We start from the raw sequence: 115,343 nt of genomic DNA, 5'->3' as shown, positions 1-115,343 counted from the left end.
AGCTCCCTGTTGTCAGTACGGGGGTAGGCTGGGTTGGCTGCAAGGTACATGCTCCGAATGAATCCATTCGTCTAAAAGACTTCGAGGAAGGTATTGCCCATATGGTCGTGATGCTCTCTGGTTTCGCCAAAGCACTATCAGAGCAGGAACGCACCGTCGAAGCATAATGCAATCACCATAATGAAAAGGGGACCTTGCTTGTAAAAAGGTCTCCTTTCCTTATTAGGACCATTTTGCAGCACTTCCAGAGTGGACTTTGCTTTTGCAAAACATGTACAATCAGTAGAAAAGCGTACATACATCTACAGGAGGCGAAATGAGTGAACAGCAATCCACATCCATTCGAACTCGCAACCTTTGCAGGCGGATGCTTTTGGTGCATGGTAAGTCCGTTTGACAAAATGCCAGGCATTCAAAAAGTCGTCTCCGGCTATACAGGCGGTCATGTCGAAAACCCAACCTATGAACAAGTATGCTCCGATACGACAGGGCACTATGAGGCTGTCCAAATCACCTATGACCCAACGATTGTGTCGTACGAGGAATTGTTACAAATGTTTTGGAGACAAATCGACCCGACAGACGCTGGTGGTCAATTCGGTGATCGCGGTCAATCGTATGCGCCTGCGATCTTCTATCATAATGAAGAGCAAGAAAGAATGGCGATCAAATCCAAACAAGAGCTGGAAGCGAGCGGTCGTTTTCAAAAGCCAATCGCAACGTTGATTCTTCCTGCCAAGCCTTTTTATGAAGCAGAGGAGTATCATCAGGACTACTATAAGAAAAATCCGGTTCGCTACCAATACTACCGAGCGGCATCAGGCAGAGCGAATTTCACCAAGGAAGCATGGCGCGACCGTTCGAAACAAGAAGAACTGAAACAGCGATTGACACCACTCCAGTATGAGGTGACGCAAAATAACGGAACAGAACGTCCTTTTACGAACGAATTCTGGGATCACAAGGAAGAGGGCATCTATGTGGACATCGTCTCCAACGAGCCTTTGTTCAGTTCGTTGGATAAGTTCGATTCCGGTTGCGGTTGGCCTTCGTTTACCAAGCCGTTACAGGAGCAAAACGTAACGGAGCATGTCGATTTGACACATAATATGATTCGTACGGAGGTTCGCAGTAAAGAAGCAGATTCTCATCTCGGACACGTTTTCGAGGACGGTCCTGGAGAAAATGGCTTGCGCTACTGCATCAATTCAGCAGCACTTCGCTTTATCCCGAAGGATCGTTTGGAGCAAGAAGGCTTCGCAGCGTATAAGCGTTTATTTGAAAAAGAATAGAGCTTGGACCGCTATTCTCCGGGAAACATGGGAGAAAGGCGGTCTTTTTGCTAAACCTACAACTAGTCACAGACAGAAGCATGCAGGGAGGGTCCATGTACACGCACACATCAGCTCACAGACTAATTGGACTGCTACTCGCAGCGATCATTACCATGGCAGGCTGTTCTTTCGGGCAGAAATCGCCTGATAACACGCAGATCACACCTACACCCCAAAAGGTTAACGAGGGTGGGACGTTAATCATTGCACGTATGTCGGATGCTGCGAACCTCGATCCCCATTTTATTTTGACGATCAATGAGGCGAGCGTCGTTCAGGGCAAAGTGTATGAAGGTCTCGTCAAACGGGATATGAATATGGACATTCAACCACAGCTGGCGACCTCCTGGGAACAAATCGATGATCTCACATGGGAGTTTACACTGCGAAAGGGCGTTGTGTTTCACGATGGAACTCGTTTTGATGCGCAGGCAGTCAAGAGAACATTCGATCGCGTGTTAGACCCAAAGGTGGCTTCTCCGCGAGCTGCCATGTTCGAAAAAGTAAAGCTGGTAAAAGTCATTGACCCGTATCGCGTTCAAATTATTCTCCATAAGCCTTTTGCGCCCTTGCTTTCCATTTTGGCCAGTCATGAGGGGAGTATCATCAGTCCCACTGCGATAGACAAATACGGACGGGAACTATCGCATCACCCAGTCGGTACAGGCCCTTATCAGTTCCAATCCTGGGAGCCCGGCAGTCAAATCACCTTGAGTAAAAACCAATCGTATTGGGGTGACGCAGGTACTCTTGATCAAGTCGTCTTCAAGGTCGTTCCGGATGATGAGGCTCGCATTGCGATGGTCGAGAATGGAGAAGTACATGTCGCGGAGTCCATCCCTGTCATGGAGCTGGATCGGATACAAGCTTCCAGCCAAATGCGCGTGTACCGTAGTGATGCGCTCGGAACGGAGTTTGTCGGGTTCAATGTAGCTCGTCCACCGCTAAACGATATCCGTGTGAGGAAAGCCATCAGTATGGCGATCGAGACGGGAGCGATCATTAAAGGGGTGTATAACAACGTTGGAACAATGGCGAACTCACCGATGGGACCGCATGTGTTTGGCTACAGTCCCACTGTGAAAAGCTATCCATACGACATCAACCAAGCACGTCGGTTACTTGCGGAAGCGGGCTATCCCGATGGTTTTCCGATCCAAATGATTACCTACAACCGACAGGATCGAATCCTGGTTGCCCAAGTGATCCGCTCGCAATTAAAGGGGATCGGTATTGACGCGGAGCTACAAATCGTCAGCTACGATGAGTTTGTCCAAACCATTGAAAAAAACAAGGATCATGAGATTTTTGTCAGCGGCTGGGCAAATGCGACAGGAGATGCGGACTATAACCAGTACAATTTGTTTCATACATCGGGTGGCGGGGCAGGCAACAGCTTTCAATACAGCAATCCCGAGCTGGATCGGCTCATCGAGGCTGGCCGAGTCGAAACAGATCCTGCAAAAAGACTCGCCATCTATGCCAAAGCACAAGAATTAGAGCTGCAGGATGCTTTGGTGGTTCCCATTCGCAATCTGGAAAACTTGGCGGTTATCAGCAACAAGATTCAGGGCTTCTCGATTAGTCCGGCCGGTTACGTAAACATTGATCAGGTCGTGATTTCTCAATAAATCACAGAAATAGGTAACAAAAATATGAATCGTGCAATTTCTCAAATATGTAACGAAACGTTGGTCAATTATGTCATAATAGGTACGTACTTTTTGTATCATACATAATTGGATCAGCTCCAAAACGAAAGGACCGTTACAATGAAAAGCTTTCGCCACCGACTTTTGCATCCGCTCACGCTCGTAACCGCGATGACACTTGTACTAACAGGATGTAATAGTACGGCTGCTCCACAAGAGCCGCAAACACCACCGTCCGTGGAAACACCAGCACCATCAAAGAAAGAAGAAGCAAAGCCAAAAGAAGAGACCACCCCTCCAACAGCTGAAACACCGAAGGCGGAACAACCGGAGCAGCCTCAACAAGAGAAGCCGACAGAAACGAAGCCGGCAGAAAAGCCGCCAGTGGCCCAGCCTCCTGAGCTCTCGTTCCCGGACATCGAGGTTGTTGGTGAGCCAGAAAGTATTGCTGTACTTGTGAACAAACAACGGAAGCTCCCGGAAAACTATCAGCCAAATGATTTAGTGTTTCCAAACGTTCCTTACTTGCTCCCGGAAAAAAGCGAAAAACGCAAAATGCGCAAAGAAGCAGCCGGTGCGCTTGAACAGTTATTTGCCGCAGCAAAGGCAGACGGTGTCCAGTTGGCTGGCGTTTCTGCGTATCGCTCCCACGCTTATCAGAAAGCGTTGTTTAACCGCTATGTAAAAAAAGATGGCGTAGAGAAGGCAAGGACTTACAGCGCGGTGCCTGGTACGAGCGAGCATGAAACGGGACTCGCGATTGACGTCTCCGGTAAGGATGGCAAATGCGCGGCAACGAGCTGTTTTGCCGGAACCAAGGAGGCGAAGTGGCTGGATGAAAACGTCGAGCAGTTTGGATTTATCATTCGCTACCCAGAGGGAAAAGACGCGATTACTGGCTATATTTATGAGCCGTGGCATTTGCGTTATGTAGGTGTCGAGATCGCCAAAGAAATCGGAGAAAAAGGGATTACACTGGAAGAGTATTCCGGTGCCGTGCCTGTTTCCACACCATCGAATTAAGGAAAAAACGTCGATCTCTTAAGCAAAGAGAATCGGCGTTTTTGCTATGTAGTTATGCTATAATGTTCACGGGTGAAGATAATGGTCGAAAAATCAATCAGAGAACGAATTATTGAAACATCCATGCGCTTGTTTGAAGCAAATGGCTACCACAAAGTAACTGTGGATCAAATTGTGAAAGAAAGCGGAACGTCAAAGGGAGGCTTTTATCACAACTTCAAATCCAAGGATGAACTCCTCTACATCATCCATGATCAATTTATTACGTATGTACTTGAAAAAGCAGAGGAAGCTTACGAGAAGTGGGATACCCCGACAGAACGCCTGCAAGCGATTGTTAAATCCTTTGTCATGATGATTGACCTGTATCGCTCACAGGTTACGATTTTTTATCAGGAAAGCTTGTTTTTAGCGCCAGAGTACTATACGGATATTGAAACCAAGCGGGATCGCTATAAAAAAATCATGTTCACTGTGATTTCGGACGGGATCGAATCGGGTGAGTTCCGCCCGGAGCTGCCTGTACCGATTGTATCCATGGCGATTTTTGGTATGGTCAACTGGATTTACAAATGGTATCAAAAGTCAGGAACGTACTCGATCGAGCAAATCGCGGATATTTATGCAGATATGGTGCTTCATTCCGTTTTGAAATCAGAATCAAAGGAAAACCCGGCATTTCAACGTTTTTTCCTGCAGACACAAGAAAATCCCTTCAAGCCATTGTAGGGGAGGCAAACATGGATCACGCGGCTACACTCAGGCTTTTCGTAAGGAGACAGGGGCATAGTCGCTTGATGATCCCCCTCGAAATACCGCAATCAGACCAACTAGTTGGTCTGTACTAGTATTCTGACATTTGTTATAATAACGAAAAGACCAACTAGTCGGTCTAGCACAACCATAACAGACCAACTAGTCGGTTCGTGGGTTGTGCCAGTCAGATTCGGGAATAGGGAGGAATATGCGTGCTTACCATTTACGAATTACGAGAACTTGTGAAGCTATTGGAGCAGACAGACATAGAATCTTTTGAGGTAAACAATGAGGATTCGTCCCTGCGAATCAAGCGAAGAAATGTGAATCAAGTCGCAGTCGTACATCAAGCTCCCGCACAACCAATAAGTGCGCCACCGGTGACTTCAGCTCCTGTGATCACTCTGCCTAAAAAAGATACGATTGAGCGTCCAGTCGTAACCATCCCTGCTGATGCGCCAAAAAAATCGGTCGAAGTGACAGAAAACTTGTATAAAATCACTTCTCCCATGGTCGGTACCTTCTATGCAGCACCTGCCGCAGATGCAGCACCTTACGTATCCGTGAATGATCGTGTAGAGCCAACTACGATCGTCTGTATTGTTGAAGCGATGAAGCTGTTTAACGAGATTGAAGCAGAAGTAAAAGGGGAGATTGTCCAAGTCTTGGTGGAAAACGGACAGCTGGTCGAACATGGACAACCGCTGTTTCTGGTTAAGCAGGTGTAATAACTAGCTTTTGGAGGGGAGGACTGGAAAAGTGAACAAGGAAGCATTGTTTAAGGAATTCTCTGTTCCCACCTACGAGCAATGGCGGGAAGCGGCAGAAAAATCGCTGAAGGGCGCATCCTTTGACGCCAAGCTTTTGACTCATACGTACGAAGGGATTATTCGACAGCCGATTTATCGGTACGAAGATGTCGAAACATTGCCGTATCTGGAAGCGCTACCAGGCGAAGCGCCTTTTCATAGAGGGAAGGCTCATCCTAACGAGCAAAAGGAACACAACTGGTACGTTTGTCAGGAAATCATGGCAGCTAACGCCAAGGCATTCAATGAGGCAGCCGTAGCCGATTTAGCGCGCGGGCAAACGATGCTGCCTCTGATGGTTGATCAAGCGACATTGGCTGGCCTTGACCCAGACGAAGCACTACCAGATGCGATCGGCAACAAAGGTGTGTCTGTTTTTTGCAAGGAAGATGTGGCGGAGGCATTGCAAGGGGTGAAACTGGCGGAGGTTCCTCTTTTTGTGAACACGGGAGCGCTCGGATTGCCTATTGTATCTCTTCTCTTGGCTCATCTGGAAGCGTCGGGACAGCAAGCTTCCGTACTTCGCGGCTGCATCGGGCAAGACCCTGTGGCTGTTTTGCTTACAGAGGGCAAGCTACCTTGTTCCTTGCAGACAGCCTATGACGCCATGGCGAGTCTGACAAAATGGGCAAATGAACAAGCGCCCGCAATAAAAACAATCCTGGTTCAGGCCAATCCTTATCAGGATGGCGGCGGAAATGCAGTCACCGAGCTGGCTTTTTCACTGACTACAGGGGTCGAATATTTGCAAGCCATGCTAGAGCGTGGGTTGTCGATTGAGGATGCGGCACCCAGGATGCAGTTCTCGTACGCGATTGGCTCAGACGTTTTCATGGAAATAGCGAAGCTGCGTGTGGCAAGAATGCTCTGGTCAAACATCGTGGCTGCCTATGGCGGGTCAGCGGAAGCCCAGAAGATGACGATTCATGCCAGAACCTCAGCCTGGACGAAAACGGTATACGATCCGTATGTCAACATGCTCCGTGCCACGACAGAAGCGTTTTCAGCCGTCATTGGGGGAGCAGACAGCCTGCATGTATCTGCATTTGACGAAGCCATCCGACCAGCTAATGAGTTTTCCAGAAGAATCGCCCGCAATACGCAAATCATTTTGCAAGAGGAATCGCATCTAGCGAAAGTGATCGACCCTGCAGGAGGTTCTTGGTATGTCGAATGGCTCACAAATGAATTAGCGAAAAAGGCATGGGAGCTGTTCCAGCAGGTAGAAGAGCAGGGTGGCATGCTGCGTGCGCTCGAAGCAGGCTTCCCTCAAGGCTTCATTGCTCAGATAGCGGATAAAAAAGCAGCAAGCATTAATACGCGTAAAAAGCGTGTAGTTGGAACAAATATGTATGCCAATACGGCAGAGCAGGCCTTGCAGGCAGAGAGTCTTCCAGTCATTCACGAAGAGCGAGCTGCGGACGCACGGTCTTATCGGATGAAACGGGATACGACTCTCGTCTCCGATACGCTTAAGGAGCTGGCGAATAATCCGGATGAGTTCATTGAACGTGCAATAAAAGCAGCGCTTCATGGAGCGACGGTAGGTGACATCGCAAAAGCCATGAGACATGCAGATCAAGTGGAGACAATCGTCCAGCCACTCCAGATTCACAGGGCAACTGAACGATTTGAAGCCTTGCGCATGCAGGCAGACGATTACGTGAACAAAACAGGAAAAAGACCGACTGTGTTTTTGGCCATGATGGGTCCAGTGGCGAAGCATAAGGCAAGGGCAGATTTCGCGTCAGAGTTTTTCGCTGTCGGGGGCTTTGAAGTAATGCGTCAGCAAGCATTCTCTACCACTATAGAGGCGACGGAAGCAGCGGTGGGATCGGGTGCGCTGATCACGGTGATTTGTTCGGACGATGCGAGTTATCCGGAGCTAGTTCCTCCATTAGCGCAAGCCATCAGGCAAAGTGCACCTCAGATGACGGTTCTTTTAGCAGGATTGCCTGACGCTGATCAGCTGGCAACCTATAAAGCAGCAGGCGTAGATGATTGTATCCATATGCGTTCCAATTGCTATGAAATGCTGCGAGAACTTCAGGAGCGAATAGGAGTGAGCTCATGATGAAGCGACCTGATTTTTCGAAAATAGCTTATCAGTCCAAACGCGATGTTTCTGACCTGTTTCCCCATCTGAATGAGAACACGCAAGAAAATGAGCAGATATGGCAGACGCTGGAGCAGATTCCTGTCAAACCGCTCTACACACAGGAAGATGTGGAGGGAATGGATCACCTCGGCTACATGCCTGGGTTGCCACCTTATACGCGCGGACCATATCCAACGATGTACGTGACCCAACCTTGGACGGTTCGCCAATATGCCGGATTTTCCACGGCAGAGGAGAGCAATGCTTTTTATCGCCGGAATTTGGCTGCGGGACAGAAGGGGTTGTCCATTGCTTTTGACCTTGCGACGCATCGCGGCTATGACTCCGATCATCCACGGGTAGTCGGTGATGTAGGAAAAGCCGGCGTGGCGGTCGATTCCATTCTCGATATGAAAATATTGTTCGACGGTATTCCGCTCGATAAAATGTCCGTTTCCATGACGATGAACGGTGCGGTTTTGCCGATTATGGCGTTCTATATCGTTGCTGCCGAAGAGCAGGGCGTATCACAGGCAGAGCTTACAGGAACGATCCAAAATGACATTTTGAAGGAATATATGGTTCGGAATACTTACATTTATCCGCCAGAAGCGTCGATGAAGATTATTTCCGATATTTTTGCCTATACCTCCAAGCACATGCCCAAATTCAACAGCATCAGCATCTCTGGCTATCACCTCCAAGAAGCGGGGGCGACCGCTGATATTGAGCTGGCCTACACGTTAGCGGATGGGCTGGAGTACGTTCGTACGGGGCTTGCAGCAGGAATTGATATCGATGCGTTTGCGCCGCGGTTGTCGTTCTTCTGGGCGATTGGCATGAACTACTTCATGGAAGTGGCGAAAATGCGTGCGAGTCGCTTGATTTGGGCCAATCTGATCAAGCAGTTCAACCCGCAAAACGAAAAGTCGATGGCACTGCGGACGCATTCGCAAACGTCCGGATGGAGTTTGACTGAGCAAGACCCGTATAACAACGTCGTGCGGACGTGTATTGAGGCGATGGCTGCGGCTTTAGGCCACACGCAATCCTTGCATACGAATGCGCTGGATGAGGCGATCGCGTTGCCGACAGATTTTTCGGCCAGAATCGCACGAAATACGCAGTTGTTTTTGCAGGACGAAACCGAGATTACGAAGGTAGTTGACCCGTGGGCGGGCTCCTACTATGTCGAGTCCTTGACCGCGCAGCTCGTGGAAAAAGCGTGGGCGCACATCGAAGAGATTGAAGCGCTAGGCGGTATGGCAAAAGCGATCGAAACGGGATTGCCGAAAATGAAGATCGAGGAAGCGGCTGCACGCCGACAGGCACATATCGATTCAGCAAAAGAAGCGATTATTGGCGTGAATAAATACCGACTGGATAAGGAAGACCCATTGGAAATACTCGAAGTTGATAATACAGCAGTGCGGGAAGCGCAGATCAGACGTTTGCAGGAGCTGCGCAATAACCGGGATGAGGCGAGAGTGCAAGCAGCTCTTCAAGCCATTACGGAATGCGCGAAAACGGGCAAAGGCAATCTGCTGGAGCTGGCGATTGAAGCGGCGCGGGCAAGAGCTTCCTTGGGTGAAATATCGGATGCGTATGAAAAGGTCGTAGGCAGGCACAAGGCGGTTATCCGTTCCATTAGCGGTGTCTACAGCTCCGAATACGCAGATTCCGACGAGGTAGCGGCGGTACGCAAGATGGCAGACGAGTTCGAGCAGTGGGAAGGCAGACGTCCCCGTATCATGATCGCGAAAATGGGTCAGGACGGACATGACAGGGGCGCGAAAGTGATTGCGACTGCTTTTGCCGATTTGGGCTTTGACGTCGATATCGGACCTCTGTTCCAAACACCGGAGGAAACAGCAAAACAAGCGATAGAAAATGACGTGCACGTGATCGGCTTCAGCTCGCTTGCGGCCGGGCATAAAACATTGCTGCCACAGCTGGTGGAAGAGCTCAGGAAATTGGGACGCGAGGATATTGTTGTCGTTGTAGGTGGTGTGATACCGGCGCAGGATTACGCCTTTTTGCGGGAGCACGGTGCGGCAGCTATTTTTGGGCCAGGAACCGTCATTCCGGTAGCGGCCCAGCATGTACTACAAGAGATCGTGTATCGCCTGGAGGCTGCTGGACAATGACCGGGGGCAAGGCTGACAACAATTTCTTGCATGTTTCTTCCAAGGCACGCCTCCCGCGCTTATCGGTCGAACAATACGTCAAAGGCGTGCGGGAAAGCAACCGTACCATTTTGGCACAGGCAATCACGCTGGTCGAAAGCAATGCTCCCGCTCATATGGACATGGCGCAGGAGGTTATTCAACAACTGCTTCCCTATACAGGACAGTCCATTCGTATCGGCATCTCTGGAGTACCAGGTGCGGGCAAAAGTACGTTCATCGAAGCATTCGGCAGTATGCTTTGCGAAAAAGGCCATCGTGTCGCTGTTCTGGCCGTTGATCCGAGCAGCACGGTTACACGCGGGAGCATTCTCGGCGACAAGACGCGGATGGAGCTGTTGTCACGCAATCCACATGCCTTTATCCGACCGTCCGCAACGGGAGGCACGCTAGGCGGAGTCAATCGGAAGACGCGGGAAACGATGCTGATCTGTGAGGCAGCAGGCTATGACGTGATTTTGGTCGAGACAGTTGGTGTCGGACAGAGCGAGACGACAGTCAGGTCCATGGTCGATTTCTTTTTACTGCTGATGCTGACAGGAGCGGGCGATGAACTGCAAGGCATCAAAAAAGGCATCATGGAAATCGCAGATGCCCTTCTGATCAACAAGGCCGATGGGGAGAACCGTACGCGCGCCCTGATCGCCAGGGGTGAATACAATCGCGTTCTGCATTACTTGCAGCCGGCAACCACAGGCTGGGAGACGAAGGCATACATGTGTTCTTCCCTGACAGGGGAAGGCATTGAGGATATATGGAAAGTTATTGGTCAATTTCGTGAGAGCACAATCAATTCGGGCGGCTTTGAGGCGAGGCGAAAAGCGCAGCTGCTCGATTGGATGCACAGTATGGCCCAGGACTATTTGCGTTCGACCTTTTTCGGTAACCAGCAAGTAGCCACAATGCTCCCATCGATTGAAGGAGCCGTAGCCAGTGGTAAGATTTCACCGACGAGCGCCGTTCAGCAATTAGTGGCGATCTATGAGAATGCGATCATGAAAAAGGAATAGAGAGAAGGTGGGCCCGATGAGCAATATGTACGAAAAAATTGATGAATTAATGGAGCGCAAGTATAAGATCCAGCTCGGCGGCGGAGATGCTCGCATTGATGCCCAACATAATCGTGGCAAGCTGACTGCACGTGAGCGCATAGAGCTTTTGCTTGACCCAGACACCTTTATGGAGCTGAATCCGTTTGTTGAGCATCGCGCGACTCATTTTGGTCTCGATCAGATGGAGGCACCAGGGGAAGGCGTCGTGACTGGCTACGGTAAAATCAATGGTCGTCCCGTCTATTTGTTCGCGCAGGATTTCACGGTATTTGGCGGTGCGTTGGGCGAAATGCACGCGATGAAGGTTGCCAAGGTGATGGACCTGGCAGCAAAAAACGGTGCGCCTTTCATCGGACTGAACGACTCTGGTGGTGCACGCATTCAAGAAGGCGTCAGCTCACTTGATGGCTACGGCACGATTTTTTACCGCAATGCCATCTACTCCGGAGTTATTCCGCAAATCTCTGTTATCCTCGGTCCGTGCGCGGGAGGTGCTGTTTACTCCCCGGCGATAACCGATTTCGTGTTCATGGTGGAGAAAACGAGCCAAATGTTCATCACAGGACCAAAAGTCATCGAGACCGTTACAGGCGAAAAAATTTCCGCAGAGGATCTGGGTGGAGCCAAGGTTCACTCTACGGTGAGCGGCAATGCCCATTTTACAGGTGAGACGGAGCAAGAAGTATTGGAAGGCGTCCGCAGGCTGCTCAGCTTCCTGCCACAAAACAATCGCGATCGCGCTCCAGTGGTAAAAGCAGAAGAGAACAACGGTTGGCAAGAAGAGCTCCTGGAGCTCGTCCCTGCAGAAAGCACCAAAGTATACGATGTGCGCAAGGTTATTGAAAAAATCGTGGATCACGGCGATTTCATGGAAGTACAGCCTAATTTTGCCCGCAACATCGTGATCGGTCTGGCACGTATCGATGGTCACAGTGTCGGGATCATCGCCAACCAGCCGAAGGTCATGGCAGGTGGACTGGACATTCATTCCTCAGATAAGCTGGCGCGGTTCATCCGCTTCTGCGACTGCTTTAACATTCCACTGCTGACCTTTGAGGATGTTTCTGGCTTTTTCCCGGGCATCAATCAGGAGCACGGCGGAATTATCCGTCACGGCGCGAAAATCTTGTATGCATACTCGGAAGCCACCGTTCCCAAAATCACGGTCATTCTGCGCAAAGCTTACGGAGGCGCTTATGTGGCGCTCAACTCCAAATCCATCGGTGCAGACGTCGTATATGCTTGGCCGAATGCAGAAATCGCCGTCATGGGACCAGAGGGTGCTGCCAACGTCATTTTTGCAAAGGAAATCGAACAAAGTGAGGACCCGGCTGCGACTCGTGCAGAGAAAATCGCCCTCTATCGTGAAAAGTTCGCCAATCCGTATGTCGCGGCGAGCCTTGGCATGGTGGATGATGTGATCGACCCGCGCGAGACCCGCCAGAAGGTCGCGCAAGCCTTGGAAATGCTCAGAAACAAACAGGAAGATCGTCCATACAAAAAGCACGGGAACATACCACTATAAAAAGGAAAGGAGCTCTGATCGTGCTATGAAGCTGCATGAACTGCGTGAATTCATTAAGCTGGTGAATCAGTCTTCCATTGAGGAGCTGGAATGGGAGAAGGGCAAGACCCGCATCGTCATAAAGAAAAGTGCACCTATCGAAGTCGTGGCTGTGAATGCCCCTGTACAGGTAGGCGAAGTGGAGCATGGCTATCAGGAGGCTGCGGCTACGGCTGAGTCAGTGGAAGCTGCTGCTGACGTAGTAGAGGTAGCGACGCAGCAGGTCGTGTCTTCTTCAGTTGGACTGTTCTATGCGGAAGTGACAGTAGGGCAGACGGTTCAAGCAGGCGAAAAGGTTGGGAGATGCACGGCTGATGCTCTTCAGCTATCCGCCGATATTACGTCAACGGTTAGTGGCATCGTCACGGACATTCTCGTAATGGACGGTCAATTCGTGGACTACGGAAAACCATTGTTGGTTGTCAAAACTCAGTAAGAAGGAGCGCGCCTATGTTTACCAAAGTATTGATTGCGAATCGCGGCGAAATTGCTGTGCGCATTATTCGCGCTTGTCAGGAGTTAGGGATACGTACAGTTGCTGTCTTTTCTGAGGCAGATCGGGAAGCACTGCATGTCGAATTGGCAGATGAAGCGTATTGCATCGGGCCTACTGCCTCGAAAGACAGCTACTTGAATATGGCACGGATCATAACAGTGGCTCTTTACACAAAGGCCGACGCTATCCATCCGGGATATGGGTTCTTGGCGGAAAACGCTTCGTTTGCCCAGCTTTGTCAGGATTGCTCGATTACCTTTATCGGTCCCGATCCCGAAGCCATCACGAAAATGGGCGACAAGTCGGTAGCAAAAGCGACGATGAGTCAAGCAAATGTTCCATTGGTTCCGGGCACAGACGGATTGATTGATGACATCGAAGAGGCATTGCAGGTGGCGAAGAATATCGGCTATCCTGTCATTGTAAAAGCAACAGCTGGAGGCGGCGGCAGAGGCATGCGTGTCGCTTTTGACGCCGATGAACTGTCCAAGGCGATTCGACAAGCCCAGAAGGAAGCGGAGACGGCATTCGGCAACGCCGGCGTGTACTTGGAAAAATACGTGGAAGAGCCGCGTCATGTGGAGATTCAAATCATGGGCGATAAGCACGGCAATGCCGTTTATTTGGGAGAGCGCGATTGTTCTATCCAACGAAGACATCAAAAGCTGGTAGAAGAAGCGCCATCCCCAGCGTTGGACCAAGCGCTGCGCGAGCAAATGGGGCAAGCTGCGGTGGCAGCAGCCAAAGCGGTCTCCTACCACGGAGCAGGTACTGTAGAATTTTTGCTCGACAAGCACGGGCAATTTTACTTCATGGAAATGAATACACGGATTCAGGTGGAGCATCCCGTGACAGAAATGATCACAGGGATCGATTTGATCAAAGAACAAATATCTGTCGCAGCAGGCAATCCGTTATCCTTCTCACAAGAAGACGTGAAAATCAACGGATGGGCAATTGAATGCCGAATCAATGCGGAGAACCCTGCGAAAAACTTCATGCCATCACCAGGGAAGGTCATCAATTACTTGCCGCCTGGCGGATACGGTGTGCGCGTGGACAGTGCGGTTTATCCTGGCTACGAAATCTCTCCCTTCTATGATTCGATGGTCGCCAAGCTGATCGTTTGGGGAACGGATCGCAACGAAGCATTGGCTCGTATGAAGCGGGCATTAGGTGAGTTTGTCATCGAGGGCGTGCATACGACGGTTCCATTCCACGAGAAGCTCCTAGAGCACCCCGATTTTGTCGCAGGCAATTTCGCTACGAACTTCTTGGAGAAAAATACGTTACAATTGTAGGGAATGATATGACTGAACAAGCTGCGGGGTTAACGTGGCTTGTTTTTCTTAATAATAGAACAAGTAGCGTATAACCCGAAAAGGAGTAATGCAGATGAACGATCATTCGACTATTCCATTAGTAATGACCAGAAGCTTTCATGTCACACCTGAAAAAGTATTTGATGCCTGGCTGAATCCAGAGATGATGAGGAAATGGTTTTTTACTTTGGAGCGGACGAATAAAGTAACACAAAACAATCCTCAAGTAGGAGGAACCTGGGAAATTGTTGATCATCGAGAAGGAAAAGACTATCGCGCGATTGGAGAGTATGTAGAAATTGATCGTCCTCGGAAAATCGTGTTTACGTTTCAAATGCCACAATTTAGCGAATCAACCGATACCCTAATCGTTGAGCTAAAAGACACGCAGCAAGGCTGTGAAATGACCTTTACGCAAAACATCGTTGTTCCGCATGAAGAAAATTGGACGCAAGCCGATATCGATAAAGCGTTGAAAGAGTATCACGATGGAACTGAGCATGGCTGGAATCTCATGTTCATGGGACTGAAGGAACTCGTAGAAACTGGAAAAATTAGCTATCAGGGATAAAAGCGTGCAAGCACTTAAAAAGGGGATAGAGACAAAAATATAAACTTTGTCCGGCTGTTGTGGTGGGGAGGAAACAGGAGAAAACGCTCAGCTTATAGGTCCACCCCCCCAGCGCGATTGACTGCACGACTCCATGCAAAAAGCGAAACCGCGTCCAAAGTGGTCCTTTCAGGATGTGTTTCTGAGGTGGACGCTTAAAGGCGTGTTTCGCTTTTTGCATTACGTCTCGGTCGGTGTCCCTAAGATCTTCGTTTTTTCTCCTGTTTCCTCTACGAGCTTTCCGTGTTAACCGATTTTAGTTACGACAGAGAAGAATATTTCCAGACGTAGCGACTTGTGGAGTCCATCCCTTCGGAGCGGGCAGTCCAATCCTCCCCGAGGGACGGAGCCTGGAGCCCAGTCTGGAAATATTCTTCTCCCAACTACTAAGAAAAACAAGCCCAAGGCATTTTGCCCTGGACTGTGTATGCTTCTTCGTTTGCTATTCTTACTTCTTTTTCGCGAGTGCCTGCTCCATCAAGAGAGGCTTGCCTTTTTCAACGCCTACCACCCATTCTAGCTCGTTTGGATTCCAACAGCAGAATGTCGGTCGATCCAAATTCGAACCAGCCCAGTTAGGATATTATTGCAACTCGTCAAGAAAGCTTCTAACAGCCCGATAATATCCGTCAGGGTCCGTAGAATGGATATCATGCCCGCACTCAGCAAAACTTGCCAGCTTTGTATTTGGCCTTTGGGTCACCATGCGTTCGGCTTGAGCTTCATTCAATACGAAGCTTTTTTTGCCATGCATCAGTAAGATCGGACAAGAAGAAGCTAGCCAGTCGCTCCACCATTCCCCGTCAATGTTTCGCTGAGAAATAGGCATGCCTTTTAAATCAGAACGGAATCCCCAGCCATGTTCATCCTCAAATACGCTTTCCGAAAAATAATCGACCGCACGAACGCCGACTTCTTCGAGTGATTTCCTTAGATCTTGTAAAGACGGGGAGCGATGTGGGAGTTTTTCTGTAAAAGATAAATCTGCCTTAATTTCTACCCCGACATCTTCCACGATGACTGCGTTCACTAGCTCAGGATAACGAGCAGCAAATTGATACGCGTTGACGCCTCCTAAAGAATGCCCGAGGATCGTAACAGGAGCTCCATCCAGAACGGTCTTACTGAAGGCAAGAATATCATTGATGTAGCTTTCTCGTGAATAATCTGTACCTGGTGCATGCTCACTCCAGCCATGACCGCGCTGATCTAATCCAATTACGCGCCAATCTGTGAATCTGGAAGCGAACTGTGTAAATGTCCTTGCATCATTCATATGACCATGCAGCAGGAGCAAAACTCTCTGACTGTCCCCGCCAAAATCGAGGTAAGAAAGTTTTACAGCACCGGATTGGAAATAGTTTCTGGTAATCGTACCGTTTTCTTGTGGTTGAAGCATATAGCATTTCCTCCTTATTTACTCGCATCATGTACAACTCGACTTCTCCTTCACAATAGCAGATAATAGTGACAGGAATTGTCATCAATAAAAAGATGGAGTTATACCATGCCAAAATCAAAAAGACTGTTAGAAATGATGATGACCGTCAACCGTAAGCGCAAGTTTACTGTGAAGGAGCTTGCCTACGAATTTGGCGTTTCAGGGAGAACGATCTTACGCGACTTGCAAGAGCTGAGCGAGTTAGGAGTCCCATTGTACTCCGAAGTGGGACCGCATGGCGGTTATCATGTATTAAAGGAAAGAATATTGCCGCCCATTGCGTTCACGGAGGAGGAAGCGGTCGCCATTTTTTTCGCGATTCATGCTCTTCGGCATCATTCATCTCTGCCGTTTGAGACGGAATCCTCATCGGCCTTGAGCAAATTTTATCAATTCATGCCGCCGGATATTCGTGATCGAATCGATCAGATGAAGCACCGTGTTGACTTCGTTACACCGAAGAGGCAAGCTGGCTCTCCGTATTTATCTACTCTCCTTGATGCTGCCATCCAACAAAAAGTACTCCTCATCAGCTATGAATCGCGCGGACAACAGTCGAATCGGGAAATACAGCCGATTGGCATCTATACGAAAAACGGTTTTTGGTACAGCCCAGCTTATTGCTATCAACATAAAGATTTTCGCGTGTTTCGCTGTGACCGTATCCATTCAGCCGTACACTCAGCATCGAAGCCGATGGATCTTCGTGACGTTCATCTGGAAAATAGATGGGTCCAAACGGTTGAGGACCAAGACACAGTCTTCTTATTTGCGGAGCTGACAAAAGAGGGGGTTCAGGCTTGTGAGGCTGAACTTTGGCTTACATCCATGCTACATGTACGGCAGGATGGAAGTGGCTGGTTGGAAGGAAATGTCGTGAGCAAAGACGTATTGTTTTTTGCGAAATTTATGATTGGACTGGGGAAAGAAGTAACGGTGCAGCGATCACCAGAAATTTTGGATGGCATAAAAGCGTACTTGGCAGAACTAATGAGTGTTTATTCTAACTGAGTGGGAGCGAGGCAGCTATGGCATTACCGAAAAAAGGCACGAGGGGTATAACGGTAGGAGAACAGCGATATCGTTGGGTCATCAGCCCAGCAGCGAAGGGTCTACTTGCTTTGACGATTCAGCATAATGATGGTATGGGACAATTGATACGCGTGTATGTAAAATCAGATGTGAATGATTTTTGGGCGGAGTTTTCACACGTGCAACAGTTGGACATGAGGGCGGTAAAGCCAGCAGACGTCGCTGTCATCATCGAAGAGGCGATCACGCAGGGCTGGCAGTCTGAGATAAAGGGGGCGCCTTTGAGCTTTGACTTAATCGGAAGCACGCTCGTCAAAAAGGGCGTTACATAACAAGAAAGAGCGGGAGGAGAGGTGCGGGATGGATTGGGCAATTGCGGGCTTGATTCGTCTGTTCTGGTGCATGCCGTGGTAGATGGCTACAACTGATAAAGTGACTAGCAGCTTATTTAGAAAGAGGATGAAAATCATGTGTCGATATGGAATGTACGGTCCGTACAAAGATATTTACGCGTGTTTCGCTTGCCGAAAAGTATTCAAGCAAACCTCCAAGTTTGAGTTGACGGAGGAAGAATGGAACAAGATCAAGCACGCCTGTCCGCAATGTGGGGAGCTAATGAAGGATATGGGGCATGATTTCAAGGCTCCGAAGCAAACCGATGTGAAGCAGTGGAAAAAGGTTGAAATTCTCTTTCAGCATGGGTTTACCTATCATTCCTGTGGCTGTGGTGGTCCGGGCTACCGACCTGCCCAATTAAATGAAGTGAATGCGTTTCTCGAAAAGAACAGGCGGTTTCAAACAGAAGGAGAGAAATTACTGAATAGACTTACGGTGAAGGTGTAAAAACGAGAAGGGGGCAAAGCTTAGTGGCAACATTTTTCTTGGTGATGATTTACTTGTCGTTTATCAGCTTGGGTCTCCCGGATTCGTTACTGGGGGCAGCTTGGCCTGTCATGCAGGCAGAATACGGTTCGGCATTTGGTGTAGCAGGTGTGATCAACCTTGTCATTGCATCTGGTACAATCGTGTCCAGCTTGATGAGCGGTGCACTAATAAAACGACTGGGAACCGGACAGATCACGCTGATTAGCTGCTTGATGACGGCGGCAGCCTTACTCGGATTTTCTTTTGCCCCTTCGATTTTATGGTTGATGGTATTGGCATTGCCGCTGGGACTGGGAGCTGGCTCTGTAGATACTGCGCTGAATCATTATGTCGCCATGCATTATAAGGCACATCATATGAGCTGGCTGCACTGCTTCTGGGGTGTGGGTGCTACGCTTGGCCCCATTATTATGTCGGGCTATATTCGAGATCACGATTTATGGCGTCATGGATACTTGACTGTCTCTCTTCTACAATTCTCGTTAGTCGTATTGCTGGCGTTAACGCTCCCATTGTGGAAACGGATGGAGAAAATACAGAGTCATGCTGTCAAAGAGACACAGGAACCTCAGGTAAGTGGTCATAGCGAACATCCGTTGCGAATGAAAGGGGTCAAGCTGACATTGCTGACCTTTCTCTTCTATTGCGGGGCTGAAGCATCCGTGGGATTATGGGGAAGCAGTTTTTTGGTAAATGTGAAACAACTACCTGCGGCAGTGGCGGCGGAATGGGTAGCCATGTATTATGGTGGCATTACTGTGGGGCGATTGATCACTGGCTTTATTACTTTCAAAGTGAGCAATCGCGTCCTGATTCGCAGTGGGCTGCTCATTTCTTTGGCTGGAGCCTTGCTGCTTATTTTGCCATTACCAACCTTCTGTTTCTTGATCGGATTTCTGTTGCTTGGGCTTGGCTTCGCTCCGATTTATCCTTGTATGCTGCACGCTACCCCTGAACGATTTGGAAAAGCGCAAACGCAAAAGCTGATAGGCTATCAGATGGCAGTTGCTTACACCGGTGCTACACTATTGCCTCCGATGCTAGGCTGGCTTGCTGCAGAGACGACGGTTGCTATTTTACCGTTTTTTACAGGCTTTTATATTGTGTTCATGCTAGTTGGTTCTGAGAGGGTCAATCGAATGATGAAGAGTCGAGCTGTTCAGGCAGAAACGGTCTAACATATGGCAAACGTTATGTGGAAGAGATCATGTTTTGCAGAGCTTTCCCGTATAAAGAGAGGGGTACACTGTCGCCACTAATGTAATAAAAGATGGCCATCCCATTCTCTAAAGCAAGAATCGTCCATGCCATTTCTTCCGCGGATAGAGTAGAATCGCAATCCTTTGGAAGCACTGTCTGTATGGCCTTGGAAAGATGTTGCACTGATTCCATAATCATGTCAGACCAGCGCTGGCGAACTGTCTCTTCGCGCATGGCATATAGCAAAAACTCCATGTTCAACATGCTCCACGTTCGATTTTGTTGCTGAACGGACATAAAATAAGCATTCATTGCTTCAATAAAATGCGATAATGAGTGCTGGTGATCAATTACGTGATGGATATTGGACACATGTAATTGCATCTGACGCTCCAAAATAGCGAGAAAGAGATCTTCTTTGGAATGAAAATGAGCATAAACGGCTCCTTTGGTAAATCCGGCATGTTCCGCGATTTTATCAACGGAAGCACCGTGAAAACCTAACTGAGCAAAGGTCTCGGTGGCTGAGTCTATGAGCAATTGCCGTGTTTCCTTTTTGCGCTCTTCCTGGGTTAATCTGCGTCTGTTCATTCAACATCCTCCTTCTCTTGACAAGCATACCATGTAGAATTAACATTCCATATAGTATTTAAATCCTTTTTGGTATGTAAGATACAAATGGCAGTTTTGTAGGAATTAACCGTCTACTATGTCATGCTATTTTGGAGTACGATATAATAGATCATCTTGTTAAAGGGGAAAGTTTACGAATGCAAAGGGAAGAAAGCGTTACAGCGCAGAACCGGCCTTTTTCCACGATTTTGGCGCAAACGGTTAAAACGGGAATTATTAAATCAAATTTGATTCCGATGTTTGCTGGCTTGACATTGGCATTATATACGTATCATTTTAGTTTGATTGACAAGCTGCCAGAGATATTATTTGCTACGATTGGCTCTATCTTAATCATGGGCGCAGCAGGAGCATTTAACAACGTGTACGATCGAGATATCGATTCCGTCATGGAGCGGACGAAGAACAGGCCTACGGTGACAGGGGAAATATCAGCGAAGACCGTTTTATGGCTTGCTGCATGGATGACGATTTTTGGTTTAGTGGCGCTTGCTATGGCGACACCATTGGCAGCTTTTATCGGTTTTCTCGGACTGTTTTTCTATGTGGTGCCATACACCATGTGGACCAAAAGAAGGACCATTTACAATACGGAGGTAGGGAGTATTTCTGGGGCAATGCCACCGTTGATCGGATGGGCAGCCATTCATCCAGACATCACGCATCCTGCTATTTTGGGTCTTTTTATCATCATGGTTATTTGGCAAATGCCTCACTTTTATGCAATCGCGATTCGCAAGCATGATGAGTACAAGGCTGCCAACGTTCCTATGCTACCGGTTGTCAAAGGTGCGAGACGAACCTACATTCAAACGAATGTTTACTTGGTTGTATTAATTGCGAGTAGTTTTCTATTCTGGTCGTTAAGCGCTGGTCTTACATTGATGGCCCTGCTTTTGAATATTTTATGGCTTGTTCTGAGTGTTTTTGGATACCGTAAAATGGATTCGCAGAAATGGTCAAAAACGATGTTTATTTATTCCCTGATTCATATGACGGTGCTGTTCTCGACTGTGATTATTTACTCGCTGATGGGCATTATCTTTAAGCTGTAAATGGGAATGGATCATGGATCAATCGAGCTGCCTTCTTCTCGAAGGTAGCTTTTTTGTTGAGAAAAACCCGTTCAATAGATGATTCTCTTGCCTTTTGGCAAAAATGGGCGCATGAGATAGGAACGAATACCCATCGCCACTTCATAAATCTAGAGTAGTTCCCATGAAGTGTCGGAGGTGAAAATAGATGGATGAGTTTAAAAACGAGCTAAAAAAATTAAAGGCATCTGAAATAAAAGCGGATAAAGTACAGCGTTGGGACAAACAAAAAATGAATGAAGCGACGCTAGTTCGAAGCCGGTGTGGTGGTTGTGGAAGGTGCGGTGGTTGTTTTAGATGTGGCTGTGGTCGTTGTAGTCGATGCAATTGCTCCTGCTCGTGTAGCTGCTCCTGTTCTTGCTCCTGCTCTTGCAGCTGTAGCTGTTCCTGCTTCTGCACTTGCTTCTTCCCCTGCTTTATCCCGATTAATCGAGATTAATCACTACTCAAATGAAGCCCCTGCCAATCGTTTGTCTTGGCAGGGGCTTTGTTTTTCAGCTGGAATGTGAGACAAAGAGTGCTACATAAAATAGGTGTGACATTGTTTTGTCGCAAATGGGCTCATTTCACAAAGGTAGGGGGAGGAGAATGGATAAGCTGAATCCTTCGATGCGCATAAAGGTGAAGCGGGATACGGTATATGTACCCGATTCAGACGGAAGTGTATATTTTCGCAATAACATCGGAACTTTCCGCATGAAGGGTGACATGATCGATCGATGGGTAGACCAGTTAATGCCCATGTTTAATGGGGTGCATACGCTGGAGCAATTGACCGACGATTTGCCACAAGAATACCAGCAGCAAATATTCCAGGTGGCCGGTACTCTTTTGGAAAATGGATTCCTTCAGGATGTGAGCCTAGAGCAACCACATGACCTATCACCTGAGGTCATGTCGAGGTATGCAGCACAGATTGAATTTTTGGACCAGTTAGGCGGATCGGGAGGATATCGGTTTCAAAAATATCGAACGGAAAAAGTATTGGTGATCGGAGCAGGTTCCTTTCTCCTTTCTGTCATCCATGCATTGCTGGAATCGGGATGCGTTCAATTCTCTTACGCAATAACGGATGAGACCTCGACTAATCGTGAGCGGTTAGAGGCGATCATCGAACATTCGCGTAGGAAAGACCCACACGTAAAGCTGGATGAGCTTATGCTGGCGTCGTGGGGGTATGCCGAGTGGTCAGAGGCCATCGAGCCTTTCACTGGTATTTTGTACGCGTCAGCAAACGTAAACAAGGAAGAAGTTAGTGTAATCGAATCCGCGTGCAGAGAGCGGGAGAAGGTGTTCGTCCCGGCGTTATTTGTCTTGCAAAAAGGAATGGTAGGGCCGCTGATTCAACCACAGTCAGGGGCTTGCTTTGAATCGGCTTGGCGTCGTGTGCATCGACAAGCTCTATGTGCGGACCCCGAACAACACCCATATTCCATGACAGCTGCAGCCATGCTGGCGAACATCGCTGTTTTTGAATGGTTCAAATCTATTTCAGGTGTTAATGAAGCGGAGGACTCCAACAAAATTTATTTGCTTAATCTGGAGACGTTAGAAGGAAGTTGGCAGTCATACTTGCCTCACCCGATGCTCAATGAAGATTTGAGCATGTTTGTATTGGATGAGAGAGAACTTGAATCACGGTTATCCAAAGAGGCAGAACAGAAAGAAAGTCTATTGTCTCTGTTTCCTTCATGGACCTCCTCTGATACCGGAATTTTTCACCGCTGGGATGAAGGAGAGCTTACCCAGCTACCGCTGACTCAGTGTATGGTGACAGCAGTTGATCCTGTGGCAGATGGTCCTGCTGAGCTGTTGCCAACTGTCGTATGCGCCGGTTATACCCATGACGAGTCACGAAGAGAAGCAGGGTTGCTTGGGGCTGAGATGTATGTGGGGAGAATGGTGAACCACCTTACTGTACAAAATACGGCTGTTCCAGTTGAGATAGAGGGCAACATTGGGATTGGAGCAGGAGAAACGGCAGCAGAAGGTTTATGCCGAGCGTTACGGCATTGTTTGACACTCACGTACGTAGCAGAAAGGAATGGGCGACAACCAACAGCTAGACCTGTGAATCCTGACTCAATTGCTGATGAACAGTCCCAGTTTTATTTACGGTCTTTCGCGACATTAGGTGAGAAACCAACGATTGCGAAGGGGCATGACGTGTACGGATTTCCGGTTTATTGGGTGGGAACACGCACTGGTTGGCATGGAAGTGTCGGACTACAAGAGCGAGATGCCTTGCGTAAAGCATTGATGTACGCCTTGCATCGCGTCCAGGATCAATCAAGGCATTTGTCCAAATATGTGCTGTCAGCGCAATCTGTTGCATTGACGGGTGAAACAATGGAGCTGGCACTCACCACTAGCATAGAAGAGTCGGAAGTGGAAGTCTGGAAGCAAGCAGTGGATGTACTAGCCCATCACCATAAAAAGCTGTTGATCATGAATGCGGCGATGGAGCCTTTTTTGGAGGAAGACCTCGGCGGGGTGTTTGCTGTGATGCTCTCTGGGGAGGTGCTTCCATGAGTGCGGAGATCATGGTCATCGGGGATGGGATATTGGCAGAGCTGGTTTCAGAACGTCTGATGACAGATTACCGCGTGTGGCGGAGTGAGAATATAGAATCCGTGTCTGGCGATTTTGATTTGGCCCTGCTGTTGCACGATACGTATCACCCTTCCGTACATCTGCAGGCAGAAAAGCATTTCCACCAAACCCATATTCCATGGTTGCGTGGCTTTGTTTCATTTGGAGAAGCGGTTGTAGGTCCACTTGTGCGTCCAGGTCAAACAGGGTGCTCACAGTGTTCCGATATGCGGCGCTTGATGGCAGGACGGGATCGCAAAGAGATGTGGAAGGTGCAACACAAGCTGAGAGAGAAAGGCGGTATCCATCGAGATCCGTGGTCATCCCGAACTGGCTTGCTGCAGGTGGCACAGCACGTAATCGCGGAGGTTGAACGTATCGTTGAAGGAAGGCAGGCGCAGCTATCAGACCATATCCAATTCATAGATTTACAAACATTGACAAGCACGCGCCACTTCTTTTTACCGAATCCGTTGTGTCCAATATGTATGCATTTGCCGGAAGATTCAGAGGAGCGGGCAAGAATACGGTTGCAGCCTAACATGAAGCGAAGTCCTGATCACTACCGCACAAAATCGATAGCAGAATTGCAACAAGCACTGACGTCTGAATATTTGGATTCCCGTACCGGATTTTTGAATGCGAAAGTACGTGATCTTGTCTCCGTTTTTGCAGATGTGAGCGTCAATCTTCCTTTGTTTTCTCATGACGAGGGTACGGCGGGCAGGTCAGTCTCATATACGGATAGTGAGTTAACGGCAATTTTGGAGGGAATGGAACGATATTGTGGGTTGATGCCGCGTGGCAAGAGGACGATGGTTCGTGATTGCTATGCAAATCTTGCACCGCATGCACTTGACCCGACGACAGCAGGAACTCATACCGAAGAGCAGTATGCCCTTCCTGATTTTCCTTTTCAACCGTTTGATGCCACGCGAGAAATGAACTGGGTATGGGGTTATTCCTTTAAGCAAGAACGACCGATTCTGGTACCAGAGCTAATGGCTTACTACAGTATGGGATTCGGAGAGGGAGTTGTATTTGAGACCTCTAATGGTTGCGCCTTGGGTGGCAGCCTGGAGGAGGCGATATTTTACGGCATTTTGGAGGTGGTGGAGCGCGATGCTTTCCTCTTGACCTGGTATGCCCAATTGCCATTGCCACGCCTCGATCCGGCTACTGCCAACGATCGCGAATTGCTTTTGTTAATCGACCGAATGCAAACTGTCACGAATTATGATTTGTACTTGTTCGATGCGACGATGGAAAACGGCATTCCGAGTATCTGGACGATTGCGAAAAACCGCGGCAAGGAAGGACTGCACCTCGTCTGTGCAGCAGGAGCGCATCCCGATCCTATCCGTGCTGTAAAAAGCTCCATTTACGAAACAGCCGCTATGCTACTGACATTGACCGAGAAATACGAAGCGAATCGAGAAAAATATTTACGCATGCTCAACGACTCGTCCCTCGTGAAAAAAATGGATGATCATGCCATGCTGTATAGCTTGCCTGAAGCAGCGGAGCGCTTATCCTTCCTGCTGAATGAGTCTCGCCCCATGGTCTCATTCGCTGAACAATTCCCGGCCAGAAGGAAGCATCATGACTTAACAGACGATTTGCGGGATTTGCTCGAAGTGTTTCAGCAGCTAGACCTCGATGTCATTGTGGTGGATCAAACGACACCAGAGGTCAGTCGCCACGGATTATCCTGCGTACGTGTCTTGATTCCCGGCATGCTGCCGATGACATTTGGCCATCATCTCACGCGAGTAACCGGACTGGAGCGAGTATTGCAGGTTCCTGTAAAGCTGGGCTACGCGAAGCAACCACTGCGTGTAGAAGAATTGAATCCATATCCACATCCGTTTCCATAACATGCATGTGGGAGTGAGCCGGATGAGTCTCGATGATTTTTTGTACCGCCTTCACTTTGATATGGAAAAGTCCAGGCCACATGACCTCGAAGTCGATTGGGAAGATGCTCCACTGTCATACAAGTTGTACAGGGGACTACCTGTCATACAACTGCCGAGTGAAGTGCCATTTACACTCGACGAGCAAACGGTAGGGCAAGAGCTATCTCTCAACCAATTGGGTGCGTGGTTATGGTATAGCTATGGACTTACGCAGTTCAGTCAATCTTTGTCAGCCATGACTTCGCCTGATGCAATGACTGAGCTGTTGCAGCCCTTTGTCACGAAAAGAAGACCGATTCCGTCTGGTGGAGCTCTCTATCCAAGCGAGCTGTACGTGTATGTGAAGCTGCCAAATATGACTCACGGGCTTTATCATTACGATGCGGCTCACCACCGACTCGTTCAATTGCGCGAAGGTAATTATGATCACTTCCTCACCAGCGCATTGGGCGGCAGGTGCTCAGTGAATGCTTGCTTTGGCGTTGCTTTTGTTTCCATTTATTTCTGGAAAAACTTTTTTAAGTATGATGACTTTTCCTATCGGCTGCAGGGACTGGATTCGGGCGTACTGATTGGACAAATGCAGGAAATGGCAAAGCAGTTCGGTGTTTCGACTGCGGTACACTATCAGTTCCTGGATCGAGCGATGAATGAACTGCTGGGCTTGTCAGCGGATCAAGAGAGTGTATATGCTGTTCTTCCCTTAACAGTTCAAGCAGAAGGGGTGTGGTCGTCACATACACCGAGGAGAGAATCCTCTGGGACGCTGATTAGGGAGCTGCCTGAACGAAAGCATGTGCATGTGAACTGGTCACAAAGGATGAGAGAATATCCCATGCTCTTGCAAATGAATGAAGCTGCTATGCTGGAATCTACGCTTTCGTTCACTCGTTATACCAATGCTTTCTTCACGAGTGGGGAACCAGTTGCGGAGGAGAGAATCATTCTTCCGCGTGTGCAGCAACCAGGCTACGATCTGGCACAATTTTGCCGAGAGCGCTTTTCACCGGAAATGGACTTTGTGCGGAGGAAGACAGACCATAATCAGGTAGCGAGTATACTCGAGAAAACAATGAGCGTCCTCGCGTATCCGAATGATTTGGACGGTCCTCAGGAGGAGGGAGCTTGGGAGAGGCTCGCTTTATATGTCTATATTTATCAAGTAGAGGGATTGCCAGATGGTGCATACCGATATGAACCTCGGGAGCACGCTCTTTATCCGATTGTGTATGGTGATTTACGCGCACGTCTTCAAGATGGAATGACATTGGACAACGTGAATCTGTATCAGGTGCCGCTCTGCTTCCATGTGGCTGGCAAACGAGATCATTTGATCAATCAGTTAGGGTATAGAGGGTATCGCATCCAGCAGATGGAGGCAGGAATCGTCGTGCATCGTTTGCTTTTGGCGGCATTCATGTGTGGAATGGGTGGCCATCCGCTACTCGGATTTGATGTGCGCAATTGTGATGACCTATACAATCTGGAGGCGGAAGAGGAAACGTGCCTGATTCAAATACCAGTCGGACACTATCGACCCCGCGCCAGATTGCAGGGCGGACTACATGGATAATTAACATGTAAGACCCGAGTCGCTATGACCCGGGTCTTGTTGTTATTCCCCTACGATTTCCTTGATTCCTTCCACCAATCGTTCGATTTCCTCGTTGGTATTATACGGTGCCAGACCAGCTCGTATCCAGCCGCCGCTATCATGGATTCCTAAGCAGTTGGCAAGCGTAGTGGCGTAAAAATCTCCGTCCGCAACGAAAATACTATGCTTCTCGCACAGCTGCTCGCATACTTGCTGCGGGGTGAAGCCTTCGATTCGAAAAGCGATCGTCGGTGTTTTCGCGACATCGTCCTTTGCTTGGTAGAGAGTGACTCCCTTCATCCCGCCAAGAGCTTTACGCAGCTTTTCTGCCAGCTGATTCTCATAGGCTTCGATCGCCTCATAGCCAGAGCGGATTTGCTCAATGAAGGTATCTCCTGAACCTAGCGAAGCAATCAATTCAATAGCAGGTCTGATCCCTGCGATGCCCTCGTGATTTTGCGTCCCGGTCTCCAGCTTGTCTGGGTAAGAAGCGGGGGCGGGAACCAATTTGTAGACGTCCAGTGCTTCGAAAATTTCCTTTCGGATGACAGCAATGCCAACATGCGGGCCAAAAAATTTGTAAGCCGAACAGAGCAGGATATCGGCTCCAATCTCATCACGATGGATGGAGAGGTGAGGGACCGCATGGACGGCGTCCACGGCGACAATGACGCCTTTGGCACGTGCTTTATGGGAAATGGCAGCGAGATCATTGATCGTTCCAATTGCATTGGAGGCTAGCCCTACAGCAATGAGCTTCGTTCGGGAAGTGAGGAGCGTATCGAGCTCGTCGATTTGTAAGGTAAGTGTCTCGCGATTCACCTTTAGCCAGCGCACCGTCATTCCACGATCAGCGGCAACAGTCAGCCACGGGTCAACATTCGCGCGGTGATCCAGCTCGGAGACGATGAGTTCATCCCCTTCCTTCCAATGACGACCTAATGCACGGGCAATGGCAAAGGTCAGTGTGGTCATATTCGCTCCGAAGGCTACTTCCTGCGGTTTCGCCTGAAAGAGGTCTGCTACTGCTTGCTTGGCATCTGCGAGTATTGTTTCTGTCTCTTTGCTGGTCGGAAAGGAGCCGTGCAAATTCGCTCCACCGTTTGCCATATAGCTGTAAATCGCGTCCATTGAAGCTTTTACGACCTGAGAGCCGCCTGGGCCATCCAAATAGACGACTTGCTTGCCGTTGTATGTTCGTTGCAGAGCGGGAAATTGTTCCCGGACCGCTTGAATGGGGAACCGTTCCGTTGAGACTTCTAACCTCCAGTCGTTGGAATGCATAAAATGGCCAGGGGGATATTCGAAGACACATTCAGCTTGAAGAGAGAAGCCGAGCTTGCGGCAAATGGCGTTCGATGCAGGGTTGTCTACTGAAGGGTAAGCATGGATGAACTTGTGTCGTCGTTCTTTGTTGATGAGAGTGACGACTGAGGATAAGGCAGCGGAAGCAATTCCTTTTCCCTGGAATGGCGGGAGGACACTCCAGCCTACTTCGTATACGTTCTCACCTTGCCAAACGCGGTCCCAATAGCCGATGCTCCCGACACGGATTTGATCTGGCAGCAAAACGATGCTGAACATTTTGCCGGTCAGCTGACCGTCCCTGTTCACGTATCGCTTGTGCCGAACGAGGAGCTGTTCCTCTGTCTCTGGACCTCCAAGATGCTCCATCATGTCAGGCGCATTCAACAGACGCAACAAGGAAAGATCGTCTTCTGTCCATGGCTGAATCCGAACGAGCGCAGTGTTAATCGTCGTGGACATTTTTTCACTCCTTACCAACTGGATTTTCCGTGATGACCAAAATCATTTGTTATCTCTCATTATTCGTAAAAAATTCAAATTAATCAATCTTCAATTCGTGTGAGAAGGCAATCTGGAAAATTGTGATATAATGGTAGATGCCCGAGAGCTTCGCTTGATCTCGGAGTATTCGAATGAGTAGCTGAGGTGTAGGAATAGACCCTTTCTGATAAAACAAAACGGCCAACATAAATATACGGTCTTCCAGCGGCAAAAAACGCTACAAGGAATGAAGAAAAGCGGAGGGGTACCAGTAAAATGAGTACTAAACGAATTGATACGCAAAGACTCATGCTAATTCCATTTACACACAGAATCGCGACGAATATTTTGCGGGAAAATTACGAAGAGTTAACGGATATGGGGCTTACACTAGGCAAAGGCTGGCCTGATCAGGATGCAATCGACACAATGCCCAAAATCATGAAAGCGCTCGACTTGGTAGGGGAACCGACTGGGTTTGAATCGTGGATGATTATTTCAACAGATGGCATGAAGATCATAGGTGATGCGGGTTTCAAGGGAAGGCCGAACGCAGAAGGAGAAGTGGACATCGGCTATGGAATAATTGAAGCCGAGCGAAAAAAAGGCTACGCGATTGAAGCGGCTACAGGGCTAGCAAATTGGGCATTGTCGCAGCCGGAAGTGAAAAAGATAACAGCGAAATGCTTGCTCGATAACATAGATTCAGCCAAAGTTTTAGTGAAAATGGGTTTTGAGGAAATAAAGAGAGACGATACAATGATTTACTGGTCCAAGCAGTAGGAATGCCTGCTAGAATAGTGTCAATGATAGACACGAAAAAAGGACGCATACATGGCAGTCCTTTTTTTGTAACCCAAGTCTTCCTTCTTTCGTATTGAAAGATAAGGAAAAGATTATCGCTTTTCATTGAACTATGTGGAGCGTGTCTCTATACTGGAGAGATAAGCTTTGGATCATAATTGTGAGGGATAGCATGCAGAACTGGATGACCCAAATTATTGAACAATATAGTTACTTCGGTATCTTACTCATGATGGCACTGGAAAACGTCTTTCCACCCATACCATCGGAGGTAATCTTGACCTTTGGTGGATTTATGACGACGAAATCATCCTTAACCGTCTTTGGCGTAATCGTGTCAGCAACAATCGGTTCGGTGTTGGGGGCGATCATGCTCTATGGAATCGGTTATTACTTGGATGTGCAAAAAATAGAAAGGATCGTAGAGAGATGGGGGCATCTTCTGCGGATTAAAACGGCAGATATCCATAAGGCGAATGAATGGTTCGACCGATACGGATACTGGACGATCTTTTTTTGCCGGATGATCCCATTGATCAGAAGTCTTATCTCGATTCCTGCTGGCATGACCAAGATGAATTTCGGGTTGTTTTTGCTGTTTACAACGCTGGGGACATTCATCTGGAACATTGCGCTGGTGATGCTCGGTAACATGCTCGGGGAATCGTGGGAGGAGATTCTGTACTACTTCGATCTCTATTCCAATATCGCCTATACGGTGCTCGCGATTGCGGGGATAGGCTTCCTTATTATTTTCTTCCGCAAGCGAAAAGCAAATGCCTAACGAATTCAAACCATCTTTCCATTATGGGAAGGTGGTTTTTTTCAATCAGATGAGCAACAGGTAAACATATTATAAAAAGTTGTAATTTTCTTGCAAATACAAGTCCAAGAAAATGCGGTAAGGTGTAGGGGAGGGAGTAGATCCTTATTTCTTGATGCTGGGGGAGATGGAGCTTGATCGATTTATTACTGGTAAACGGCGTTGTCATCACCATGGACAAGGAACGTCGCGTATTGCAGGATGGTGCAGTTGCCATTGATAAAGGAAGAATTCTGGAAGTAGGCGACACACACTTGCTGAAAGAGAAGTATCCCGCGCAAAAAGTAGTCGACTGCGCTCATCATTGTATCCTGCCAGGCTTTGTCGATGCACATGGTCACGGTGGGCATTCGTTGTTCAAAACCATTGCGACAGACAATATCACCGACTGGATGCCGATCATGACCAACACGTACAAGCACTACGTGACGGACGACTTCTGGTATTACGAAGGCAAGCTGTCAGCGTTGGAGCGGTTGAAGGCCGGAATTACGACAGGTGTGAGTGTTTTGGGCTCCATGCCGCGTTCGGATGATCCGATTTTTGCCTTGAATCATGCCAAAGCATACAATGAGGTCGGTGTTCGTGAAATCGTAGCAACTGGACCGTGTAATCCGCCGTGGCCGCATCCATTCAGCCGTTGGGTCGATGGGAAAAAGGTAACGAAGGAAGTCACCTATGAACAGGTGCTAGCCGGAGCAGAAGCAGTGATTGAAGCCCTGAATCACGCCAATAACGATAAAACCAGAGCATACATAACCCCGTTTGTCATTGTGACCTCCGTCAATCCGTCCTATCCGACACCTGCCGACCAGTTGTTTGGATTAACTGAATTCGACCGGTACCAAGCACGCAAAATCAGGGAGATTGCGAAAAAGTACGATACCCGTATCCATTCAGACGCTTTTGGCGGAATGATTCACCTCGCAATTCAAGACAAAGAGTACGCGCTGCTCGGTCCAGATGTTCACTTGCAGCATTGTCGGGGAATTTCTTTTGACGAGGCGAAAATATTGGCCGAAACAGGAACGAATGTGAGTGCTTCCCCTGGCTTTGGCCAAATTAATGCACGTACACCGATTACCGAGCTCTTGGAGATGGGAGCGACCGTGGCAATCACGACCGACGGAACTTCACCGATGACGCCATTTGACATGTTCCAGGCGATGCGCAGAATGCAGCTGTTACAGCAAGCCGCGCTGCGGGATTATTACTACCTCCCGCCAGGTAAGCTTCTGGAAATGGTGACAATCGATGCGGCGCGTTGCGTGGGCTGGGACGATGAGCTTGGATCGCTTGAGGCTGGCAAAAAGGCTGATGTCATTACAGTGAATATGCATCAAGCCCACCTGAATCCAGAGAACATGCACGTCCATCGGGTCGTCTATCAGGCGGTTGGCGGAGACGTGAACCATGTCATCGTCGATGGTGAGTTGATTATGGAAGAGCGTAACGTATTGACTGTGGACGAAAAGGTTATTTTGAAAGAAGCAAATGAGGAAGCAAATCGTACGATCGAGCGAGCTGGTCTGGAAAAATACATGCAGCCAAGCAAGTATTTCTGGGGACATGCACGGGCTTATTTGGACGAGAGAAGATTCGATCCAACCAAGTTATAGGTTAAACAGCTACTGCACATAAAATACTGTCACTGCATTGAATAGGAGAAGGTGCCCGCCGCCTTCTCTTTTTTCATTTTATTATAGTTGACAAAAACGATAGGATTAATCATTATTTATTCATAATCCCCATCGACAAAGTTGGAATAAAAAAGAGGTGCAACCATGTATCTGACTATTGGTAATGTTACGAAACATTTTGTGAATGAGCACCAAGAGAAAGTAAAAGTTCTGGATGATATCAATCTGGAGGTCGAAAAAGGCAGTTTCGTTTCCATAGTAGGTCCCTCAGGGTGTGGCAAATCGACATTGCTTTACCTAATAGCTGGCTTGGATCAACCAGACAGCGGAGACATACTCGTTGCTGGCAAAAAAGTGACGAAGCCCGGTCCTGACCGGGTCGTGGTTTTTCAAGAAGCAGGGTTGTTTCCATGGCTGACGGTTTTAGAAAATGTTACATACGGCTTGAAGCTGAAAAAAATGTCTGAGACAAAAGCCAACGAAAAGGCGCTGGAAGTGCTGAAGATGGTGCATTTAAGCAAATATGTGCACTCCTATCCACACCAGCTCTCAGGGGGGATGAAGCAGCGTGTGGCCATAGCCCGGGCACTTGTCATGGAGCCTGACATTCTGTTGATGGATGAACCGTTCTCGGCACTGGATGAACAGACGAGGATGGTCCTTCACAAAGAGCTCCTGGAGATTTGGCGGAAGACCAAGGTCACAATATTTTTCGTTACCCATAATATTCGTGAGGCTGTTCTCCTCAGTGAAAAGATCGTCGTGTTTGCCACACGACCCGGCAAAATCAAGGAGACCATTACGGTTCCTACACTGCGAGATGGTGTGATGCCAGACAGTGTGACATTGAACACGGAGCAAAAGGTGCTATCGATCCTGCAAGAAGAGATAGAAAAAGTGCTGAAGGAGGAAATGGGGAATGATTACAGCTTTAAGACGGGTCATCTTCATCGCCATGATAGCGGCGATATGGGAAGTCACATCTAGATTATCCGGACTGCCATCGTTTATGTTTCCCAGCTTGACCCAGGTTTTCGAAACACTCGTAAACGGCTTGATTAGCGGACAAATTACCGCAGCGATTGGGAAAAGTATGGGACGAATATTGCTGGGCTTTGTCATCGCCATCGTCGTTGGACTTATATTAGGCTATTTCATTTGGAGATATAAGCTCGTGGAAGATACGCTTGGCTTTGTTGTGACGGCTCTCCAGTCCATCCCGAGTATCGTCTGGTTCCCGCTTGCGATTATTTGGTTCGGCCTCAATGACTTTTCGATTCTTTTCATCGTAACCATTGGCGCGACCTGGACGATGACTGTCAATGCAACCAGTGGTTTTAAAAATGTCCCGCCCCTTTATCAGCGGGTAGCCAAAACATACGGTTCTTCTGGCTTTCACTTTGTACGAACCGTGATTCTTCCTGCATCCGTCCCGCAAATCATCTCTGGTCTGCGAATCGCCTGGGCTTTTTCCTGGAGGGCACTTATGGCCGGTGAATTGCTAGGTGGAGGTGGTGGACTGGGTCAATTGCTCGAAATGGGACGGTCGCTTGGACAAATGGATTTGGTTATCTCTGTCATGATCATTATTGCGATTATCGGTACGATCGTCGATAACGTCGTCTTTTCACGCATCGAGCGCAATGTACAGATGAAGTGGGGAGTCCATTAATACGTAAAACAGAGAAGAGGAGTGTGTCGTCGATGTTTAAAAAAATGATCAGTACCATTTTGGCATCCATCTTCGTAGTAGGAATGGTCAGCGGGTGTGCGCAGAGCAGTACCCCATCTGGTGAAAAAGAAGTGAAGATCGGGTATTTCCCGAATCTGACGCATAGCTCTACGATCATTGCGCTGGAGAAAGGATACTTCAAGGAGGCCTTCGGTGCTGATGTGCAGATTCAAACGAAAACAGTCGCCAATGGCGGATTGTTCATGGAAGCGATGGCAACGAAAGCAATTGACGTAGGGACAGTGGGGCCGGGCCCGTTGTTGAACTTTTATGTCAAACATCCAGGGTATCGCCTGATTTCTGGTGCCGTAAATGGCGGCGCAGTCCTCGTTATGAATGGATCTAGCAACATTACGAAACTAGAAGATTTGAAAGGCAAGAAAATCGCCATTCCGGTAATCGGCAGCACACAGGATGTTATGCTCCGTAAAGCATTAAACGATGTTGGTCTGAAACCGACAACGAACGGTGGAGATGTGGAACTGTATGCCGCAGCACCAGCAGATACAGCAGCCTTGTTCGTGCAAAAATCCATTGACGGTGCAGCGACACAGGAGCCATGGGGATATGTACTGGAAAGCAAGGCCGAGGGAAAACTGCTTCTGGATTGGGATCAATTCGCCTGGGGAAAAGAATCTACCAATACAGTGGTGGCAGCCAGCGATGAATTTCTGAAAAAAGAGGGACTGGCAAAAGCCTACCTGCAAGCACACAAAAAAGCAGTGAAATTCATCCAGGATCATCCCGAGGAAAGCCAACAGTTGATCATTAAGCATTTGAAAGACTTAACAGGTAAAGAATTGAGCAAAAAAGAAGTGCAGGCAGCGTTTTCCCGCCTGGAAGTAACAACGGCTGTCAATGAAAAAGTCATTCAGGAAATGGCAGATATCAGTAAGGAAGCCGGGTATATAACCAGTAATAAAATTGACGGCTTGATTGATTTGAAATATTTAGAAGAAGCGAATTAATATCGGTTGGTGAAGACGGCGATTCAGCAGGAGGAACACGGGGTGGGAAGGAATTAGATGGGAAAGGAGGTCATGCCACGATGAAACCACAGGATCAAGGAAGCAAGGAACAGACACAGATTCATACTGACTTTCAAAAAGAAATGTCGTACGGCGACTATTTACAGCTGGACCAAATCTTATCCAGCCAGCATCGACAATCCACCCATCATGATGAAATGCTGTTTATTATCATTCATCAGGTGAGTGAGCTATGGATGAAGCAAATTTTGCATGAACTGTCTGCAGCAAATGAGTGCATCAAAAATCACGATCTAGAACCAGCTTTCAAAATGTTCGCGCGCGTCTCGCGTATCCAGCAGCAATTGATCAAGTCGTGGGATGTCCTTTCTACATTAACCCCAGCGGATTATCTCCAATTCCGTGACAAGCTGGGCCATTCGTCCGGTTTTCAATCCTATCAAAACCGACTGATAGAATTTAAGCTAGGATATAAGAACCAGCATGTCCTCGCGGTGTATGCGCATCAGGCAGAGCTTCACGGCCAAATGAGCACGGCCTTGCAGGAGCCAAGTATTTACGATGCTGCGATCAGTGAAATGGCTGCTCGTGGTTTACCGATTGATCCGGAATGCTTGAACCGCGATTGGTCACAGCCGTATCAACCAAATGAGAGTGTGGAGAAAGCGTGGCTAACCGTGTATCGCAATGTGCACCAGTATTGGGACTTGTACGAGCTGGCAGAAAAGCTGGTGGACATCGCCAGCCAGCAGCAACAATGGCGTTTTAACCATATGACGACGGTTGAGCGTATCATTGGGCAAAAACCAGGAACAGGTGGGTCATCTGGTGTTACCTACTTACGCAGAGCACTCGATCATCGCTTTTTCCCGGAGCTTTGGAGCTTGCGGACACAGTTGTAACAAGTCTGTTCAAACGAATAAGCTTCACAATGAGAAAAGCGTCTTGGCGACCCAGGACGCTTTTTGCCTATGGTACTCATTTCACATCCTTTCACATATTCTTCCTAATATTGGGTACAAATACCCTTCATTTCCAAACAAACATATGTTTTCATTTTTGGGGTAGACCTTTTTGATTAAGAACAACGAGAAACGGAGTGGGCATTTGGATGGAAACGATGAAGCCACCTATGGAAGTGTTATATGCGACACAGCTGAATGCGTTGCGATCCAATGATACAGGAGCAAAGCCTCCCAATTGGCTGATGTCACCCAGAGCAGTGCGCGACTTTATTTTAGGAACGGATGAACCGCTCTCATATGAAGGAGAGAGTATAGAGATTACCAAAAAGTTTTACGGAGACGATGTGCTGATTGAACGCGCGATCGTTACGTTGGCAGGTAATCGAGGCTTGATGCTCGTCGGTGAACCTGGTACGGCGAAGACGATGCTGTCTGAGCTGTTGTCAGCGGCCATCTCTGGTACGAGCACCAACACGATTCAAGGCACCGCTGGAACGACAGAGGATATGATCAAATACTCCTGGAACTACGCGATGCTGCTGGACAAAGGTCCTTCCCTGCAAGCACTGGTTCCTTCACCCTTATACACAGGGATGAACAAAGGGATCATTACAAGGTTTGAAGAGATTACACGTTGCCCTTTTGAGGTTCAGGACGTGTTGATTAGTATTTTGAGTGACAAGGTGATGAACATCCCCGAGCTGTCAGACGGAATCCTGTTTGCCAAGCCCGGTTTTAATATCATTGCAACAGCAAACCTGCGAGACAAGGGCGTCAATGAAATGAGCAGCGCGCTCAAACGTCGTTTTAACTTCGAGACGATCGCGCCGATTAACCATGTGAAAATGGAAGCGCAAATTATCGAGTCTCAAGCAAGAGTGATCTTGCAGCAAAGTGGTGTCGACATCGAGATCGACCGCGATGTGGTAGAAATCCTGGCGACGACGTTCATGGAGCTGCGTACGGGCGAGACAAAGGAAGGGTACAAAATCGATTCGCCTCAATCGGTGATGAGTACAGCAGAAGCCGTGTCCGTTTATGTCCAAAGTGCGATGACATCCCATTATTATGATGGCAGGTCCATTTCTATGGATCGACTGGTGCAAAACATGCTGGGAGCGGTCGTCAAGGAAAACCAAAAGGACGCAAACATCCTGAAAACCTACTTTACCAAAGTGGTTAAAGAACGGGCAAAGGAAGAGGGTCTATGGGGAACTTACTACAACGAGAAGAAATGGATCAAATAAAATCTTTGGTTGAAGAAGAGGTTTACAACCTCAGCAAACAGGTCGTCTATTTCCCGGTTCGCCATCATAGTCCTGCCTGCTCGTTTCATTTGAAGAAAACGATCGAAGAGTACCAGCCGGAAATCATTTTGATTGAAGGCCCTGATCATAGCAACCATATCATTCCGATCTTGACGGATGAACGGACGAAGCCTCCTGTGAGCATTTATTACGCGTACGCTTCCGGGGAGCAAAAATACGTCTGTTACTTTCCGTTTCTTCTATATTCGCCGGAATATGTGGCCTTGGTCGAAGCGAAACGACGGCAGATTCCCGCTGTTTTCATTGATCTGAGCTATGGAAGTCGCCTGGAGAGCCTGGAAGACGGTCATGATTTGAAGAAGAAGAATGAAAAGCTGTCCTATCACGATGAGCGAATGCTGGCAGGCTCACAGTTTATCCAACGCTTGTGTCACACGATGAAATGCCGGAACTTCGATGAGCTCTGGGAAAAGGTATTTGAGCTAGATGGTATCCGCAAAAACACAAAGGACTTCGTCAAAGATGTTTTTGCATACTGCTATTTGTCGCGAAAATGCTATGACGACGCCACATTGGAATCGGAAGGTGATCTGATTCGTGAAGCGCATATGCGTGAAAAAATTGCGGAAGCGAAGCAAAAGTACGCGAGAATCCTCGTCGTAACCGGGGGATTTCATACATACGGACTCATCGAGGAACGGAAGACGTCCTACACGATCCAGAAGGTGTCGGAAGAAAAAATATATCCAATGGTGTACACGTATCAGGAAGCAGATCAGCTGAATGGCTACGCCAGTGGGATGCCGTACGTTCACTACTATGAGAGTGTATGGAAGGCTCTTGAGAAGAAAGAGAGTGCACCATTCTCGAAGAGCGCCTTGATCTACCTCCCGCAACTGCTCAAAAAGCTGCGTGGCAAGGGAGAAACGACATCGACAGCAGATGCGATTGAAGCGTACAGTCTCATGAGCGGCTTGGCTGTCATACGAGAAAAACCCGAGGGTGGAGCCTATGAACTGATCGATTCTGTTCTCTCTGCTTTTACAAAGGGCGAGCGCTCGATAGCAACCTCACAGCCGATCGAGACATTGCGCGAGCTGATGACTGGGGACGGAATTGGTGAGGTAGCCCCGAACTCGCTGGACGTTCCTATCGTTCGCGATTGCAAAGACAGGTGCAAATCGCTGAAGCTCTCCATTACAACGACCGGGCGCAATCAAAAGGTGCTAGAGCTGTATGCCAAGAAGTCGCATCGCGAGGCGAGCCAGTTTTTTCACTGCATGCAGTTTTTGGGAACAGAGCTTTGTGTGAAAGAAGCCGGACCAGACTGGATGAATAACAAAAACGTCAATCTGGTGCGAGAAACATGGCGCTACAGCTATTCCTCCTTCGTCGAAGCTCGTCTGATCGAGAGCTCGGTCTACGGTGGAACCGTGAAGGAAGCAGCGGCACAAAAGCTCGCTGATATGGTAAAAGACCTGCCGCAGCACCAGAGTCATGAGCTGGCAAAATGGCTCTTGATGGCGGTCGTCATGGGATTGGAGGAGCTTGCGGATCAGCTCTTTGTATCTGTAAAAGAGTCCGTTAGGCAGGATGGGCATTTTCTCTCTCTTTGCAAGACATTAAAAACACTGACGATTCTTTTGGAGCAAAAACGGTTGTTCGGTCTTGTAGAGACAGATCGTCTGGAGCACTTGGTGGAAGAAATATACTACCAAGCTGTTACCAAAATCGTCGAGCAGGGCAACCCGAATCCGAGTGAACTGGATGAATTGGCTGATCAGCTCAAATTCTTGTACATGATGAGTGAAAAAAGGCAGGCAGATCATTCCCGAGAAATCTTCAGTGATCAACTACAGGAATTACTGCATAACGACAAGCTCCCAGCGAAACTTGAGGGGGTTGTGGTTGCGATTTTGTGTAATCTGGAAGTGGTCGAACGCGAAGAAATCTCAAGACGTGCGCGTGCCTATATGTTCGGTTCACCCGAGCAGATTTTGCATACGGCCTCGTATTTGCATGGCGTTTTTATCGTGGCCAGAGACTATCTTTTTCATCAAGAAGAAATATTGCGCGATCTGCATCAAATGATTTCTACCTTATCCTACGATGACTTTTTGCAGGTAGCTCCTGAGCTTCGATTGGCATTTACATATTTTAGCCCAATGGAAATTAGTATGCTCTCTGAAAAAGTGGCAGCTCTCTTCCAAACGACCGTAGAACAAATAACGAACCCTGTCATTGATGAGCGCACCTTGCGTGAGGCCCGCATGCTCGATCAAGCGATTAAGGAGGAGTTTGCCAAATGGAACCTGATTTGAGCCGCGAAGCCTTAAACCGCTGGCGGCTGTTGCTAGGCTCTCATGCCGAGGAATCATTGGAAGGCAGCGGGGTGTATCAATCCTCGGAGTTTTCCTATCAGGAATTAGACTCGATTCTCGAATTTTTATATAACCGTGAATATGGAGAAGAGCAGGGGTACCGGAAAGAAGGAGGCCGCGGAGAGTCTGCATTGACAGTTCCCGTCTGGCTGAACAAAATTCGCAAGCTGTTTCCCAAAAAAACGGTGGAAATTCTCGAACGGCAAGCGCTGGACCGCTATAACATGACGGAGCTGTTGACCGACAAAAAAGTGCTGGAGAGCATGGAGCCCAACATGACCCTCTTAAAAAACATCCTGCAATTCAAAGGCAGGATGAAAGGGGAGGTCGTGAAAAGCGCAAAGGAAATCGTACGCAAAGTCGTTGAGGATCTTAAGCGTCAGCTGGAAAATGAAGTCCAGACCAGCATCGTTGGTAAACGCAATCGCCATAAGCGTGGCTATACGAAGACGATGAAAAACCTGGATGTGCATAAGACGATTCGCAAGAACCTGAAAAACTACGACCGCAAAAAGAGCCGCTTTATTATCGATGAGCTGTATTTCCATAGCAACATCCAGCATCACAACAAGTGGAACATCGTCATTGTCGTGGACGAGAGCGGCAGTATGATGGACTCTGTTATTTACAGCTCGGTGATGGCGAGTATTTTTTACAAGCTCGCTGCACTAAAGACGCATCTGGTCATTTTTGATACCAAGGTGGTCGATTTGAGCGACAGACTGGATGATCCGGTAGACGTGCTGATGAGTGTTCAGCTTGGTGGAGGGACACATATTGCACAGGCGCTCAAATACGGGAGGACTCTGCTCGAAAATCCGTCCAAGACGATTTTCATTCTCGTCAGTGATTTGGAGGAAGGCTATCCCATCAAGGAAATGTACCGCCAGAGCAAGGAAATCATCGACGCGGGCTGCAAGTTTTTAGTGTTGACGGCTTTGGATTTCAGTGGAAACGCTGTTTATAACCAGCACGCAGCAAGAGTATTGAGCGACATGGGAGCAAATGTTGCCGCGATCACGCCTGACGAGCTAGCGCAGTGGATAGGAAAGGTCATCAAATAGAGAGAAGGAGGAGTAAGGAATGGTATTACGAAAGACAGACCTACATCCGGGTACGAAAAAATTTGTAGAGGAATTTATCCGTGTAAGTGATCGAAACAAGCATTTGCACGATCAAATCGCTGATTATGTCGCTGGTGACACTGACGAATGCCCGCCAATCGTGGAGGACCCGCGGTTTTACACCTATTCGCTTCGATCCGATTTTGAGAAGCTGAGAAAGCGCGGCGAGGAGCAGGCTTTCTACCGTGCGGCTGTGCTTATCTACAAGGCGAGTAACCGTTTTTATGAAAAGAAAAACGTGATGGATGAATGCTTCTTGGACCAGATAGAACTGCGAAGCATGAATGATAACGGTGATGCTGATATCCGTGAAAAAGATCAAAAAGCATTTGAGGCCATGAAAAAAACGGTCGAGCATTTCGGCCATGCTTTGTTTGCGGAATTTTTGTCAAAAGCAGCGGAGGATTATCACACAAGCATCAGCCGTGATTACTCCTCGGCATTTGATCGGGCTAAATTTTTGCTATTCATTTCGTATGCCTACTCCATTTCCCCGAGTTTACTGGAAGCAGCAAAAGTGAAGCTGGTGCCGAGCTACTATTATCTGCTTACAGGGGATACGCGCGAATTTATAAAAGAGCTGCATTCGATTGCAAAAGAAGTCGTGACCATGCAGTATTCGAGCAACAATTTACTTACGAACGAGTCGTTGTACCCTTCGTTCGTCAAAGAGAAAAAGGCTGCACTACGCGAAAAGTATTATCCGGGAGAGCAGCCCAAGGAAGGCTCCCTTTTGAATCAGAAGCATTTGAAGCGGTATATGGAGCTGGTCATCAGCTTGTTGTATTACCGCATTCATGTCAAAGGCGGGATCAATGCGTTCCTCAACAAGGAAGAGGAGATCGATCGGGAGTTGCACGATACGTTGCAAATCCTGTTCGACATGTTCCCGCTTGATATCCTGTCCGAGGATAAGCGACTGGCTGGGCTCGTGCACATGGATGAGCCTTACGACCTGCTGCTAGGACTTCGTGAGCATTTGCTTTCCCCGCCTACGCAATGGGAGAAAGTGAAGCAACTCGTTCTGGAAGACCTAACCAAATCAAGACGGGCTCTTGAACTTGCATCGATCCCAATGGTGAAGGGATATTTGTACAAAACATTGGCGGAAAATGGGGAGGATCTCTCCGGATTCCAGCCTTCTTTGGAAGGTATTGTTCAGGACGCGCTCCGACGTGCGAAGGGCTCGACCAAGCTGGCAAGCTATTTGGATGAAAAAGCGGCGCTGGAGGATGTGCTCGAACATGTGAATCTGGAGGACACGCAACTGGTAAGGCAGCAGATGATCCTGCTGAGCTTTTTGCCTGTGGATCATCCGTTTATTGCTCGACTGATCCCGTTCATGTGCCGCTACAACGACAAGTCCAATCGAAGAGTAGGTCATATGTGCTTCGCGTATGCGTTCCAGGATCGGTTGGCTGCCATCATCGAGCATTACCAGACGGATGAAGACGTAGATATCCAGGCACTTTTCTATCGGATTTTGACTCTCAAGGAGATGCACTATTATTACACAGAGGTCAATGAAGAGGTGTATCGTTCGCTGGTCGTATCGAATCCGGCAATGAGTCTGGCTCAATTTGACAAACTGGAAACGGATATTCGCGTATTTGTGCTGCAAACCCTACTAGCAGCGAAGGACACTCTGACAGTTGAATTGCGCAACGAAGCGATTCTGCTCGGATTGTCTGACAGCTCGAAGAAAGTAAGTGGCATCGCTGGTGCAGCGTTTCTTCAGGCAAAAGACAAAGAGCTCTATTTGCACGTTTATCGGACTGAGAAAAAAGCAAAGGTCAAGGAACTGGCGCTGGACGCGATTCGCTCACTGGACAATAACAAGGACATTTTCCAAGAGCTGTTGGCAGCAGAAAAGAACAATAAATTTAAAACGCTACTACAGACATTTATAGAAGCCGAGGAGCATGGTCCGGATGCGAGCCTGACCCATTTGGGCAATTTGATCGACAAACGCAAGCTCACACGGATTAAATGGATGCCGCTTGAGCGCATACCGCATCTTCGCGATCAAGAGGGCAATGAGCTGGGCCAGGAAGTGATGGAGTACATTCTGACGGCCTCGATTGAATTCCCGACAGCGCCGAACCCGCTTGTGCTTGATTTGAAACCGTCTCTGCAAGCTGCTTCTATGGCTGACTTTTCCGCTGAAGTATTGCGGACTTGGCTCGATAATGGGGCAGTCGCCAAAGAAAAATGGGTCATGCCGATCTGCGTAGCTTTCGGGGATCGTCGTATAGTCGATACGATTGGTCAGTGGATCAAAGACTGGACAGATCACTCCCGTGGTGCTTTGGCTGCGGATGGCGTTCGTGCTCTATCTTTCTCGGATGATTTGACGGCGCTGCGTCTCATCGACCAGATTAAGCGTACGATCAAGAATAGACAGGTCAAAACAGCAGCAGAAGAGGCGCTCGCCATGGCGGCAGCGAATCAGAACATTTCCGCGATGGAGCTGGAAGACCGTCTTGTTACGACGCTCGGCTTCGATGCGTCAGGAAAACAAGTGTTTGATTACGGCGATCGGACCTTCACTGTCAAGGTCAGCAACGAGCTGGAGCTGGAAGTCACGAACGACAGTACCGGAAAAGCAGTGAAAAATCTTCCCGCGCCGTCCGCAAAAGACGATCAGGAGATGGCTGAGCAGGCGCGATTGACGTTTGCCCAATTGAAAAAAGACTTGAAAAATATGGTCAAAATCCAATCTCTTCGCCTGGAGGAGTCGTTGTCCAAATCGCGTTACTGGTCGACTGCTGCATGGAAGCGTCTCTTTGTAGAGAATGTTTTGATGCAAAAATTCGCCATTGGACTCATTTGGGGTGTATACGAGGACAGCAAGCTCGTGGATACATTCCGTTATATGGATGATGGGACGTTTAACACAGTGGACGAGGATGAGTATGAGCTGGCAGATGAACAGCTCATTGGATTGATTCACCCACTGGAGCTGGACGAAGAGACATTGAGCGGCTGGCGCACGCAGCTTGAGGATTACGAGATTGCCCAACCATTCGAGCAGCTGAATCGGGAAGCGTTCCTGCCTACCGAAGAAGAGCTGAAAGCCAACGAAGTGCTGCGTCTGCCAGACGAATCGTATTCACCTACTGCATTTGCGAAAACGATGGAGAAGTTCGGCTGGGTAAAAGGGACGCCGCTGGATGCCGGTTATTATTACGAGTTTTACAAACTCTATGACGGTATGGTGGCTGAGCTGAAAATCAGCGGGGCGAGCATTACGTATTGGGAGGGCATGGAGGATGTGAAGCTGGAGGCGCTGGCTTTCTTCCCGAATGAGGATGCCCAGTACAAGCATTTTTACTTCAAACCAGTGGATCGACTGAAGCTCACCGACATTCCAACTCGCATTTTTAGCGAAACCGTCTATGATGTCATGCGTGCAGCAGGAAAATAACGATGGCGGATTTCACATTGGAATTTCATCGATTTATCGCGCTGTGCAACGAAGAGTATCTGATCAAATACGCGAATAAAGGAATTTACAATCGTTCCATCAAGGAAATGGAAAAAGGAATCACCGTTTCCTACGAGTTTCGGGACGATCACGTCGAGTGTGCGCTGTCAGATGACAGCGTATGCCGACTTCATGCGGATATCAATCGCTTTTCTTGCTCATGTCCGTCTGACAAGATTTGCAAGCATGTCATTATCGCCATCGTCTACTATGCACAAAACCATTTGCAAGCAGGAGCAGAGGCTGAAGACCAGCCGGAGACCTACAAGCCTGACTTTAGCTGGCTGTTGCAATTGCAGCCGACACAAATTGTGAAGGCATTTACCCCGGCTCAGCTTGAGGAAGTGTTGTTCCGCCTCGACTATGTAGAAGAGCTAGAGGTTGTAGAAACCTCCTTTTTGACGATTAGATTGTGTACACAAGACGTATCGGTTTCCTTTGACAGTGATTCGGAGATCGGGAAGAGTATGTGCAGCTGCAAGGCGAAGGGCAATTGCTTGCACAAGCTGGAGACCATTTTGCGTTATCGGGCACTGCATCAGCTGCACGACCGTGAGCAATTGCATGCTTCCGTAACAGATGTCAGCTATGAAAATGAGGTCGTAGCGGAAGCAAAAGCTCTGATCGCCGAGATTATCGGTATTGGCTTGGCGAAGCTGTCCCAGACGATTTGTACTCGGCTGGAGCTGCTTGCCATCGCCGCGCATAACGGCAATCTTCCCCGCGTAGAAAAGGACATTCGTGGCATTCACGGTGAGCTGAACTTGTTTTTTCAGCGGCATGTCAAGTTTTCGACAGAAGCGCTACTCGACCGACTTTCTCGTGTATATGTAAGCTTGGTAGCGTTAGAGAAGACCGATCAGACAGAAGCGAAGAAACAGCTGCTAGGCAGCTTCAAGAGTAAGTACCATATGATCCCACAGTTGAGTCTGTACGCGCTGGGAGCAAATCCGTGGGAGACGCGGTCTGGGTACAAGGGTATTACGTATTACTTCTTCTCGCTCGGGGATCAACGCCTGTACACGTATACAGAAGCACGACCCGTTTATTATGAGGGCATTTCCTTTTCCTTTAAGGACAGCTATAAAGGGAAAGTGCCTTGGGGAGAGTTGATCTCGTTGGAGGAGCTCTCTCATTCGCAGGTCATTCTGACACATGCGAAGACGAATCGGGAACAGCGCTTGTCTTCCAGTGAGGAGACACGACTAGCCATCGTACCAAGGGAGAATATTGAAGAGCTTGATCTTGGCAAGGTTTTGGTTCGTGACTGGTCATGTGATTGGAAAGAAGCTGCAAGTGATATGTTTGAGACATCGATGGATTCGGTTTTTTTGTTGAAAGCGAAGAAGTTCAATCATGTAGAATTCGATCAGAAGACACAGCAGCTGATCCTTACGATCGAGGACGAACAATGCCATTCTCTTAGCTTGAGCATTTCCTATCAGGGGGAACTCGCCCGCAATATACGCCATCTCGAACAAAATAAACGGCTACTGGAGTTACGCGATGTGTATTTGCTTGTGCAAAAAATAGGGGAAGGACTCTACCCGATCAGCATCATGCAAGGCAAATCGCTAACGAGCTTTAAGCTGGACCTATAACGGTGAGGGAGTGGACATAAAATTATGGAGGAGTTGTATTCCTTTACCGAAAAGCTGACGGAATGGCAGGAACGATTGTTGCTCAAAGGAATCCATAAACTCGACAAGCAAGATTTGCAGGAGTTAAAAAAGCTGCAAGAGCTCGCGACCGAATACGATATGAGCTTCCTCGGATCATTAATAGAAGACCTGCTCGTGGAGGGCAATCGCTATTTGCAGGAAGTAAAAGCGGATGGGGAGTTATTAACAAAGCAATACTTGTATGTGGTTCAGTACGTGAACATGATGAAAAAGCCGTTAGCTCGTACGATGATGTAAGGCTGGAAGGGTTTATCATTTGACAGAAAAATGATAGGATTGACTCATTATTGATTATTGGAAGTGATCCATGATGAGCGCCGATCATTCAATGCAGACCATTAGTCGAACCATCCAAATCTTGCGTTCTTTCTCAAAGGATGAAAAGGAATTGTCCTTGGCTGAGTTTCATCATAAGCTTGGTCTGTCCAAATCCAGCCTTCAGCGAATATTAAATACGCTGGTGAACTATGGCTTTTTGGAGAAGGATGAGAAAAAGAAGACGTATAAGCTCGGCAATGAACTCTATTACCTCGGAAAGCTGGTAGAAGAGCATTCCCATCTGCTTGCGACCACGAAGCCTTATCTGGCAAAGATCAGGGACCGGTTTGGTGAAAGCGTGTATCTCAATGTCATGGAAAACAACGAGCGGAAATGTATTGCTTTTGAAGAGGGCAAGCACGGTTTGGTAACCATTTCACATATCGGGCAAACTTCGCCGCTCTATGCAGGTGCTTCAGCAAAGCTTCTGTTGGCATATCTTCCGCAAGATAAAATTGCGCAATATTTTCAGGATACAGATTTGATCCCTGTCACGGAAAAGACGGTTACGAACAAGGTGGAATTACTGGAGGAAATTGCGAGCATTCGTACGCGAGGATATGCACATAGTTACAGTGAGCGAGTCATCGGAGTATGCTCGGTGAGTGCACCAATCGTTAACCGTTGGGGAGAAACAATCGCAGGCGTATCGATTTCAGCCCCGATGATTCGTGTCACAGATGACCTTTTCCAGCAATTTATCGAAGTCATTACGGAAACAGCGAAGCAAATTTCCAGCGACCTAGCGTTTAAGAATGAGTAAAAAACTGGATGTGCATGATTTTTCTCCATGCGGAGAGAATTCGTGCACATCTTTTTTATTGGGTAAATTTTAGATAATTCTGTTTAATGTCCTTGTGCCTGGAAGAGAGTTGGTGTATCATTCCATTTAAAGGTACGCTATACCGATTATCGGTACATTCGTTTCGATAAATGGAGAAGAGGTGTTAAGAGGAGATGGGAAGTCTGCAATTACCAGTTGCTCATTTATCTGAAAAAACAGAACTTATCCGCGCAGAAGTTCGTGAATTCCTGACAAACGAACAGGATAAGGGGACATTTGAACCACGATGTGATCAATGGTTGAATGGTTATTCTCCAGAACTAACAAAAAAGCTTGGCGAAAAAGGCTGGATCGGGATGACGTGGCCCAAAAAATACGGAGGTCACGAGCGTTCCGCGTTGGAGCGCTATGTACTGACAGAAGAATTGCTGGCTGCAGGGGCACCAGTGGGTGCTCAGTGGATCGCAGATCGCCAGACAGGGCCATTGCTCTTGCGATACGGAACCGAAGAGCAACGCACCGAATTTTTACCGAAGATTGCGAAAGGCGAATGCTACTTTGCTATCGGTTTAAGCGAGCCTAATGCGGGTTCTGACCTGGCAGCCGTACGAACGAAAGCTGTCAAAACAGAAGGTGGGTGGCTCCTGAATGGCAGCAAAATATGGACGAGTGGCGCTCATCATGCCCATTACATGATCACGTTGTGCAGAACCTCGCCGCTTGATCCCGAAAAGCGGCATGCCGGCATGAGTCAGCTTCTCGTCGATTTGTCCGCACCCGGTGTGACGATTCGCCCCATTTATGCGATGACAGGGGAGCATCATTTTAACGAAATCATTTTTGAGGATGTGTTTATACCCGAGAATAGACTGGTCGGAGAAGAAGGAAACGGCTGGAAGCAGTCCATGACTGAACTCGCTTATGAGCGGAGTGGTCCCGAGCGAATTTTGAGTACGTTCCCCTTGCTCCAGGAGCTGACCTACCAAATTCAGCAGCGAGGAGACGCCCAATTGATGACGCATGTCAGCATGCTTGTCGCAAGGCTCTGGACTTTGCGCCAGATGTCCATTGGGATTGCCCACATGCTGGAGAAGGGGGAAACACCCGATATCGCAGCAGCGCTTGTCAAAGACATGGGAAACAAATTTGAAATGCAGGTGGCGGAGATTACTCGACTGCTGATTCCGACTTCTCCATCTGTGAGTGCCGCATCGCGTCTCGATCGGTTGATGGCGGAATCTATCCTGCAAGCTCCAGGCTTCACTCTTCGTGGGGGAACAACGGAAGTTATGCGTGGAATTGTAGCAAAGGGGGTTATCAAAAAATGAACGATATCGCAAAAATGCTGATCCAATCCACGACAAAAATCATGAAGGACGTCTGCACAAAAGAAATGGTCAATGATGCGGAAAAAGGACGTTGGGCAGCGGAATTGTGGGAAGTGCTTGCTGAGTCGGGTTTGCTGTCCATTGCTGTACCAGAGGAGCGCAATGGAAATGGCGGGAGCTATCGCGATGCGTTTTCGGTCGTGAGGATTGCTGCAAAGTATTCAGCTCCGATTCCATTAGCGGAAACCTTGCTTGCCAATTGGTTGCTGGCAGATATGGGTGAAAGCGTGTCAGAAGAGCCGTTGACCATTGCTTGGAAGTATAGCAAGCCATTTGCGTTCCGTAAAAGTGCGGAAGGATGGATGGTAACAGGAGAAGCAGAAGGTGTTCCGTGGGCGAGACATGCAAAGCGTATGCTGGTGATAGGAACACTTGGCACCGAGGCAGTGCTGACACTATTGGAGCCAAAAAAAGGGACGATCACGCTTGGACAAAATATGGCGGGTGAAGCACGGGACACGGTGACATTTTCGGACATATGCCTCGAGCATTGCCGACTCATCCCGGTTTCTGCAGAGGGTGTGCAAGAATGGATCTGGTACTCCGGTGCATTAATGCGAACTGTCATGATGGCAGGTGCGTTGGAACGCATCATGGAGCTGACGGTAGCCTATTCGTCAGAGCGCGCCCAATTTGGCAAGCTCATCAGCCAATTTCAGGCTGTACAGCATCAGCTTGCTACACTGGTCGGGGAAGCCACTGCATCGGATGCAGCTGCCAATTGTGCGGTAGAAGCATTTGAAAAAAACAAGCTCTCCAAGGAAATTGCCATGGCAAAAATCCGCGTCAACGAGGCTGTCGGCATAGCTGCGCCTGTAGCACATCAGGTGCATGGAGCAATTGGCTTTACTCATGAGCATATCCTTCACCAATCTACTCGCCGAATCTGGTCATGGCGGGACGAGTTCGGGAGCGAGACGGAGTGGGGCACAAGACTGGCTGAAGAATTGATGCGAGTTGACCATAATAGATTATGGTCATATATAACGGAAAAATCATCGTAGTAGACGAAAAGGGGTGCGTAAGCATGAGTGATTTGCTTTTTCGCGTTGAAAGCGGAGTTGCCCGTATCACGTTGAACCGACCGGACTCTCTCAATGCCTTCAGTACGGAAATGATCGAGCTGTGGATTCGCGCACTGGAGGAGATTCGCGATAATGACAGCATCCGTGTCGTCGTTTTGACTGGCAATGGGAGAGCGTTTTGCAGTGGAGGAGATATCAAGTCCATGTTGCGTGGACAGGGCTTTCTCCACATGAATCAGGATGCGGAGCAGGCTGATTTGTCATCAACGGGATTGGCTCGCAAGCACAGCCTGTGGAAGCGTGTTCAGCGGGTGCCGCTTTTATTGCAAGAAATAGACAAACCTGTCATTGCCATGATCAACGGAATCGCTTTGGGAGCTGGACTCGACATGGCGCTGATGTGCGACATACGAATCGCGGCACAAAGCGCAAAAGTTTCCGAGGGTTATATCAAGGCGGGAATCGTACCAGGTGATGGAGGGGCTTACTTTTTGCCGAGACTCGTCGGTGTGGATCGAGCACTGGAAATGCTCTGGACAGGAGACACGTACACAGCGGAAGAGGCGAAGCAGCTGGGCCTCCTTACACATGTAGTGCCTGACGAAGAGCTTGAGGTCTTTGTAGAAAAGTACGTACAAAAATTAGCCAATGGTCCTCAAGAGGTCATTCGTTTTATGAAAAGGGCTGTGTACCAAAGCATGACGACCGATTTACGGACATCGCTTGACATGATTTCCTCCGCCATGGGGCTTGTTACCGAGCTTCCCGACTATCAAGAAGGCGTGAGCTCAATTGCCGAAAAACGTCAACCGAACTTCAAATGACAGAGAAGGGGGATGAGCGTTTTGATGCAAGCATTAGATGGCATTCGTGTTCTGGACTTGTCGCGTACATTGGCGGGGCCTTTTTGCACGATGCTATTGGGGGATATGGGTGCAGACATCATCAAAGTGGAAGAGCCTTTACATGGTGACGAGACAAGGAGCTTTACTCCCCCTACCTGGGACGGCATCAGCAGCTACTACTTGGCTTCGAATCGGAACAAACGAAGCATCACCATTGACTTGAAAACAGAAGAGGGAAAAGAAATCATCCACTCATTAGCCCGCGATGCAGACATCTTTGTCGAGAACTTTCGAACGGGGACAATGGAGAGGCTCGGTTTCGGATATGAACAATTAAAGCAGATCAATCCACGGTTGATTTACTGTTCCATCTCTGGATTCGGCCGAACCGGGCCAGAGAAAAACAGAGCAGGCTACGACCTCTTGCTTCAAGGATATGGCGGGCTGATGAGCATTACAGGAGAGGGGAACGGAGCACCTGTAAAGGTAGGAACGTCAATCGTGGACATGAATGCAGGTATGTTTGCAGTATACGGGATATTGACCGCAATCATTGCACGCGAAAAGACCGGGAGAGGCCAGTTTATCGACGTCAGCTTGCTGGACGGTCAGGTAGTTTTGCTCAACTATTTGGCAACCAGCTATTTTGCCACTGGAAATATACCTGGTCGTATGGGCAGTGCTCATCCTTCACTTGTGCCTTATCAAGCCTTTGCTTGTCGAGACGGCCAGATCATTCTTGCAATTACCAATAATCGCTTGTGGGAAAAGACTTGCTGTGCTCTAGGATGGGAAGATTTGTCGATTGATCCGAGATTTGCAACCAATGACAATCGTGTGGCCCATCGAGAGGAACTCATTCAAATGATCAACGAGAGACTTTCTGTACGGGATAGCGAAGATATTTTTGCCTGTCTGGATGCTGTGGGCGTGCCTTGTGGTCCCATTCATTCCATTGATCAGGTGCTCAATCATCCACAAGTACACGAACGGGAACTCATTTTGGAAATGAAGCATCCAATTGTCCAAAATCTGAAAGTTCCGGGCTTTCCAGTCAAGCTATCCGACACGCCTGCAACGGTCAAACGCTATCCGCCGTTGTTAGGTGAGCATACCGATGAAATATTGCTCGAACAAGGGTATTCGAATGAACGAATTGAAAAATGGAGAGGCGAAGGGGTAATCGGCAATTTGCGACCTTATCGCAGACAGAAAAGCTAGCAGGTTGATATCAACCTATGTTATCCTTTTTTTGGAAAGGGGTTGATGCAGGTGAACATCTGGGAAGGGAATAAGGTCCGATTACGAGCAGTTTTGGCAGAGGATTGGGAGAAATTTCACGCAAATGATCAAGATTCGGAGATTGCAAGAGCATCGGATGCCATTTATTTTCCAAGATCAGAAGCGGGAGCGAGATTGTGGACTGAGCAGCAAGCAGCCAGAGTTCCTGAAGGGGACAATATCAGACTAGCGATTGAAACGTTGGAAGGAGAATTGGTAGGCACGATCAACTCGCATCACTGCGATGCCCGTAATGGAAATTTTCAGTATGGTGTGGCGATTTTCGGCGGACATCATCGCAAAGGCTATGCTTCGGAAGCCGTGAAGATTTTTCTCCACTATTTTTTTCAGGAGCTGCGCTATGAGAAAGTAACCGCACATGTTTTTGCATTTAACGAGACCTCGAAACGATTACAGGAACATCTGGGCTTTCAGCTGGAGGGCAAGCTTCGGAATATGATCTATACGAACGGTCAGCATTATGACGAATACATATATGGTCTCTTAAAAAGTGAATTTGTCCGATAAAGCCGCAGAAGATACAGCTCTTCTGCGGTTTTTTTGTGTTTTACGATTGAACTCTTGCAATTTTACTCATCTCATACTGAAAACGATGAACGAACAGCTCTGCAATTCGGTTCACATGATTCGCTTCCGGGCGCAAAAAGCCAAACAGAATCGGTCGCTGGGGCATATCAACTTCAACAGTGACGATTTCATTCATAGGGCTTCGCATATAGGAACTGAGAGAAAAGGAATAGTCGTGTCCGACTGAAATGGCCATTTGCCGAATTAAGGCAACCCGAATTGCTTCTGTATGATTGGTACGGAACAATATAGAAGTAGAACCGAAAATCTCTGTAAGCTCGTCAATAAATTGATCGATAAATTCATCGTTGAACAAAACAAAGGACTGGTCACGAAGCTCTTCTAAGGTCACGAGCTTTTTCGCTGCGAGTGGGGAATGCTTGCTCATGGCAAGGACAAGTCGGCCTTGCGAAAAGGGCTGAAAAAATAAGCTGTTGCTTTTGTATCGCTCATCGTCCTCGTACATGGCAATCAAGCCGAGATCCGTTCGTCTGTTTCGTATATCCTTTACAATGTCCATCGAAGCTTTTTCCGACAGTTCAAAATGGATGTCTGGGTAAACAGCTTTCATGCTGGAAACGGCTTGCACGAGAAGGGGCATCGCGCCGGGCAAGGCTGATAGCCTTAAATTGCCGCGCAATGCTTCATTTTGATAAGCAGCCTCTTCTTTCATGGCTTGGACGGTATCCAAAATATGCTGGCATTTCTCAAGAATCACTGAGGCTTCTTGGGTCGGAATAGCTCCTAAACGGGAGCGTGTAAACAGCTTCATCCAGAGCTCATCCTCCAGACGTGTAATGGCTTGACTGATGGTGGACTGCGTGACGAGTAAATGTTCTGAAGCAATGGAAATCGATTTGGTTTTTGCGACTTCCACGACATAGACGAGCTGATCTATATTCATGATTCATGTCTCATTTCTATTAATTATTTTAAAGTTAACTGCAATTTATATTAATATATTTTACGCAAAAAGAGGAGTACACTATACCTTGTAAGCAGTTTCAAAGTCTATATAACGAGGGGATGAAAAATAGATGAAAGCAGCAGTTTGGCATGGAATAAAAGATGTGCGCGTCGAAGAAATAGAGCTACCGATCATTTCACCGGGCAAAGTGTTGATCCAAACAGCGTGGACTGGCATTTGCGGCAGCGACCTGCATGCCTACCATCATGGAATTGGCATCCCAGTAGAAAAAGCGCATCCATTGACTGGGCAACAAGCTCCCTTGACGATGGGGCATGAATTCTCAGGTATCGTGGCAGAAGTCGGGGAAGGCGTTACGGGCATTCAAGCAGGGGATCGCGTGGCGATTGAGCCTTTGGTTTATTGTGGCGAATGCGAGTATTGCAAAAAAGGTTGTTATAATCAATGCTCGTCCGTCGGTTTTATCGGCCTGAGTGCAAATGGCGGATTCGCAGAGTATGTGATCGTCGAGCCAAAAATGGTACACAAGCTCCCTGAGAACGTAACATTAGAAGAAGGTGCCTTGGTTGAACCAACTGCTGTTGCGCTGCATGCGGTACGTGAAAGCAAGCTGCAGGTAGGGGACAAGGTAGCGGTATTCGGGGCAGGTCCAATTGGATTACTCACCGTGCTTGCTGCAAAAGCAGCAGGAGCGTCCGAGATCGTCGTGGTTGATGTGTCACAGGAGCGTCTGGACAAGGCAAAAGAAATCGGAGCCTCTTATATTGTCAATGCGGCAGAGGTTGACACAGTGCAGACCATCATGGCTTTGACTGGTGGTGTAGACGTGGCCTATGAGGCGGCAGGTGCCCAACCTACCTTCACAAACGCGCTTTCTGTACTGAAAAAAGGCGGTCAGGTGATGGTAATCGCTGCCTTTGCCAAGCCAGTAGAGATTGATATGCTGCAAATGATGGTAAAAGAAACGAGTGTTGCTGCTACCTTGGCTTATCGTCACATTTACCCGGAGGTCATTCGCTTGATTGCTTCCAAGCAAATGGATGTGGCGCAGGTCATCACCAAGAAGATCGATCTCGCTAACATCGTAGAGGAAGGCTTTGAGCTCTTGTTGACAGATAAGACCCAAGCGAAAATCTTGGTAAACACCAAAGGCTAAAGAAACGGTTGAATCGATGACTCTCTCCTTCGTATCGGGGAGAGTTTTTTGTTTATATATAAAGTTGTAAAGAAACTGAAAATATAGGTAAACAAAGTGAAAAAATAAATACAGAATATTATTTAAAATAAAACATGTTTGAATGCTAAAACATTTGCAACAAGAATTGGGGGAACACAGATGAAAAAGAAGAGCTTTTATCACACGCTGATTGCCATGACAATCGCGGTATCTGCGGCTTTGGCAGGGTGTTCATCAGGGCAGGAAGCGTCCTCTGGAACTGGACAAGCAGGCGGTACTGCGGAAGCTGGCAAAACAGGAGGAACCCTGGTCATCGCTCGTCTGTCCGATGCCAACAACCTCGACCCGCATTTCCTGTCTCAAATTCCTTCAGCAGCAATCGTGCATCACAAAGTATACGAAGGACTTGTCCGCATGGATAAAGAGAGCAAGTACGTCCCTTCACTGGCAAGTGAATGGAAGCAGGTAGATGATTTGACTTGGGAATTCAAGCTGCGTCAAGGCGTTACGTTCCACGATGGTGCTCCTTTCAATGCAGAAGCGGTGAAGAAGACGATCGCTCGCGTTCAGGACCCTGCTGTCGGCTCCAGCCGAATCAACATGTTCGAAGCGATCAAAGAAGTGAAAGTGGTAGATGAATATACGGTTCAGTTTATTTTGAATTACCCTTACGCACCACTCTTGTCCGTATTGGCGAGTGCAGAGGGAAGTATCATCAGCCCGACAGCGATTGAAAAATACGGAAAAGATTTGAGTAAGAACCCAACAGGTACCGGACCATACAAATTCGAGAAATGGACGCCTGGTCAAGAAGTCGTGCTCGTGAGAAACGATAATTACTATGACGGCAAACCAAATCTGGATAAAGTGGTCTTCAAGACCGTACCGGAAGACACGACTCGCCTCGCCATGGTCGAAACAGGGGAAGCTCAGGTGGCGGAAAACCTGCCTGTAACAGACATCGATCGCGTGCAAAATTCTCCATCGATGCAGCTGGGACGATACCCTGGTTTCTCAGTAGATCACATTGGACTCAATACAAAGAAAAAGCCATTTGATGATGTGCGTGTACGTCAAGCGATTGCCCACGCAATCGACAAGAAGACCATTATTGAAGGCGTTTACAATAACGTGGGTACACCAGCCAACTCCTCGATTTCGCCAGCAATGGTTGGTTACAGCCCAAATGTAAAAGACATTCCATATGACATCGAGAAAGCGAAGCAATTGCTCGCAGAGGCTGGGTATCCAAACGGATTCAAAGCAAAAATCGCGTTGAATGACAACAAGGCGCGGATTAGCGTAGCGGAAGTACTGCAACAGCAGTTGAAGCCAATCGGCATTGACCTGCAGCTGGATGTCATGGAATTCGGAGCGTATATTGAAGCAGCCTCCAAAGGCGATACTGACCTGTTCATGAGTGGATGGGGGAATGCTACGGGCGATGCCGACTACAACCAAGCCAACCTGTATCACTCAAAAGCACATGGCGCACCTGGAAACCATTCCTTCTACAACAATCCGGAAGTGGACAAGCTGATTGATGAAGGACGCAGAGAGACAGACCCAGAAAAACGGAAGCAAATCTACGAAAAAGCACAACAAATCGAGATGAATGAAGCACCACTGATTCCATTCCGTTTCTCCGAAAACCTGGCAGCGATTCAAAAGAATGTACAGGGAGTATGGATCAGCCCTGCCGGCCACATCGAGATTGACGACGTAACGATTCAATAATACAAGGCGTCGCTGACATGCTTGTGTCAGCGGCGTTTTTCTGTTGAAAAGTAGAACGTCATCCCCTAAGATAGATTATATTTTCTTGACCAGCCTGTAGCGGAGGTGGAAGGTGTGAAGCAAGGTAAAACGAATGCGATGCGGATCTTGGATAAAGAAAAAATCGCATACACCATGCTGACATATGCAACGGATGATGGAAAAATCGACGGAATCGCTGTCGCCCAAAAGATCGGTCGCGAAGAGAACGTTGTCTATAAAACATTGATTTCGCAAGGGACGAGCAAATCGTATTATGTGTTTGTCATTCCCGTTGAAGCCGAGCTTGATCTCAAAAAAGCGGAATCGCTTCATTCGATTATTGTCAGTGGTGGAAATATTGGGGTGCAAATCGAGCTAACTCCCGATAGCTTGCTACGTGCAACGAAAGGCATGTTAGCGGATGTTACTGATCAGATTGTGTAATTTTCGTTTAATTCCAACCATAAAGAACTGGACACAGACACTCGTTTTCCATGCTGATCCTGATAACTATACGGTCGAGCAACAGTCAGAAGCCCGAACTCGATATGAAGCAAGAGGTTTCCAGCTCTATCTGTACGAGTAACTCATCTTCCATGGTACCCTGATCACCACGGAAGATAAGATCAATCCCAGGCCATAGCTCCTTATAGATCAACTCGTGAAAAACAGGTATATCTGTAATCCATTTCACAGGATCATTACCTTTGAAGTACTGAACCTTCCCGCCCTTTCTGTTATGAATATGACACAAGATGACATATATAAAGGACTATAATGTGTGCTAGATCAACGAAAGGAGGAACAAATCATGAATCGAAGAATCATTTTAGATTTAGCAGTTACTTTAGATGGTTTTATTGAAGGAAAAAACGGGGAAGTTGATTGGTGCATAATGGACTCTGAGATGGGGTTTATTCATTTCTTAAATCAAATTGATACTATTTTATTCGGAAGAAAAAGTTATGATTTATGGGGACAATTTACTCCGGAAATTGGACATTCTGATACTGAAAAAGAAATGTGGGAATTGTTTCATAGTAAAGAAAAATATGTGTTTTCCAAGACGCAAAAAGGGACGGATAATAAAGTAATATTCATAAATGAAAATATTAGGGAAGAAGTAACTAAATTAAAGAATAAGCCTGGAAAAGACATCTGGCTATATGGTGGAGCAAGTCTTATTACAACTTTTATCAATTTAGGGCTTGTTGATGAATGTAGATTATCTGTTCATCCTGTTATTTTGGGAGAAGGAAAACCGTTGTTTATTGATATTAAACAGAGGTTGGATTTAAAAATGGTTAAAACAAGAACGTTCTCATCTGGCGTTGTGCAACTCATCTATCATTTGAATGGTTAGATTGTTTCATCAAAACAGCGGTGAGTCTAAGACTATAGAGTCTGTAAAATATTCTGTGTAAACTCTCAACCTCTAAACTACAATTAGTCTTAGAAAGGTTGGGAGATTTTTTATGATGTCAAAAGAGCAGATCAAACAGTGGATCAAAGAGAAAGACATGAAGTCAGTTGACGACGTACAGTCAGCATTAAAGGATCTATTTGCAGACACGATCCAAGAAATGCTGGAAGCTGAAATTGAGTCCTCTCTTGGATACGCCAAACATGACATGAAAAACAAGCGGACAACCAACAGTCGCAATGGATATAGCAAGAAAATCGTCCGTTCAGAGTACGGGGATATTGACCTCCATGTACCGAGAGATCGAGAGGGTGATTTTGAACCGACCATTGTAAAGAAACATCAGTCCAATGTTACAGGGATCGAAGATCAAATTCTCGCCCTATATGCCAAAGGCGTATCCACACGCGATATCCAAGACCATCTACAGCAGCTCTACGGCATCGAAGTCTCACCAGCGCTCATTTCCAACGTAACGAATAAAGTTGTTCCGATGATCAAAGAGTGGCAAAATCGCCCTTTGCAATCGGTTTATGCTGTTGTCTTCTTAGACGCAATTCACTTTAAGGTAAAGCAAGACGGAGCCATCGTCAATAAAGCAGCCTATATGGTGATTGGTATTGACCTTGACGGTCATAAAGATGTGCTGGGGATCTGGATTGGCGATAATGAATCGGCAAAATTCTGGCTGCATGTACTCAATGAACTAAAAAATCGTGGAGTCCAGGATATTCTCATTACAAGCGTCGATAACCTTCGTGGCTTTACGGAGGCCATATCGGCATGTTATCCGAAGACAGAGATTCAGAAATGTGTCATCCATCAAATCCGAAACTCCATCAAGTATGTATCCTATAAAGATCTAAAAAAGATTACCTCTGAGCTTAAACCCATCTATAGGGCTCCAACGGAGCAAGCCGCACTGGAAGAACTCGATCAGTTTGAGCAAACTTGGGGTAGTAAATATCCCTTGATGGTTCGTTCTTGGCGTACAAACTGGGATGAGATTGCGACCTTCTTTAAATATCCCCCAGAGATTCGAAAGCTGATTTATACGACTAACGTGATAGAAAGTTACCATCGACAACTTCGAAAAGTGACAAAGGGAAAAGCCATGTTTCCCACGGATGATGCCCTTCTAAAGATGCTATATCTCGTAACTATGGATGTTTTACGAAAATGGACGGGACGAGTCCACAATTGGGGACAGATTCTTATGCAGCTATCTGTTTTCTTTGAGGATCGCGTACGACCACACATCCGTTAACCAATAAAAAAAGGCTTCATCCCCGAAGGGATTGTCTTTTTCTGCACCAACGCGTCAAGGGTCCGCTTCGCCTTACGCCCTTGACCCTGTTGGCTCCGAAAAAGATGTCCTAATTAGGGGGATGAAACCTTTACATATATCGGTTGATTGAGTTTACACAAAATTCTTGACAGACCCAGACTATATGATCGGGTCTTGGCTCGCCGCTGTTTTATCTATCAGGTCAGTCTAGAATTCACTAAGTAACCCGGTCCAAATCAGCATTGGGGCTCTCTGTTTTTAGAGCAATCTCTACTAAATAGGGGAGTGCCGCATATGTACATGGATAAATCGTATTTTGATGATACAGAAGCTCCCAATACAGCTCTTCTTTTTCTTCGGAAAAATAGTCATGCTGAAGCTGCTGGATGAGCGCAGGAATGCGATCGGAAAAACCATAAGGACCTTGTAGCTTTGCCCATACAGAAATGAGCCACTATTCCCATTATCATAGTAAAGTTTTCCTCGATCCGCTATAATTTGAGAATGATTATCATATTCGTTTTTCAGAACGGGTGGGGTGGACAGAGTTGAGTTCGGCAGGCATTCAAGAAAACATTCATCTTTTTTTCGATAGAATGAATCTGGAACCGCAAAGCGTGGATCGGAAAACACATATGACTCTTCATCCAGAAATAGGTGAGGGGTATGTGCGTCGGATTCTTCCTCGGTATGACATGGAAATTGTTGTATCCGACTATACTTTTTACCGGGAACACAGCATCTCTCTTTCTACGAAAAGCCCCATGGTAGAGCTTAATGTTTGTTTAAAAGGGGAAAGAGGGATTCGCGTACAAGGCAAAGAGCACCAATTGCTCCCAGGTCTTTGCTCGCTACAATTCATGTCAGAAGTGGAAGCGAGGCTTGAATACGCTGGAAATAAGCCGTTCTATATGCTTGGCATCGGTATTCCGGTGTCGACCTTTCATCATTTCATGGAGGAGTCGAATGGAGAGCGTTCCATTGAATTCGGACAAGTTCTTGGAAAACAATCGTTCCGTATTTTTCAGGAAAAGCTGTCTCCTGCTGCTTTTGTTGCACTCCAGCGTGTGATGCAGTCCGTCTCCAAACCGGGAACGAAAAAGATTGAATTGGAAACTGGCGTATTGGGACTGCTCTCGATGGCGTTTCAATCCTTTCTGCTTGATAGCGACACGGCATCTATTCCCTTATCGAAAAGAGACAAAGAAAAGATTACGCAAGCAAGGGAGATCATGTTGGAGTGCATGGCGGACCCGCCTTCATTACCTGAGCTGTCCCGGATGATTAGTTTAAATGACTATAAGCTGAAGGCAGGTTTTAAAGCAATGTTTGGCACAACCGTTTTTGGCTACTTGCGAGAAAAGCGGTTGGAAAAAGCCTTGTATTTACTTGAGCAAGGTGAAATGAATGTGACGGAAACCTCAAGTGCCATCGGATATACCAATACGAGCTACTTTGCCGAAGCATTCCGTGAAAAATATGGTCTCAACCCAAGCGTATTCGTGAGACGTTCTTCTAGCAGGTAGGCTCAGCATCCCGATAACCAGCAAACTATTCCGTCTACAGGTAGTATGGATTACCGTGCAGTAGTATCATTTGGGGCGTTGATAACGGATCTCATTTACATATTGGTTTATGTAGGAGAGCCTCAAAAAGGAGAGAAGACGGTATATGCAGCGACAAGGTACTATTTTTATGGTCCTAACCATCATTCTAGTCATGATAATATCAGGATGCGGCGGAGGATCGAGCCAACAAACAAATGTAACAGCAACCAGCGAACAAGAGGAACAGCAAGGGGCAACACCTGCTAAGAGCGTGGATGCTTTTCCGCGGACGATCTCCCATCTTTCAGGTGACACTGTCATTCAGGAAAAACCAGTAAAAATTGCGACACCGTACATTGCTTTTGTTGACTACTTGGCCGTCTTGGAAGAATATCCGATTGCTGCCCAAGGTGTATCGACCATTACGACGAATTTTCCGAGTCTCAGCAAGCGGGTAGCAGATAAAAATATCGTCGATCTGGGGATGGAGGTCGATTTGGAGAAGCTACTAGCTGTTCAGCCTGATATCATTATTGCCGCTGATGACATGCGCGACCAGTACGATAAACTGTCGCAAATTGCACCGACTGTCATCTTGCCACAGGCTGGGGATTGGCGTGAAACCCTTCAACAATTGGCAACGATTATTGGAAAAGAAGAGAAAGCTGCGAATGTGCTAGCTGAGTTTGATCGCAAGTCGGCGGCATACAAAGAACAGCTCGCCTTTCGCTGTCAGGAGTCGGTTATGTTCGTCATGTACAGAGGGAAAGAGCAGTTCATTACTTGGAATGATGGACGTTTCGACCCTTTTTATGATGGACTTGGCTTGAAACGAACAGAAGGGGCCAATGAAAATGGGCAGCTTTCACTGGAGAGCCTCGCTCAATTAAATCCAGACCATCTGTTCGTCATCAATAATTGGCAAGCGCCGATCCAAGGTGGAGTGAAAGAGGCCCTGAAGGGAAGCAACGTCTGGAATAGCTTGAATGCCGTCAAAAACAATCGTGTCTATGAATTGGCAGACCCTTCGCTGCCAGGACCGATGGCACTAGCAAAAATAGACGGGATTGAAGAAATCAGGAAAGCGATGGGGAAGCAGCAATAACGGATAGCATAGTCGCTCAAGAGGCACCCCTAATTTTTGTGAAGAAAAATTAGGGGTGCCTTCCTGTATACTTAATCATAATCGGAACGAATCGGTAAGCAACCAAAGGAGATCCATACGTAATGAAATCAGACCGAATAAAATTCCCGGCGGGATTTTTGGCGGGCTTACAACGACTAGGGATTGCTCCCCACGACCTAGCTCGCAAAGCGCGCCTGCCGCTCACCATTCTTACAGAACCAGCTGAAGTCACCACTGCCCAATATTTCCGAATCTGGCAAGCGTACGCCGATCTAGTTGGCGACACTGCTAGCGGAATCATCAAGCTTTCCACCACCTTTGAAACGGCACAATACCCACCGACTGTTTTAGCGACCTACCATGCTCGTGACTATCGCGACGCGCTTAATCGAATGGCCCGGTACAAACAACTGTGTCCACCAGAAAGTTTGCGCATAACAGAGGAGGGCCGGCGCTGTACAATCGAATTGGAGTGGATGCGCAGCGAGCAACCCGGACCACCCGTGCTGGTTGGAACCACGCTAGCCTTTCTTCTAGAGCTTGGACGACGGGGCACAGGCAAGCATTTGACTGCACAGTCCGTGGAATTTTCTCATTCGATGGGGGATGTAGCTACACTTGAAGCTTACTTCGGGTGCCCTATACGGATTGGTGCCACCGGTAACCGATTAACGCTCCATCGAGGCGATCTGGACCGCCTCTTTCTTTCGTATAACCAAGAATTGTTGGAGATCTTGACACCTGTATTGGACCGATCATTGGCTGAACAGTGCAGTCGTTCAATGGCGGATATGGTCAAGTGGATCTTGAAACGAAGTTTAACCGGAGGCCGCCTTGATATTCGAGCTGTTGCAAGCGAGCTGGGCATGAGCGATCGTACCTTGCAGCGCCGTCTAACGGATGAATGCACAACGTTCAAGCAACTGTTGACACAGGCTCGACATGAACAAGCAAAAGAATACTTGGCCGATCTCAATCTCGATATAAAAGAAGTGGCTTTCTTAGTTGGATATGACGATCAGAACTCGTTTTACCGTGCCTTTCGCCTTTGGGAAGGCGATACACCTTCAAATTGGCGTTCCAAAAACTTTAGAGTCAATCCTGCCGTCATAGAATCCCTAACCTAACCCGTTCCAATCAGGGCTATCATTTCCTGTTTTCAATATTTGGCGGGTTAAGCAAGAAGTTTGGCGTTGTACGCTAGTTACCGATCGATCCAGACAAAGTACGATAATCTTTATCCGGAGCATATTAGCTTGCCGTGAATGATAACAAAGGAGACAAGTGTTATGGATATGGGATTACGGAACAAAACTGCTTTCGTATCTGGATCGACGAAAGGTATCGGGAAAGCAATTGCCATTGAGCTTGCCAGAGAAGGCGTCAATGTCCTCGTCAATGGACGGAATAATGAAGAGGTAGAACGAATCGTAAATGAATTGAAGTCGGAATTCCCGGCTACTTCTCCTCAGAACGCTACGGCCGATATTGTGGATAGGCAGCAAAGAGAAGCTTTGTTTGAGAAATATCCCCACGTGGATATTCTCGTTAACAATATGGGTATTTATGAAATCATGTCCTATGAAGACGTTGACGATGAAGTATGGGAAAAATACTTTCGAACAAATGTCCTGGCCGCTAATGGATTATCTAAATTTTACTTGCCTAACATGTTGACGAACAATTTTGGACGAATCATCTTTATAGCAAGTGAAGAAGCGATCATGCCTTCAGGGCAAATGCCTCAGTATTGCATGACGAAATCAATGCTATTATCACTGTCAAAAAGCCTGTCTAAACTAACGATAGGAACAGAAGTCACATCCAATATAATCATGCCAGGGCCAACGCTTACTGAAAATGTATATCAAATCATTGATCATTTGTTTCCTGAGGATATGGCATTTTCGGAAAAAGAGCATAAATTTATGGCTACAAATCTGCCTCAATCCGAATTACAGCGGTTTATCAAGCCTTTTGAAATAGGCAGACTGGTAGCATTCGTATCCAGCCCTTATGCAGCTGCATTTAAAGGTTCACCAATCCGAATAGACGGGGGCATGGTGCCAACTATTTTTTAACATAAATCCCATTTCGGCTATGATTGGTTAACAGTCGCGATCAGAATTTTCAATATTATCATACATATGATACGATAATGTTGAAAAAGACAAGGGAGGATGTCCAGTATGATTAAAGGATTATACGAAGCACATTTACCTGTCAAAAATCTTTTGAGATCCATTGAGTTTTACAAACAGCTGGATCTGGAACTCGCCCATCAGACTGCTACAATTGCTTTCTTTTGGATTGAAAAAGGGCGCAGCTGGTTAGGATTATGGGAGACAGATCGGGTAGATACTCCTTATCACGTTTCGTTACGACATGTTGCCTTTCAAATTGATCGCAAAGATATGGATGAAGCGAAGAAGTGGTTGGAACAGAAGGGGATAGAGGTAACAACTAGCTTCGGTTTCCCACCAGAAAAACAGCCGCTTGTTTTGCCGAATAACCCCCAAGCTCACGCTGCTATTTACTTCGAAGATCCTGATGGCAACTTATTGGAATTCATCGCAACCTTACGAATTGATTTTGAGGAAGCCTTCAAAATGATGACGCTAGAGGATTGGGAGAAAAGGGAAGGATAGAAAAAAAGCAGACCCGTTATATACGACTCGACGGATTGAAGCCCGAATTCTTCCGCCTTTTTCAGACTGGTGAAGGGAATGCGCAGGTCTTCGAGTTTTGCTGCAAGAGTGAGTTCGCATTGGTTATAAGCTATTGGTTGCGACTGGTGAAAATATTCAAAAGCCCTGATGAGCGCGAACATTCATCAGGGCTTCCCTTTCACTTACTCCGTTTGGAAGGAACCCAGTATCTCTAGATAGTGTGGATTATACATAATGCCAAGGATATTCCCAAATGGATCAATAACAGAAGCTGTAGTAAATCCGGCACCTCGATGAATCAGAGGTTCATACTCTCTTGCTCCCATGGATAGCAGCTTATCAAGTGTGGAGACGATATCATCGACGTGCCAGAACATAACTGCGCCACCAGGACCAGGCATCGCAGCAGTAGGTGCGTAACGACGATCAATCAGTCCAAGTTCATGCTGGTAGTCTCCGATGCGAAACTCAGCATAGGCGAGCTGTCCGTCAGGGCCGGATCGCTCGAAGTAGGGTGCAATACCCAATAGCTCCGTGTACCACTTCTTTGCCTCCTCCACATCATCCGCCCAGTAGCTGATGGTTGCGAAGCCCCGTAATGTTTGGTTATGACTCATAATTGTAGTACCTCCCTTAGACTTACGATTGTTGGTTACTTCCAATTATAAGCGCTTATTACTGACACACTCTGTCAGTTAACTGTACTTGCTCAGCACATCGAAGAACTCTTTTAGAAAATGATAAAACAGCTTTTCAGAAGGAGGAAGCTCACGGTTGTTCGGGATGATGATCCCCACCGTCCTCGTCACCAATGGCTCGCTAATCGGAACTTTTACTGTCTCACGTGGAACGTTATCCGTCAGCGTAAGCTCTGGCAACAAAGTGACGCCCAATCCCGCCGCGACCAAACCTTTGATCGCATCAATGTCTTCCCCTTCAAAAGCAACCTTTGGCGTGAAGCCCATTTGGGAGCAAGCATTGACTGCAATATTGCGGAGGATGAATCCGGGTGGAAACAGCACGAATGTATCCTCTTGCAGCTGGCTGAGACGCAGACTCGGCTGCTTGGACAGCGGGTGCTTCGCGGGCAGCAGCGCGACGATATTTTCCGCGAAGAAGATGTGGCTGCGCACATTTTTCTCATGAGTAGGGACAGGACCAAGGAAAGCCAGGTCAATTTCTCCATGGATGACCGAGTCAATCAGCCCCTGATAAGACCCTTGCTTTAATTGAAACCCGATGTCTGGATACCGCCCCCGAAAACCGGAGATGACCGTAGGAAGGGGATTGGCGGCGAGACTGCTCGTAAAACCTACACGAATCGTTCCTCTCGACGGGTCCAGGAACTCATCGATCTTTTCTTTTGCCTTCTCGATTTCGTTCATCGCCATTTCGACGTGCTGCAAGAATATTTTGCCAACCGCCGTCAGCTTGATATTGCGACCTTCACGGATGAACAACGATACGCCGAGCTCCGTCTCCAGATTGGCAATTTGTCGACTCAAGGCAGATTGAGCGACATGCAGATTATGTGAGGCTTCGGTGAAGTGCTCTCGTTTGGCAACCTCGATGAAGTATTGAATCTGTCGTAGCTCCATGAATACCCCCACCTTACCCATTCATCTCGATTTGAGATAGATTTTGCATAAATTATATATTGTTTGTATCGTTTCACTCAATCTAAAATTAACATACCAGAGAGAGCAAGGAGAGTGGAGATACATGACGATACAAGGAATGCCTGCTAAGCAAGGTCTGTACGATCCGATTTTCGAACATGACGCTTGCGGAATTGGTTTTATTGCAAACTTGAAATCAAAATCCACACACGATATGGTCCGCAAAGGTCTGAAAATTCTGTGCCAACTGGAACACCGCGGAGGTCAAGGCAGTGATCCGGAAACGGGAGACGGCGCAGGGATTTTAACACAAATACCACATGCCTTCTTCAAAAAAGCCTGTAAAGAGCTGGATATCTCGTTGCCTTCGCAAGGAAAGTACGGAGTGGGTATGCTGTTCCTTCCAATGGATGACGCCAAACGTCAAAAGTACGAAGCGCAGCTGGAGTCGATTGTCGAAGCAGAGGGCCAAAAGCTGCTCGGCTGGAGAACAGTTCCTGTCGATGCAACGAAAATCGGCAAAACGGCTGTAGCGAGTCAGCCTTTTGTCCGCCAAGTATTCATCGGTGCCAGCTCGAATGTGCAGGACCAAATGGCATTTGAACGGAAGCTGTACGTGATTCGCAAGCAGGTGGAATTGGCAGCAGGAGCTGATTTCTACGCCGCCTCCATGTCTTCGCGTACGATTGTCTATAAAGGATTGCTCACACCAGGACAACTGGATGCTTTTTATCTGGATTTGCAAGATAATTCTTACACTTCTACCTTTTCCGTCGTTCACTCGCGCTTCAGTACGAATACATTCCCAACCTGGGAGAGGGCACACCCGAATCGTTATTTGATTCACAACGGCGAGATCAACACCCTGCAAGGAAACATCAACTGGATGATGGCTCGTGAAAAAATGTTCCAGTCCGAGGCGTTTGGTGCGGATTTGGCAAAAGTGGTGCCAATCATCGATATGGCGGGCAGTGATTCGGCTATTTTGGATAACTGCGTAGAGTTCTTCTCGCTGGCAGGCCGCTCCTTGCCGCATGTCGCGATGATGATGATTCCAGAGCCATGGGATCAGGATGAGCGCATCGACGAAAACAAGAAAGCTTTTTACGAGTACCATAGCTGCCTGATGGAGCCATGGGATGGTCCAACCGCCATTTCCTTTACGGACGGCAGACACATTGGTGCCATTCTCGATCGAAATGGATTGCGACCAGCGAGATACTATGTGACGTCCGATGATACGATTATTTTCTCATCGGAGGTAGGTGTTCTGGAAGTACCAGATGAAACGATCGTGCAAAAAGGTCGGCTCAGCCCAGGGCGGATGCTGCTCGTTGACCTCGAAGAAGGCAGAATTGTTTCCGACGAGGAAATCAAGCAAAAAATCGCGAGTGAGCAGCCGTATCGGGATTGGGTGAAAAACAACCTGCATGCCATCGAGGATTTGCCTACTGTAGGTCGCACGGAAGACCTCCATGGAGAGAGCCTGCTTGCGCATCAAAAAGCATTTGGCTACACACAGGAAGAAGTTGACAAGGTCCTTGCGCCGATGGTTGCTGAGCAAAAAGATCCGATCGGTTCCATGGGCGTAGACACACCGCTTGCGGTATTGTCTGAGCGCTCGCAGCTTTTGTACCACTATTTCAAGCAATCATTTGCCCAAGTCACGAATCCACCGATTGATGCACTTCGTGAGGCCTGTGTGACATCGACGCATACTGTGCTTGGTGCGGAAGGCAACCTGCTTGCACCTGATGCGAGCAATTGCCGCAGAATCCGCCTGACCAATCCGTTGATTTCCAATCAAGAGCTGGCGAAGCTTCGCATGAATCCATATCAAGAGCTCAAGGCGAAAACATTGCCGATCCTCTTTCCTGCCCAAGGGGGAGACAAGGCGCTGGAGCTGGCGCTCGATCAATTGTTCGCTTCGGCAGATGAAGCGATTGCTGCTGGCTACACCTTGCTGATTTTATCAGATCGCGGAATGAACCAAGAATGGGCAGCGATACCTGCTTTGCTCGCGGGAAGTGGTCTTCATCATCATCTCGTACGTGCAGGGACTCGCACGAAGGCCAGCCTGATCATTGAATCCGGGGAGCCGCGTGACGTGCACCAGTTCGCCATGCTGATCGGTTACGGTGCAGACGCGATCAACCCTTATGTCGCAATCTCAACCGTGAACCAGCTGGTTGATTCGGCTAAGCTGAAGGACATCACAAGTGAAGAAGCTGTCGAAACCTATTTGCAAATAGCTGTAGAAGGCGTCGTAAAGGTCATGTCCAAGATGGGCATTTCGACTATCCAAAGCTATCGTGGTGCACAAATTTTTGAAGCAGTGGGTATTCATTCTCGTGTGATTGATCGTTATTTCAGTCGTACGCCATCCCAGATTTCGGGAATTGCCCTTGATGTGATAGAAGAAGAGACTTTGATTCGCCATGCGAAAGCATTCTTGCCAGAGCATTCCGAGGAGGCGCTGGATGCAGGCAGCGATTTTCAGTTCCGCCGTGACGGCGAGTTCCATTTGTTCAATCCGAAGACGGTTCACGCCTTGCAAAAAGCTTGTCGGGAAGGAAGCTATGAGCAGTACAAAATCTATGCGGAGCAAGCAACAGCTCAGCAATTTGTAGCACTGAGGCATTTGCTCGATTTCAAGTCCAATCGACAGCCTATTCCTCTCAATGAGGTCGAATCGGTAGACTCCATTGTTCACCGCTTCAAGACGGGAGCGATGTCATACGGCTCGCTCAGCAAGGAAGCACATGAGACATTAGCGATTGCCATGAACCGTCTGGGCGCGAAAAGCAATAGCGGGGAAGGCGGCGAAGATTCAGCGCGCTACATCATGGATGAAAACGGAGATTTGCGACGCAGTTCCATCAAGCAGGTCGCATCAGGACGCTTTGGCGTATCCAGCCATTACTTGGTCAACGCTTCTGAGATCCAGATCAAGATGGCACAGGGAGCAAAGCCAGGCGAGGGTGGCCAATTGCCAGGAAGCAAAGTCTACCCGTGGATTGCCGAAGTGCGCGGATCGACGCCAGGTGTGGGGCTTATTTCGCCACCTCCTCACCACGACATCTATTCGATTGAAGACTTGGCACAGCTGATCTTTGACTTGAAAAATGCGAATCCGCGTGCCCGGATCAGCGTGAAGCTTGTATCCAAAGCAGGTGTTGGAACGATTGCAGCTGGTGTGGCAAAAGGTCTGGCAGATGTCATTGTGGTCAGTGGTCACGATGGTGGGACAGGTGCTTCACCAAAATCAAGCATCAAGCACGCAGGTCTGCCGTGGGAGCTCGGTCTGGCCGAGACACATCAGACACTTTTGCTCAACCAGCTTCGTGACCGTGTCGTTCTGGAGACAGACGGCAAGCTGATGACGGGACGTGACGTAGTCATTGCAGCATTGCTCGGTGCGGAAGAATTCGGCTTCGCCACTGCACCTCTCGTGTCGATCGGTTGCGTGATGGCTCGTGTATGCCACCTCGATACATGCCCAGTAGGTGTGGCGACACAAAACCCGGAGCTGCGCAAACGGTTTAAGGGTGATCCGCAGCACGCCGTGAACTTCATGCGTCTCGTCGCCCGTGAGGTACGTGAGATTATGGCACAGTTGGGTTATCACTCCATCGAAGCCATGGTTGGTCAGAGTCACGTACTGAAGATGAGCGACAAGGCAAAGCAACATTGGAAAGCCAAACATATCGATTTGTCTGCTCTCTTGTTCCAACCGGACGTAGCCGAAGAAGTGGGCAGATACCATCAGCGCAACCAGGACCACAAGCTGGAAGAAACACTGGATCGTCAAAAACTGCTCAAGCTGTGCAAGCCGGCACTTGATAAACAGCTGCAGGTAGAGGCGAAGCTAGCCATCACCAATACGAATCGCGTAGTCGGCACGATACTAGGCAGCGAGGTAACCAAACGTTTTGGCGAACACGGACTGCCAGAAGATACAATCCGCCTGTATTTCACGGGTTCGGCAGGACAAAGCTTCGGGGCATTCGTACCACGGGGCATCACACTTAGTCTCGAGGGAGATGCGAACGACTACGTCGGAAAAGGTCTGTCCGGCGGGAAAATCACTGTCGCGCCATCGAAGAAAAGCAAATTCGCTCCCGAACACAACATGATTATCGGAAACGTTGCGTTCTACGGGGCGACGTCCGGTGAGGCGTATATTAATGGCTTGGCTGGCGAACGATTCTGCGTACGCAATAGTGGAGTGACCGCTGTTGTTGAAGGTGTTGGTGACCATGGCTGCGAGTACATGACAGGTGGACGCGTCGTCGTTCTCGGTCCGGTCGGCAAAAACTTTGCAGCAGGCATGTCTGGAGGTACTGCCTACGTTTTGGCTGAGGATAAAGAGAAGTTCGCCACGATGTGCAATCAGGAGATGGTACTCCTCGAGGCACTCGAAGATCAGCGAGAGATCGCACGGGTAAAACGACTGCTGGAAAACCACGTTGCCCATACAGGCAGCCAACACGCGCAAGCCTTGCTTGATCAGTGGGAGCTTACCGTCGGAAAGTTTGTCAAAGTCATTCCAAAGGATTACAAGCAAATCGTCTCCACGATGGAGGAGCTGGAGAAATCCGGCATGAAGCGCCAAGAAGCGATTTTGGCCGCCTTTGAAATGAGCCAAAAGAAAGGCGATACGAAAACACCGAAAAAGAAAGCGCCTGAACAATCCTTCGTTTCTGTTGGGAAATAAGGAAGTATGCCGATGACTCTTGTGGGGAGTCATCGGCTTTTTTCTTTTCGTGACTAACGGCTTGTCACAGTCGTCATATGATCAGATGCAATATTTTTCTAATAAACAAGCGAAAGAAGGGAACATGGATGAAACGATTTACGCTCATGGCTGTCTCCATCGCTTCTCTATTATTTTCACCCGTTCTCGCAACAGCCAAGGAAGGCGTGATCAACAGCAAGGGAGAATGGAGTGTGTCACCCAAGTTCGAAGAGGTGAAGGACACAGGTGGACTCTACGCTGCTACGATGGTTGACAGTCCAGGTGATCACGCTTGGGGATTCATTGATCCGAGAGGGAACTGGGTGATCAAACCACAATTTTCTTATGTCGGCTCCTTTGGGGCAAACGGACTTGCGCCTGTCGCACAAAATCTGAAATATGGCTATATCAACAAAAAGGGAGAATGGGTGATCAAGCCGCAGTTTGACTACGCTGGAGATTTTTCTCCCAATGGACTCGCTGAAGCCAGAATCAATGGAAAGACAGAATACGGCAAGGTCGGGTACATCAACAGCAAGGGAATATGGGTCATCAAGCCGCAATTTCATCCCATCGAGCAAGAGAAATCCATGGAAGCCGACCGTTCCTTTGCCGCTAATGGATTAGCCTGGGCATACAAGGATGGAAAAGTCGGCTTTATCAATGCAAAAGGCCAGTGGGCGATTAAACCCCAGTTTACCTACGCCAGCTCGTTTGGTGCAAACGGCTTAGCTATTGCCGACAAGCATGGAAAATTGGGCTATATTGATGCGAAGGGCGGTTGGGTGATCAAGCCCCAATTTGATCAAGCCAATAAATTCGTCAATGGTATAGCCAAGGTGATGATCAACGGTAAGGTTGCGTACATCAATGAAAAAGGCAAGGTATTGTTCAAGACCGGCTATACCGAGGCGGGTGACTTCCATCAAGGATTGGCATGGGTTGTGGTGAATGGAAAGGTTGGTTATATAGACACCAAGGGCAAGCTAGTGATTAAGCCTGGCTTTGAGCCTGATTACGGAATGGATACGAGCGCAGGCGACTTTCAGTCAAATGGCTTGGCACCTGCCTTGTTGAACGGGAAATGGGGTTTTATCAACAAAAAAGGAGCATGGGTCATTCAACCTCAGTTTGCTTGGGTGAGAAAATTTTCTCCTGCTGGCTTTGCAGTGGTCGGCGTTCAGTAAAAAGATAACGATAGAGTTCCATCCCTGTCAGCTGCTATGAAGTGGTGTGACAGGGTTATTTTTGTTTGATATGATGGGAAGTGAATCGAACTATGTTCGCATGGGTAGGTGTTGGGATGTCATTCCAAAATGAGGCATCAAAATCAAGTCATCGACAAAACGTTGTGCATAGTTCTGAAAAACCGTCAATGTCCCCGCTTTCAATGAACCCTACATCTCAAGTCTTACAGCTTGCCAAAACGATCGGCAACAAAGCCATGATCCAGTTCCTCAAGAAACAAAGGGGAAGCAAGCGCCCTCAAATGCCAGTTATACAAGGAAAATTCAAGGATATTGAAGCTACCGATTACAGTTCAAATGAATATTACAACAATCCGAATAATGAGGGGCAATTTACTTCCGTCCGAGCAGATAAAGGACTCCCCACTTATTACGGCGTGTTAAAAGATACTTATGGAGAAGAGAATGTAAACAAGCTTTTCTTTTCAAGAACGATAGGATTAGGAGATACCTGTGATCGTCCTCATTCGGTTTCAGCTGTAGTAAAAATAAATAAATCCAATTCCATTCGTTTAGGCGATACATCTGTAAGTGCAATCGGCAATTTGGGAACGGAAGAGCGTTTGATCCGGGATGGAAAAAAAGATTCGGTCGTAACGGAATACGATGGAGGGCACTTGGTAGGCTACCAGATTGTAAGAGGAATCGAAGCGAATCAACCATGGAATATAGCACCGCAGGACAGTAAAAATAACGAGCATTCCTACAACAACACGATAGAAAAAATGCTGCGAGGAGCTAGCGACCACACAGAATATGTGTATACGGTAGATGTGAAATATGATCAATTGAACTTTAGTGTGGATCAAGAACAATTGGTACAACAAGGTATATTGAAGCAGGTTGATTCAACGAAGCCATGGGAAATTCAGCTTCCTGTCAGAATACCATTCAAATGGGACGCAAGGGCTGAAATGACAAACAAAGATAATGCAGACTGGCAGTTTGGAAGCCCGACAGAAGGAGATTCTTCTCTCGAGCAGTATTCTCAGACGATGGATGAAGGTAATTTGGATTCGACGAAAGTAAGTCACACAGCTAGATTCAATCTATCATTTTCGAACAAGGACGGACATGAGTATCTGTACGATATTGATTCCAATAACTTCAAGCCTGATAAAGTAAAAGGTATTCGCTACTCCATGCATCAATCGTTGCCTACTGATTTCTTGAAAAATAAGGAACCGAAAGATTGGCAAGGAAATGAAACGGACAAGGTTGCCAATTTTGGCGAGGTTACCAAGGGATTAGCGTCAAAGTCCACAAATATTTTGGAAGTTGTCAAAACAAAGCTGACCAGAAACAAAATCTTGATCAATGAGATTGAAGAAATAGAAGACGTAGAAAAGCCAGAGCGAATGAAATTTATTCCAGACGGTATGCTCATATTGAACAAAAGTGAGAAAAAATGTGTATTTATTGCAGAGTTAGATGAGCGAAAAATCCGAAATGAATACAAACTATTAAAGAATGTGGAGCAAAATTATTACCACCTATTTGATATCCAACCGCAAGAAAGCACAGCCTTTAAGTTAAAGAAGGAAGAGCTCAATAATATTGATGGTGATTTTACGAAGTGGGTAGAAGAATTTGCTACGGAGAAAGAGGAATTTTTAAATAGGAAGATGGAAGATATTAGGGAGTCTGTCAAAACACTAGAGGAACAGACGCTGACGTTGACCCAAATCAAAAATCATCGAACGGGAAGGAAAATATATCAGCAAACGGTAGCAGAGACATACCCACTCTATAAAGAAAAAATATTTCTTAGTTTAGAAGTCGTACAATCTATGTTTGGTTACGATAATATGATTGAATATTATAAAGGAAGTGAAAAAACAGAAAGTAAAAATAAACTGAATCTAAATGGGAAAAGAAAATTAGACGCGAAGGAAAATACACACAAAAAAAGTAAACACCATGAGAAGGAACAAGAAGTCTTTAAGAAAAAGATCGATGAAGCGAAAAAGATGTATTGGCGAAAATCAGTGGAAGATTATTTAAATAACAAATAATGATTTACCCGCTTCATGAGGACTTTCATTCCATACAAGCATTTTTCAAGCGCAGTCGAACAAGAGAAGGGGCTGCTGATGCAAAGAGGTGCAGATTTGCCCTGCACCTCTTTTTTCTCAAGCATAGGTGAAGCTGGTTCTATTCTGCTCGGTCTCTTTCAGCATTGTTACTTTCCAGATCCCATGTGTCGTTGGCGTCAGCCGCGACATTTTCACCCATTTCGTTACCTAATGCACCGCCAGCAACGGCACCAGCAATCGTACCAAGTGGCCCCAAAATAGAACCTACCGCAGCACCTACTGCAGCGCCGCCGACTGTTCCTGCAGCTTCAGTAGCGGTACCGCCAGACATGTTGGTCAGGTCAGTGTCAACAGCGGCATTGTCAACATCATTGTGATTGCGTTCGTTGTTAGTAGCCAAGCTAGTCACTCCCTCGATTCGATTTTGGGAAGCGTTGCTTCTTGCATGAGCAGTCCCAAGGCATATTTTGTCCAGTGAGGGTGATTTCAATTCCCAAAAAATACAGGTCTTACCTCCAGTAATGTGGATGGAAAGACCTGTTTTTCATTTCGTTTACAGGCGTTTGAGTGAGATGGCTTCGCGAATGTGCTGGATATTGGCTATCGTATCATCTTGCCGGCGCAAGGATACGGCTACATAGAGGAGATCGATCAGACTCAGCTGCGCAAGTCGGGATGACAGAGCTTCCGTGCGAAATACCGTTTCGCGTGAAGTCGTGTACAAGCACATATCCGCCAGACGAACGAGGGGGGATTTCCCATAGCTGGTGATTCCGATTGTTTTGGCTCCTGCTTCCTTGGCAACCTGTAGAGCTGCCAAAATATCTTTATTGGAGCCAGAGTGGGAGATTCCGACGACAACTGCACCCTTCGTTAACAGGGAAGCAGACATGACTTGATAGTGAGCATCCGAATGATAAAGACAGGGGATACCAGTTCGCATAAATTTGTGGTACGCATCCTGCGCGATGACCGCAGAGCCTCCCGAGCCATAGAATTCAATTCGGCTGGCATTCTCCAAACAGGAGACAATTTTCATTAACTCGTCTTTATTGATAATTTGTTGGGTTTCCCGTATTGTCTCGATATTCGCTGTGAAAATTTTTTCGGCAATCGCGCCGACGTCATCATCGTCGAGATTGATTTCTTGGTGAATGGTTTGCTTTGGGTTCGTGACTTCACTCGCCAAAGCGATCTTAAACGCTTGGTAGCCACGAAATCCGAGCCTGCGACACAGCCGAAAAACAGTAGCATCCGCGCACTGACACTGCTCAGCGAGTTCGGTAATGGAGAGATGGATAATTTCACTCGCATGCTCCAAAATATTATCTGCGATCTGTTGTTCTTTTACGCTCAATTGCGAATAAATGGCGCGTAGCTGCGTGAGCACACGAGGAGCATGTGGGGTGGAAGCGGTCATGAATAGGTACCTCCTACTGTTCCATTGTGAATCTGTACTGATAGTATAAGAAAAATGGGTCTCATTTTCATAGTTTCGAAAAAATTTTCTTCATTTTTGATGAAAGATGAAAATTTTTATCTTATAATACGTGGTAACGGATTTGATCCAAGAAGGAGTGACGTACTCGATATGAAACTGGCGATCCTCGGATTAGGAAAAATGGGATACAACCTGACACTTAATTTACTTTCACATCAACATGAGGTTGTCGTCTATGATGTAGATCCCTCACGTGCAGAAGAACTGAGCAAGGATGGGGCGATTCCGGCGTTTTCGGTAGAAGATGCTGTAGCAAAACTATCGACACCACGCGTAGTATGGCTGATGGTACCGGCAGGTGAGATTGTGGATCAGCTGGTCGATCAATTAGCTACCTTGCTCTCTGCAGGAGATATCGTCATCGATGGAGGCAACTCCCACTACAAGCAATCGTTGGAGCGCTATGCTCGTTTGAAGGAGAAGGGCATTCACTTCTTGGATGCAGGAACGAGCGGAGGTATGGAGGGAGCTCGCCACGGAGCATGTATGATGATTGGTGGAGATCAGGAAGCATTTTCACATATTGAGCCGATGATTCGAGACATTAACGTAGAAAAAGGCTACTTGTATGCTGGAGAAGCAGGCAGTGGCCACTTCTTGAAAATGATTCACAACGGAATCGAGTACGGCATGATGCAGGCGATCGGGGAAGGCTTTGAGGTACTCGCGAAAAGCCAGTATAACTATGATTTTGCAGAGGTCGCACGCGTGTGGGCAAACGGTTCCGTCATTCGAGGCTGGCTGATGGATCTGACAGAGCGAGCTTTCCGAAAGGATGCCAATCTGGATGAAATCCGCGGTGTCATGCATTCCTCCGGTGAAGGAAAATGGACGCTCGAAACGGCGCTGGATTTGCAGGCAGCCACGCCAGTGATTGCGATGTCCTTGTTGATGCGTTATCGTTCGTTGGACGAGGATACGTTCCACGGGAAAGTCGTTGCTGCACTGCGCAATGAGTTTGGCGGACATGCGGTAGAAAAGAAATAGATGGCAGGACAAGGGATGAGTGTAACTGGCTCATCCTTTTTCTTTTGCATTGATCAAACCAGCTTCAATACCTCACATAATTCTACTAGCCGCCTGACACCGTACATCTGTTGACGATTCCGGTCGTGAATGCCTTTGATTGCATCTGCCGTCACTTTTTTGGCCTGTTCAATACTTTGATTTTCTACTGCTTGTACAATTTCTTTCATGTTCGTTAAAAAATACACCGTATTGCGCAATGTACGGATTAGCAAAATCTTCCGTATATCCATGGGAGTGAATTGGCGATAGCCATTCTCAGGATCGCGTGGCAGTACAAGCAAGCCTTCTTTTTCCCAATGGCGAATCGCAGAGGTGGTGACTCCTGTGTAAGCAGCGACTTCACCAATGGTCATGCGGCTTCTCCACTTTTTACTTGGAAGCAGGGGCAAATCGAGATTTTCCAAGAGCTCAAGCGTCTGGTCTGCTGCGACCTTCTCCTGTTGGAGGTTTGCCTGCTCCTTATTCACGAGCCAAAAAGCAGCGTCTACATCTGCATGCTGAATAAAACGAAGGACTTCACAGGTAAGGGCGACCCCAAAGCCGGGGAACATCGCGCGAAGACAGCGAAAATAGGCAAGATGGACTTCCGTATAGAGTCGATATCCATTGTCAGCACGAGCAGGAGCAGGAACAACTCCCCATGATTCATAATGGCGCAAAGCACTGGTGCTAATATGTAGTTCGCGAGCGATCTCAATCGGCTTGTAGTAAGGCATTTGACGACCCTCCCGCTAGATTGTTATTGGGTTTTCACTATACCAAAGAACATCATTTTGAAGCAAATGTTCCAGTAAGAACGAGTAACTTTGGCTAGGTAGTTACCTGCATTTTTTTCCATGATACAATAGGCAACAGTACCTAGTTGAATCATTCGATAATGAATAACAGACAAAAGGAGGAATACTCATGAAGGTTCAATCAGGAAAAGTATGGACATTCCTGGTTTCCAGATCATTCTGGCTGCTGTACCGTGTCGGAATGTTATGGATTCTATGGGTTGGCTTTATGCTATCAGCTGGTGCCCTAAGCGTGTCAGCGAATCAAATTGGTCCGGATCTAGAAATCACAAAAAGCCATCAAGGGGATTTTATAGCAGGAAAATCAGGTGATTACTGGCTTAGTGTGGAAAATGTCGGGTCTGCTGATACCATTGGTGTTGTATCGGTACAGGATACGGTGCCAAACGGCATGCAAGTAACCAGTATAAGTGGAAATGGATGGACTTGCGATGTGGTTACGGTCAGCTGTACCCGTAGCAATTATTTACCAGTTGGCGCGATGTACCCGTACATTACTGTAACGGTTCTAGTCGCAGAAGATATACAAGGAACGGTAATTAACACAGCAAGTGTAACCGTGTACGGTGATGTGAATCTCAAAAACAATACCGCGAGTGATCCGACTACGATTGTAGTACCACCAATCAAGCTAGAATTACCGCAAAGTAATATGTACAGAGAGGGAGATATTCTAAATTTTGCCGTATCGTACGCAGAGAATGTAACAGTCTCGGGTACCCCAACTCTGCCTTTGGTTATCGGTTCCACTCCTGTGAACGCCAATTTTGTAAGTGGTTCAGGCACCAAAAAATTGTTTTTTGCTTACCTGATTGGAAAAGATCTGGAAGATTACGATGGAATCTCAGTTGGATCATCTATGGAACTAAACGGTGGTTCCATAACCGATTCGTCGAACCAACCTGCTCCGATTACATTCGGAACGGTTTCGGGAACAGGGATCAACGTTGACTCCAAAATCCCAGCGCTCACTTCTGTAGAGGTGCCTCAGCCTGGAATATATGGCGTTGGTGATAAGCTCTCTTTCAAGCTGAAATACAGCGAGCCTGTGAATGTAAACCTCATGAATAAGGTCCACCTTGAATTGATTGTCGGAACTCAACCCAAGAAAGCCATGTACGAATCCGGTTCAGGAAGCAATACATTAGTCTTTACTTATTCTGTGCAACCAGGTGACAGAGATTTGGATGGGATCACACTTCGGCCTGAGATTGTACTTGATGGAGGCACCATTCAAGATTATGCGAGTCATCCTACCAGTTTGGAGCTAGCAAATATAGGGAGCACATCGGGAATCACAGTGGCAACTTCTTCTCTGAAAATTACTGCTGTCAGCGTTCCGAGCGCAGGGCTGTATGGAGAAAATCAAAAACTGGACTTTACGGTGAAGACAAGCGAACCGGTAACTGTAAACACTGGAACAGGAACACCTGCGATCGAACTCATAATTGGTTCCGAAGTAAAGAAAGCACAGTACATATCAGGCTCTGGTACAAATGAATTAGTTTTCCATTATGTCTTGCGCAATGGAGATGAAGACCAAGATGGTATTTCCATTCATCGCAATGAGATATTGCTGAATGGAGGAACGATTCAAAACTCAGCAGGCAATGCGCTTCCCCTCGCTTTGGAAGGGATTGCGGATACATCCGGGATCATGGTTGATGCAAATCCACCAGCGGTACCAGTCCTTGACCCGCTGCCGTTCATCCAGAAAACCAACCAGGTTACGGTAAGTGGTTCGGCTGAGCCGAATAGTATCATTACCATTGTCGTGGATAATACACCTGAAGGTACGGCAACACCCGATGGCAATGGAAAATGGAGCACGACGGTTACATTAGAAAACGGCATCCATCAAATCAAGGCTCGTGCCACCGATCGTGCGGGGAACAGCAGCGGGGACAGTATGACCGTTACCTTCACAGTAGATGGGACTGCTCCAGCCAAGCCTGTCATTAACCTCAGCAATAACCAATGGACCAATCAAGACGTAGACGTGACTCTAACCGGAGAAGGTAGGGCGACAATCGAGTACAAGTTGAATGAGGGTGGATGGATACCGTACACGACAACTTTTACGATAACCGATGAAGGCATCACAACTATTCGGGCAAAGCAAACCGATCCAGCCAATAACAGCAGCGAGGAAGAAATGGCTGAGGTTCGCATTGACAGAACAAAGCCAGAGATTACGTTAAAAGGCGAATCTACCGTGAGACTATACGTGGGTACTTCGTTTCAAGACCCGGGAGCTACTGTCAGCGATTTGACCCCAGGATTGACAGCGAATGTATCAGGAAGTGTCGATACGAACAAAGCAGGAACCTACACCCTTCGATACGACGCAATCGACCCGGCAGGAAACCAAGCGAACCCCGTTATACGTACAATTCACGTGGTCGAGCGACCCATTACACCACCTCCGCCTCCAGTCGTTTATCCAGTCACCGGAATCAGTCTTGACGAGGAAAAGCTCATGCTGGAAGTGGGAGAAGAAGTCACGCTTAAGGCAACAATCTCTCCATCCTTTGCGACGAATCAGGAAGTGAAATGGAAGAGCAGCAATCCGAAGGTAGCCGAAGTGGATGATAAGGGACGCGTAACAGCGAAAAGAGAAGGAAAGACCACGATCACCGTAATCACTGTAGATGGAAAAAAAGAGGCTACCAGTGAAGTCGTGGTAATAGAAGAAACAGGCGCTTCCTTCCGCTTGGAAACAAGTGACAAGAAGTTGTGGATGAAACCTTACTCCAGTGTTCGCTTCAAGGTGTATGCTGTGATCGATGGCAAACGGAAAGATATCACAAAGGATAAAGAAACATCGTACGACAGCGACAACGATTTGATTACATGGAAGTCAGGACGCATACAAGCAGGCAAAACGGAGGGAGAAGCAGTGCTCACCGTCCGTTATCATGGAGAAGAGCTGGAGATCCCTGTCACGATTTCCAAGCAGTCTGTCCGTTCGCTTTCCGCTAACATTCAGAATGCTGTCCTGGAGCTGGATGAAGAAAGAGAGCTGGAAGTGACCGCCATCTTGAGCAATAAAAAGAGCGAAGAGGTAACGGAATTCGTCCAATGGTCGTCGAGCCAGTCTCAGGTTGCAGACGTGACGAAGGACGGAGTACTGCTTGCCAAAAAGGCCGGGACTACTGTCATTAAAGGCAAATACGCGAACAAAGAGGTCAGGCTGAGCATTTTCGTCATGGAAGAAAAAGTAGTGGATCGGTTAGAGACAAACCGCAGCTCGTTTTATCTGAAGCCGGAAGAAAGCAAGGCTGTTACCGTCCATGCTGTGTATGGAAAGGGCTTTAAGGAGGAAGTGACATCGGATGCCGAGTGGACATCCGATGACCCGGAAATAGCAACAGTAGATGAAGATGGGAACATCACGGCAATAGCAGAAGGAAGTACGATCATCACGGTCAGCTATAAAGGGAAAGACATTCAGATCAAGGTCGTCGTTAGTAAATAAGAGGTGAAGAGAGCCAGTTATACCTGTGAGAGGGTGAACTGGCATTCTTTTTTGGAGGTCGTAATACTTTTACCCTGTTCAGCATGGGATAAGAAAGCGAATATAGTAAATAAGTGATTATTCTTCTTTCCCCGAGGTGAGAAAACGCATGGCGATTGTTCAACTGCAATCAGAGAACCCGGATTTATCATACATGATCAAGAAAAATCCGCATTCTGGACTAACCCTGAGATCCATTCGAAAAGGCATCGCTTACGGGTGGTTTTCAGACACGACGACCTATAACGCTTATTTTAAAGATGCTGAAAATGAAGTTTCCTACAAACAATCCGAACAGGAGCATTTTGAATATTTGAATGTCTCCCGATACAATACGCCATTGTTTCCATTAAATGCGATCAGCGAATTTTTTTCCTCGCCGATGAAGCAACGAGATGAGCGGGATGTATCCGGATATGAGCATGCATTTTTCATTAACATGATTCATGTGGAGCGATTGCCTTATCTGACTTTTTTTGAGAAGCACCTAAAGGAGTTCACCTTCGAGCTCAAGCACCACGCGCATAAGAGCTACTCATTGAAAATCACGACGAGAACGAGTCTCTATCAGCTTTTGCACGTGGCTAGCGTGCTCTGTCTGTTTTTGGCTGTGTTTGGAAAAGAGTACATCGATATATCCGATAACATTCTGGACAAATACATCAAGAGCATCAATGCCATCGACGCACCCTTCTACATACGAAGCCTGTTCGCTCGCAACTTCCTGACAACGAGAGAGCGCTATCGAAAGTACAAGACGGAGATCGAAAAGACGGACCGTTACCCGATTCAATTTGATTTTGGCAGCACAGGCTTGCAGAGAAGGAACTATATTGCGCTTCAGCTTCCTTTTACGAAATCGATTGTAGACATCGGATGCGGAGAAGGCTTTTACGCAATCCCGTTCGCTACCAAGCTGCCGCAATATTACTATGCCATCGATATCGATGAGCAGCTGTTGGAAATGGTCAGCCGGAGGGCAGAGGCAAAAGAAATCAGTAACATTATTTTGTTTCATTCGATTGATCAGTTTTTGGAGGATTACAACGGAGAACAGGTCGATGTTATCTTGACTGAGGTCATTGAGCATATGAGCATAGATGAAGCGAGAGCGCTCATTCAACTAATCTGTCGTCGCTTGGATTTTGACCATTTTATCATTACGACACCGAACTCGGATTTTAATCAGTTCTATGAGCTGGAAGGCTATCGCCATGACGATCACAAATGGGAGATGGGACAAGCAGAGTTCCAGGCATGGATGATGGAAATCATGGAGGAGGCCGGGGTACAAGGGCGCTTCGTATCCATTGGCGACGGTGTTAATGAAATACACACGACACAAGGCGTCATTCTCCAGAGAAAGGGGGCGTAACGATGCTACTGCATACACAGGTCCACACGATATTTATGCTCGTCGGCCCTACCGAATGTGGGAAAACGACTTTCGCCAAAGAAGTACTGATGCCAAACCTTCCGTTCGAGGATGAACGAAAAAATGTAAAAGCAAATGTCCAGTACATTTCCTCGGACAGTATTCGCCAGGAGCTTCTCGGACATGATTACGACAAATATGATCAGGTGATGCTTGCGGCAAGCGAGCAGGCATTTCAGCTCTTGTTTGAAAAGCTGCGGATGGTGACTTCTTTTCCTATCAACGCCGAATTCGTAGTCGTCGATACAACAGGCCTTGCGGAAGATTTTCGCTCGAAGGTCAGGGAGATTGCCGCGGAGAACAACTATCGATTGGAAGTCATCTTATTTGATTATCGCAATCGGGAAGATTACTACGCATCAGAACGGTCGAAAAAGCTGATTACCAGCCATATTCTCCGGTTGAAGCAAGAGGTGCTCAGAGCTTTATCCAAAGAAGGGTACCACAACATTCACAGAATTCGGCACAAGGATTTTTACTCATTGGAAGATGGGATTGCCAATCCGCGTTATCAAATTGTGATTGAAAATAAGGAAGCGTATCTGGCAACCATCCTCCCCAAAGACCAAAGGTACATCGTTATCGGTGATATCCATGAATGTGTCCATGAATTACAAGGTCTCCTGCAAAGCTACGGTTACAGGCTCGAGGACAATCGACTGATCATCACAGACAAGGTGAAGGGTACCAAAATCATCGTCGCAGGGGACTGGATCGACAAGGGAGCCCAGACCAAGGACATCATCGAGTTTCTTTATGAAAATCAGGAGCAATTCTTGTTTGTCCTAGGCAATCACGAAAATTTTGTTTACAAGTATTTGCGCAAGGAACTAAAAGGTGTTGACCAAGAGCTGCTGCTCACTTATTTTGATTCCACACAAGTCCTTGCGAATGACCTTGAATTAACAGAGAAGTTTAACCACCTGTATGCGCTCGCACAGCCGTTTTATCGATCCAATGCGCTGACAGGCCCGTCCTATTACGTAACACACGCTCCCTGCAAAAAGAAATACATCGGTAAGCTGGATGCGAATTCCTTACGGCGCCAGCGCAATTTTCGGATAGACCGTACGACTTCCCTGGAAAATCAGCTCGCCTTTTTGACGCAGGAAGCGGTCAGTAATCATCCGTATCATATTTTTGGACATATCGCTGCACAAAAAGCGTTCCGCCAAAAAAACAAGCTCCATCTCGATACCGGCTGTGTGCACGGAAATGCATTAACGTCAGTCGTGATCTCACACAAGCCCTTTTTCAAATCGTACCAATCAGAGCATCGGGTGATGACAGAAGAACTGCCGACCTTGTTCGATGAAGAGAAGCAAGTATCCATGGAAGATTTGGCAGAGGAAGAACTGCGTCGTCTCCATTACTGCTCGCAAAATAAGGTCAATTTTATTTCCGGAACGATGCCGCCAGCCGATAAGGATGAGGGAACGCAGGAGCTGGAGTCAGTGAAGGCGGGGTTGGACTATTTCGCTAATCGGGGTGTTCACCAAGTCGTGTTACAGCCGAAATACATGGGATCACGGTGCAATTTGTACCTTCACCATGACCGCGACCAGTGCTTTGCGATCAGTAGAAATGGGTACGCGATCAGCCAAATTGATTTGACTCCGATTTATGACAAGCTGCATGCAAGGTTTGGCGAGTACATGGAGCAGCATCAAATTTCCATGCTCGTATTGGATGGCGAGCTGTTGCCGTGGAGTGCGATAGGGAAGGGCTTGATTGAAAAGCAGTTTAAACCAATTGAAACAGCGCTGCGCAGCGAATTTGAATTCCTGCAGGAAAACGGCTTTGAACAGGGACTGCACCAACTCATCCAAAGCTATGACGAGAGTGGCTTCGAACAGGACCAGTTCCATTTATCCAAGAGTGCGCTGACGGAAAAATTCGGTTCGAGTCTGTATCAAAACTACAAGTATTTGCGAGAAATCAAGGAGAGCTACGTTTCTGTCGATGAACATCTGGAGGCGTACCACGTTTACCAAAAGCAGCTGGAGCTCTACGCAGGTGAAGCTGAGCTCGATTACAAACCTTTTTCCATTTTGAAGATCGTCTATATGAATGGGGAAGAGCAAATACCGGAGTGGAAAACATCCGACATGTATCGCTTCGTAAACGACGATCATTTTCTCGCCATCGATTTGTCTGGGCCAGATGCGTATGAGCAAGCAGCTCGTTACTTTTCCACGATAACACTGGAAAACAAGATGGAAGGCATCGTGATCAAGCCAGAGATCATCGATGAGAAGCTCGTACCTGCGATGAAGGTCCGCAATCCTGAGTACTTGTCGATTATTTATGGCTATGATTACCGATTCCCGCACAAGTACCGCAAGCTGTTCAATCAGAAGAACATTGCCAAAAAGCTCAAGACGTCGATACAGGAACACAAGCTGGGTAGGAAGATGCTTGCATTCAAATTCCAGGATATTTCTCCTGAAAATGCAGAATATCAAAAAGTAGTTGCAACGATGTTATTTGAAGTGGCGAAGGAAAAAGAGATCGATCCGCGATTGTAAAAGAAAAACGAGAAGCCGTTTATTACACAGGCTTCTCGTTTTTTTGTAAAGCTACTTGTTGGAGGAAGGAGCAGCATCCCATGATTCAATATTATCGAGTCCTTCAATACTGTCCTTGTAGAACACAGGATCTTTTCCTTCTTTTTTCTGTTCCATATAATCATGCAGCGCAGCGTAGGCGATTTTCGATAACATCGCGATCGCAATCAGGTTGACAATAACCATGAAGCCCATGAACAAATCGGCCAGATCCCATACGAGCTGTACCTTTGCGACAGAGCCAAACAACACCATGGCCAGGACACTTAAACGATACAGCAGCAGCCATGCTTTGCTGGTCTTCAAAAACTCGATGTTGGTCTCACCATAGTAGTAGTTCCCAATCAATGTACTGAAGGCGAACAGGAACACCATAATAGCAAGGAAGCCAGAAGCCCAGGAACCGATATGAATGCTCAGTGCTGCTTGCGACAGTTCAATACCACTTAGTCCTTGCTGGGTGTAAGCACCGGACAGCAAAATGATGAAAGCCGTGCTTGTACAGATCACGAGGGTATCGAACAGAACACCAAATGCCTGAATCAGACCTTGCTTCACCGGATGGCTTGTTGTTGCCGTTGCCGCAGCGTTCGGCGCACTACCCATACCAGCCTCGTTGGAGAACAATCCTCGCTTGATTCCATGCATCAGCGCTGCACCAAGCGAGCCGCCTGCGATCTGTTCGAAGCCAAACGCGTTTTTCACAATCAACGTGAGGAGCTCCGGCATTTTTGAGATGTTCATGAAAACGATAAAGAGTGCCATGCCAATGTACAATACCGCCAAGACAACCACGATGTACTCAGACATTTTTGCGATGCGCTTCACACCACCGAAAATAATAGCGGCAAATGCGACAGTCATGATGATCCCGATTGTCAATCGATCAGTACCGAACGAATTTTCAAAGGCAATCGTAATGGTGTTCGATTGAACGGCATTGAATACGAGACCAAATGACAGGGTGATAAGAATGGCAAATAGGGCACCCATCCAACGTTTGTTCAGCCCTTTTTCCATGTAGTAGGCAGGACCACCACGAAAACCGTTCTTATCCTTGATTTTATAAATCTGAGCGAGCGTACTCTCAACAAAGCTGGATGCTGCACCGATAACCGCAATAACCCACATCCAGAAGACGGCGCCAGGGCCACCTAATGCAATGGCAATGGCAATTCCCGTAATGTTCCCTGTGCCGACACGCGCGGCCATACTAATCGCGAAAGCTTGAAAAGGGGAGATGCCACCGTCGTCTTTCGCTCTACCTTCTCTAATTGATCGGAGCATCTCCGGCAGCATGCGTACTTGCAAAAATTTGCCCCGGAATGTAAAGAACAAGCCTAACGCGATAAGCATGATAATGATAATATAGGACCACAAAAAATCGTTTATGGTAGCTGTTACATCGAGTAGGAATTGTTGCATCGTGTCACCTCGTAGCCATCATTATTTTTTGGTTATGCCATTTTCCTTAGTATGTCTAAAAAATGCTTACATCCCATTCGTGGGCAATATGTTTAAGCAGAGAAACGCCCGCAACACTGTTTCCACAACCGTCGATGGCAGGGCCAAAAATACCGATTCCACAGCCATCCTGGAACGGTGAATGGATTTTGCGGTTAGGAGGAACCAGAGTCATAATTCCACCAGATACGCCACTCTTTGCTGGTAGACCAACATTCGCTGCGAATTTGCCCGATGCATCGTACATGCCACATGTGAGCATCAGTGCTTTGGCCACGCGGACGACTTCTTTCGGGAAAACTTGTTCGTTGCGCAATGGATGGAAGCCATCGAGAGCCAATAGGAGACCGATCAAGGCGATTTGCTCGGTGGTTACTTCGATCGAGCATTGAGTTAGATAGACCTCCAGAGCTTCTTCCACTTCACATGCCAGATAGCCAGTATCTTTTAAATAATGGGCTAATGCGCGGTTTCTGTGAGAGTTTTCCCATTCCGACATAAACACTTCTTCGTTCACCACTGGCGTAACACCCGTAATTTTACTGAAAAATGCATACAAGTATCGCAGTTTTTGATCCGGAGATTGACCAGGGAGGAGCGAAGATGTCGTGATAGCTCCCGCATTGATCATCGGATTAAACGGCTTGCCTGGCTTGTTCATTTCTAGACGGATGATGGAGTTGAATGCGTCTCCAGTCGGTTCTACATCCACCCGATCCAGCACGTAAGGAATGCCATGGTGGCAGCATGCAGCAATAAAACTGATTACTTTGGAAATACTTTGCATGGTGAAAGGAACTTCCCACTCACCAGCTGTCAGCATTTTTCCTGTAGGTTCGATGATACAAATACCTAGTTGGTTTGGATCTGTTCTACGCAATGCAGGGATATAACTGGCACATTTTCCTACTGATGCCTTGGAACGATATTGTTCCACCCATTGCTGTAATTCATCCACGCGTAAAACCTGTTGAATCAACGCCTTTCCCCCCAATAAATCAAATACTCTGGCCTTCGCGAAAGGAAGAGAAAGCGCTTCCACGCTTCGCGAACATACATATATTGATCACTTTACAACCACCCTACAAAATAAAACAAAATCTCACAGATTGCTTCGTTTGAGGTTCACAAATTTTTTTAAGACTTGTCCTACATATGATTTCTCGATAAAAATAGATAGGGACATCTAGAACTCATATGGGAAGTGGAAGGCGTGCCTGTTCATGCACAAGCAAAACGAGATTGGTATATATTGGCACTCATGCTCATTACGGTCCCGTTGGCAGGGGAGTTGAAATTTTATCCCGTCAATGAGACTTTTCGGATTAGCTTTGGTGCTCCTACCTTTTTCTTCTTTTTATTACTGTTTCAACGAATCCCATCTGTTCTGGCTGGCTTCTTGACGGGCATCACGGTAGTTGGCTTTCGGATCTTGCTAGACCTGATGGCCGGGATTCATACAGCATGGGAAGCGTCCCTCGAAGCTCATTATTCTAGCTTTTTCTTTTATTTCGCTTATTCTGTTCTGTTTTATCTATTCAGGATTCGGCGTTTACACAGCAGAACGATCTTGATTGGATTTATGGGAATGGTCATCGAGGTATTGGCTGACCTGGTGGAGTTTTTATCACAGTATGTACTGCTAGAAACCGTACTTACATGGGGAGCGGTACAAGAGATGCTGGTCATCGCTCTCTCCCACAGCTTTATCGTGATTAGTTTTCTCAACATGATGAGGCTGTACGAAGCACAGTCACGAGAACAGCAGACAAGAAAACAGAACGAACACATGCTCATGCTGATTTCCACCCTGTATGAGGAATCGATTCATTTGAAAAAAACACTGCAAAATGCAGAGAGCATCAGTATGAAGTCATTTGAGCTGTACCAGGCATTGCAGGAGCTGCATAAGGAGAGGGTGGAGGGCTATGCAAAGCAAGCATTGACGATCGCTGGCGAGGTACACGAGATTAAAAAGGATAACCAGCGCATATTTGCAGGGCTTCTCAAACTAATATCCGATGAAAGCATTACCGATTACATGGATATCCATCAGCTCGTGGACATTATCATGCGCAGCAACATGAAGTACGCATCACTATTGGAGAAGGACATACAAATGACAGCGTCCATCACTGGCACACATCCGCTCTACCATGTTTTCATGATGCTCTCCCTCATGAATAATCTGGTGGCAAATGCAGTGGAAGCGATCCAGCAAACAGGAACCATTTCCATTGAAATCGATCGAGAAGGCGATCTCGTGAAAATCAGGATAAACGATGACGGACCGGGAGTACCTCCGCGGCGAAAGGGCTTGCTGTTCAAGCCAGGCTTTACGACAAAATACGATCGAACCGGCAACCCCTCTACAGGGATCGGACTGTCTTATGTACAACAATTGGTGGAACAATTGCAAGGTGAAATCTCCTTGCAAGATGGCATAGGAGGGAAGGGGACGACTTTTCTCATGCAATTACCGATTGATCCGATAACGAAGAAAGAGTGAGAAGATGCTGTTTTATTTAGTAGATGACGATGATGCCGTTCGCCTCATGCTGACGGAAATAATCGAGGACGAGAATCTCGGAGAAGTGGTGGGGGAAGCCTCTGACGGCTCAATGGTCGATGGTCATATGTTAACCGCGCGCAACGTAGATATTTTGCTGATCGATTTGTTCATGCCCATCCGGGATGGGATCGAGACGATTCGCCAAGTGAAGCCGACATTCACAGGAAAGATCGTCATGATTTCGCAGGCAGAAACCAAAGACGTAATCGCCCAAGCCTACGCACTGGGCAGTGAGTACTACATTATCAAGCCCGTAAACAAGATTGAAGTCGTGACGATTCTCCAAAAAGTCATTGAGAAAATCCGCCTCGAACGATCCATCCGAGACATTCATAAATCGCTGAATGCCGTCCTTCAGGTAGACCACCTGCCTGTTGGACAATCTCGTTTGCCTCAGGGAAAGCCACTTCGAGAGGCTGGTCAGTTTCTATTAGCGGAGTTGGGTATCGCAGGAGACAATGGAAGCAATGACTTGCTCGATATATTGGACTTCTTGCAAGGATACGAACAAACACATACGTTTAAAAATGGATTTCCAGCTATAAAAGAGATCTTCGTGGCAGTGGCGCAGACGAGGCTGGGAGTAGCTGCAGACGATCCACAAGTCGCCAAAGTCGTAAAGGCCTCGGAGCAAAGAGTCCGCCGAGCGATCTATCAGTCATTGAATCATTTGGCGTCACTCGGTCTTGCCGACATTTCGAATTGGAAGTTTGAGAACTACGCTTCGCAGTTTTTTGATTTTACGTATGTATGGAAGAAGATGGCGGAGCTAAAGAGCAATGCCGCTTCGTCGAGCTCAGACATTCGTATCAATATGAAAAAGTTCATTCAAGTGCTGTATGCAGAGGCGAAGCGGATTCAGTCCGAAGCGTGATGGTCCAGTACGAGGATAGTAGCAAGCCCTGATCTTGATGAGTAGGGCTTTTTTCTTTGTGTGTGAAGAACTGCTTTTTTTATTGACTAAACGTTCATTCAATAATAAAATGGGATCATATTCCAAATCTACAATTCACGGAGGGATACCGATGGATTTGTACTATGAGGTTTCAGGGGAAGGAAAACCACTCATTCTGTTGCACAGCGGTGGTGCTGATTTGCGGGACTGGACGTTTGTCGCTCCGGTTTTGGCGAAGCAGTACCAGGTCATACTCTTCGACGGACGAGGCTGCGGGAAATCTCCGTCTCCAACAGAACCAGCCAACTACGTCGATGATTTGCTGGCCATCATGGACCATTTCCAGCTGGAGGAAGCCACGCTCGTAGGGCATTCGATTGGCGGACAAATTGCAACCGAGTTTGCCTTGGCTTATCCGCAGCGAGTGAGTAAGCTTGTCCTCATCGCTCCTGGCTTGTCAGGTTATTCGCCTAGTAAGCCTTTCACAGAATGGATGCAGACGATTCAAGCGGCAGCACCGGACGTTGACCGCATGCTGGAGCTTTCCCTGTCTTCCTGCTCATACCGGGTCGTAATGGCAAGTCCGCAGAAGGACCTCATGGTGGAGATGATGAAGCATAATATAGCGAAAATGTTCGAATGGGCGACATGGGAGTCGGTATGGCCCAAGCCACCTGCGATTGAGCGACTTGGAGAATTGGCTGATAAAACATGTATTCTAACTGGTACGGAAGATGCCCCTGATTTGCACCGTATCGCCGAACATTTTAAAGAAGTTTTGCCAGAGCGCAGGGTGATCGAGATTATCGGTGCCGATCATAAACCGACGTTGACCCATCCTGAAGAAGTTTGTCGGGCTATCACTGAATTTTTGGAGGATTGACTGAACTGTGCCACGTACTCCAGCTGAGAATGAGCGTATTCGCCAAGCCGCGAAAGACAAAATCCATGCAGCGGCGATGACGCTTTTTATGAAAAAAGGTTACCACGCGACCTCAATCGACGACGTAGCCAAACAGGCCCAAATATCGAAGGGACTGCTCTACAATTATTACAAAGGCAAAGAAGAGCTACTCTCCGCGATGGTCGAGATTCGTATAGGAGAAGTCAGAGAAGTAATGGAAGCTGCTACGAAGCTGGAAACGCCGTCCGAACAGCTCCAACATATTGTCAAGGGTGCGATTGATAACGTCTACCAGCGTCCAGATGTCTATCGATTTTACTTGAACTTGCAGACCCAGCCGGAAGACGATCGCGTACTTGCCTCCTATCGAGAGCAATTGAACGAGGAGTCACGTAAGCAGTTTGAAGTGCAGTGCCGGATTTTTGAGCAGCTTGGCGTGAAGGAACCGAGGCTGAGGTCGATTTATTTTTCATCTGCGCTACAGGGTGCCATGCTGATGATGACGACTTATCCAGAGGGATTTCCTGTGGAAGAGATGAAGTGGCAGATTATTCGGGAGTATTGTAGCGGCTCTGCATAATCATAGACTTGTAATAGGTAAAGATGAGACAGGTGACAATATGAATTTGTTACAGACAGTTAATGGAGTTTATTCAAAGCTCTCGAGCATCGATGGAGTTGAATTAGATACATTAACTTTGACTGAACCAACGGATGCAAGTACTATCCAAAACATTCAGCATGAAATCTCGTTCGTTTTCCCTGAAACACTAAGGAATTTTTACTTGCATCAAGCAAGTTCGATCAAATTTAATTGGGAATCAAAGCTGAGAATTTTTGGTGACGAATGCAAGTTTGGTGGCATAAACCTTCTATCTCCAACTGAAATAGTAAGTTTTATAGATGAAATGCAATGGCTGGTAAAAGAATCGAAAGACAACCGTGATGAGTTAGATAACAATTTGGGCTTACAGGCTTTAGTGGATGATTGGCCGCATTGGCTACCCATCATTAGCTTTGAAAATGGTGATGCGTTTTGTATCGATAGACGAGATCATTCCATCGTTTTCTTAGAGCATGACGTTATGGATGGAGGACCAAATGTACACGGAGTAAAAATTGGGTGTAGTTTTGAAGATCTAATAAGGAAATGGTCTACTATTGGTTTCGTAGATATTTACGACTGGACAGATGGTACAAATGAGAGTGGAATAGATCTGCAAAATTCTATGTTTGAAAGCATAATCGATCAATTGAAATAACATAATCCCAGATGAGTAAACAATCACTCGTCTGGGATTCTTTTACTTATTCTATGGAAGACAAACGGAAGTTTCATCCTTTATTTCCAATCCATTCGAAGCAAATAAACAAAATATTTAAAATTGACAGAAATAAAGAAAACCAATATATTGGTTTTATGGATACAAACCTAATCAAACAAATCGAACGCCCCACCTTACGCGAACAAGTATACCAAGGCTTGAAGAAAGCGATCGTCATGCTGGAGCTAAAGCCAGGACAGCGAGTAAACGACAACGAACTGGCCGCTCAATTTGGCGTGAGCCGGACTCCTGTAAGAGAAGCGCTAAAACGATTAGAGGACGAAGGTCTCGTCGAATCCGTTCCGGGCTCTTTAACACGGGTAACACCCTTACTTGAAAAGGAGGCGAAGCATGCTTTCCCTGTAGTGGCTGCCTTGCATTCGTTGGCAGCTCGGTTGGCGATGCCAATGAAAACGGAGGACATCCGAAGTCTGGAACAATGGAATGAAAAGCTGCATGTTTCACTCGAACAGAAGGATGTGATCAAAGCGATTGAAGCAGACGACGGCTTTCACGATGTGATCCTCGAAGCTGCGGGCAACCGCGAAATTTACCTGGCACTTGAGCGAGTTGTACCGAAGATACGGCGTTTGGAATTTGCTCGGTTCGGTTCCTTAGAAGGGCTGGAATCTGTTGAGCAGCACCGTAGAATCATCGAAGCAATTCGAGAGAACAACAGTCAGCTGGTCTCTTCCATGATGGAGGAAAACTGGATCAACCTTGGCAGATTGCTTACGGACCATTCTAATGATGATTAGGGGGTAATGGCATGAGTACGGTTGAACTGAAGGGCGAAGTACATGATTCCAGTGTTTTGCAATGGGCGCGTTCCATTATTGAAGAGAGTCCGTCACACCGTCTGATTCAGCAAGAGATCGTCAATGCTGTCAACCGCAATGCGATTTGGCGAGGCGAGGAATGCTTGAATTTGCTCGCGCCAGAAGCACCGACTACTCCAATCGTACGCCAATTGCTGGCTTCTGAGGTGGGTACGCGAGCTGCGGAAGGACATATTGGCAGTACGCAGAGATGGTTTGCAGGGACGAAATATATCGATGAAATCGAAGCGCTATGTGTCGAGCTGTTGAAAAAAGTATTCCAAGCCAATTTCGCTGACCATCGATTAGTGGCGAGCATGATCGGGAACATGACCGTCTATGCGGCGTTAACGCAACCGGGCGATACGATTATGACGATTGCGCAGCCATTTGGCGGGCATTCCAGCAATCGGATGGACGGGCCTGCTGGCATTCGCGGTTTGCAAATAGTCGATGTCCCAATGGACCCCGTTGAGCTAACGGTTGATCTGGACGAGTTCGCCAAAGTCGCACGGCAAGTTAGGCCAAAGCTCGTTACACTAGGCGCGTCGATGACCTTATTTCCATTTCCACTGAAGGAGATGGCCGAGATCGTAAAAGAATGGGGCGGCCGCATTTATTTCGATGGTGCTCACCAGCTGGGGCTGATCGGTGGCGGTCAATTCCAGGACCCGTTACGAGAAGGCGCATGTGTGATAACCGGATCGGCTGGCAAAACGTTTAGCGGACCACAAAGTGGCATAATCGTCTGGAATGACCCGGAGCTATCTGTCCCGATTACAGATGCCATCTTCCCAGCACTCGCTGCGACGCATCAAGTGAACCGGGTAGCGGCACTGGCAGCAGCGGCGGCGGAGTTCCTCGCGTTTGGCAAGGAATACATGGCGCAAATCGTGACGAATGCACAAGCACTTGGAAAAGCTTTCGATGAGCGGGGGATACGTGTTCTATGCGCGCACAAAGGCTATACCCGTACACACCAAGTCATTCTGGACGTAAAACAGTTCGGTGGTGGTTATGAGGTAGGCAAGCGATTGGCAGAAGCGAACATTATCACGAACAAAAATCTGATTCCAGGTGACGGTCCTGAGGATTGGGACTTCCCAAGCGGTCTGCGTATCGGGACGACAGAAGTCACTCGCTTTGGTATGAAGGAACAAGAGATGAATACGATAGCGGAGCTTATCGAAAGCGTACTGTCAGGCAGAGAAAGGCCCGAGTCGGTCCGATCTAAGGTGATTGATTTGCGCAGATCGTTTAGCAAGATGCAATACTGCTTTCCAGAATAGAGTAGGAAAAGCACCGAATGCCGTAGTTCAGTTCTTGGCATTCGGTGCTTTTTCGAGTCGTGAGTGGACTCTCATTCTTGAAAATGATATTTTATTTAGTAAATAATCGATGGATACAAACAAAGAATGGGAGTCTAAACGGATGAGTACAGACCATAACAATTCGGATGTTACGATTGATCATACGACGAAAGAGCTGGCTCTTGTATTCGGTCAGTTAAAGCGGATCGGACATGTTTTCAGTCCCTCGAAAGAGCTCCGTCAGAGCGAATTGAATTTGCTTGTTCACTTGACTTACGTAAGCCCACCAGGCACAAATGGTGTCAGAGTATCCGAGCTCGGCAAGCAGTTGAAAATCACGTCAGCTGCTGTGACGCATGTCATTCAATCGCTGGAACAGCAAGGTTATATCTCCCGTACCGTGGGACCCAAGGATCGACGCTCCATTCTCGTAGCCCCTACCAAAGAGGGGTACGATTTTGTGGAAGCAAGAGAAAAAGAGCTGTTTGAACGATTTGGGCAGCTGCGTGAGCATCTAGGTACGGATGATGCACAGCAGCTCATACGGATCCTGTCGAAATCGATAAAATTCCTGTTAACTTATCAGGATAGCGATGAAACCAGACCATAGTTCGATTCGGAACTGTGGTTTTCTTATTCGTTTTGATAGGAACCCTCCGTTAATTCTTTAAGGATCGAATTCCCTGAGGGACTCCATTGTAGCTGTTGCCGAGCGCGTAATCCGGATACTCTCTGATTGATGCTGGCACCCCACGCGGCAGGTCCTAATGCTTTGGCCGCATCTTCATAGCTCCACGATTCCACTTTTTGTACACCAGCTATTTTGGCGACAGAAGTCATGAGGTCTTTTGTTGAGATCATTTCCTCGGATGCCGCATTGAATAATGATCCAGGCTGCGCCTGTGAATAGGCGAGTACGTATAGTCTCGCCAAGTCATCGACATCAATGGTAGACCATGCCTGTTGTCCATCATGGATGTAGTTGGCAGATTGAGTTAGCTTCGTCCTGCGAATCGTAGCTTGGACGAGTCCACCGCCACGACCGTATACAAGTGTTGGCCGAATGACGACCGAGCGAATATTGCGCTGGGCAGCTCCTAACACTTCCTGCTCCTGGTTCGCTTTCCATTGCAGAAAAGGCAAGGGATGAAGGGGGGAGTCCTCATCCACGATATTTTCGTACGTATCGTTGTAGATGAGCGTTCCACTCGTATAGATAAAAGGGTTCCCTGTGCCTTCCAAACCTTCTAGCATAGCCTGAACTGCTCCTACATCGAGCTTTTCCATATCGGGAGTATGCGAGATCGCCATATGAATGACACCGTCGAAATTTTTTACACTTTCTGCAAGTAGTTTGGTATCCGCAAGATCGCCAACAATAGGGATAAACCCTTGTGCGTGCAACAGCTTTGCATTCTCTTCTGATCGAACAAGGCCAGCAACCTGATACCCCAGGGCCTGAAAATGCTCGGCAACTACTGATCCGACATAACCTGTCATTCCTGTAAGGAAAACATTCATGACAATACCTCCTTGATAAACATTTAATTTAGTAACTAAATTATTTAGTAACTATAAAGCGATGTCAATACCATTTGCAATTAACTGAATATTGACAAAACGAATTCTGGGTGTTATTTTCACATTAGGAAAACGTTTACCCGTTACATAGAAAGTGAGTGAAGAACCATTACTGTCACCATTAAAGACATCGCACAACTCGCCAACGTTTCCATCGCGACTGTTTCGCGCGTGTTGAATAATTCCAAGCCAGTCCGACCAGAGCTGCGGGAAAGAGTGTTGAAAATCGTCCAAGAGACGGGCTTCCAGCCAAATGCGATTGCGAGGAGCTTGGTCAGCAAGGAAACCCGGATCATCGGGGTGATGATTCCCGACATCTCCAACAACTTTTACTCCAATCTCATTTACGGGATCGACAGCGTCATTAGCGAATACGACTACAGCATGTTCCTGGCGATATCCGACGAAGTGGTGGATAAAGAACTCAAGTACTTGCGCCTGTTCAAAGAAAAACAAATCGATGGCGTTATTATCGCAAGTATTCATTTCCTGGAGGGCAATATCCAGACGCTGCAAGAGATTCAAGTTCCCCTCGTCGTAACCGGCCACGATTTGCCTGGCTATCAGATTCCGACGGTCAACGTTAACAATGTGCAAGCCTCCTACGACGCTACCGCGTATCTCATTGCACAAGGTCACCGCAAGATTGCGTGTATATCTGGTCCATTGTGGGACCCGCCGTGCGGTCTCGATCGCATGGGGGGCTACCGTAAGGCCATGCGGGCACATGATTTGCCGATCCATGAGGGATTTGTAGTGGAAGGGGAATTCACGGCCAAAAGCGGGTACGAAGCGATGCGACGTATCTGTGAGGAAAAAATTCGTCCAACAGCCGTCTTCGTCGCAACAGACTTGATGGCGGTGGGTGTCCTCAATTACTTATACGACCATGGTATCCGTGTGCCAGAAGATATCTCTGTCATGGGCTTCGACAATTTGGAGCTAGCCTCACTTTCCCGCCCCATGCTGACTACCGTGCACAATGACCCGTTTATGTACGGAAAAGCCGCAGCAGAACAACTACTCAGACAAATCCGCAATGAATCTGTAGAGAGAATGAGCACCGTCCCACACCATCTCGTCATTCGCCAAACTGTAAGCGCTTTACTTGACTGAGGCAACAAGTCCTGCCATATAGATGAATGAAACGAGTTTACGCATTCAAAAGGGGTGAAGAGATATGAAGCTTGGCGTATTTACGGTTCTTTTTAGCGAGAAGTCGTTCGAAGAAATGCTGGATCATGTGAAGGATGCCGGGTTAGAAGCGGTGGAAATCGGCACGGGCTGCTATCCGGGCCAAGCACACTGCAATCTGGATGAGCTGTTGGAAAGTCCACAGAAACGACACGCGTACAAAAAAGCAGTAGAGGATCGGGGGTTGATGATCAGCGCGCTCAGCTGTCACGGCAATCCGTTGACGCCAGAAAAGAGTTTTGCTCAACAGTCCCACGATACGTTTATCAAAACGGTACAGCTAGCAGAAATGCTAGAGGTTCCTGTGGTCAATTGCTTTTCTGGAACGGCAGGCGATCATGATGGCGCGAAGTACCCGAGCTGGCCTGTCGCGCCTTGGCCAAACGAGTATCGCGACGTGCTGAACTGGCAGTGGAACGAGAAGCTCATCCCGTACTGGCGCGAGTGGGCAGCGTATGCGACCGACCATCATGTCAAGGTTGCGTTAGAGCTCCATGGCGGCTTCCTCGTCCACACGCCAGGGACACTGCTGAAGCTCCGGGAGCAGGTAGGTGAAGGAATCGGGGCAAACTTCGATCCAAGTCATATGTGGTGGCAAGGTATTGATCCGGTAGCGGCGATCAAAATCTTGGGTAAAGAAAAAGCTATCTATCATTTCCATGCGAAAGACACGTATATTGACCAGGAAAAAGTAAACATGTACGGGCTGACGGATATGAATTCCTACGCTAATCTCAATGAACGTGCCTGGTATTTCCGAACAGTAGGCTATGGGCATTCGCAGCAGACATGGGCTGACATGATGAGTGCATTGCGCATGAATGGCTACGATTATGTTGTGAGCATCGAGCACGAGGATGCGATCATGTCGATTGAAGAAGGCTTCCAGCGCGCTATTCAAAACCTGAAGCAAGTCATTTTGCGAGAACCAGTCCAGAATCTATGGTGGGTGTAGGAGGGAGAAAATGACTGACAAACGCAAATGGAAAATCGGCATCATTGGTGCAGGCGGGATTACAGAAGCTCATCTGGAGGCTATTCAGGAAGAGCCACGAGCAGAAGTAGTCGCAATCGCTGATATTTCCGCAGAAATGGCTTCCTATCGCGCGAAACGCCATGACATTCCGCACGTTTTCACTGATTACGAGACCATGCTTCAAGAGTCGGATACGGACGCGATCATTGTATGTCTTCCGAATTACTTGCATGCGGAAGCAACCATAAGTGCACTGGCAGCAGGCAAACACTTGTTGTGCGAGAAGCCGATGGCGATGAACGCCCAGCAGGCAGAGGAAATGATCGAAGCGGCGAAGAATGCAGACAAAATCCTCATGGTGGCACAAAACAACCGATTCCGAAGCGACGCCCAGCAAGTCAAAGCATGGCTAAAGGAAGGAAAGCTGGGAAACATTTATCACGTCAAGACTGGTTGGGTCAGGCGAAATGGGATTCCGGGATGGGGCAGCTGGTTTACGCAAAAAGAATTGGCAGGCGGAGGTCCCTTGATTGACATCGGGGTACATATGCTGGATTTGACCTTATGGCTCCTGGATCATCCAAAGCCTGTGTCCGTCCTCGGCCAAACGTATGCGCAATTCGGCCCTCACAAACGCGGCTTGTCAGAGTGGGGCAGAAGAGATGATAACGGAAAGTTTGATGTGGAAGACATGGCAGTGGCGATGATCACCTTTGACAATGGAATGTCGCTTACACTAGATGCCAGCTGGGCTTCTCACATCGATAAGGAAAACGTTTTCCTACAACTTTATGGACAAGAGGGTGGGGCATCACTTGGTTTATTGGATAACCAATTCTCGCTCTATCACGAATGGAACGGGGTGACTGCCTCGACTGAATTGACGCCAAAGCCCCAGAAAGAACGCGTACAGTTATTCCGTAATTTCATCGACGCGATCGAAGGGAAGGCTGAGGTCCTCTGCACACCGGAGCATGCTTTGTACATTAACAGGTTGATCGAAGCCATCTACGCATCTGCCCAAAAAGGCGAAGCAGTTCGTTTATAAAGATGATCATAGGGGGTTTACTTAGATGAAAGTTAGCAAAAGACTTGCATCCGTTGGACTTACCTTATTAATGGCGTTCTCGTTGGCAGCATGTTCGTCCGTACCTCAGCAAGCATCTACAGATACGACCCCATCACAGCCTGCGACACCTTCCACCACAGAGGCACCCAAAACGGAGCCGGCACAACCTTCAGCCGAAAAAATCAAGCTCGTCTACGCTCGCGGCAAAGACGCGACGGATTCCACCAAAAAGCTCGTTGAAGCCTTCCAGAAAGTTCATCCCAATATCGAAGTAGAAATCCGCGAAATGCCTGCTGATTCCGGTCAAAGCCATGATCAGTACGTCACAATGTTCAGTGCACAATCCTCCGAAATCGACGTGTTTGACCTGGATGTAATCTGGCCAGCTGAATTCGCACAAGCAGGTTATTTGCTGCCGCTCGACCGACTGATGGAGCAAGACGGCATCGAGACAGGTAAATATATTAAGGGCGCCATGGATGCCGGGAACTTTGGCGGGCAGCAATGGACCATGCCGAAGTTTATCGACGCCGGCCTCTTGTTTTATCGAAAAGATCTCGTAGCCGAAGCGCCTAAAACGTGGGATGACCTGATTGCTCAAGCGAAAGCCACAAAGGGCAAGGGTGGCACGAAGTTTGGTTACTTGATGCAAGCCAAGCAATACGAAGGACTGGTGTGCAACTTCGTAGAGTTTAGTGCATCGTATGGCGGAAAAATTTTGGATGAACAGGGCAAGGTTGCAGTGAACAATCCAGCTACGATTAAAGGTTTGAATAAAATGATCGAGGTTGTCAAATCTGATTTCGTCCCAACCAATATCACCACATTCATGGAGCCGGAATCTCACACTGCATTCCTAGAGGGGCAAGCTCCCTTTATCCGTAACTGGCCGTACCAGTTCGCGTTGGCACAGGATCAAGCCCAGTCCAAAATCGTTGACCAAGTCGCGATTGCACCACTTCCAGCAGGCGATGCGGGCTCTGCAGCAGCACTCGGCGGTTGGATGGGCGGAATCAACAAGTTCTCGAAGCATCCGAAGGAAGCATGGGAATTCCTCAAATTCATGACAGGGCCAGAAGGTCAAAAAATATCCGCGGTTGAAGGCGGGCTCGCACCAACATACCTGCCAGCCTACGATGATGCTGATGTACAAAAGGCAAGTCCATTGTTTGCCAATAAAGATTTCGTCGATGGCGTAAGCGCTGCGGTTTCGCGCCCAACGACTCCGATCTATCCGAAAATTTCGGAAGTGATCCAGATTGAAGTGTCCAAAGCTCTGGCAGGGCAGCAAACAGCTGAGCAAGCGGTACAAAACATGGAGACACAAATGAACGAACTGATGAAAAAATAACCAGAAAAAGAAATGTGCTTCCGAGGGGGCCGAATTGGCTTCCTTGGAAGCTACATAACGGTGGTAGGCACAAGCATGCTTGAAGCGGGAAGGAAGGTGGTGAACGGATGAATCGAAGAACGAAAAGGTCTCTCTCAGAAAAACAGATGGGTTACCTGCTGATTTTTCCTGCCCTGATCATTATTCTTGTTATCGCGATTTGGCCTGTTATGCGATCCTTTTGGATCAGTCTGCACGACATCCGGTTGAACGACCCGACGAAATCAGAGATTCACTCTTCATACGGGCTTGATATGGAGCGCTACGTAAGCACGCTTCCCAACCTGCTCCGTTATGTGAAGAGGGAGGCGGACGCTACAGAAGGGTCATCCAAGGAAAAACTGAACACGCTCAAAGAGCAAATCGAGCAAATGAACACTTCCCTCAACCAAACAGGCGAGATCGCGAGTCGTTATCAAATGATTGACCAGCTGTTGCTGGATTTCAAGCCAGTTCCCACAGAACTCAAATATGTGAGTCTGTCGAACGAACAAACAGAGTCAATCAAGAAGACCTTGGCAGGTGTAAGAGCAGTCCTATTAAATATGAGTGAGCAAAAGCTACTCGCAAAGCCTGAGGGTGCACTCGGGGTTATTCAAGGAATAGAAGCTTCCATCATAGAGCCCAACTACGTCGGTTTTGCCTACTACAAGAAGTTTTTAACCGATGCTCGTATGTGGGGGGCTCTTTACAACACCACGTTTTTTACCGTGATCTCCGTAGCTATTGAATTAGTGCTCGGTATGATGATCGCACTATTAATCAACCGCCCGTTCCGCGGAAGGAGTCTGGTTCGGGCTACGGTGTTAATCCCATGGGCAATTCCAACTGTCATCTCCGCGTTAATGTGGAAGTTTTTGTATGATGGACAAAATGGCATTGTTGCTTATCTCTTTGAGCAGACAGGATTGATCTCAGATATGGGGATGCTTCTCACCACAAAGGCTGGTGCAATGTTTTCCGTTATTTTGGCGGACGTGTGGAAGACGACGCCGTTCATGGCCTTGCTCTTGTTCGCAGGCTTGCAAACGATCCCGCATAGCTTGTATGAAGCAGCGTCTGTGGATGGTGCCACCCGCATCCAGCAATTTTTTCGCATTACGCTGCCGTTGCTGAAATCAACGATTCTGGTGGCGTTATTGTTCCGTACTCTCGATGCATTCCGCGTGTTTGACCTGATTTATACACTGACAGGCGGTGCCCCAGGGAACTCGACAGAGACGATTTCCATCTATGCGTATAAAACGATGTTTGCACAGATGAGCTTTGGGGAAGGCTCGGCGCTCGCTGTCATTGTGTTTTTATGCGTGGCGGCAATCTCCATCGGCTATGTCAAAATACTGGGAGCGGATCTGCTTGGCGATGGCAGCGGCAGATAAGGAGGTGATTGGATGCGCAAACATACGAGTCCCTTGTTCTACGTAGGTCTCTTTGTATTCATCTTTCTTGTGATGTTTCCGTTTCTCTGGATTCTCCTCGCTGCATTGAAGCCGCCAGCGGAGCTGTTTGGAGAGCGAGCCTTTCATTTTATCATCCAAAATCCTTCCTTTGACAACTTTGTCCGCGTATTCACGGAGCGGCCGTTTGCACGGTACTTGTGGAATTCGACAGTAGTGGCGACGTTAACCACACTGTATTCCATTACGATCGCTTCCTTTGCCGCATACGCGATTGCATGGTTGTCCTTTCGGGGAAAGGCGCTCATATTGGGAGTCGTACTGGCTGTCTCCATGTTTCCACAGATCGCTACGATTTCTCCGATCTTCATGTTTATGCAATCGATGGGTTTAACAAATAGCTATCTTGGACTGATCATCCCTTATACGACCTTTGCGTTGCCACTCGCGATCTGGAATTTGACGATTTTTTTCCGCAAGATACCGAGTGATTTGGGCGAAGCAGCCAAAGTAGATGGTGCGAGCATTTGGCAGACGATGACAAAAGTGTTTTTCCCGCTCGCCATGCCTGGGGTTTTTACGACGGCCATTCTCGTCTTTATTGCATCGTGGAACGAATTCTTGTTCGCTTTGACCTTGAATACGCAGGAAGCGATGAAGACAGTACCAGTAGGAATTGTTATGTTTCAGGGGATGTTTACGATCCCGTGGGGTGAAATATCTGCTGCCTCTATCATTGTGACGATCCCGCTGGTTGTGATGGTGTTGATTTTCCAAAAACGAATTATATCTGGCCTGACTTCAGGGGCTGTAAAAGAATAAAACGGAGTTTGTCTGGCAAATGTGATTATGATACGGTAGAAGCAGCAATTAGAAAGCGAGTTGACGGACGCTTGAATAATCTCACCAAATTTCAGATCAACAAACCAGCTCATGAAGTGTTCGAAGCATTCGTGGACCCCACGAAAATCGGCAACTTCTGGTTCTCTTCCAGCTCAGCAAGATGGGAGGAAGGGAAAAATATTACGTTATTCTACGATATTTACAACGCAGAAGTAGGGATTACGATTCTCGAAATCGAAGTGAATAAACGAATCCTTTTCCAGTGGGCTGGAGAAGCGAATACCGTATCCATTACGCTAAAAGAATTGGATGAAGCGACAACGGTTATTGAAGTGAACGAAGAAGGCTTTCAAAAAAATGATCCTGAGCTTGTTCAAAAAATGGTAGACAATAAAGAAGGCTGGGTCTACGTGTTATCATGCTTGAAGGGGTATCTGGAGCATGGGATCAACACATTAAGAGAAGGGCTTGTGAGATAGCCCCAGGAAAGGGGATCGCACGCTTTGACTTCTACTAGCTTCGAGCTACACGTCACAGCGGACGTAGTACGTGCTGGTCATGTGAACAATGTGAAATACTTGGAGTTTCTGGATATGGCGCGGGAGCCGTGGTATCACTATTTTCGAAGTGTGGGTATTATACCGTTTATCGCAAATTTGAATGCCAGCTACAAGAGAGAAGCATTTTTGGATGATCGTCTTTTCATCGAAACGATGCTAGCCAGTGTAGGTAATAGTAGTTTTGTTTTGAAGCATACGATTACGAATCAGCATCAAGAACTTGTCTTAGAAGCCGAAGCTACGTTAGTTGCCATGTGTCTCGAGACGAGGGAAAAGATCCGTGTACCGGATGAAATGCGAGAACAAGTTCAGCGATAAAAGATAAAGCCCGATCCTATGCGATTCGGGCTTTTCCTGTTGTACTATTTAATTCCGAGGCTTCGCTTTTTTCGAACGAGCGTTGAAATATTCACCTGCAGCTTATCCGCACACTGCTGCATGGTGTCTGTCTCCTTCAAAAGGCGGTGGATATACTCTCTTTCAAAACGTTCCACGGCTTCTTTTAATGGCAGCGGCTCATCCATTTTGACGAGATGAAGCGGCAGCGATGTCTGTTGTGAATTGCGAATGGATGCGGGCAATTGGTCAAATGTAATCCGCCCATTTTCACACATGTGGAAGGACCGTTCCACCACATTTTTCAGCTCGCGTGTATTCCCTGGCCAATCATAATCCATCAGAGCTTCCAAAGCATCTGTCTCGATGCGCATTTCTTGCTGGTACTTCCATTCGAGCTTTTTCAAATAGTAGAAAATAAGTGCCGGAATATCCTCACGGCGCTCACGCAAGGGTGGAATGGTGAGAGCGAGCACGTTTAGGCGGTAGAACAAATCTTGCCGAAACCGCCTTTGTTCCACCATCGCTTCCAAGTCACTATTGGTGGCAGCGATGATTCGCATGTTTACCTGACGTGACGTTTTTCCACCAAGTCTTCGAATCCGTCCATCCTGTAGCACATTCAAGAGCTTCACCTGTAACGGAAAAGGCAGATCCCCAATTTCATCGAGAAAAATGGTCCCTCGATCGGCAAGCTCAAACAATCCTTCCTTCGATTGACTGGCCCCTGTAAAAGCCCCTTTTTCATAGCCGAACAGCTCTGATTCGAGCAAATGCTCGGGAATAGCCCCACAGTTAATCTTGATGAACTCTCCCGTACGACCGCTTTGGGCGTGAATGTAGTTCGCCAACACGTCCTTACCCACACCTGACTCGCCGAGCAAAAGAACCGGAGAGTCGTTTGTCGCAAAGCGTTTGGCGAGTGAGGCAACGCGATGCATGAGGCTACTGCGATAAATCATCTGCTGGTCAAAATCACCATCGGTTTGGATATGCTCCAAAGCCTTTTGATAAGCGGAACTGATCTGGCGCGTTTCCTCCAGCTCCTTCTGAAGCTGGTTCAGCTCTGTGACGTCGCGTACATTTCCCACGACAAACAATAATTCCTTGTTCGAATCGAGCAGTGGGGTAGCCGTATTAATTGCTTGCCGACCGTTCGCATAATCGATGACGACACTATGCGTTTGTTTCGTCAAAATCGTTCGCACGGCAGAAGAGTCAGGAACGAGATGCATTTCCTTTTGCTCCATAAAACTGAAGTTATTCAAGATGTCGGCGGGAACTCCCGTGATGTTCAGGTACGCCTCGTTATAGAGCAGGACATAGCCATTGCGGTCACAAATCGCTAATCCATCGTGGGACGTACTGAAGATGGTTGTCAGCAATTTTGCAAGCTCATGGTTGTCACTGGCTTGAAAATACTTGGTTTGATACATCGAAGTCCTCCTATACAGGCTTGTAAACGAAATAATCAGAATTAATCATCCGTGCGCAAAAATGCATATGCAAAAATGATCAATATACGTTTGTTTTGCTGTGAAATCGCTTTCAAACGTTTGGCATGCTACTTGCTCTTCTATAGGGAGGAATGCAGGAGCAAGCAATTAGGCTTTCATTATGGAAAAAGAGAGGGATGTTTCCATGTCTTCATTATATCAGGTATTGAATCCAGCGGGTGAGCTGGTAGGCGATCTCAAGGGGCAATTAGACGAGGCGACGATGATCAAGATGTATGAAAATATGATGCTGGTTCGTCAGTTTGACCGCAAGTCGATTAATCTGCAGCGCCAAGGCAGAATGGGCACCTATGCTCCTTTTGAAGGGCAAGAAGCCTCCCAAGTGGGCAGTGCAATGGCATTAACACCTGGAGATTGGCTGTTCCCAACCTACCGAGACCATGCTGCGGCGATCGTCCATGGACAATCCATGGCACGCGTGTTCCTCTACTGGATGGGTCATATGGAAGGAAGTATCAGTCCGAAGCATTTGAATATCATGCCGCCTTGTGTTCCGATCGCGACACAAATGGTGCATGCCGTCGGGACTGCCTGGGCGAGCAAGCTGCAAAACGAACAGCATGTCAGCATTGCGTATTTCGGAGACGGCGCGAGCTCGGAAGGCGATTTTCATGAGGCATTGAATTTTGCAGGTGTATTTCAAACACCGACCATCTTCTTCTGTCAAAACAACGGCTTCGCGATCAGTGTTCCGTTTTCACAGCAGTCTGCATCAAAAACGATTGCACAGCGTGCGGCCGCTTATGACATCCCTGGGGTTCGGATAGACGGCAATGATATCTTCGCAGTTTGGCTGACCATGAAAGAAGCCATGCAACGTGCACTGGAAGGCAAAGGGCCGACTTTGATCGAAGCCGTGACATTCCGCTACGGTGCACACACCACTGCAGATGATCCAAAGAAATACCGCGACCAAGAGAGCTTGTCTGAGGAATGGCGTACAGAACGCGATCCACTCCAACGTCTGCGTGTATATCTGGAGAATCAAGGATTGTGGAGTGAAACGAAGGAAGCAGAGCTAATTGCTCGGGTCAATGAACAAATCGACGCGGCTCTAGTCGAAGCAGAGAGCTATCCGAAGTCCAAGCCAGAGGACATGTTCAAGCACGTGTATGCCGAGCCATCGTGGATGGCAACGGAACAGGAGAGCGAGCTCGTCAAGCCATCGAAGCAGGAGGGAATCCCAGCATGATACGCAAACTGACCATGATTCAAGCCATAACCGAAGCGATGGATCAGAAATTGGCAGATGATTCACGCATTATGCTTCTGGGAGAAGATATCGGTGTGAATGGTGGCGTGTTCCGGGCGACAGAAGATTTGATTCATAAGTACGGTCCAGATCGTGTGGTGGATACGCCGCTCGCTGAAGCAGGCATTATCGGGGCAGCTATCGGTCTTGCGATGAATGGGAAGATCCCTGTGGTCGAGATACAATTTCTTGCTTTTATTTATCCGGGCTTTGAGCAAATTGTTTCGCATGCGGCACGTATGCGCTACCGGACTCGCGGACAATACCATGTTCCAATGGTCATTCGCACGCCGTACGGAGCCGGGATTCGTGGCCCAGAGCTCCATTCGGAGAGTGTCGAAACGTTTTTTGCCCATGTGCCAGGTTTAAAGGTAGTGGCACCAAGCACGCCTTATGACGCAAAAGGCTTATTGATTGCGGCGATGGAAGATCCCGATCCGGTCATTTTTTTGGAGCCGACCAAGCTGTATCGGGCGTTTAAACAAGAGGTGCCGGAAGAGCTGTACCGCGTGCCAATTGGAAAAGCGAAGGTTGTCCAAGAAGGTACGGATGTATCCATTTTTGCTTGGGGAGCTATGCTTAGAGTCGCGGAGGATGCAGCAAAACAGATCGAGCGCGAGAACGGATTAAGCTGTGAAGTGATTGATCTGCGCACGCTCTATCCATTGGATCGGGATACGATCATAGCCTCGGTCAAAAAGACTGGACGTGCTGTTGTTGTACACGAAGCACATAAGACGGCCGGGTTGGGTGCAGAGATCATCTCCATGATCAATGATGAAGCATTGATCTACCTGAAGGCTCCAGTAAAGCGGATCACCGGATTTGACGTGCCCGTCCCGCAATTTTCCATCGAGGATGATTATTTGCCGACAGCTGAGCGCGTGAAGGACGGAATAATGGAAACGGCTACGTTTTAGGAGAAGGAGCGAGTCATATGGTTGAGTTCAAGCTTCCTGATGTGGGAGAAGGTATGCACGAAGGAGAAATCGTAAAAGTACTCGTTCGCACGGGTGAATCCGTTCAACAGGATCAGCCATTGCTGGAAGTACAGACAGATAAAGTGAACGCGGAGCTGTCTGCGCCTGTAACTGGCGTCATTCGCGAGATTTTCATTGTAGAAGGGGAAACGGTAGAGGTCGGAACTACGCTGCTCGTGATAGATGCAGGTACGGAACCAAAGAAGGAAGAGGAAAAGCTTCCAGAAAAGGTGGCAAACACAGAGAAGACAGTCAATTTTGCTCCGGTTCGTACGGACCATCGACGCTCATTGGCTACACCATACGTGCGGCAGCTGGCGCGGGAAATGAAGCTGGATATCGAGCTGGTCACAGGTACAGGAGCTGCTGGACGTGTGACGGAAGAAGATTTGCGCCAATTTGCCAATCGCATGCAAAACTCGGTACCAGCCCAGTTTCCGGCGACGGCTGCTAGTCATGGACGTCACTTGGAGGCAAGTGCAGCGGCGGTTGAGACTACACAGCTTCAGCCGAAAACGGAAACTGTCACTCGAGTAGCCACCTCCTCGCAGGGAGATATCCAAAGACTACCGTTAAAAGGGATTCGGAAAAAAATTGCCGAGCATATGGTGAAATCCGTCACGATTATTCCACATGTCACATCAGTGGATGAACTGGAGATGGATCAGCTGCGTGCCTTACGCGAGAGGTTGAAGCCACATGCGGATAAGCGAAATATCAAGCTGACCTTCCTGCCGTTCTTTATCAAGGCGCTGGTTATTGCACTCAAGGAATTCCCGATGTTGAATGCATCGATAGACGATAGCACGAATGAAATCTTGCTCAAGCGCTTCTACAATATCGGTATCGCCACGGATACGCCTGAGGGTCTAATTGTACCAGTCATCAAGGATGCAGACCACAAATCGATCTTTCAACTCGCAGAAGAAATCAATCAACTGGCTCGATTGGCTCGCGAAGGCAAACTGACCATGGAGCATATCACAGGTGGAACGTTCACCATTAGCAATGTGGGGCCAATCGGGGGGCTACAGGCAACGCCGATCATCAATCACCCCGAAGTGGCCATTATTAGCTTGCACAAAATGGAGAAGCGTTGGGTGGTGCGTGAGGATGAAGGCGTCATTCGTTGGATGATGAATCTGTCACTCTCGTTTGATCATCGCCTGATCGATGGCGTGACGGCCGTTCGTTTTACTAACCGGATCAAAGAGCTGCTGGAAGATCCGAATCTATTGTTTGCGGAGATGGTATAGATGGTAGTCGGCGAAGTAGCAGTTGAAACAGATGTGGTTGTTATCGGTGGGGGACCTGGAGGTTATGCAGCCGCTATTCGTCTCGGACAGCTGGGGCAATCTGTCGTTCTAATCGAAAAGGAAGTACTCGGTGGCGTCTGCTTGAATCGCGGATGCATCCCGTCGAAAGCCCTGATTCATACAGCGGGCGAATACCATAAGCTGAGCAATCTGAAAAAGCTTGGTATCCAGCTCCCGACAGGGGAGGCCACATTTCATATGCCAAGCTGGCAGGCGTGGAAGTCATCCATCGTTTCTCAGCTGAATAAAGGGGTCGATCATCTCTGTCAAGCGAATGGTGTGACAGTGGTGAAGGGGACAGCGACATTTCTTTCCAGCGATCGAATCGGCGTGGAGACAGGCAGGGATTTTGAAACGTACAAATTTAAACAAGCGATTATCGCTACAGGATCACGTCCATTCATTCCCTCGTTACTGACTCCAGATGGCGTGCATATTCTGGATTCTACGCATATGCTGGCGCAAGAAGAGGTACCGAAAACACTGGCGATCATCGGTGGTGGCTATATTGGGATGGAGCTCGGAATGGCTTTTGCCAAGCTGGGATCGCAGGTGACTGTTGTAGAGGCAGCGGAGCGTATTTTACCGCAAACAGCCGCCCATCTCTCGCAGGAAGTGCTCAAGCAGACGAAAAAGCTCGGGATGACAGTGAAGACCGCGACAAAGGTAGAGAAGGCAGAGGTTGTGGATGGCAAAGTCTCCCTCTCATTACGTTCAGAAAAGAACGGATCTGAAAGCATCATGGCACATAAGACGCTCGTGACGATAGGGCGTGTGCCCAACACTGGCGAGCTCGGTCTTGCCCAAGCGGGAGTCGAAATGGACGAGCGAGGCTATATACCGGTGAACCCAACGGGTAGGACGAACAAGCCTCATATTTTTGCTATCGGCGATGTAACGCCAGGTCCTGCATTAGCCCATCGTGCGACGAAGCAAGGGATTGTAGCTGCCGAGGTGATCGCAGGGCTGCCTAGCAGCGTAGATTCACCGTACGTGCCTTATGTGATTTTTACCGAACCGCAAATCGCTGGCGTTGGGATGACACGAGAAGAGGCAGAACGCCAAGGGTATCGAGTCAAGGTCACAGCTTTTCCTTATCGAGCAAACGGCAGAGCGTTAGCTATGGATGAGGGAGAGGGCTTCGCAGAAGTGATTGTAGATGAAGAGAGTCATTTACTGTTGGGCATGCATGTAGTAGGTGCAGATGCTTCGAATTTGATCGGCGAGGGTGTACTTGCATTGGAGCTTGCTGCACGCGTAGAAGATGTAGCGTTGACCATGCATCCCCATCCAACCTTAAGTGAGGTATGGCTGGAGGCTGCCGAGGCTGCGTTAGGTCATGCCATTCATATCGTAAATAAATCAAAAGTCGCTGCGACCTGATAAGCTTATCGTGAAAGCTTAGAGCTATGTGACGGATTTCAGTTGAAGTCATGAGTATCGAGATTCATCAAGATTCGCACTTGCATGAATGTGCTACGCTTGAATTAATCTCGTGCAAAGGATGTGTGGTCTTGAATGAAACTGAATCACGTCAATCTTACCGTTACGGATGTTCCAGCTGCTTCTGATTTCTTGGAGAAATATTTTGGTCTGAAAAAGCTGGATACCTCCGAAGATGCTCGTGGAGATAATTTTGGGGTCCTATTTGACGATGACGGCCTCGTGTTTACTTTAATGAAGGGCGCCGAAGTCCAATACCCCAAGACTTTTCATATCGGCTTCATCCAGGAGAGCGAAAAGAAGGTAAATGAAATCAATCAACGCTTAAAAGAAGATGGGTTTCAAGTAGCGCCGCCTGTAAGAGCGCATGGATGGACGTTTTATGTGAAAGCCCCTGGCGGATTTACAGTAGAGGTTCTTGCGTAACGCATATACACATAGTGGAAAAAGCCCTCTTTTCAAACCAAGAAAGAGGGCTTTTTCTCGGATATTAAACGTGCAGACTCTCTTTTTTCTCGTAATGGAATCCCATTTGATAGCCACGTTCCAACAGCTGTTCGATATGAGCAGGATTTTGAGCCAAGGTATCATAGAGGAACTCAACCCTCGAATCATTGATGCCGACATAACTGGAGATTCCGATATTGAGCTGGTGAGCCATCATTTGGTCATAATTTCTTTTTGCAAAATGATCTTCTGGAGCAGCTGCTAGACCGATCCACAATGCTTGTTTATGATGCAGCTTACGTGAGCCATACGCGAAGCCGTTGTTCCAAACGCGATCAATATATCCTTTCAGCATGGCGGGCATGCTAAACCACCAGATCGGAAAAATGAAGGCTAATGCGTCGTGTTTTCTCATCCGTTCCATTTCGATCTCAACCTCTGGAGAATATTGCTTATTTCCATTGTTCCAATCTGGCTCGTCGGCCTCCCATAAAACAGGGTCAAATCCGATACGATGCAAGTCCAATACCTCTACCTCGTGTCCGGCATCTGTCAGGCCCGAAACGAAACGTTCTGCAACGGCAAAGGTCAAAGAATTCGTCCGAGGATGGGAAACAACTGTCAGTATTTTCATATTCATGCACCCTCTATTTCTGTTTTGATTTGTATGCCAAAATCTTTGATGCGGGCGATAGCGGCGTCGATAGGAAGCAGTGTGTCAGGAAGATAGACTCCTCCAACTGCTGGTGGCTTGCCGTCCCATCCAAGAATGCGCTCAATCGCTAGTAATACCCCAAGTGCTGTCATATGTGCATGGCCCCAAGGATCAGAGACGCTGATATGATAGGTGGCCGCTTTTTCGTTTTTCAACGTTCCCTTCATCTCGATGAACAAATCTTGGGAGGCTGATTTGCCAACTCGTGTCCCAATGGAATCTCCCAATAAAAAGTCAAACCGTACGTTTGGAGCACCAGTGATCGTGGCCAAATTGGGTACATCCAGGAGCGCCATCGGGAAGCCCTCAACCGAATAATCATCCGATAGTCGCACCAATCTCCCATGTTGTGTTGCATCGACCCATTTCCATTGCGCATCTTGCCGCAGCAGCGCACGGCTGATAAAGCCTTCTGATTCTTCCAGCGTCGACGGTCCAATCAAATCGCGTTCGTCGTGCATACTCGCCAATAGAATGGAATCGACCACGGCAAAGTCCAAAGCTGCCTGTGCAGCGACCCATGTCAATATCCCCGTCTGTGCGTGACCAAGTGGGACGATTGGTCGTTTCGGTGGCTTGTGCAGGGCCGCAAATGTAAGAGTGGATAGCTCATCCGCGAGCTTCGTAATCCCAATGTGGGCAATCCCTTTCGTCAAGGCAGCTTGGAGGAGCACATCTCCAGGGTCTTGCACGGCGGCGACGATCAAATCCGGTTCGCCTAGTTCTTCTACCGTTTGACCGTTCGTCAAGTCAAGGTAGGCCGTATGAGAATGGCCGAGTTCACGAGCGAGAGGAGCGCCTTTTTCTGGATTGCGACCTGCGAGTACAATCTCGACATCAATGTTGATGCTTCGGATTAGGCGAGCGATAGCACTGTCAATGACACCGTAGCCGCCCGCGATCAGTATGCGATTCGCCATGTTTCGTCCCTCCATTTTTACAAGTAAGGTGCTGGTATAACCGAATCATGCACCATATAATGGAATGTGAAAAGTACGCACTTTTTTGTGCTTTCGATACCAAAAAGTAATATAGGAACCAAAAAGTTCCTGTAAAAACGGTGAGTAATGAGGGAGGAGACCAATTCATGAGGCCGAAGCTCAAGCATACATACCAGATTCCTTCAGAGGCTACGCTAGATGTATTAGGCGGAAAATGGAAAACATTGATATTATGTCAGTTGTACTATGGGCCGAAAAGAACGAGCGAATTGAGAAAGCAAATGCCGGAAATTACACAAAAAGTGCTGACACAGCAGCTTCGCGAGCTAGAGGAGGACGGAATCGTCATCAGGACCGTGTACAGCCAAGTACCACCAAAGGTCGAGTATGAACTGAGTGAAATAGGTGAATCGCTCAAGCCAATCATGGATCTCATGTGCGAATGGGGCGAACGTTACATTCGAGGGGAAATACCAGGGAAAGAGTCTTCGGAAGTGTAAGGTGATCGAAGGAGGAACGAACACGTGCAATCTCCCTTGTTTCCAGCAGCAGATCCTACACAAACTCGGTTCGATACCGAGCTTTTAACGGAATTTGACAGAAAGATCAGAAAAGAAAAGATCGTCAGCTGCCTCATCATTCAGGACAGCAATCTCGTCTTTGCATACTACAAAAACAAGAAGCACGCACAGAAGCTTCAAAAGATTAATTCTTGTACAAAAAGCTTTATCTCGGCGCTCATCGGGATTGCACTGGATCAAGGGGTGATCCCTAGCTTGGATACTCCTATTGTTCACTATTTTCCTTATTTGGAGAAGGAAACGGTTGATCCAGTAAAGCGCTCCATTACTTTGTTTCATTTGCTCACGATGACACCCGGCTTTGATTGGCCAGAGTTCGGCGAGTGGCAATCTTTTCCACGGATGCTGTACAGTCCCGATTGGGTGCGGTTTGTGCTGGATCGACCTTTGCTTGACCAACCGGGGGAGAAAATGAATTATAATTCTGGATGCTCGCATCTATTGTCTGCCATCCTGCAAAAGGCAAGTGGTACGAGTACCTATGATTTTGCCCAAAAGCATCTTTTCCGGCCATTGAACATGCAAGATTCGTATTGGTATTCGGATGGACAGGGGATTCATAACGGAGGGGACGGATTACGTCTTACTTCGAATGATATGGCAAAGCTAGGCTTCCTCTATCTACAAAACGGTAAGTGGCAAGACAAACAGATTGTGCCAGCAGCCTGGGTTCAAGAGTCGATCCAACCCAAATTCCGGACATACGAGAGGATTGGCTCGTATGGTTTACATTGGTGGAGTAATCGAATCGATCCTAGCAAGGACTGGACAGAGGATAACTGGTATTATTTTGCCCTCGGTTTTGGAGGGCAGTACATCATTGTTGTTCCGTCCCGTGACTTGATCGTGGTTTTCAACAGTGAAATATACGATCATTCTTTGCGGCCGCTTGCCTTATTCAGGCAGTATATTTTGGCGGCGTCGTAGTCAAATTTCGATCCATTTAAGAAAAACCAGTTCAGGACACCACAGTGGTGCTGAACTGGTTTTTCATTTCACTGAAACATTCTACTTGGACATGTCGTCTGTAATAGAAAGCGTTACACGAGCTTTGAATTGCAGGCACTACAGCACCCAGACCATCCCAAGATGCATTCAAATAGTGGGAGTCATGGGAACAAGTGACATGGTATGTGGATAATGAATGACCTCTATACCCATAATACTTGGTAATTACCGATGACAGAAAACGAAGAATCAGGGAGTGTGAAAAAATGAAAAAATGGAGACTATTATCACTGATGGTGATTGCTGTAATGGGATTAAGTGCTTGTGGTGGACCCGCAACACCTGATGTTATGGAGCAGGTTGAGGTCGTACCAAACCCTACGTATACAATTGGTAGTGAAGTGATCTTGAAAGCGAATCACCAGCCAGGGATGCAAGGGGCTAAAGCAAAAATTGTGGGAGCTTACGACACGACGGCTTATTCTGTGACCTATACACCTACAACTGGTGAACCACCAGTGAAGAATTATAAATGGATCATTCATGAGGAGATCAAGAATCACATCAAACAACCGTATGATCCAGGAACAGAGGTTGTCCTGAAGGCTGAACATGCGAAAGGGATGTTGGATGCATCAGGGAAGCTCGACACGGCCGAAACAACGACTGTCTATATGGTCAATTACACTCCTACTACGGGTGGTGGAGAGGTCAAAAATTATAAATGGGTGACGGAAAACGAAGTATCACCTGTGAAGTAAACGAAGACAGGATCAAGTAAGGGCAGCTCAGGCTTTTCATGGCCAAAGCTGCCCTATTGATTTTTCAAAGAAAGTGCAATACTCACGTCAGTACTTGATTGAAATACGAGATTCGAAAAAAGAGCGATGTTTTGCTCTTTTTTTGCTTTGCAAGGATTTTTCGTGACAATCGATCGTTAATGCATTATAGTAACTTTATTACTAATAGTAAGTTAATAAACATCAAGATTACCACTGAATAGAGACCGACGTTTATGGTCAGCTTGAAAGTAGTACGAAGAACACGATGTTATGAAAACGAGGTGGCATTTTCTCATGAATTTTCATCAAAGTCCCAATACTTTTGTCCGTCAAGTAACTCTGAAGGTGCAAGACCTGGACCGCTCTCTGGCTTTTTATCAAGAGGTCATCGGGTTTAAAATTTTGAACCACACTGCCACGAAAGCGGAATTGACTGCGGACGGAAAGACTACGTTGCTTTCCATCGAACAACTCAATGACGCATTACCGAAACAAAATCATACGACTGGTTTGTATCATTTTGCACTTTTGCTGCCAAAACGCTCCGATTTGGCCAGCATTGTGCGCCACTTCTCAGCAATGAATTTGCGCATTGGGTCATCTGATCATCTCGTCAGTGAGGCTCTTTACTTGTCGGACCCGGATGGCAATGGTATTGAAATTTATATCGATCGTGATCCTGCTGAATGGAGCTGGAATGGCAGCCAAGTAGACATGGCCACAGATCCGTTGAATTTTGCAGATTTGTTGTCCAGTGAACCACAAACACCGTGGGATGGACTACCTGCGGATACCATTATGGGACATATTCATCTACATGTTTCGAAGCTGGATGAAGCTGAACATTTTTATACCAAAGGACTTGGCTTTGAGGTAGTGAACCGATATGGAGCACAGGCTCTGTTCATCTCTACTGGCAAGTACCATCATCATATTGGGTTGAATACGTGGGCTGGTATTGGTGCTCCACCGGCACATCCGAACAGTCCCGGACTTGAATCGTTTGTTCTGGTGCTCCCTCATGTAGAGGCGAGAAATTGTGTAATGGCTCAGCTAAGAGAAATCGGTGCGCCTGTTCAGGAGGAAAGCGGTCATTTTGTCACGGTGGACCCTTCTGGCAATCGGATTAAACTGCACGTGTAAGGGAAGTCATTGGAGAGGAGATGAAGTTCTGTGCATAT

Annotated in this window: 100 protein-coding genes (2 of these 100 only partly in view); 84 read left to right on the top strand and 16 right to left on the bottom strand. The window is 47.5% G+C overall.

Going from position 1 to position 115,343, the window contains the following annotated elements:
- The 13 genes from AB1L17_RS03580 to AB1L17_RS03520 form a co-directional block, all read left to right on the top strand.
- Positions 1-167 carry the final stretch of a M20/M25/M40 family metallo-hydrolase gene (locus AB1L17_RS03580; protein WP_412847426.1) on the top strand. The gene continues 1,234 nt to the left of window position 1, outside the view, so only the last 167 of its 1,401 coding nucleotides appear in the window; its start codon lies beyond the left edge, outside the window; the stop codon is at positions 165-167.
- A gap of 153 nt (positions 168-320) precedes the next feature.
- Entirely contained in the window at positions 321-1,292 is a 972-nt protein-coding gene (gene msrA / locus AB1L17_RS03575; RefSeq protein WP_412847425.1) for a peptide-methionine (S)-S-oxide reductase MsrA, read from the top strand.
- Positions 1,293-1,387: 95 nt separating this feature from the next.
- Positions 1,388-2,965 (top strand): glutathione ABC transporter substrate-binding protein, encoded by a 1,578-nt coding sequence (locus AB1L17_RS03570; RefSeq protein ID WP_412847424.1) that lies wholly within the window; start codon positions 1,388-1,390, stop codon positions 2,963-2,965.
- Between the two features lie 141 nt (positions 2,966-3,106).
- A complete protein-coding gene (locus AB1L17_RS03565) occupies positions 3,107-4,009 on the top strand; it encodes a M15 family metallopeptidase (RefSeq protein ID WP_412847423.1) in 903 nt (300 codons plus the stop codon).
- Positions 4,010-4,090: 81 nt separating this feature from the next.
- Positions 4,091-4,738: a TetR/AcrR family transcriptional regulator gene (locus AB1L17_RS03560; protein WP_412847422.1), complete on the top strand. Its 648-nt coding sequence runs from the start codon at positions 4,091-4,093 to the stop codon at positions 4,736-4,738.
- Between the two features lie 239 nt (positions 4,739-4,977).
- Positions 4,978-5,493, top strand: a complete 516-nt coding sequence (gene accB, locus AB1L17_RS03555; protein WP_412847421.1) for an acetyl-CoA carboxylase biotin carboxyl carrier protein — start codon at positions 4,978-4,980, stop codon at positions 5,491-5,493.
- A gap of 31 nt (positions 5,494-5,524) precedes the next feature.
- Complete coding sequence (locus tag AB1L17_RS03550) at positions 5,525-7,648, top strand: methylmalonyl-CoA mutase family protein (RefSeq protein ID WP_412847420.1); 2,124 nt, start codon at positions 5,525-5,527, stop codon at positions 7,646-7,648.
- Positions 7,648-9,819, top strand: a complete 2,172-nt coding sequence (gene scpA / locus AB1L17_RS03545; protein WP_412847455.1) for a methylmalonyl-CoA mutase — start codon at positions 7,648-7,650, stop codon at positions 9,817-9,819. Before AB1L17_RS03550 ends, scpA begins: the two co-directional genes overlap by 1 nt.
- The gene (meaB, locus tag AB1L17_RS03540; protein ID WP_412847419.1) at positions 9,816-10,868 is read left to right on the top strand and encodes a methylmalonyl Co-A mutase-associated GTPase MeaB; all 1,053 of its coding nucleotides are present in this window, start codon (positions 9,816-9,818) and stop codon (positions 10,866-10,868) included. Before scpA ends, meaB begins: the two co-directional genes overlap by 4 nt.
- A gap of 16 nt (positions 10,869-10,884) precedes the next feature.
- Complete coding sequence (locus AB1L17_RS03535; protein ID WP_412847418.1) at positions 10,885-12,435, top strand: acyl-CoA carboxylase subunit beta; 1,551 nt, start codon at positions 10,885-10,887, stop codon at positions 12,433-12,435.
- 25 nt (positions 12,436-12,460) lie between these two features.
- Positions 12,461-12,910 (top strand): acetyl-CoA carboxylase biotin carboxyl carrier protein, encoded by a 450-nt coding sequence (locus tag AB1L17_RS03530; protein WP_412847417.1) that lies wholly within the window; start codon positions 12,461-12,463, stop codon positions 12,908-12,910.
- Positions 12,911-12,924: 14 nt separating this feature from the next.
- On the top strand, positions 12,925-14,271 hold the full coding sequence (accC, locus tag AB1L17_RS03525; RefSeq protein WP_412847416.1) for an acetyl-CoA carboxylase biotin carboxylase subunit: 1,347 nt from the start codon (positions 12,925-12,927) through the stop codon (positions 14,269-14,271).
- A 94-nt stretch (positions 14,272-14,365) separates the two neighbouring features.
- The gene (locus AB1L17_RS03520) at positions 14,366-14,863 is read left to right on the top strand and encodes an SRPBCC family protein (protein WP_412847415.1); all 498 of its coding nucleotides are present in this window, start codon (positions 14,366-14,368) and stop codon (positions 14,861-14,863) included.
- A gap of 622 nt (positions 14,864-15,485) precedes the next feature.
- Here AB1L17_RS03520 and AB1L17_RS03515 read toward each other — a convergent pair.
- On the bottom strand, positions 15,486-16,301 hold the full coding sequence (locus AB1L17_RS03515; RefSeq protein WP_412847414.1) for an alpha/beta fold hydrolase: 816 nt from the start codon (positions 16,299-16,301) through the stop codon (positions 15,486-15,488).
- 108 nt (positions 16,302-16,409) lie between these two features.
- On the opposite strand from AB1L17_RS03515, the gene AB1L17_RS03510 reads away from it, so the two are divergent.
- From AB1L17_RS03510 to AB1L17_RS03495, 4 genes are all read left to right on the top strand, one after another.
- Complete coding sequence (locus AB1L17_RS03510) at positions 16,410-17,354, top strand: helix-turn-helix transcriptional regulator (protein ID WP_412847413.1); 945 nt, start codon at positions 16,410-16,412, stop codon at positions 17,352-17,354.
- Between the two features lie 17 nt (positions 17,355-17,371).
- On the top strand, positions 17,372-17,707 hold the full coding sequence (locus AB1L17_RS03505; RefSeq protein WP_412847412.1) for a hypothetical protein: 336 nt from the start codon (positions 17,372-17,374) through the stop codon (positions 17,705-17,707).
- 136 nt (positions 17,708-17,843) lie between these two features.
- Positions 17,844-18,218, top strand: coding sequence for a hypothetical protein (locus AB1L17_RS03500; RefSeq protein ID WP_412847411.1), 375 nt, complete (start codon positions 17,844-17,846; stop codon positions 18,216-18,218).
- 23 nt (positions 18,219-18,241) lie between these two features.
- Entirely contained in the window at positions 18,242-19,438 is a 1,197-nt protein-coding gene (locus tag AB1L17_RS03495; protein ID WP_412847410.1) for an MFS transporter, read from the top strand.
- Positions 19,439-19,451: 13 nt separating this feature from the next.
- On the opposite strand, the gene AB1L17_RS03490 is transcribed toward AB1L17_RS03495, so the two are convergent.
- Entirely contained in the window at positions 19,452-20,051 is a 600-nt protein-coding gene (locus AB1L17_RS03490; RefSeq protein WP_412847409.1) for a TetR/AcrR family transcriptional regulator, read from the bottom strand.
- A 179-nt stretch (positions 20,052-20,230) separates the two neighbouring features.
- Between AB1L17_RS03490 and cyoE the strand changes: the two genes are divergently transcribed.
- From cyoE to AB1L17_RS03465, 5 genes are all read left to right on the top strand, one after another.
- A complete protein-coding gene (cyoE, locus tag AB1L17_RS03485; RefSeq protein ID WP_412847408.1) occupies positions 20,231-21,148 on the top strand; it encodes a heme o synthase in 918 nt (305 codons plus the stop codon).
- Positions 21,149-21,335: 187 nt separating this feature from the next.
- Positions 21,336-21,626 carry a heterocycloanthracin/sonorensin family bacteriocin gene (locus AB1L17_RS03480; protein WP_412847407.1) on the top strand — a complete coding sequence of 97 codons (291 nt, stop codon included), beginning with the start codon at positions 21,336-21,338 and terminating at the stop codon, positions 21,624-21,626.
- A 149-nt stretch (positions 21,627-21,775) separates the two neighbouring features.
- Positions 21,776-23,719: a putative thiazole-containing bacteriocin maturation protein gene (locus tag AB1L17_RS03475; protein ID WP_412847406.1), complete on the top strand. Its 1,944-nt coding sequence runs from the start codon at positions 21,776-21,778 to the stop codon at positions 23,717-23,719.
- The gene (locus AB1L17_RS03470; RefSeq protein ID WP_412847405.1) at positions 23,716-25,656 is read left to right on the top strand and encodes a TOMM precursor leader peptide-binding protein; all 1,941 of its coding nucleotides are present in this window, start codon (positions 23,716-23,718) and stop codon (positions 25,654-25,656) included. Before AB1L17_RS03475 ends, AB1L17_RS03470 begins: the two co-directional genes overlap by 4 nt.
- Positions 25,657-25,678: 22 nt before the next feature.
- The gene (locus tag AB1L17_RS03465; RefSeq protein ID WP_412847404.1) at positions 25,679-27,271 is read left to right on the top strand and encodes a SagB family peptide dehydrogenase; all 1,593 of its coding nucleotides are present in this window, start codon (positions 25,679-25,681) and stop codon (positions 27,269-27,271) included.
- 42 nt (positions 27,272-27,313) lie between these two features.
- Here the strand turns inward: AB1L17_RS03465 and AB1L17_RS03460 are convergent, their stop codons facing one another.
- Positions 27,314-29,059, bottom strand: coding sequence for a cysteine desulfurase-like protein (locus AB1L17_RS03460; protein ID WP_412847403.1), 1,746 nt, complete (start codon positions 29,057-29,059; stop codon positions 27,314-27,316).
- Between the two features lie 297 nt (positions 29,060-29,356).
- Between AB1L17_RS03460 and AB1L17_RS03455 the strand changes: the two genes are divergently transcribed.
- The 19 genes from AB1L17_RS03455 to AB1L17_RS03365 all read left to right on the top strand — a co-directional run bounded on the left by AB1L17_RS03455 (position 29,357) and on the right by AB1L17_RS03365 (position 52,144).
- On the top strand, positions 29,357-29,863 hold the full coding sequence (locus tag AB1L17_RS03455; RefSeq protein WP_412847402.1) for a GNAT family N-acetyltransferase: 507 nt from the start codon (positions 29,357-29,359) through the stop codon (positions 29,861-29,863).
- A 193-nt stretch (positions 29,864-30,056) separates the two neighbouring features.
- Positions 30,057-30,668, top strand: coding sequence for a DedA family protein (locus AB1L17_RS03450; RefSeq protein WP_412847401.1), 612 nt, complete (start codon positions 30,057-30,059; stop codon positions 30,666-30,668).
- Between the two features lie 173 nt (positions 30,669-30,841).
- The gene (locus tag AB1L17_RS03445; RefSeq protein ID WP_412847400.1) at positions 30,842-32,326 is read left to right on the top strand and encodes an amidohydrolase family protein; all 1,485 of its coding nucleotides are present in this window, start codon (positions 30,842-30,844) and stop codon (positions 32,324-32,326) included.
- Between the two features lie 165 nt (positions 32,327-32,491).
- Positions 32,492-33,334, top strand: coding sequence for an ABC transporter ATP-binding protein (locus tag AB1L17_RS03440; protein WP_412847399.1), 843 nt, complete (start codon positions 32,492-32,494; stop codon positions 33,332-33,334).
- Positions 33,267-34,019, top strand: coding sequence for an ABC transporter permease (locus AB1L17_RS03435; protein WP_412847397.1), 753 nt, complete (start codon positions 33,267-33,269; stop codon positions 34,017-34,019). Before AB1L17_RS03440 ends, AB1L17_RS03435 begins: the two co-directional genes overlap by 68 nt.
- A gap of 32 nt (positions 34,020-34,051) precedes the next feature.
- Positions 34,052-35,047, top strand: a complete 996-nt coding sequence (locus tag AB1L17_RS03430; protein WP_412847396.1) for an ABC transporter substrate-binding protein — start codon at positions 34,052-34,054, stop codon at positions 35,045-35,047.
- A gap of 80 nt (positions 35,048-35,127) precedes the next feature.
- Positions 35,128-35,970, top strand: coding sequence for a tryptophan 2,3-dioxygenase (gene kynA / locus AB1L17_RS03425; RefSeq protein ID WP_412847395.1), 843 nt, complete (start codon positions 35,128-35,130; stop codon positions 35,968-35,970).
- Between the two features lie 209 nt (positions 35,971-36,179).
- Positions 36,180-37,280, top strand: a complete 1,101-nt coding sequence (locus tag AB1L17_RS03420) for an ATP-binding protein (protein WP_412847393.1) — start codon at positions 36,180-36,182, stop codon at positions 37,278-37,280.
- Complete coding sequence (locus AB1L17_RS03415) at positions 37,241-39,622, top strand: DUF5682 family protein (RefSeq protein WP_412847392.1); 2,382 nt, start codon at positions 37,241-37,243, stop codon at positions 39,620-39,622. Before AB1L17_RS03420 ends, AB1L17_RS03415 begins: the two co-directional genes overlap by 40 nt.
- On the top strand, positions 39,607-40,746 hold the full coding sequence (locus AB1L17_RS03410) for a VWA domain-containing protein (protein ID WP_412847391.1): 1,140 nt from the start codon (positions 39,607-39,609) through the stop codon (positions 40,744-40,746). The genes AB1L17_RS03415 and AB1L17_RS03410 overlap by 16 nt, the downstream gene beginning before the upstream one ends.
- Before the next feature lie 19 nt (positions 40,747-40,765).
- The gene (locus AB1L17_RS03405) at positions 40,766-44,233 is read left to right on the top strand and encodes a DUF4132 domain-containing protein (protein WP_412847390.1); all 3,468 of its coding nucleotides are present in this window, start codon (positions 40,766-40,768) and stop codon (positions 44,231-44,233) included.
- Between the two features lie 2 nt (positions 44,234-44,235).
- Positions 44,236-45,894 carry a hypothetical protein gene (locus tag AB1L17_RS03400; protein ID WP_412847389.1) on the top strand — a complete coding sequence of 553 codons (1,659 nt, stop codon included), beginning with the start codon at positions 44,236-44,238 and terminating at the stop codon, positions 45,892-45,894.
- Positions 45,895-45,918: 24 nt separating this feature from the next.
- Positions 45,919-46,212: a hypothetical protein gene (locus AB1L17_RS03395; RefSeq protein WP_412847388.1), complete on the top strand. Its 294-nt coding sequence runs from the start codon at positions 45,919-45,921 to the stop codon at positions 46,210-46,212.
- Positions 46,213-46,282: 70 nt separating this feature from the next.
- Positions 46,283-47,056, top strand: coding sequence for an IclR family transcriptional regulator (locus tag AB1L17_RS03390; protein WP_412847387.1), 774 nt, complete (start codon positions 46,283-46,285; stop codon positions 47,054-47,056).
- A 194-nt stretch (positions 47,057-47,250) separates the two neighbouring features.
- Entirely contained in the window at positions 47,251-48,405 is a 1,155-nt protein-coding gene (locus AB1L17_RS03385; protein WP_412847386.1) for an acyl-CoA dehydrogenase family protein, read from the top strand.
- Positions 48,402-49,469 carry an acyl-CoA dehydrogenase family protein gene (locus tag AB1L17_RS03380; RefSeq protein ID WP_412847385.1) on the top strand — a complete coding sequence of 356 codons (1,068 nt, stop codon included), beginning with the start codon at positions 48,402-48,404 and terminating at the stop codon, positions 49,467-49,469. The genes AB1L17_RS03385 and AB1L17_RS03380 overlap by 4 nt, the downstream gene beginning before the upstream one ends.
- A gap of 23 nt (positions 49,470-49,492) precedes the next feature.
- Complete coding sequence (locus tag AB1L17_RS03375) at positions 49,493-50,314, top strand: enoyl-CoA hydratase/isomerase family protein (RefSeq protein WP_412847384.1); 822 nt, start codon at positions 49,493-49,495, stop codon at positions 50,312-50,314.
- Between the two features lie 24 nt (positions 50,315-50,338).
- Positions 50,339-51,556, top strand: coding sequence for a CaiB/BaiF CoA transferase family protein (locus AB1L17_RS03370; protein ID WP_412847454.1), 1,218 nt, complete (start codon positions 50,339-50,341; stop codon positions 51,554-51,556).
- Between the two features lie 45 nt (positions 51,557-51,601).
- The gene (locus AB1L17_RS03365) at positions 51,602-52,144 is read left to right on the top strand and encodes a GNAT family N-acetyltransferase (RefSeq protein WP_412847383.1); all 543 of its coding nucleotides are present in this window, start codon (positions 51,602-51,604) and stop codon (positions 52,142-52,144) included.
- Between the two features lie 40 nt (positions 52,145-52,184).
- On the opposite strand, the gene AB1L17_RS03360 is transcribed toward AB1L17_RS03365, so the two are convergent.
- Positions 52,185-53,108 (bottom strand): LysR family transcriptional regulator, encoded by a 924-nt coding sequence (locus AB1L17_RS03360; RefSeq protein ID WP_412847382.1) that lies wholly within the window; start codon positions 53,106-53,108, stop codon positions 52,185-52,187.
- A 133-nt stretch (positions 53,109-53,241) separates the two neighbouring features.
- Here AB1L17_RS03360 and AB1L17_RS03355 point away from each other — a divergent pair, with 133 nt between their 5' ends.
- The 3 genes from AB1L17_RS03355 to AB1L17_RS03345 all read left to right on the top strand — a co-directional run bounded on the left by AB1L17_RS03355 (position 53,242) and on the right by AB1L17_RS03345 (position 56,511).
- Complete coding sequence (locus AB1L17_RS03355; protein ID WP_412847381.1) at positions 53,242-54,288, top strand: 2,3-butanediol dehydrogenase; 1,047 nt, start codon at positions 53,242-53,244, stop codon at positions 54,286-54,288.
- Between the two features lie 180 nt (positions 54,289-54,468).
- Positions 54,469-56,046 carry a glutathione ABC transporter substrate-binding protein gene (locus tag AB1L17_RS03350; protein WP_412847380.1) on the top strand — a complete coding sequence of 526 codons (1,578 nt, stop codon included), beginning with the start codon at positions 54,469-54,471 and terminating at the stop codon, positions 56,044-56,046.
- A 114-nt stretch (positions 56,047-56,160) separates the two neighbouring features.
- The gene (locus tag AB1L17_RS03345) at positions 56,161-56,511 is read left to right on the top strand and encodes a YbaK/EbsC family protein (RefSeq protein ID WP_412847379.1); all 351 of its coding nucleotides are present in this window, start codon (positions 56,161-56,163) and stop codon (positions 56,509-56,511) included.
- Positions 56,512-56,596: 85 nt separating this feature from the next.
- Here AB1L17_RS03345 and AB1L17_RS31525 read toward each other — a convergent pair whose 3' ends face one another.
- The gene (locus AB1L17_RS31525) at positions 56,597-56,821 is read right to left on the bottom strand and encodes a DUF7948 domain-containing protein (RefSeq protein ID WP_486599180.1); all 225 of its coding nucleotides are present in this window, start codon (positions 56,819-56,821) and stop codon (positions 56,597-56,599) included.
- A gap of 57 nt (positions 56,822-56,878) precedes the next feature.
- Between AB1L17_RS31525 and AB1L17_RS03340 the strand changes: the two genes are divergently transcribed.
- From AB1L17_RS03340 to AB1L17_RS03310, 7 genes are all read left to right on the top strand, one after another.
- Complete coding sequence (locus AB1L17_RS03340; protein WP_412847378.1) at positions 56,879-57,430, top strand: dihydrofolate reductase family protein; 552 nt, start codon at positions 56,879-56,881, stop codon at positions 57,428-57,430.
- A gap of 112 nt (positions 57,431-57,542) precedes the next feature.
- The gene (locus tag AB1L17_RS03335; RefSeq protein ID WP_412848819.1) at positions 57,543-58,757 is read left to right on the top strand and encodes an IS256 family transposase; all 1,215 of its coding nucleotides are present in this window, start codon (positions 57,543-57,545) and stop codon (positions 58,755-58,757) included.
- A gap of 569 nt (positions 58,758-59,326) precedes the next feature.
- Complete coding sequence (locus AB1L17_RS03330) at positions 59,327-60,304, top strand: AraC family transcriptional regulator (protein ID WP_412844112.1); 978 nt, start codon at positions 59,327-59,329, stop codon at positions 60,302-60,304.
- A gap of 145 nt (positions 60,305-60,449) precedes the next feature.
- Positions 60,450-61,430: an ABC transporter substrate-binding protein gene (locus AB1L17_RS03325; RefSeq protein ID WP_412844111.1), complete on the top strand. Its 981-nt coding sequence runs from the start codon at positions 60,450-60,452 to the stop codon at positions 61,428-61,430.
- Between the two features lie 122 nt (positions 61,431-61,552).
- Positions 61,553-62,578, top strand: a complete 1,026-nt coding sequence (locus tag AB1L17_RS03320; RefSeq protein ID WP_412844110.1) for an AraC family transcriptional regulator ligand-binding domain-containing protein — start codon at positions 61,553-61,555, stop codon at positions 62,576-62,578.
- A 162-nt stretch (positions 62,579-62,740) separates the two neighbouring features.
- Positions 62,741-63,532 (top strand): SDR family NAD(P)-dependent oxidoreductase, encoded by a 792-nt coding sequence (locus AB1L17_RS03315; protein WP_412844109.1) that lies wholly within the window; start codon positions 62,741-62,743, stop codon positions 63,530-63,532.
- 108 nt (positions 63,533-63,640) lie between these two features.
- Positions 63,641-64,099 carry a VOC family protein gene (locus tag AB1L17_RS03310; protein WP_412844108.1) on the top strand — a complete coding sequence of 153 codons (459 nt, stop codon included), beginning with the start codon at positions 63,641-63,643 and terminating at the stop codon, positions 64,097-64,099.
- 203 nt (positions 64,100-64,302) lie between these two features.
- Here the strand turns inward: AB1L17_RS03310 and AB1L17_RS03305 are convergent, their stop codons facing one another.
- Positions 64,303-64,737: a VOC family protein gene (locus AB1L17_RS03305; protein ID WP_412844107.1), complete on the bottom strand. Its 435-nt coding sequence runs from the start codon at positions 64,735-64,737 to the stop codon at positions 64,303-64,305.
- 78 nt (positions 64,738-64,815) lie between these two features.
- Positions 64,816-65,718 carry a glutamate biosynthesis transcriptional regulator GltC gene (gene gltC / locus AB1L17_RS03300; RefSeq protein WP_412844106.1) on the bottom strand — a complete coding sequence of 301 codons (903 nt, stop codon included), beginning with the start codon at positions 65,716-65,718 and terminating at the stop codon, positions 64,816-64,818.
- 124 nt (positions 65,719-65,842) lie between these two features.
- Between gltC and gltB the strand changes: the two genes are divergently transcribed.
- The 3 genes from gltB to AB1L17_RS03285 all read left to right on the top strand — a co-directional run bounded on the left by gltB (position 65,843) and on the right by AB1L17_RS03285 (position 73,739).
- Positions 65,843-70,456 (top strand): glutamate synthase large subunit, encoded by a 4,614-nt coding sequence (gene gltB, locus AB1L17_RS03295; protein ID WP_412844105.1) that lies wholly within the window; start codon positions 65,843-65,845, stop codon positions 70,454-70,456.
- Positions 70,457-70,584: 128 nt separating this feature from the next.
- Positions 70,585-71,664 carry a WG repeat-containing protein gene (locus tag AB1L17_RS03290; protein ID WP_412844104.1) on the top strand — a complete coding sequence of 360 codons (1,080 nt, stop codon included), beginning with the start codon at positions 70,585-70,587 and terminating at the stop codon, positions 71,662-71,664.
- Between the two features lie 92 nt (positions 71,665-71,756).
- Positions 71,757-73,739: a hypothetical protein gene (locus AB1L17_RS03285; RefSeq protein WP_412844103.1), complete on the top strand. Its 1,983-nt coding sequence runs from the start codon at positions 71,757-71,759 to the stop codon at positions 73,737-73,739.
- A 139-nt stretch (positions 73,740-73,878) separates the two neighbouring features.
- Here AB1L17_RS03285 and AB1L17_RS03280 read toward each other — a convergent pair whose 3' ends face one another.
- Together AB1L17_RS03280 and AB1L17_RS03275 are read right to left on the bottom strand one after the other, a co-directional pair.
- On the bottom strand, positions 73,879-74,160 hold the full coding sequence (locus AB1L17_RS03280) for a hypothetical protein (RefSeq protein WP_412844102.1): 282 nt from the start codon (positions 74,158-74,160) through the stop codon (positions 73,879-73,881).
- A 153-nt stretch (positions 74,161-74,313) separates the two neighbouring features.
- Positions 74,314-75,180, bottom strand: a complete 867-nt coding sequence (locus tag AB1L17_RS03275) for a MurR/RpiR family transcriptional regulator (RefSeq protein ID WP_412844101.1) — start codon at positions 75,178-75,180, stop codon at positions 74,314-74,316.
- A 171-nt stretch (positions 75,181-75,351) separates the two neighbouring features.
- On the opposite strand from AB1L17_RS03275, the gene gnd reads away from it, so the two are divergent.
- A complete protein-coding gene (gene gnd / locus AB1L17_RS03270) occupies positions 75,352-76,248 on the top strand; it encodes a phosphogluconate dehydrogenase (NAD(+)-dependent, decarboxylating) (RefSeq protein WP_412844100.1) in 897 nt (298 codons plus the stop codon).
- Positions 76,249-76,301: 53 nt separating this feature from the next.
- Here the strand turns inward: gnd and AB1L17_RS03265 are convergent, their stop codons facing one another.
- Positions 76,302-77,006, bottom strand: a complete 705-nt coding sequence (locus tag AB1L17_RS03265) for a MerR family transcriptional regulator (protein ID WP_412844099.1) — start codon at positions 77,004-77,006, stop codon at positions 76,302-76,304.
- Between the two features lie 190 nt (positions 77,007-77,196).
- Between AB1L17_RS03265 and AB1L17_RS03260 the strand changes: the two genes are divergently transcribed.
- The 3 genes from AB1L17_RS03260 (at position 77,197) to AB1L17_RS03250 (ending at position 84,567) form a co-directional block, all read left to right on the top strand.
- A complete protein-coding gene (locus AB1L17_RS03260) occupies positions 77,197-80,565 on the top strand; it encodes an Ig-like domain-containing protein (RefSeq protein ID WP_412844098.1) in 3,369 nt (1,122 codons plus the stop codon).
- 148 nt (positions 80,566-80,713) lie between these two features.
- On the top strand, positions 80,714-81,979 hold the full coding sequence (locus AB1L17_RS03255) for a class I SAM-dependent methyltransferase (RefSeq protein WP_412844097.1): 1,266 nt from the start codon (positions 80,714-80,716) through the stop codon (positions 81,977-81,979).
- A 2-nt stretch (positions 81,980-81,981) separates the two neighbouring features.
- Positions 81,982-84,567, top strand: a complete 2,586-nt coding sequence (locus tag AB1L17_RS03250) for a metallophosphoesterase (protein WP_412844096.1) — start codon at positions 81,982-81,984, stop codon at positions 84,565-84,567.
- A 51-nt stretch (positions 84,568-84,618) separates the two neighbouring features.
- On the opposite strand, the gene AB1L17_RS03245 is transcribed toward AB1L17_RS03250, so the two are convergent.
- Positions 84,619-86,031, bottom strand: coding sequence for an alanine/glycine:cation symporter family protein (locus AB1L17_RS03245; RefSeq protein ID WP_412844095.1), 1,413 nt, complete (start codon positions 86,029-86,031; stop codon positions 84,619-84,621).
- 55 nt (positions 86,032-86,086) lie between these two features.
- Positions 86,087-87,064, bottom strand: a complete 978-nt coding sequence (locus AB1L17_RS03240) for a glutaminase (RefSeq protein ID WP_412844094.1) — start codon at positions 87,062-87,064, stop codon at positions 86,087-86,089.
- A 267-nt stretch (positions 87,065-87,331) separates the two neighbouring features.
- Between AB1L17_RS03240 and AB1L17_RS03235 the strand changes: the two genes are divergently transcribed.
- From AB1L17_RS03235 to AB1L17_RS03200, 8 genes are all read left to right on the top strand, one after another.
- Positions 87,332-88,579, top strand: coding sequence for a sensor histidine kinase (locus tag AB1L17_RS03235; protein ID WP_412844128.1), 1,248 nt, complete (start codon positions 87,332-87,334; stop codon positions 88,577-88,579).
- Between the two features lie 4 nt (positions 88,580-88,583).
- Positions 88,584-89,516, top strand: coding sequence for a response regulator (locus tag AB1L17_RS03230; protein WP_412844093.1), 933 nt, complete (start codon positions 88,584-88,586; stop codon positions 89,514-89,516).
- Positions 89,517-89,667: 151 nt separating this feature from the next.
- The gene (locus tag AB1L17_RS03225) at positions 89,668-90,420 is read left to right on the top strand and encodes an alpha/beta fold hydrolase (protein WP_412844092.1); all 753 of its coding nucleotides are present in this window, start codon (positions 89,668-89,670) and stop codon (positions 90,418-90,420) included.
- Between the two features lie 7 nt (positions 90,421-90,427).
- Positions 90,428-91,021 carry a TetR/AcrR family transcriptional regulator gene (locus tag AB1L17_RS03220; RefSeq protein WP_412844091.1) on the top strand — a complete coding sequence of 198 codons (594 nt, stop codon included), beginning with the start codon at positions 90,428-90,430 and terminating at the stop codon, positions 91,019-91,021.
- A gap of 40 nt (positions 91,022-91,061) precedes the next feature.
- On the top strand, positions 91,062-91,703 hold the full coding sequence (locus AB1L17_RS03215; protein WP_412844090.1) for an SMI1/KNR4 family protein: 642 nt from the start codon (positions 91,062-91,064) through the stop codon (positions 91,701-91,703).
- A gap of 158 nt (positions 91,704-91,861) precedes the next feature.
- A complete protein-coding gene (locus tag AB1L17_RS03210; RefSeq protein WP_412844089.1) occupies positions 91,862-92,524 on the top strand; it encodes a GntR family transcriptional regulator in 663 nt (220 codons plus the stop codon).
- Positions 92,525-92,535: 11 nt separating this feature from the next.
- The gene (gene glyA, locus AB1L17_RS03205; RefSeq protein ID WP_412844088.1) at positions 92,536-93,873 is read left to right on the top strand and encodes a serine hydroxymethyltransferase; all 1,338 of its coding nucleotides are present in this window, start codon (positions 92,536-92,538) and stop codon (positions 93,871-93,873) included.
- Positions 93,874-94,015: 142 nt separating this feature from the next.
- Entirely contained in the window at positions 94,016-94,504 is a 489-nt protein-coding gene (locus AB1L17_RS03200) for a MarR family winged helix-turn-helix transcriptional regulator (protein ID WP_412844087.1), read from the top strand.
- A 23-nt stretch (positions 94,505-94,527) separates the two neighbouring features.
- Here the strand turns inward: AB1L17_RS03200 and AB1L17_RS03195 are convergent, their stop codons facing one another.
- Positions 94,528-95,415: an NAD-dependent epimerase/dehydratase family protein gene (locus AB1L17_RS03195; protein WP_412844086.1), complete on the bottom strand. Its 888-nt coding sequence runs from the start codon at positions 95,413-95,415 to the stop codon at positions 94,528-94,530.
- A 168-nt stretch (positions 95,416-95,583) separates the two neighbouring features.
- Between AB1L17_RS03195 and AB1L17_RS03190 the strand changes: the two genes are divergently transcribed.
- From AB1L17_RS03190 to AB1L17_RS03155, 8 genes are all read left to right on the top strand, one after another.
- Positions 95,584-96,591, top strand: a complete 1,008-nt coding sequence (locus AB1L17_RS03190) for a LacI family DNA-binding transcriptional regulator (RefSeq protein ID WP_412844127.1) — start codon at positions 95,584-95,586, stop codon at positions 96,589-96,591.
- Between the two features lie 64 nt (positions 96,592-96,655).
- Positions 96,656-97,624, top strand: coding sequence for a sugar phosphate isomerase/epimerase family protein (locus tag AB1L17_RS03185; protein ID WP_412844085.1), 969 nt, complete (start codon positions 96,656-96,658; stop codon positions 97,622-97,624).
- A gap of 10 nt (positions 97,625-97,634) precedes the next feature.
- Positions 97,635-98,693 carry a Gfo/Idh/MocA family protein gene (locus tag AB1L17_RS03180; protein WP_412844084.1) on the top strand — a complete coding sequence of 353 codons (1,059 nt, stop codon included), beginning with the start codon at positions 97,635-97,637 and terminating at the stop codon, positions 98,691-98,693.
- A 25-nt stretch (positions 98,694-98,718) separates the two neighbouring features.
- Positions 98,719-100,065, top strand: coding sequence for an extracellular solute-binding protein (locus AB1L17_RS03175; protein ID WP_412844083.1), 1,347 nt, complete (start codon positions 98,719-98,721; stop codon positions 100,063-100,065).
- Between the two features lie 107 nt (positions 100,066-100,172).
- The gene (locus AB1L17_RS03170; protein WP_412844082.1) at positions 100,173-101,483 is read left to right on the top strand and encodes a carbohydrate ABC transporter permease; all 1,311 of its coding nucleotides are present in this window, start codon (positions 100,173-100,175) and stop codon (positions 101,481-101,483) included.
- Between the two features lie 12 nt (positions 101,484-101,495).
- Positions 101,496-102,323, top strand: coding sequence for a carbohydrate ABC transporter permease (locus tag AB1L17_RS03165; RefSeq protein ID WP_412844081.1), 828 nt, complete (start codon positions 101,496-101,498; stop codon positions 102,321-102,323).
- A gap of 8 nt (positions 102,324-102,331) precedes the next feature.
- Positions 102,332-102,823: an SRPBCC family protein gene (locus tag AB1L17_RS03160; RefSeq protein WP_412844080.1), complete on the top strand. Its 492-nt coding sequence runs from the start codon at positions 102,332-102,334 to the stop codon at positions 102,821-102,823.
- Positions 102,824-102,847: 24 nt separating this feature from the next.
- Complete coding sequence (locus tag AB1L17_RS03155) at positions 102,848-103,222, top strand: acyl-CoA thioesterase (RefSeq protein ID WP_412844079.1); 375 nt, start codon at positions 102,848-102,850, stop codon at positions 103,220-103,222.
- A gap of 44 nt (positions 103,223-103,266) precedes the next feature.
- Here AB1L17_RS03155 and AB1L17_RS03150 read toward each other — a convergent pair whose 3' ends face one another.
- Positions 103,267-104,676 carry a sigma-54 interaction domain-containing protein gene (locus AB1L17_RS03150; protein WP_412844078.1) on the bottom strand — a complete coding sequence of 470 codons (1,410 nt, stop codon included), beginning with the start codon at positions 104,674-104,676 and terminating at the stop codon, positions 103,267-103,269.
- Positions 104,677-104,881: 205 nt separating this feature from the next.
- Here AB1L17_RS03150 and pdhA point away from each other — a divergent pair, with 205 nt between their 5' ends.
- The 5 genes from pdhA to AB1L17_RS03125 all read left to right on the top strand — a co-directional run bounded on the left by pdhA (position 104,882) and on the right by AB1L17_RS03125 (position 110,174).
- Positions 104,882-105,949, top strand: a complete 1,068-nt coding sequence (gene pdhA, locus AB1L17_RS03145) for a pyruvate dehydrogenase (acetyl-transferring) E1 component subunit alpha (RefSeq protein ID WP_412844077.1) — start codon at positions 104,882-104,884, stop codon at positions 105,947-105,949.
- Positions 105,946-106,929 carry an alpha-ketoacid dehydrogenase subunit beta gene (locus tag AB1L17_RS03140; protein WP_412844076.1) on the top strand — a complete coding sequence of 328 codons (984 nt, stop codon included), beginning with the start codon at positions 105,946-105,948 and terminating at the stop codon, positions 106,927-106,929. The genes pdhA and AB1L17_RS03140 overlap by 4 nt, the downstream gene beginning before the upstream one ends.
- Positions 106,930-106,946: 17 nt before the next feature.
- Positions 106,947-108,245 carry a dihydrolipoamide acetyltransferase family protein gene (locus AB1L17_RS03135; protein ID WP_412844075.1) on the top strand — a complete coding sequence of 433 codons (1,299 nt, stop codon included), beginning with the start codon at positions 106,947-106,949 and terminating at the stop codon, positions 108,243-108,245.
- Complete coding sequence (gene lpdA, locus AB1L17_RS03130; protein WP_412844074.1) at positions 108,246-109,688, top strand: dihydrolipoyl dehydrogenase; 1,443 nt, start codon at positions 108,246-108,248, stop codon at positions 109,686-109,688.
- Between the two features lie 135 nt (positions 109,689-109,823).
- Positions 109,824-110,174, top strand: coding sequence for a VOC family protein (locus tag AB1L17_RS03125; protein WP_412844073.1), 351 nt, complete (start codon positions 109,824-109,826; stop codon positions 110,172-110,174).
- Positions 110,175-110,238: 64 nt separating this feature from the next.
- Here the strand turns inward: AB1L17_RS03125 and AB1L17_RS03120 are convergent, their stop codons facing one another.
- Entirely contained in the window at positions 110,239-110,829 is a 591-nt protein-coding gene (locus tag AB1L17_RS03120; RefSeq protein ID WP_412844072.1) for an NAD(P)H oxidoreductase, read from the bottom strand.
- 2 nt (positions 110,830-110,831) lie between these two features.
- Positions 110,832-111,830 carry a Rossmann-fold NAD(P)-binding domain-containing protein gene (locus AB1L17_RS03115; protein ID WP_412844071.1) on the bottom strand — a complete coding sequence of 333 codons (999 nt, stop codon included), beginning with the start codon at positions 111,828-111,830 and terminating at the stop codon, positions 110,832-110,834.
- Positions 111,831-111,997: 167 nt separating this feature from the next.
- Here AB1L17_RS03115 and AB1L17_RS03110 point away from each other — a divergent pair, with 167 nt between their 5' ends.
- The 5 genes from AB1L17_RS03110 to AB1L17_RS03090 all read left to right on the top strand — a co-directional run.
- Positions 111,998-112,351: a winged helix-turn-helix transcriptional regulator gene (locus AB1L17_RS03110; protein ID WP_412844070.1), complete on the top strand. Its 354-nt coding sequence runs from the start codon at positions 111,998-112,000 to the stop codon at positions 112,349-112,351.
- A 24-nt stretch (positions 112,352-112,375) separates the two neighbouring features.
- Positions 112,376-113,359, top strand: coding sequence for a serine hydrolase domain-containing protein (locus tag AB1L17_RS03105; protein ID WP_412844069.1), 984 nt, complete (start codon positions 112,376-112,378; stop codon positions 113,357-113,359).
- Between the two features lie 287 nt (positions 113,360-113,646).
- Positions 113,647-114,141 carry a YdhK family protein gene (locus AB1L17_RS03100; protein WP_412844068.1) on the top strand — a complete coding sequence of 165 codons (495 nt, stop codon included), beginning with the start codon at positions 113,647-113,649 and terminating at the stop codon, positions 114,139-114,141.
- Between the two features lie 315 nt (positions 114,142-114,456).
- Positions 114,457-115,305: a VOC family protein gene (locus AB1L17_RS03095; protein WP_412844067.1), complete on the top strand. Its 849-nt coding sequence runs from the start codon at positions 114,457-114,459 to the stop codon at positions 115,303-115,305.
- A 30-nt stretch (positions 115,306-115,335) separates the two neighbouring features.
- A protein-coding gene (locus AB1L17_RS03090; RefSeq protein ID WP_412844066.1) for an LLM class flavin-dependent oxidoreductase crosses the window boundary here: on the top strand, positions 115,336-115,343 show its beginning. The gene runs 1,066 nt beyond the window's last position; 8 of the gene's 1,074 nt are visible here — the first part of the coding sequence; its start codon is at positions 115,336-115,338; the stop codon falls past the right edge of the window.

The organism is Brevibacillus jepli, from assembly GCF_047229145.1.
Classification (GTDB): domain Bacteria; phylum Bacillota; class Bacilli; order Brevibacillales; family Brevibacillaceae; genus Brevibacillus.
Note: the sequence above shows the minus strand (reverse complement) of the source record. Positions and strands in the feature narration are given on the sequence as shown.

Coding starts and splice junctions, on each gene's coding strand:
- AB1L17_RS03360 (WP_412847382.1), bottom strand. CDS start 53,108: ATGAATATAGATCAGCTCGTCTATGTCGTGGAAGTCGCAAAAACCAAA.
- AB1L17_RS03335 (WP_412848819.1), top strand. CDS start 57,543: ATGATGTCAAAAGAGCAGATCAAACAGTGGATCAAAGAGAAAGACATG.
- AB1L17_RS03400 (WP_412847389.1), top strand. CDS start 44,236: ATGGCGGATTTCACATTGGAATTTCATCGATTTATCGCGCTGTGCAAC.
- AB1L17_RS03505 (WP_412847412.1), top strand. CDS start 17,372: ATGGCATTACCGAAAAAAGGCACGAGGGGTATAACGGTAGGAGAACAG.
- AB1L17_RS03170 (WP_412844082.1), top strand. CDS start 100,173: ATGAATCGAAGAACGAAAAGGTCTCTCTCAGAAAAACAGATGGGTTAC.
- AB1L17_RS03390 (WP_412847387.1), top strand. CDS start 46,283: ATGATGAGCGCCGATCATTCAATGCAGACCATTAGTCGAACCATCCAA.
- AB1L17_RS03450 (WP_412847401.1), top strand. CDS start 30,057: ATGCAGAACTGGATGACCCAAATTATTGAACAATATAGTTACTTCGGT.
- lpdA (WP_412844074.1), top strand. CDS start 108,246: ATGGTAGTCGGCGAAGTAGCAGTTGAAACAGATGTGGTTGTTATCGGT.
- AB1L17_RS03535 (WP_412847418.1), top strand. CDS start 10,885: ATGAGCAATATGTACGAAAAAATTGATGAATTAATGGAGCGCAAGTAT.
- AB1L17_RS03560 (WP_412847422.1), top strand. CDS start 4,091: ATGGTCGAAAAATCAATCAGAGAACGAATTATTGAAACATCCATGCGC.
- AB1L17_RS03435 (WP_412847397.1), top strand. CDS start 33,267: ATGATTACAGCTTTAAGACGGGTCATCTTCATCGCCATGATAGCGGCG.
- AB1L17_RS03100 (WP_412844068.1), top strand. CDS start 113,647: ATGAAAAAATGGAGACTATTATCACTGATGGTGATTGCTGTAATGGGA.
- kynA (WP_412847395.1), top strand. CDS start 35,128: ATGAAACCACAGGATCAAGGAAGCAAGGAACAGACACAGATTCATACT.
- gltC (WP_412844106.1), bottom strand. CDS start 65,718: ATGGAGCTACGACAGATTCAATACTTCATCGAGGTTGCCAAACGAGAG.
- gltB (WP_412844105.1), top strand. CDS start 65,843: ATGACGATACAAGGAATGCCTGCTAAGCAAGGTCTGTACGATCCGATT.
- AB1L17_RS03305 (WP_412844107.1), bottom strand. CDS start 64,737: ATGAGTCATAACCAAACATTACGGGGCTTCGCAACCATCAGCTACTGG.
- AB1L17_RS03470 (WP_412847405.1), top strand. CDS start 23,716: ATGAGTGCGGAGATCATGGTCATCGGGGATGGGATATTGGCAGAGCTG.
- AB1L17_RS03570 (WP_412847424.1), top strand. CDS start 1,388: ATGTACACGCACACATCAGCTCACAGACTAATTGGACTGCTACTCGCA.
- AB1L17_RS03230 (WP_412844093.1), top strand. CDS start 88,584: ATGCTGTTTTATTTAGTAGATGACGATGATGCCGTTCGCCTCATGCTG.
- AB1L17_RS03180 (WP_412844084.1), top strand. CDS start 97,635: ATGACTGACAAACGCAAATGGAAAATCGGCATCATTGGTGCAGGCGGG.
- AB1L17_RS03195 (WP_412844086.1), bottom strand. CDS start 95,415: ATGAATGTTTTCCTTACAGGAATGACAGGTTATGTCGGATCAGTAGTT.
- AB1L17_RS03565 (WP_412847423.1), top strand. CDS start 3,107: ATGAAAAGCTTTCGCCACCGACTTTTGCATCCGCTCACGCTCGTAACC.
- AB1L17_RS03120 (WP_412844072.1), bottom strand. CDS start 110,829: ATGAAAATACTGACAGTTGTTTCCCATCCTCGGACGAATTCTTTGACC.
- AB1L17_RS03460 (WP_412847403.1), bottom strand. CDS start 29,059: ATGTCCACGACGATTAACACTGCGCTCGTTCGGATTCAGCCATGGACA.
- AB1L17_RS03520 (WP_412847415.1), top strand. CDS start 14,366: ATGAACGATCATTCGACTATTCCATTAGTAATGACCAGAAGCTTTCAT.
- AB1L17_RS03395 (WP_412847388.1), top strand. CDS start 45,919: ATGGAGGAGTTGTATTCCTTTACCGAAAAGCTGACGGAATGGCAGGAA.
- pdhA (WP_412844077.1), top strand. CDS start 104,882: ATGTCTTCATTATATCAGGTATTGAATCCAGCGGGTGAGCTGGTAGGC.
- AB1L17_RS03115 (WP_412844071.1), bottom strand. CDS start 111,830: ATGGCGAATCGCATACTGATCGCGGGCGGCTACGGTGTCATTGACAGT.
- AB1L17_RS03320 (WP_412844110.1), top strand. CDS start 61,553: ATGAAATCAGACCGAATAAAATTCCCGGCGGGATTTTTGGCGGGCTTA.
- AB1L17_RS03200 (WP_412844087.1), top strand. CDS start 94,016: ATGAGTACAGACCATAACAATTCGGATGTTACGATTGATCATACGACG.
- AB1L17_RS03165 (WP_412844081.1), top strand. CDS start 101,496: ATGCGCAAACATACGAGTCCCTTGTTCTACGTAGGTCTCTTTGTATTC.
- AB1L17_RS03150 (WP_412844078.1), bottom strand. CDS start 104,676: ATGTATCAAACCAAGTATTTTCAAGCCAGTGACAACCATGAGCTTGCA.
- AB1L17_RS03095 (WP_412844067.1), top strand. CDS start 114,457: ATGAATTTTCATCAAAGTCCCAATACTTTTGTCCGTCAAGTAACTCTG.
- AB1L17_RS03480 (WP_412847407.1), top strand. CDS start 21,336: ATGGATGAGTTTAAAAACGAGCTAAAAAAATTAAAGGCATCTGAAATA.
- gnd (WP_412844100.1), top strand. CDS start 75,352: ATGAAACTGGCGATCCTCGGATTAGGAAAAATGGGATACAACCTGACA.
- AB1L17_RS03325 (WP_412844111.1), top strand. CDS start 60,450: ATGCAGCGACAAGGTACTATTTTTATGGTCCTAACCATCATTCTAGTC.
- AB1L17_RS03380 (WP_412847385.1), top strand. CDS start 48,402: ATGAACGATATCGCAAAAATGCTGATCCAATCCACGACAAAAATCATG.
- AB1L17_RS03515 (WP_412847414.1), bottom strand. CDS start 16,301: ATGCTTCAACCACAAGAAAACGGTACGATTACCAGAAACTATTTCCAA.
- AB1L17_RS03350 (WP_412847380.1), top strand. CDS start 54,469: ATGAAAAAGAAGAGCTTTTATCACACGCTGATTGCCATGACAATCGCG.
- AB1L17_RS03455 (WP_412847402.1), top strand. CDS start 29,357: ATGAGTACTAAACGAATTGATACGCAAAGACTCATGCTAATTCCATTT.
- AB1L17_RS03490 (WP_412847409.1), bottom strand. CDS start 20,051: ATGAACAGACGCAGATTAACCCAGGAAGAGCGCAAAAAGGAAACACGG.
- AB1L17_RS03255 (WP_412844097.1), top strand. CDS start 80,714: ATGGCGATTGTTCAACTGCAATCAGAGAACCCGGATTTATCATACATG.
- AB1L17_RS03275 (WP_412844101.1), bottom strand. CDS start 75,180: ATGACCGCTTCCACCCCACATGCTCCTCGTGTGCTCACGCAGCTACGC.
- AB1L17_RS03110 (WP_412844070.1), top strand. CDS start 111,998: ATGAGGCCGAAGCTCAAGCATACATACCAGATTCCTTCAGAGGCTACG.
- AB1L17_RS03260 (WP_412844098.1), top strand. CDS start 77,197: ATGAAGGTTCAATCAGGAAAAGTATGGACATTCCTGGTTTCCAGATCA.
- AB1L17_RS03315 (WP_412844109.1), top strand. CDS start 62,741: ATGGATATGGGATTACGGAACAAAACTGCTTTCGTATCTGGATCGACG.
- AB1L17_RS03415 (WP_412847392.1), top strand. CDS start 37,241: ATGGGGAACTTACTACAACGAGAAGAAATGGATCAAATAAAATCTTTG.
- AB1L17_RS03185 (WP_412844085.1), top strand. CDS start 96,656: ATGAAGCTTGGCGTATTTACGGTTCTTTTTAGCGAGAAGTCGTTCGAA.
- AB1L17_RS03215 (WP_412844090.1), top strand. CDS start 91,062: ATGAATTTGTTACAGACAGTTAATGGAGTTTATTCAAAGCTCTCGAGC.
- AB1L17_RS03310 (WP_412844108.1), top strand. CDS start 63,641: ATGATTAAAGGATTATACGAAGCACATTTACCTGTCAAAAATCTTTTG.
- AB1L17_RS03530 (WP_412847417.1), top strand. CDS start 12,461: ATGAAGCTGCATGAACTGCGTGAATTCATTAAGCTGGTGAATCAGTCT.
- AB1L17_RS03465 (WP_412847404.1), top strand. CDS start 25,679: ATGAGTCTCGATGATTTTTTGTACCGCCTTCACTTTGATATGGAAAAG.
- AB1L17_RS03475 (WP_412847406.1), top strand. CDS start 21,776: ATGGATAAGCTGAATCCTTCGATGCGCATAAAGGTGAAGCGGGATACG.
- AB1L17_RS03135 (WP_412844075.1), top strand. CDS start 106,947: ATGGTTGAGTTCAAGCTTCCTGATGTGGGAGAAGGTATGCACGAAGGA.
- meaB (WP_412847419.1), top strand. CDS start 9,816: ATGACCGGGGGCAAGGCTGACAACAATTTCTTGCATGTTTCTTCCAAG.
- AB1L17_RS03500 (WP_412847411.1), top strand. CDS start 17,844: ATGTGTCGATATGGAATGTACGGTCCGTACAAAGATATTTACGCGTGT.
- AB1L17_RS03510 (WP_412847413.1), top strand. CDS start 16,410: ATGCCAAAATCAAAAAGACTGTTAGAAATGATGATGACCGTCAACCGT.
- AB1L17_RS03430 (WP_412847396.1), top strand. CDS start 34,052: ATGTTTAAAAAAATGATCAGTACCATTTTGGCATCCATCTTCGTAGTA.
- AB1L17_RS03245 (WP_412844095.1), bottom strand. CDS start 86,031: ATGCAACAATTCCTACTCGATGTAACAGCTACCATAAACGATTTTTTG.
- AB1L17_RS03225 (WP_412844092.1), top strand. CDS start 89,668: ATGGATTTGTACTATGAGGTTTCAGGGGAAGGAAAACCACTCATTCTG.
- AB1L17_RS03175 (WP_412844083.1), top strand. CDS start 98,719: ATGAAAGTTAGCAAAAGACTTGCATCCGTTGGACTTACCTTATTAATG.
- AB1L17_RS03370 (WP_412847454.1), top strand. CDS start 50,339: ATGCAAGCATTAGATGGCATTCGTGTTCTGGACTTGTCGCGTACATTG.
- AB1L17_RS03405 (WP_412847390.1), top strand. CDS start 40,766: ATGGTATTACGAAAGACAGACCTACATCCGGGTACGAAAAAATTTGTA.
- AB1L17_RS03125 (WP_412844073.1), top strand. CDS start 109,824: ATGAAACTGAATCACGTCAATCTTACCGTTACGGATGTTCCAGCTGCT.
- glyA (WP_412844088.1), top strand. CDS start 92,536: ATGAGTACGGTTGAACTGAAGGGCGAAGTACATGATTCCAGTGTTTTG.
- AB1L17_RS03365 (WP_412847383.1), top strand. CDS start 51,602: ATGCAGGTGAACATCTGGGAAGGGAATAAGGTCCGATTACGAGCAGTT.
- AB1L17_RS03420 (WP_412847393.1), top strand. CDS start 36,180: ATGGAAACGATGAAGCCACCTATGGAAGTGTTATATGCGACACAGCTG.
- AB1L17_RS03265 (WP_412844099.1), bottom strand. CDS start 77,006: ATGCCTTACTACAAGCCGATTGAGATCGCTCGCGAACTACATATTAGC.
- AB1L17_RS03385 (WP_412847386.1), top strand. CDS start 47,251: ATGGGAAGTCTGCAATTACCAGTTGCTCATTTATCTGAAAAAACAGAA.
- AB1L17_RS03235 (WP_412844128.1), top strand. CDS start 87,332: ATGCTCATTACGGTCCCGTTGGCAGGGGAGTTGAAATTTTATCCCGTC.
- AB1L17_RS03285 (WP_412844103.1), top strand. CDS start 71,757: ATGTTCGCATGGGTAGGTGTTGGGATGTCATTCCAAAATGAGGCATCA.
- AB1L17_RS03140 (WP_412844076.1), top strand. CDS start 105,946: ATGATACGCAAACTGACCATGATTCAAGCCATAACCGAAGCGATGGAT.
- AB1L17_RS03340 (WP_412847378.1), top strand. CDS start 56,879: ATGAATCGAAGAATCATTTTAGATTTAGCAGTTACTTTAGATGGTTTT.
- AB1L17_RS03290 (WP_412844104.1), top strand. CDS start 70,585: ATGAAACGATTTACGCTCATGGCTGTCTCCATCGCTTCTCTATTATTT.
- scpA (WP_412847455.1), top strand. CDS start 7,648: ATGAAGCGACCTGATTTTTCGAAAATAGCTTATCAGTCCAAACGCGAT.
- accC (WP_412847416.1), top strand. CDS start 12,925: ATGTTTACCAAAGTATTGATTGCGAATCGCGGCGAAATTGCTGTGCGC.
- AB1L17_RS03355 (WP_412847381.1), top strand. CDS start 53,242: ATGAAAGCAGCAGTTTGGCATGGAATAAAAGATGTGCGCGTCGAAGAA.
- AB1L17_RS03375 (WP_412847384.1), top strand. CDS start 49,493: ATGAGTGATTTGCTTTTTCGCGTTGAAAGCGGAGTTGCCCGTATCACG.
- AB1L17_RS03250 (WP_412844096.1), top strand. CDS start 81,982: ATGCTACTGCATACACAGGTCCACACGATATTTATGCTCGTCGGCCCT.
- cyoE (WP_412847408.1), top strand. CDS start 20,231: ATGCAAAGGGAAGAAAGCGTTACAGCGCAGAACCGGCCTTTTTCCACG.
- AB1L17_RS03440 (WP_412847399.1), top strand. CDS start 32,492: ATGTATCTGACTATTGGTAATGTTACGAAACATTTTGTGAATGAGCAC.
- AB1L17_RS03410 (WP_412847391.1), top strand. CDS start 39,607: ATGGAACCTGATTTGAGCCGCGAAGCCTTAAACCGCTGGCGGCTGTTG.
- AB1L17_RS03210 (WP_412844089.1), top strand. CDS start 91,862: ATGGATACAAACCTAATCAAACAAATCGAACGCCCCACCTTACGCGAA.